This is a genomic window from Streptomyces sp. NPDC003300, from assembly GCF_040610915.1.
Lineage (GTDB): Bacteria > Actinomycetota > Actinomycetes > Streptomycetales > Streptomycetaceae > Actinacidiphila.
Genome location: NZ_JBEXNE010000004.1, coordinates 228,778 through 344,120, shown reverse-complemented (window position 1 = coordinate 344,120; position 115,343 = coordinate 228,778). Strand labels below are relative to the sequence as shown.

92 protein-coding genes, 6 tRNA genes, 6 pseudogenes and 1 riboswitch (2 of these 105 only partly in view) are annotated in these 115,343 nt (G+C 71.6%); of the genes and pseudogenes, 52 read left to right on the top strand and 52 right to left on the bottom strand.

Annotated features, from left to right (window positions below):
• The 6 genes from ABZX65_RS08660 to ABZX65_RS08635 form a co-directional block, all read right to left on the bottom strand.
• A protein-coding gene (locus tag ABZX65_RS08660) for an ROK family protein (protein WP_355336323.1) crosses the window boundary here: on the bottom strand, nucleotides 1-388 show its 5' end (the start). The gene continues 539 nt to the left of window position 1, outside the view; 388 of the gene's 927 nt are visible here — the first part of the coding sequence; its start codon is at nucleotides 386-388; the stop codon falls past the left edge of the window.
• The gene (locus ABZX65_RS08655; RefSeq protein WP_355336321.1) at nucleotides 385-1,314 is read right to left on the bottom strand and encodes a dihydrodipicolinate synthase family protein; all 930 of its coding nucleotides are present in this window, start codon (nucleotides 1,312-1,314) and stop codon (nucleotides 385-387) included. The genes ABZX65_RS08660 and ABZX65_RS08655 overlap by 4 nt, the downstream gene beginning before the upstream one ends.
• On the bottom strand, nucleotides 1,311-2,306 hold the full coding sequence (locus ABZX65_RS08650) for an ABC transporter ATP-binding protein (RefSeq protein ID WP_355336320.1): 996 nt from the start codon (nucleotides 2,304-2,306) through the stop codon (nucleotides 1,311-1,313). The genes ABZX65_RS08655 and ABZX65_RS08650 overlap by 4 nt, the downstream gene beginning before the upstream one ends.
• Entirely contained in the window at nucleotides 2,303-4,447 is a 2,145-nt protein-coding gene (locus tag ABZX65_RS08645) for a dipeptide/oligopeptide/nickel ABC transporter permease/ATP-binding protein (RefSeq protein WP_355336318.1), read from the bottom strand. Before ABZX65_RS08645 ends, ABZX65_RS08650 begins: the two co-directional genes overlap by 4 nt.
• Before the next feature lies 1 nt (nucleotide 4,448).
• Entirely contained in the window at nucleotides 4,449-5,399 is a 951-nt protein-coding gene (locus ABZX65_RS08640; RefSeq protein WP_355336316.1) for an ABC transporter permease, read from the bottom strand.
• Between the two features lie 128 nt (nucleotides 5,400-5,527).
• The gene (locus tag ABZX65_RS08635) at nucleotides 5,528-7,144 is read right to left on the bottom strand and encodes an ABC transporter substrate-binding protein (protein ID WP_355336314.1); all 1,617 of its coding nucleotides are present in this window, start codon (nucleotides 7,142-7,144) and stop codon (nucleotides 5,528-5,530) included.
• A gap of 392 nt (nucleotides 7,145-7,536) precedes the next feature.
• On the opposite strand from ABZX65_RS08635, the gene ABZX65_RS08630 reads away from it, so the two are divergent.
• Together ABZX65_RS08630 and ABZX65_RS08625 are read left to right on the top strand one after the other, a co-directional pair.
• The gene (locus ABZX65_RS08630; protein ID WP_355336437.1) at nucleotides 7,537-8,292 is read left to right on the top strand and encodes an FCD domain-containing protein; all 756 of its coding nucleotides are present in this window, start codon (nucleotides 7,537-7,539) and stop codon (nucleotides 8,290-8,292) included.
• A 177-nt stretch (nucleotides 8,293-8,469) separates the two neighbouring features.
• On the top strand, nucleotides 8,470-10,401 hold the full coding sequence (locus ABZX65_RS08625; RefSeq protein ID WP_355336312.1) for an exo-alpha-sialidase: 1,932 nt from the start codon (nucleotides 8,470-8,472) through the stop codon (nucleotides 10,399-10,401).
• Nucleotides 10,402-10,472: 71 nt separating this feature from the next.
• On the opposite strand, the gene ABZX65_RS08620 is transcribed toward ABZX65_RS08625, so the two are convergent.
• Nucleotides 10,473-11,402, bottom strand: coding sequence for an AraC family transcriptional regulator (locus tag ABZX65_RS08620; RefSeq protein WP_355336311.1), 930 nt, complete (start codon nucleotides 11,400-11,402; stop codon nucleotides 10,473-10,475).
• 143 nt (nucleotides 11,403-11,545) lie between these two features.
• On the opposite strand from ABZX65_RS08620, the gene ABZX65_RS08615 reads away from it, so the two are divergent.
• The 4 genes from ABZX65_RS08615 (at nucleotide 11,546) to ABZX65_RS08600 (ending at nucleotide 14,463) form a co-directional block, all read left to right on the top strand.
• Complete coding sequence (locus ABZX65_RS08615) at nucleotides 11,546-11,863, top strand: antibiotic biosynthesis monooxygenase (RefSeq protein ID WP_355336309.1); 318 nt, start codon at nucleotides 11,546-11,548, stop codon at nucleotides 11,861-11,863.
• Nucleotides 11,864-11,984: 121 nt separating this feature from the next.
• Nucleotides 11,985-12,944 (top strand): alpha/beta hydrolase, encoded by a 960-nt coding sequence (locus ABZX65_RS08610; protein ID WP_355336307.1) that lies wholly within the window; start codon nucleotides 11,985-11,987, stop codon nucleotides 12,942-12,944.
• A gap of 97 nt (nucleotides 12,945-13,041) precedes the next feature.
• Nucleotides 13,042-13,800 (top strand): SDR family oxidoreductase, encoded by a 759-nt coding sequence (locus ABZX65_RS08605; RefSeq protein ID WP_355336305.1) that lies wholly within the window; start codon nucleotides 13,042-13,044, stop codon nucleotides 13,798-13,800.
• 234 nt (nucleotides 13,801-14,034) lie between these two features.
• Nucleotides 14,035-14,463 (top strand): SH3 domain-containing protein, encoded by a 429-nt coding sequence (locus tag ABZX65_RS08600; protein ID WP_355336303.1) that lies wholly within the window; start codon nucleotides 14,035-14,037, stop codon nucleotides 14,461-14,463.
• Nucleotides 14,464-14,659: 196 nt separating this feature from the next.
• Here the strand turns inward: ABZX65_RS08600 and ABZX65_RS08595 are convergent, their stop codons facing one another.
• Complete coding sequence (locus tag ABZX65_RS08595) at nucleotides 14,660-16,741, bottom strand: glycoside hydrolase family 31 protein (RefSeq protein WP_355336301.1); 2,082 nt, start codon at nucleotides 16,739-16,741, stop codon at nucleotides 14,660-14,662.
• Nucleotides 16,742-17,584: 843 nt separating this feature from the next.
• Between ABZX65_RS08595 and ABZX65_RS08590 the strand changes: the two genes are divergently transcribed.
• Together ABZX65_RS08590 and ABZX65_RS08585 are read left to right on the top strand one after the other, a co-directional pair.
• Nucleotides 17,585-19,513 carry a vWA domain-containing protein gene (locus ABZX65_RS08590; protein ID WP_355336300.1) on the top strand — a complete coding sequence of 643 codons (1,929 nt, stop codon included), beginning with the start codon at nucleotides 17,585-17,587 and terminating at the stop codon, nucleotides 19,511-19,513.
• A 116-nt stretch (nucleotides 19,514-19,629) separates the two neighbouring features.
• Nucleotides 19,630-19,800, top strand: a complete 171-nt coding sequence (locus tag ABZX65_RS08585) for a hypothetical protein (RefSeq protein WP_355336298.1) — start codon at nucleotides 19,630-19,632, stop codon at nucleotides 19,798-19,800.
• A gap of 354 nt (nucleotides 19,801-20,154) precedes the next feature.
• On the opposite strand, the gene ABZX65_RS08580 is transcribed toward ABZX65_RS08585, so the two are convergent.
• Entirely contained in the window at nucleotides 20,155-20,898 is a 744-nt protein-coding gene (locus ABZX65_RS08580) for an HNH endonuclease family protein (protein WP_355336296.1), read from the bottom strand.
• Between the two features lie 166 nt (nucleotides 20,899-21,064).
• On the opposite strand from ABZX65_RS08580, the gene ABZX65_RS08575 reads away from it, so the two are divergent.
• Complete coding sequence (locus tag ABZX65_RS08575; RefSeq protein ID WP_355336294.1) at nucleotides 21,065-21,478, top strand: hypothetical protein; 414 nt, start codon at nucleotides 21,065-21,067, stop codon at nucleotides 21,476-21,478.
• A gap of 7 nt (nucleotides 21,479-21,485) precedes the next feature.
• On the opposite strand, the gene ABZX65_RS08570 is transcribed toward ABZX65_RS08575, so the two are convergent.
• Nucleotides 21,486-21,932 (bottom strand): hypothetical protein, encoded by a 447-nt coding sequence (locus ABZX65_RS08570; RefSeq protein ID WP_355336292.1) that lies wholly within the window; start codon nucleotides 21,930-21,932, stop codon nucleotides 21,486-21,488.
• Nucleotides 21,933-22,384: 452 nt separating this feature from the next.
• Here ABZX65_RS08570 and ABZX65_RS08565 point away from each other — a divergent pair, with 452 nt between their 5' ends.
• From ABZX65_RS08565 to ABZX65_RS08555, 3 genes and pseudogenes are all read left to right on the top strand, one after another.
• Nucleotides 22,385-24,064: an RHS repeat-associated core domain-containing protein gene (locus tag ABZX65_RS08565; protein ID WP_355336290.1), complete on the top strand. Its 1,680-nt coding sequence runs from the start codon at nucleotides 22,385-22,387 to the stop codon at nucleotides 24,062-24,064.
• A gap of 90 nt (nucleotides 24,065-24,154) precedes the next feature.
• Nucleotides 24,155-24,364, top strand: a complete 210-nt coding sequence (locus ABZX65_RS08560; protein WP_355336288.1) for a hypothetical protein — start codon at nucleotides 24,155-24,157, stop codon at nucleotides 24,362-24,364.
• 98 nt (nucleotides 24,365-24,462) lie between these two features.
• Nucleotides 24,463-25,070 (top strand): annotated as a pseudogene (locus ABZX65_RS08555) (transposase family protein); the annotation flags it as partial.
• A gap of 319 nt (nucleotides 25,071-25,389) precedes the next feature.
• Here ABZX65_RS08555 and ABZX65_RS08550 read toward each other — a convergent pair.
• From ABZX65_RS08550 to ABZX65_RS08530, 5 genes are all read right to left on the bottom strand, one after another.
• Nucleotides 25,390-25,466: transfer RNA gene (locus ABZX65_RS08550), tRNA-Thr, on the bottom strand.
• Between the two features lie 107 nt (nucleotides 25,467-25,573).
• The gene (locus tag ABZX65_RS08545; protein ID WP_355336286.1) at nucleotides 25,574-27,139 is read right to left on the bottom strand and encodes an alpha/beta hydrolase; all 1,566 of its coding nucleotides are present in this window, start codon (nucleotides 27,137-27,139) and stop codon (nucleotides 25,574-25,576) included.
• Nucleotides 27,140-27,235: 96 nt separating this feature from the next.
• Complete coding sequence (locus ABZX65_RS08540; protein ID WP_355336284.1) at nucleotides 27,236-28,357, bottom strand: hypothetical protein; 1,122 nt, start codon at nucleotides 28,355-28,357, stop codon at nucleotides 27,236-27,238.
• Between the two features lie 432 nt (nucleotides 28,358-28,789).
• Complete coding sequence (locus ABZX65_RS08535) at nucleotides 28,790-30,001, bottom strand: DNA polymerase III subunit delta' (protein WP_355336282.1); 1,212 nt, start codon at nucleotides 29,999-30,001, stop codon at nucleotides 28,790-28,792.
• Between the two features lie 886 nt (nucleotides 30,002-30,887).
• On the bottom strand, nucleotides 30,888-33,197 hold the full coding sequence (locus ABZX65_RS08530) for an asparagine synthase-related protein (RefSeq protein ID WP_355336280.1): 2,310 nt from the start codon (nucleotides 33,195-33,197) through the stop codon (nucleotides 30,888-30,890).
• Between the two features lie 970 nt (nucleotides 33,198-34,167).
• Between ABZX65_RS08530 and ABZX65_RS08525 the strand changes: the two genes are divergently transcribed.
• The 6 genes from ABZX65_RS08525 (at nucleotide 34,168) to ABZX65_RS08500 (ending at nucleotide 42,096) form a co-directional block, all read left to right on the top strand.
• Entirely contained in the window at nucleotides 34,168-35,583 is a 1,416-nt protein-coding gene (locus ABZX65_RS08525; protein ID WP_188283634.1) for an MFS transporter, read from the top strand.
• Nucleotides 35,584-35,809: 226 nt separating this feature from the next.
• A complete protein-coding gene (lhgO, locus tag ABZX65_RS08520) occupies nucleotides 35,810-37,060 on the top strand; it encodes an L-2-hydroxyglutarate oxidase (protein ID WP_355336277.1) in 1,251 nt (416 codons plus the stop codon).
• Between the two features lie 157 nt (nucleotides 37,061-37,217).
• Nucleotides 37,218-38,111 (top strand): tRNA (guanosine(46)-N7)-methyltransferase TrmB, encoded by an 894-nt coding sequence (gene trmB / locus ABZX65_RS08515; RefSeq protein ID WP_355336275.1) that lies wholly within the window; start codon nucleotides 37,218-37,220, stop codon nucleotides 38,109-38,111.
• Between the two features lie 332 nt (nucleotides 38,112-38,443).
• Complete coding sequence (locus ABZX65_RS08510; RefSeq protein ID WP_355336436.1) at nucleotides 38,444-40,087, top strand: PrsW family intramembrane metalloprotease; 1,644 nt, start codon at nucleotides 38,444-38,446, stop codon at nucleotides 40,085-40,087.
• A 474-nt stretch (nucleotides 40,088-40,561) separates the two neighbouring features.
• Nucleotides 40,562-41,518 carry a NaeI family type II restriction endonuclease gene (locus ABZX65_RS08505; RefSeq protein ID WP_355336273.1) on the top strand — a complete coding sequence of 319 codons (957 nt, stop codon included), beginning with the start codon at nucleotides 40,562-40,564 and terminating at the stop codon, nucleotides 41,516-41,518.
• Between the two features lie 128 nt (nucleotides 41,519-41,646).
• On the top strand, nucleotides 41,647-42,096 hold the full coding sequence (locus tag ABZX65_RS08500) for a very short patch repair endonuclease (RefSeq protein ID WP_355336271.1): 450 nt from the start codon (nucleotides 41,647-41,649) through the stop codon (nucleotides 42,094-42,096).
• Here ABZX65_RS08500 and dcm read toward each other — a convergent pair.
• The gene (gene dcm / locus ABZX65_RS08495; RefSeq protein WP_355336269.1) at nucleotides 42,031-43,224 is read right to left on the bottom strand and encodes a DNA (cytosine-5-)-methyltransferase; all 1,194 of its coding nucleotides are present in this window, start codon (nucleotides 43,222-43,224) and stop codon (nucleotides 42,031-42,033) included. The genes ABZX65_RS08500 and dcm overlap by 66 nt on opposite strands.
• Nucleotides 43,225-43,904: 680 nt before the next feature.
• Here dcm and ABZX65_RS08490 point away from each other — a divergent pair.
• Both ABZX65_RS08490 and ABZX65_RS08485 read left to right on the top strand, forming a co-directional pair.
• Nucleotides 43,905-44,096 (top strand): HNH endonuclease, encoded by a 192-nt coding sequence (locus ABZX65_RS08490; RefSeq protein ID WP_355336435.1) that lies wholly within the window; start codon nucleotides 43,905-43,907, stop codon nucleotides 44,094-44,096.
• Between the two features lie 76 nt (nucleotides 44,097-44,172).
• Nucleotides 44,173-44,511: pseudogene (locus ABZX65_RS08485) on the top strand (TMEM175 family protein); the annotation flags it as partial.
• Between the two features lie 199 nt (nucleotides 44,512-44,710).
• Here ABZX65_RS08485 and ABZX65_RS08480 read toward each other — a convergent pair.
• The 3 genes from ABZX65_RS08480 to ABZX65_RS08470 form a co-directional block, all read right to left on the bottom strand.
• Complete coding sequence (locus ABZX65_RS08480) at nucleotides 44,711-45,802, bottom strand: hypothetical protein (protein WP_355336267.1); 1,092 nt, start codon at nucleotides 45,800-45,802, stop codon at nucleotides 44,711-44,713.
• A gap of 432 nt (nucleotides 45,803-46,234) precedes the next feature.
• Nucleotides 46,235-46,882, bottom strand: coding sequence for a response regulator transcription factor (locus tag ABZX65_RS08475; RefSeq protein ID WP_355336265.1), 648 nt, complete (start codon nucleotides 46,880-46,882; stop codon nucleotides 46,235-46,237).
• Nucleotides 46,883-46,893: 11 nt separating this feature from the next.
• Entirely contained in the window at nucleotides 46,894-48,153 is a 1,260-nt protein-coding gene (locus tag ABZX65_RS08470) for a histidine kinase (protein ID WP_355336263.1), read from the bottom strand.
• A gap of 361 nt (nucleotides 48,154-48,514) precedes the next feature.
• Between ABZX65_RS08470 and ABZX65_RS08465 the strand changes: the two genes are divergently transcribed.
• Together ABZX65_RS08465 and ABZX65_RS08460 are read left to right on the top strand one after the other, a co-directional pair.
• Nucleotides 48,515-48,817: a hypothetical protein gene (locus tag ABZX65_RS08465; protein ID WP_355336261.1), complete on the top strand. Its 303-nt coding sequence runs from the start codon at nucleotides 48,515-48,517 to the stop codon at nucleotides 48,815-48,817.
• 140 nt (nucleotides 48,818-48,957) lie between these two features.
• Nucleotides 48,958-49,506, top strand: coding sequence for a hypothetical protein (locus tag ABZX65_RS08460; RefSeq protein WP_355336259.1), 549 nt, complete (start codon nucleotides 48,958-48,960; stop codon nucleotides 49,504-49,506).
• 106 nt (nucleotides 49,507-49,612) lie between these two features.
• On the opposite strand, the gene ABZX65_RS08455 is transcribed toward ABZX65_RS08460, so the two are convergent.
• A complete protein-coding gene (locus ABZX65_RS08455) occupies nucleotides 49,613-50,680 on the bottom strand; it encodes a peptidoglycan DD-metalloendopeptidase family protein (RefSeq protein WP_355336257.1) in 1,068 nt (355 codons plus the stop codon).
• 299 nt (nucleotides 50,681-50,979) lie between these two features.
• A riboswitch (cyclic di-AMP (ydaO/yuaA leader) is annotated at nucleotides 50,980-51,152 on the bottom strand.
• Nucleotides 51,153-51,831: 679 nt separating this feature from the next.
• Here ABZX65_RS08455 and ABZX65_RS08450 point away from each other — a divergent pair.
• On the top strand, nucleotides 51,832-52,467 hold the full coding sequence (locus ABZX65_RS08450; RefSeq protein WP_355336434.1) for an N-acetylmuramoyl-L-alanine amidase: 636 nt from the start codon (nucleotides 51,832-51,834) through the stop codon (nucleotides 52,465-52,467).
• Nucleotides 52,468-52,536: 69 nt separating this feature from the next.
• On the opposite strand, the gene ABZX65_RS08445 is transcribed toward ABZX65_RS08450, so the two are convergent.
• The 6 genes from ABZX65_RS08445 to ABZX65_RS08420 form a co-directional block, all read right to left on the bottom strand.
• Nucleotides 52,537-53,472, bottom strand: a complete 936-nt coding sequence (locus tag ABZX65_RS08445; protein WP_355336255.1) for a hypothetical protein — start codon at nucleotides 53,470-53,472, stop codon at nucleotides 52,537-52,539.
• A 450-nt stretch (nucleotides 53,473-53,922) separates the two neighbouring features.
• Complete coding sequence (locus ABZX65_RS08440) at nucleotides 53,923-55,203, bottom strand: hypothetical protein (RefSeq protein ID WP_355336253.1); 1,281 nt, start codon at nucleotides 55,201-55,203, stop codon at nucleotides 53,923-53,925.
• Nucleotides 55,204-55,334: 131 nt separating this feature from the next.
• Nucleotides 55,335-55,646: a hypothetical protein gene (locus ABZX65_RS08435; protein ID WP_355336251.1), complete on the bottom strand. Its 312-nt coding sequence runs from the start codon at nucleotides 55,644-55,646 to the stop codon at nucleotides 55,335-55,337.
• A 222-nt stretch (nucleotides 55,647-55,868) separates the two neighbouring features.
• Complete coding sequence (locus ABZX65_RS08430; RefSeq protein ID WP_355336249.1) at nucleotides 55,869-56,273, bottom strand: nitroreductase/quinone reductase family protein; 405 nt, start codon at nucleotides 56,271-56,273, stop codon at nucleotides 55,869-55,871.
• A gap of 113 nt (nucleotides 56,274-56,386) precedes the next feature.
• Nucleotides 56,387-56,587, bottom strand: a complete 201-nt coding sequence (locus ABZX65_RS08425) for a hypothetical protein (RefSeq protein WP_355336247.1) — start codon at nucleotides 56,585-56,587, stop codon at nucleotides 56,387-56,389.
• A 41-nt stretch (nucleotides 56,588-56,628) separates the two neighbouring features.
• Nucleotides 56,629-57,426 carry a hypothetical protein gene (locus ABZX65_RS08420; RefSeq protein WP_355336245.1) on the bottom strand — a complete coding sequence of 266 codons (798 nt, stop codon included), beginning with the start codon at nucleotides 57,424-57,426 and terminating at the stop codon, nucleotides 56,629-56,631.
• Between the two features lie 385 nt (nucleotides 57,427-57,811).
• On the opposite strand from ABZX65_RS08420, the gene ABZX65_RS08415 reads away from it, so the two are divergent.
• From ABZX65_RS08415 to ABZX65_RS08365, 11 genes are all read left to right on the top strand, one after another.
• Nucleotides 57,812-57,946 (top strand): hypothetical protein, encoded by a 135-nt coding sequence (locus ABZX65_RS08415; RefSeq protein ID WP_355336243.1) that lies wholly within the window; start codon nucleotides 57,812-57,814, stop codon nucleotides 57,944-57,946.
• Entirely contained in the window at nucleotides 57,943-58,032 is a 90-nt protein-coding gene (gene kdpF, locus ABZX65_RS08410) for a K(+)-transporting ATPase subunit F (RefSeq protein WP_188283652.1), read from the top strand. The genes ABZX65_RS08415 and kdpF overlap by 4 nt, the downstream gene beginning before the upstream one ends.
• Nucleotides 58,032-59,696 (top strand): potassium-transporting ATPase subunit KdpA, encoded by a 1,665-nt coding sequence (kdpA, locus tag ABZX65_RS08405; protein WP_355336241.1) that lies wholly within the window; start codon nucleotides 58,032-58,034, stop codon nucleotides 59,694-59,696. Before kdpF ends, kdpA begins: the two co-directional genes overlap by 1 nt.
• Entirely contained in the window at nucleotides 59,696-61,864 is a 2,169-nt protein-coding gene (gene kdpB, locus ABZX65_RS08400; RefSeq protein WP_355336239.1) for a potassium-transporting ATPase subunit KdpB, read from the top strand. The genes kdpA and kdpB overlap by 1 nt, the downstream gene beginning before the upstream one ends.
• Before the next feature lie 51 nt (nucleotides 61,865-61,915).
• Nucleotides 61,916-62,545: a potassium-transporting ATPase subunit KdpC gene (gene kdpC, locus ABZX65_RS08395; RefSeq protein ID WP_355336237.1), complete on the top strand. Its 630-nt coding sequence runs from the start codon at nucleotides 61,916-61,918 to the stop codon at nucleotides 62,543-62,545.
• Nucleotides 62,546-62,715: 170 nt separating this feature from the next.
• The gene (locus ABZX65_RS08390; RefSeq protein ID WP_355336235.1) at nucleotides 62,716-63,072 is read left to right on the top strand and encodes a CATRA system-associated protein; all 357 of its coding nucleotides are present in this window, start codon (nucleotides 62,716-62,718) and stop codon (nucleotides 63,070-63,072) included.
• Nucleotides 63,072-64,694 carry a CATRA conflict system CASPASE/TPR repeat-associated protein gene (locus tag ABZX65_RS08385; protein WP_355336233.1) on the top strand — a complete coding sequence of 541 codons (1,623 nt, stop codon included), beginning with the start codon at nucleotides 63,072-63,074 and terminating at the stop codon, nucleotides 64,692-64,694. The genes ABZX65_RS08390 and ABZX65_RS08385 overlap by 1 nt, the downstream gene beginning before the upstream one ends.
• Before the next feature lie 8 nt (nucleotides 64,695-64,702).
• A complete protein-coding gene (locus tag ABZX65_RS08380) occupies nucleotides 64,703-67,432 on the top strand; it encodes a CHAT domain-containing protein (protein ID WP_355336231.1) in 2,730 nt (909 codons plus the stop codon).
• A 66-nt stretch (nucleotides 67,433-67,498) separates the two neighbouring features.
• Nucleotides 67,499-68,371, top strand: coding sequence for an NUDIX hydrolase (locus ABZX65_RS08375; protein WP_355336229.1), 873 nt, complete (start codon nucleotides 67,499-67,501; stop codon nucleotides 68,369-68,371).
• A 166-nt stretch (nucleotides 68,372-68,537) separates the two neighbouring features.
• A complete protein-coding gene (locus tag ABZX65_RS08370) occupies nucleotides 68,538-69,482 on the top strand; it encodes a glycoside hydrolase family 25 protein (RefSeq protein WP_355336227.1) in 945 nt (314 codons plus the stop codon).
• Nucleotides 69,483-69,626: 144 nt separating this feature from the next.
• Nucleotides 69,627-70,529 (top strand): YhjD/YihY/BrkB family envelope integrity protein, encoded by a 903-nt coding sequence (locus ABZX65_RS08365; protein ID WP_355336225.1) that lies wholly within the window; start codon nucleotides 69,627-69,629, stop codon nucleotides 70,527-70,529.
• A gap of 142 nt (nucleotides 70,530-70,671) precedes the next feature.
• On the opposite strand, the gene ABZX65_RS08360 is transcribed toward ABZX65_RS08365, so the two are convergent.
• Together ABZX65_RS08360 and ABZX65_RS08355 are read right to left on the bottom strand one after the other, a co-directional pair.
• On the bottom strand, nucleotides 70,672-71,874 hold the full coding sequence (locus ABZX65_RS08360) for an ATP-grasp domain-containing protein (protein WP_355336223.1): 1,203 nt from the start codon (nucleotides 71,872-71,874) through the stop codon (nucleotides 70,672-70,674).
• Nucleotides 71,875-72,115: 241 nt separating this feature from the next.
• Entirely contained in the window at nucleotides 72,116-72,478 is a 363-nt protein-coding gene (locus tag ABZX65_RS08355; RefSeq protein ID WP_355336433.1) for a DoxX family protein, read from the bottom strand.
• Between the two features lie 193 nt (nucleotides 72,479-72,671).
• Between ABZX65_RS08355 and ABZX65_RS08350 the strand changes: the two genes are divergently transcribed.
• From ABZX65_RS08350 to ABZX65_RS08325, 6 genes and pseudogenes are all read left to right on the top strand, one after another.
• Entirely contained in the window at nucleotides 72,672-73,055 is a 384-nt protein-coding gene (locus ABZX65_RS08350; protein WP_355336221.1) for a helix-turn-helix domain-containing protein, read from the top strand.
• A gap of 12 nt (nucleotides 73,056-73,067) precedes the next feature.
• Nucleotides 73,068-73,832: a class I SAM-dependent methyltransferase gene (locus tag ABZX65_RS08345; RefSeq protein ID WP_355336219.1), complete on the top strand. Its 765-nt coding sequence runs from the start codon at nucleotides 73,068-73,070 to the stop codon at nucleotides 73,830-73,832.
• A 53-nt stretch (nucleotides 73,833-73,885) separates the two neighbouring features.
• On the top strand, nucleotides 73,886-74,392 hold the full coding sequence (locus ABZX65_RS08340; protein WP_355336217.1) for an NUDIX domain-containing protein: 507 nt from the start codon (nucleotides 73,886-73,888) through the stop codon (nucleotides 74,390-74,392).
• 221 nt (nucleotides 74,393-74,613) lie between these two features.
• Nucleotides 74,614-74,826, top strand: a complete 213-nt coding sequence (locus ABZX65_RS08335) for a hypothetical protein (protein WP_355336215.1) — start codon at nucleotides 74,614-74,616, stop codon at nucleotides 74,824-74,826.
• Nucleotides 74,827-74,911: 85 nt separating this feature from the next.
• Nucleotides 74,912-75,771 (top strand): annotated as a pseudogene (locus ABZX65_RS08330) (IS5 family transposase).
• A gap of 196 nt (nucleotides 75,772-75,967) precedes the next feature.
• Complete coding sequence (locus ABZX65_RS08325) at nucleotides 75,968-76,501, top strand: NUDIX hydrolase (protein WP_355336213.1); 534 nt, start codon at nucleotides 75,968-75,970, stop codon at nucleotides 76,499-76,501.
• On the opposite strand, the gene ABZX65_RS08320 is transcribed toward ABZX65_RS08325, so the two are convergent.
• The 3 genes and pseudogenes from ABZX65_RS08320 to ABZX65_RS08310 all read right to left on the bottom strand — a co-directional run bounded on the left by ABZX65_RS08320 (nucleotide 76,502) and on the right by ABZX65_RS08310 (nucleotide 78,291).
• Nucleotides 76,502-76,822 (bottom strand): hypothetical protein, encoded by a 321-nt coding sequence (locus ABZX65_RS08320; RefSeq protein WP_355336211.1) that lies wholly within the window; start codon nucleotides 76,820-76,822, stop codon nucleotides 76,502-76,504.
• Nucleotides 76,823-76,971: 149 nt separating this feature from the next.
• Nucleotides 76,972-77,148: pseudogene (locus ABZX65_RS08315) on the bottom strand (NUDIX hydrolase); the annotation flags it as partial.
• A gap of 48 nt (nucleotides 77,149-77,196) precedes the next feature.
• Nucleotides 77,197-78,291, bottom strand: a complete 1,095-nt coding sequence (locus ABZX65_RS08310; RefSeq protein WP_355336209.1) for a DUF1152 domain-containing protein — start codon at nucleotides 78,289-78,291, stop codon at nucleotides 77,197-77,199.
• An 84-nt stretch (nucleotides 78,292-78,375) separates the two neighbouring features.
• Here ABZX65_RS08310 and ABZX65_RS08305 point away from each other — a divergent pair, with 84 nt between their 5' ends.
• The 6 genes and pseudogenes from ABZX65_RS08305 (at nucleotide 78,376) to ABZX65_RS08280 (ending at nucleotide 81,907) form a co-directional block, all read left to right on the top strand.
• Nucleotides 78,376-79,116, top strand: a complete 741-nt coding sequence (locus ABZX65_RS08305; RefSeq protein ID WP_355336207.1) for a GntR family transcriptional regulator — start codon at nucleotides 78,376-78,378, stop codon at nucleotides 79,114-79,116.
• 141 nt (nucleotides 79,117-79,257) lie between these two features.
• Nucleotides 79,258-79,707 (top strand): annotated as a pseudogene (locus ABZX65_RS08300) (ATP-binding protein); the annotation flags it as partial.
• A gap of 138 nt (nucleotides 79,708-79,845) precedes the next feature.
• Nucleotides 79,846-80,241: a hypothetical protein gene (locus ABZX65_RS08295; RefSeq protein WP_355336446.1), complete on the top strand. Its 396-nt coding sequence runs from the start codon at nucleotides 79,846-79,848 to the stop codon at nucleotides 80,239-80,241.
• A gap of 181 nt (nucleotides 80,242-80,422) precedes the next feature.
• Nucleotides 80,423-80,771 (top strand): annotated as a pseudogene (locus tag ABZX65_RS08290) (radical SAM protein); the annotation flags it as partial.
• Entirely contained in the window at nucleotides 80,768-80,980 is a 213-nt protein-coding gene (locus ABZX65_RS08285; protein ID WP_355336205.1) for a hypothetical protein, read from the top strand. The pseudogene ABZX65_RS08290 and the gene ABZX65_RS08285, both read left to right, overlap by 4 nt.
• Nucleotides 80,981-81,040: 60 nt before the next feature.
• Nucleotides 81,041-81,907, top strand: coding sequence for an aminoglycoside phosphotransferase (locus tag ABZX65_RS08280; RefSeq protein WP_355336432.1), 867 nt, complete (start codon nucleotides 81,041-81,043; stop codon nucleotides 81,905-81,907).
• Between the two features lie 5 nt (nucleotides 81,908-81,912).
• Here the strand turns inward: ABZX65_RS08280 and ABZX65_RS08275 are convergent.
• The 7 genes from ABZX65_RS08275 to ABZX65_RS08245 form a co-directional block, all read right to left on the bottom strand.
• A tRNA-Lys gene (locus ABZX65_RS08275) sits at nucleotides 81,913-81,985 on the bottom strand.
• 102 nt (nucleotides 81,986-82,087) lie between these two features.
• Nucleotides 82,088-83,497: an amino acid permease gene (locus ABZX65_RS08270; protein ID WP_355336431.1), complete on the bottom strand. Its 1,410-nt coding sequence runs from the start codon at nucleotides 83,495-83,497 to the stop codon at nucleotides 82,088-82,090.
• 216 nt (nucleotides 83,498-83,713) lie between these two features.
• Nucleotides 83,714-86,842, bottom strand: coding sequence for an FG-GAP-like repeat-containing protein (locus ABZX65_RS08265; RefSeq protein ID WP_355336203.1), 3,129 nt, complete (start codon nucleotides 86,840-86,842; stop codon nucleotides 83,714-83,716).
• Between the two features lie 143 nt (nucleotides 86,843-86,985).
• A complete protein-coding gene (locus ABZX65_RS08260; RefSeq protein WP_355336201.1) occupies nucleotides 86,986-90,078 on the bottom strand; it encodes a VCBS repeat-containing protein in 3,093 nt (1,030 codons plus the stop codon).
• Between the two features lie 136 nt (nucleotides 90,079-90,214).
• Nucleotides 90,215-92,524, bottom strand: a complete 2,310-nt coding sequence (locus ABZX65_RS08255) for a DEAD/DEAH box helicase (protein ID WP_355336199.1) — start codon at nucleotides 92,522-92,524, stop codon at nucleotides 90,215-90,217.
• Between the two features lie 230 nt (nucleotides 92,525-92,754).
• Nucleotides 92,755-93,309: a hypothetical protein gene (locus tag ABZX65_RS08250; protein WP_355336197.1), complete on the bottom strand. Its 555-nt coding sequence runs from the start codon at nucleotides 93,307-93,309 to the stop codon at nucleotides 92,755-92,757.
• Between the two features lie 209 nt (nucleotides 93,310-93,518).
• Nucleotides 93,519-93,869 carry a metallopeptidase family protein gene (locus tag ABZX65_RS08245; RefSeq protein WP_355336196.1) on the bottom strand — a complete coding sequence of 117 codons (351 nt, stop codon included), beginning with the start codon at nucleotides 93,867-93,869 and terminating at the stop codon, nucleotides 93,519-93,521.
• A 113-nt stretch (nucleotides 93,870-93,982) separates the two neighbouring features.
• Here ABZX65_RS08245 and ABZX65_RS08240 point away from each other — a divergent pair.
• Nucleotides 93,983-94,058: transfer RNA gene (locus ABZX65_RS08240), tRNA-Glu, on the top strand.
• Nucleotides 94,059-94,111: 53 nt separating this feature from the next.
• On the opposite strand, the gene ABZX65_RS08235 is transcribed toward ABZX65_RS08240, so the two are convergent.
• The 12 genes from ABZX65_RS08235 to ABZX65_RS08180 form a co-directional block, all read right to left on the bottom strand.
• Nucleotides 94,112-96,289: a hypothetical protein gene (locus tag ABZX65_RS08235; RefSeq protein ID WP_355336194.1), complete on the bottom strand. Its 2,178-nt coding sequence runs from the start codon at nucleotides 96,287-96,289 to the stop codon at nucleotides 94,112-94,114.
• Between the two features lie 59 nt (nucleotides 96,290-96,348).
• A complete protein-coding gene (locus ABZX65_RS08230) occupies nucleotides 96,349-96,960 on the bottom strand; it encodes a DUF6879 family protein (protein WP_355336192.1) in 612 nt (203 codons plus the stop codon).
• Entirely contained in the window at nucleotides 96,953-97,222 is a 270-nt protein-coding gene (locus ABZX65_RS08225; RefSeq protein WP_355336190.1) for a hypothetical protein, read from the bottom strand. The genes ABZX65_RS08230 and ABZX65_RS08225 overlap by 8 nt, the downstream gene beginning before the upstream one ends.
• Before the next feature lie 195 nt (nucleotides 97,223-97,417).
• Complete coding sequence (locus ABZX65_RS08220; protein ID WP_355336188.1) at nucleotides 97,418-98,443, bottom strand: hypothetical protein; 1,026 nt, start codon at nucleotides 98,441-98,443, stop codon at nucleotides 97,418-97,420.
• 118 nt (nucleotides 98,444-98,561) lie between these two features.
• Complete coding sequence (locus ABZX65_RS08215; protein ID WP_355336186.1) at nucleotides 98,562-99,854, bottom strand: transporter; 1,293 nt, start codon at nucleotides 99,852-99,854, stop codon at nucleotides 98,562-98,564.
• Nucleotides 99,855-99,858: 4 nt separating this feature from the next.
• Entirely contained in the window at nucleotides 99,859-100,590 is a 732-nt protein-coding gene (locus ABZX65_RS08210; protein WP_355336184.1) for a hypothetical protein, read from the bottom strand.
• On the bottom strand, nucleotides 100,587-102,779 hold the full coding sequence (locus ABZX65_RS08205) for a hydantoinase/oxoprolinase family protein (protein WP_355336182.1): 2,193 nt from the start codon (nucleotides 102,777-102,779) through the stop codon (nucleotides 100,587-100,589). Before ABZX65_RS08205 ends, ABZX65_RS08210 begins: the two co-directional genes overlap by 4 nt.
• Nucleotides 102,780-102,890: 111 nt before the next feature.
• Nucleotides 102,891-104,501: an FAD-dependent oxidoreductase gene (locus tag ABZX65_RS08200; RefSeq protein ID WP_355336180.1), complete on the bottom strand. Its 1,611-nt coding sequence runs from the start codon at nucleotides 104,499-104,501 to the stop codon at nucleotides 102,891-102,893.
• Between the two features lie 333 nt (nucleotides 104,502-104,834).
• Nucleotides 104,835-105,959: a LacI family DNA-binding transcriptional regulator gene (locus ABZX65_RS08195; RefSeq protein ID WP_355336178.1), complete on the bottom strand. Its 1,125-nt coding sequence runs from the start codon at nucleotides 105,957-105,959 to the stop codon at nucleotides 104,835-104,837.
• A gap of 398 nt (nucleotides 105,960-106,357) precedes the next feature.
• Nucleotides 106,358-107,194, bottom strand: a complete 837-nt coding sequence (locus ABZX65_RS08190) for an SAM-dependent methyltransferase (protein WP_355336177.1) — start codon at nucleotides 107,192-107,194, stop codon at nucleotides 106,358-106,360.
• Between the two features lie 45 nt (nucleotides 107,195-107,239).
• Entirely contained in the window at nucleotides 107,240-107,470 is a 231-nt protein-coding gene (locus ABZX65_RS08185; RefSeq protein ID WP_355336175.1) for a DUF397 domain-containing protein, read from the bottom strand.
• Between the two features lie 4 nt (nucleotides 107,471-107,474).
• Nucleotides 107,475-108,347: a helix-turn-helix transcriptional regulator gene (locus tag ABZX65_RS08180; protein WP_355336173.1), complete on the bottom strand. Its 873-nt coding sequence runs from the start codon at nucleotides 108,345-108,347 to the stop codon at nucleotides 107,475-107,477.
• A 24-nt stretch (nucleotides 108,348-108,371) separates the two neighbouring features.
• Between ABZX65_RS08180 and ABZX65_RS08175 the strand changes: the two genes are divergently transcribed.
• The 5 genes from ABZX65_RS08175 to ABZX65_RS08155 all read left to right on the top strand — a co-directional run bounded on the left by ABZX65_RS08175 (nucleotide 108,372) and on the right by ABZX65_RS08155 (nucleotide 113,626).
• A complete protein-coding gene (locus ABZX65_RS08175) occupies nucleotides 108,372-109,004 on the top strand; it encodes an ATP-binding protein (RefSeq protein WP_355336171.1) in 633 nt (210 codons plus the stop codon).
• 200 nt (nucleotides 109,005-109,204) lie between these two features.
• Nucleotides 109,205-109,279 (top strand) — tRNA-Asp (locus tag ABZX65_RS08170).
• Nucleotides 109,280-109,283: 4 nt separating this feature from the next.
• Nucleotides 109,284-109,357: transfer RNA gene (locus ABZX65_RS08165), tRNA-Phe, on the top strand.
• A 136-nt stretch (nucleotides 109,358-109,493) separates the two neighbouring features.
• The gene (gene hrpA / locus ABZX65_RS08160; RefSeq protein WP_355336169.1) at nucleotides 109,494-113,447 is read left to right on the top strand and encodes an ATP-dependent RNA helicase HrpA; all 3,954 of its coding nucleotides are present in this window, start codon (nucleotides 109,494-109,496) and stop codon (nucleotides 113,445-113,447) included.
• A gap of 104 nt (nucleotides 113,448-113,551) precedes the next feature.
• Nucleotides 113,552-113,626 (top strand) — tRNA-Asp (locus tag ABZX65_RS08155).
• Between the two features lie 666 nt (nucleotides 113,627-114,292).
• Here ABZX65_RS08155 and bldC read toward each other — a convergent pair.
• The gene (bldC, locus tag ABZX65_RS08150) at nucleotides 114,293-114,499 is read right to left on the bottom strand and encodes a developmental transcriptional regulator BldC (protein WP_003949541.1); all 207 of its coding nucleotides are present in this window, start codon (nucleotides 114,497-114,499) and stop codon (nucleotides 114,293-114,295) included.
• Between the two features lie 578 nt (nucleotides 114,500-115,077).
• On the bottom strand, nucleotides 115,078-115,343 hold the final stretch of the coding sequence (locus tag ABZX65_RS08145; RefSeq protein WP_355336167.1) for a hypothetical protein. The gene runs 580 nt beyond the window's last position; 266 of the gene's 846 nt are visible here — the last part of the coding sequence; the start codon falls outside the window, past its right edge — the gene reads right to left on this strand; its stop codon occupies nucleotides 115,078-115,080.

The following is a 115,343-nucleotide window of genomic DNA, read 5'->3' as shown; positions in this document are numbered from 1 at the left end:
GGAGCAGCACGCAGGCGTGCCCGGCGGCGGCGCCGCGCCAATGCTCGCCGAGCGCATGGGCGTTGACGTCGTTGTCGACGCCGACCGGCAGGCCGAGCCGGGCGGCGAGCAGCCCGCGCAGGTCGGTGCCGCCCCAGCCGGGGAGCGCGGACGTGGCCGACCGCACCCGGCCGGTACCGGGGTCGATGACGCCCGCGCTGCCGACGCCGACGGCGTCCACGGGCCTGCCGAGCAGGGTCACCGCGCGGGCCGCGGTGTCCAGCACGGCGGCCGGGCCCTGCCGCGCCGGGGTGGGCAGGGTGGCGCGGTCGAGCAGCACGCCCTCGGGGGTGACCAGGGCGGCCGCCGTCTTGGTCCCGCCGATGTCGACTCCGGCGAGCAGCGTCATCGCAGGCCCGCCTGCTCCAGGATCGCGCCGATACGGCCGGTCTCGGCGTCGGTGAGCGGGCGCATCGGCGGGCTGACGGTGTTGCGGGCGATGACGCCGAGCAGCGTCAGCGCGGTCTTGAACGCGCCGAGGCCGGACGCCGTACCGGACGCGGTGGCCGGGTCGGCGACGGCGACGATGTCGAAGAGCCGGGCCAGCCGGTCCTGTTCGGCGCGGGCCGCCGTCCAGTCGCCGCGCGCCGCGGCGTCGTGCAGCCGCCGGTAGCCGTGCGGGTCGACGTTGCCGAGGCCGGGGACCGAGCCGTGCGCGCCGCCGAGCAGCATCGCGTCCACGACGACCTCGTGCCCGGTGAGCAGCGCGAAGTCCGGCACGGCCCTGGTGTCGAGAATGAGTTGACGGAATGTCACATCGTCGCCGCTGGAGTCCTTGACCCCGGCCAGCACCCCGTCGGCGGCCAGTGCGCCGACCAGCTGCCGGGAGAGCTTGCTGTGGACGCAGACCGGGATGTCGTAGGCGAGTACCGGCACGTCGATCGAGGCCGCGACCGTCCGGAAGTGCCGGTCGATCTCGGTGGGATGGGTGCGGGTGTAGAAGGGGGCGGTCGTGACGACCGCGCTGGCGCCGCGCGCGACGGCGGTACGGGCGCGCTCCAGCACCTTGTTGGTGGTGGTCTCGATGGCGCCCGCCAGCACCGGCACCTGGCCGCCCGCGGTCTTCACCACCACGTCGAGCACCGTCTCCTGCTGCTCGTCGGTGAGATAGGCGACCTCGCCAGAACTCCCCAGCGCGAACAGGCCGTCGACACCGCCGCCGATGAGGTGGCCGACCACGCGCTCCAGCGACGCGACGTCCACCGCGCCGTCGTCGGTCAGCGGGGTGACGACGGGCGGGACGACGCCGGAGAACCGGGGTGTACGGGCAATCACGAAGTGCTCCTTGTGCCGTGGTGCGCGGCGGTCGCCGCCGCGGTGGTCCTGGGGTGTACGCAGTGCCATTGGTGGTCGCCGTCCCGTGTGGCGGCGGGGAAGGCGGTCGCGCAGGTGTCGTCCGCCTTCCAGCACCGGGTGCGGAACGGACAGCCGGAGGGCGGGTGGGTGGCCGACGGCACGGGGCCGTTGAGCACGATCCGCTCGGTGGTCCCCAGCAGGCTCGGTGTGGCGGAGAACAGCGCCTGGGTGTACGGGTGGGCGGGCGCGGCCGACACCTGGGCGGCCGGGCCCTCCTCCACGATCCGCCCGAGGTAGAGGACCGCGAGCCGGTCCGACAGGTGGCGCACCGTCTGGATGTCGTGCGAGATGAAGACCATGCCGAGGCCGAGCCGGGACCGCAGGTCCATCAGCAGGTTGAGCACCTGCGCGCGGACCGAGACGTCGAGGGCGCTGGTCGGTTCGTCGGCGACGATCAGCTCGGGTTCCAGCGCGAGCGCCCTGGCGATGGCGACCCGTTGGCGCTGCCCGCCGGAGAGCTGTCCCGGCAGCGCCTGCCGGGTGTGCCCGGGCAGGCCCACCAGCTCCAGCAGTTCCGTCACCCGCTGTTCGCGGGCGCGCGGGGTGCCGCGCCGGTGCACGTCCAGCGGGTCGCGCAGGATGCGGCCGACCGGCATCCGCGGGTTGAGGGCGGTGGACGGGTCCTGGAAGACCACGCCGACCGACGCGCCGAACTCCTGGCGGCGCCTGGCCGCCGGCAGCTCCCACAGATCCTCGCCGCGGAACATGACCCGGCCCTCGGTCGGCCGTTGCAGACCGGTCAGCACCCGCGCCAGCGTCGACTTGCCGCAGCCGGACTCACCGACCAGGCCGACGATCTCACCGCGCTCCACCGTCAGCGACGCCCCGGTCAGCGCGTGCACGGCGTCGTGCCGGAACAGACCGCCGCCGCGCGCCCGGTGCCTGACGTGGACCTCTTCGACGCGGATCATCGTCCGCTCCTTTGCAGCAGTACGGGTTCGGCCGCGTGGTGGCAGGCGACGCCGTGCGCCGCGGCGGGCAGGGGGGACACGGCGGTTGCGGCGCGCGGGTCCGCCGCCGGGGCCGGCCGCCCCGTCAGCTCGGGGGCGCGGGTCCCGCACACCTCGGTGGCCGCGCCGCACCGGGAGGCGAAGCGGCATCCGGCGCCGAACTGGCGCGGCGCGGGCACCACGCCGCTGATCTGGTGCAGCCGCTCGGCGCCCGCCTCCAGCGAGGTGACCGAGCCGAGCAGGCCGCGCGTGTAGTGGTGGGCGGGGTCGGACAGCAGCGCCCGGGTGTCGCCGGTCTCGGCGACCTGCCCCGCGTACATCACCGCCACCCGGTGGGCGAGCCCGCTGACCAGCGCGAGGTCGTGCGAGACCAGGATCATCGCGAATCCCAGTTCGTCGCGCAGCCGGGTGAGGAGTTCGACGACCTGCGCCTGGACGGTGACGTCGAGCGCGGTGGTGGGTTCGTCGGCGATGAGCAGCCGGGGGCTGCGGGACAGCGCCATGGCGATCAGTACGCGCTGCCGCTGGCCGCCGGACAGCTCGTGCGGGTAGCTGCGCAGCGTGCGGTCCGGGGAGAGGCCGACGAGTTCGAGCAGTTCCGCCGGGCTCTGCGTGCCGCCGCGCGAGGTGAGCTGCTTGAGCTGGCGGCCGATGAGGACCGACGGGTTCAGCGACGACATCGCGTCCTGGTAGACCATGGCGATCTCGGGCCCCGCCAGCACCCTGCGGCGGCGGGGCGACATGCCGAGCAGGTCCTCGCCGCGGTAGTCGATGGCACCGCTCACCCGCGCGTTGCGGGCCAGCAGGCCCATGACGGCCAGGCTCGTGATGCTCTTGCCGCAGCCGGACTCCCCGACCAGACCGAGGGTCTCGCCCTCCCTGACGGTGAGCGAGATGCCGTCGACCACCGGCACGTCGCCGTAGCGGTCGGGGAAGCGGATCGACAGGTCCCGGATGGAGAGCAGTTCCGCGGCGGTGGCGGGCACCGCCGCGAGCGGCGGCGGATTCCGCGTCATGCGTTCGGCGAGCAGGACGAGGCTGCGCTGTACGGCGGCGGCCCGTTCGTCGTCGTCCGCCCGCGTCCGGCGGGGAAGCGGCGTGTCCTGGGGCGCGGTGTCACCGGCCGGGCGGTCCGTACCGGAGGCGGTGGCCGCGGGGGCGACTCCGGCCGCGGCCGCGGGTACGGCCGCCCCCGATACGGCCGCCGCCGCGGGTACGGCCTCCGGCGCCGCTCCGGCCGCCGCTCCCGGCGCCGCCGAGGCGTCGGTCAGTCCCTCGGACAGGATGTTCAGGGCCAGGACGGTGACGAGCAGCACCAGGCCGGGGAAGAGGGTGGCCCACCATCCGCCGGACAGCAGGATCTGCCGCCCGTACGAGAGCACGTTGCCCCAGCTCGGCTCGGGGTCCTTCACCCCGGCGCCGATGAAGGACAGGCTCGCCTCGAAGATGATCGCCTCGGCGACCAGCACGGTGGCGAAGACCATGACGGGCGCGGCGCAGTTGACGGCCACGTGCCGCAGCACGATGTAGGCGCGACGGGCGCCGATGACCTTCTCCGCGGCGACGTAGTCCTCGCCGTACTGCGCGAGGACGTTGGCCCGTACGACGCGGGCGAGCGAGGGGACGTACACCGCGGCGATGGTGAAGATCAGGACGGGCACGCTGGAGCCGAAGACGGTGACCAGGACGGCGGCGAGCGCGATCGGCGGGAAGGACATGACGACGTCCAGCACCCGCATCACCGACTCGTCGCCCCACTTGGGCGAGGTGGCCGCGAGCGAACCGAGGACCGCGCCGACGACGACGGCGACGGCCGTGGAGCCGAGGCCGATCACCAGCGAGTAGCGGGCGCCGTAGACGACCCGGGCGAAGATGTCCCGGCCGATCCGGTCGGTGCCGAACCAGTGCCGGGAGCCGGGGGGTTGGACGGGTATGCCGGTGGTCAGCGGATTGTCCGCGACCAGCGGCGCGCACACCGCGGCCAGGACCACGACGGCCAGGACGACGAGCGAGATCCGTGCGGCGAGCGGCAGCGCGCGGAAACGGATGCCGGGACGCGACAGCTTGGCGACGACGCGTTGGGGGCCAGTGAACAGGAACATCTCACACCGTCCTGATGCGCGGGTTGACCAGCAGATAGAGCAGGTCGACGACGACGTTGACGACCAGGAAGGCGAGCGCGATCATCAGGACGGTCCCCTGCACCAGGGCCACATCGCCGCCGGTGACGCCCTCCAGGATGAGCTTGCCCATGCCGGGAAGGTCGAAGATCGTCTCGATGACGACGGCGCCGCTGAGCAGGTAACCGACCTTGACGCCCAGCACGGTGAGCGGGGTGACCAGCGCGTTGCGCAGCACGGACCGGATGACCAGCAGCCGTGGCAGGCCGTTGCCGGTGGCCGTGCGGACGTAGTCGCGGTCGAGTTCGGTGACCATCGAGGTGCGGATGAGCCGGGCGAGCGAGGCCGCGACCGGGACCGCGAGCGAGACCGCCGGGAGCGTCATGCAGCGCAGCCAACCGGTGAAGGAGTCACCGGGGTTGACGTATCCGCCGGTCGGGAAGAGCGAACTGTCCAGGGCGAACCGCTGGATCAGCAGCACGCCCAGCCAGAAGGAGGGCACCGCGACACCGGCCATCGACACCACGCGGAAGACGTGGTCGGGCCAGCGGTCCCGGTACACCGCGCCGACCACGCCGAGCGCGACGGCGAGCACGATCGCGATCAGCAGCCCCAGCAGCGTCAGTTGCAAGGTGAGCGGGAAGGCGACGGTGATCCGGTCGACCACCGGCTGGCTCGGCGGCACGGTCACGCCGAGGTCGCCGTGCAGCAACTGGTTCAGAAAGTGCGCGTAGCGGACGGGCAGCGGGTCGTCGAGCCCGTTGGCGTGCGCGAACGCCGCGCGGGCGGCGGCCGTCGAGTTCTCCCCCAGGGCGTTGTAGGCGGGGTCCACGGGAGAGAACTGGAGCACGACGAAGACCAGCAAGGTGATGCCGAGGATCATCACCGGCATGATCGCCACGCGGCGCAGCGCGAGCCGAAGGAAAGCGAACATCGGGCGTTCCTAGCAGTAGGTCCTGGACGACTGGCGGGTCCGGGACCCGCGCGGGGAGCGCGGGCGGCTCGTACGCGGGAGGTACGAGCCGCTCACGCACCGGGCGCGCGGGCCCCGGTCCTGGCGGCTCACGCCGGGGACACGCCGAGGAACGACAGACCGGTGGTGGGCACGGGGCTGAAGCCGGCCAGCGCGTGCCCGTCCCACGCGGTCGGGAGCTTGCGGTGCAGGATCGGGTAGAGCGGCGCCTGCTCGGCGACGATGTCGGTGACCTGGGACCACAGCTTCGTACGGGTCGCGTCGTCGGTGGTGCGGGCGGCCTGGTCGAGCAGCGAGACGACCTGCTTGCCCTGGGCGGTGCCCGACCAGCGGTAGCGGGTCTCGGGCCAGGTCCCGACGTAGAACCAGCGCATCAGCAGGTCGACGTCGTTGCCGAACACCGAGGGGTCGCCCGGGGCGACGAGGAGGTCGAAGTCGCCGGTGTCGATCTTCGCGTACTGGGCGGAGGACTGGCCGATGCTGAGCGTGGTCCTGACGCCGACGGCGTCCCAGCTCTCCTTGACCAGCGGGGCGATGTCCTGCACCCAGGAGGTGTCGGTGGTCAGGACGGTCACCTTCAGGTCGCTGACGCCCGCGGCCTGGAGCAGCGCCTTGGCCTTGGCGGGGTCGTGGCCGTAGACCGTGGCGGCCTTGACGTAGTCGGGGTGGCTGGGCTGGAGGTAGCCGCTGGCCGGGGTGGCCTGGCCCGACATGGCGGTGGCGATGATCTTGTCGGTGTCCAGCGCGTAGTGCAGGGCCTGGCGCACCCGCTGGTCGTCGAACGGCTTCTTCGCGCAGTTGAACATCAGGAAGAGGTTGCCGAAGGACGCGGCCGACTCGACGGTGACCTTGCGCTTGAGGCCGGCCATGTCGATGTACGGCACGTCCTCGATGGCCGCGACCCGGCCGGACTGCACGGCGCTGACCCGCGCGGAGGCGTCCGAGAGCAGATTCCAGGTCATCGCCTCGGCCTTGGCCGGGTAGCGCCCGTTGTACCGCGCGTACTTCTTGAAGACGATCTTGTCCTCGCGGGTGGCCGACACCAGCGCGTACGGTCCGGAGCCGACCGGCTTCGCGTCAAAGCCCTTCTCGTCGGCCTGGACGATCTTCTTCGGCACGATCTTGACGACGGATATGCGGGAGGGGAAGAGCGCGAAGGGGTACTTCAGCGCGAACTCGACCGTGTGGGCGTCCACCGCCCGCGCGGAGCGCAGGAAGGGCAGGAACTGCGCCATCAGCGAGGCGTTCTTCGGGTCGAGGATGCGCTCGAAGCTGAAGACCACGTCATCGGCGGTGACCGGGGAGCCGTCGTGGAAGGTGGCCCCGTCGCGCAGGGTGGCGCGGTACGTCGTCGGGCCGACCTGGACGGGCAGCGCCGTGGCGAGGGCGGGGCGGGCGGTGAGCGAGACCGGGTTGAGGTCCACCAGACCCTCGAAGATGTGCCAGTTGGCCGCGACCGGGGTGGCGCCGGAGGAGGTCATCGGGTCGAAGCCGGTGGACAGGGCGTACGAGATCCCCGCCGTGATGGTGGCGCCGCCGGTCCCGCCGCCGGTCCCCTTGCCGGCCGCGGAGTCGGGGGCGTTGGTCGAGGAGGGTCCGCCGCACGCGGCGAGGGTGCCGGTGAAGGCGGCGGCAGCGCCGACCGCGCCGGTGTACCGCAGGAATGCGCGGCGATCGACTCTGGCGGGTGTCCGTCGAGAAGACACGGGGAACCTCCGGGCAGGGGTGAGCAGGAATGAGGTGGACGGTGGAGACGGGCGAAGCGGAAGCCGGTCGCGGGGCCCGGCGGACTGCGGACCGGCCGTCGCGTGCCCGGCCGGTGGTGCGGCCGTCGCGTGCCCGGCCAGCGGTACGGCCGTCGTATGCCCGGCCGGTGGTGTGTGCCCGGCCGGGCCGCCGCGGGCGCCGGGAGGGCGGTTCCGCGGGCGGGAGTGGGGCGCGGGCGGCCAGAGTACGCCGGTGGGACGACCACTCTGTGCAACATCAGACATAAGATGTCTGATGGCTGATAGGGTTGGACCGTAGTCGTTGGAACGAGAGGGGTCAAGAGGTGGACGGAACTCGCGATGCGGGCAACGGACGGGGTCGTCGCCTGCTGATGCACGAGGTCAGCGAGGGCATCAAACGTTACATCCTGGACAATGGGCTCCGTCCGGGGGACGTCCTGCCCACCGAGAACGAGCTGTGCGAGGCCCTGGACGCCAGCCGCTCCAGCGTCCGCGAGGCCGTGAAGACCCTCGACGTCCTCGACATCGTGGAGGTGCGCCGGGGGCACGGCACCTACGTCGGCCGCCTCGGACTGTCCGCGCTCGTGGAAAGCCTCACGTTCCGTGGCATGCTCGACCGCGACGACGACATGCAGCTCATGCTGGAGCTGGCCGACATGCGCGAGCTGTTCGAGCGCGGCATGGCCGACCGCATCGTGGCCGCGCTCGACTCCGCCGACCTGGACGCCCTCGCCGCGCTGGTGGACGACATGAACGCGTCCGGCAGCGGCGACGGGACGGGTTTCGTCGAGGCCGACCGGGCCTTCCACGCCCTTCTGGTCGCGCCGCTCGGCAACGAACTGATCGGCCAGCTCTCCGCGGCGTTCTGGGACGTCTACATCGTCGTGGCCCCGCAGCTCACCGGGATCAGCAGGGCGGAGGAGGTGGAGACCGTCCACCACCACCACCGGATCGTGGAGGCCGCGCGCGACCGGGACGCGGCGGCCTTCGCCGCGGCCGTCTCCGACCACTACGCGCCGGTCCGGCGGCGGATCGCCGAGGCGCGGGCGGCGGCGGAGGGGAAGGCGGGGACGCCGGAGGCACGGGAGCGTGCGGTCATCGCGCCGAGGCGGCGCTCCGGATCTTGACGGGGTCGGACCCCGGCCCTAGGGTCCCTCGACAGCAGACATCTGATGTCGTTCGTCAGGTGTCATACCTGAGGTACGTCCTGTCGAGCGCGGTGTCCGCCGCGAGCTGAGGAGTCCCCTGTGCCGCCGCCGTTGCCGCCCGCCTCCCCCGAAGTGCCCGTACCGTCCGTGGCACCCGTGCTGTCTGTGGCATCCGTGCCGTCCGTACCGGTCGTGCCGCCCGTGTCTCCGTACGCCCGATCAGCGCGGAGGGGTTCGACCCGGAGGGGATCGGCCCGGAGGGGAGCGGCGCGGGCGGTCCGCCGGACGCTGCTCCCCCTGACGGTCGTCGTCGCGGCGGCGGCCGCACCGCTGGCCACGGCGACGCCCGGGTACCCGGCCACCCCGGGTGCCCAGACGGCCGTCGTCAGCCAGGACTGCGTCAGCAGCCGTATACGGGTCGCCCTCGGCAATCCGACCGCCGCGAGCACCACCTTCACCGTGACGTGGCCGGGGAACGGCACCTGGACGCCGGCCGTCGCGGCGGGCGACCGCTCGGACCTGTTCTTCACCAAGGCGAGCGGCACGGCGTACTCCTTCCGCGTCACCACGCCCCAGGGCCTGGACACGACCCTGTCCGGCACGCTGAACTGCGACGGAGCCCTGGGCTCCCAGGTCGGCATGGACTGCCCGCGCGCCGCCGACGGTTCACCGCCCGCCACTCACGCCCTGCGCGTGACGCTGGTCAACCGCTCCCCCGTCCAGCAGACCTTCACCGTCGCCTGGCCCGGCCGCGGCGGCTCCCCCTGGACCAGGACCGTCGCCGCCGGAGCCTCGGACGACTCGCTGTACTGGACGGTCGCCAACGGCACGCCGTACACGTTCACCACGACCACGCCGACCGGCTACAGCCGTACCGAATCCGGCACCGCCACCTGCGGACTGGCCTCCGGCACACCGGGGTTGAACGCCCAGACGCTGTTCAGCCCGGCCACGCCCATCAGCGGCCTCAACCGGCTCTCGGCGGACGGCAGCACGTACGAGACGTACACCGGCACCGCCGCCTCCGTACGCATCCCGGCCATGGCCGTCACCAGGAGCGGCACCGTCATCGCCATGGCCGACGCGCGGGTCGACAGCAGCGCCGACCTCGGCGGCGCGAGCAACAACATCCAAGTCGCCCTGCGCCGAAGCTCCGACGGCGGCGCCACCTGGACCGCGCCCGCCGTCGTCGCCCACGCGCCCACCACGCACGAGGGATACGGGGACAGCAGCCTGCTCGTCGACCGGTCCGTCGGCGCGAACGGCAAGGTGTTCGCCTTCATCAACTACTCGCCGGCGCCCGGCATCGGCTACTACGGTTCCGCGGCCGGCTCCAACTCCGCGACCGACACGACCGCGATGCACATCCGCTACATCGCCTCGACCGACAACGGCGCCACCTGGAGCGCCCCCGTCGACCTCAACCCCCAGGTCAAGAGCACCGGTTGGGCCGGACTCTTCGCCTCCTCGGGCCACGGCACCCAACTGGCCAGCGGGCGGCTGGTGCAGCCCATCGTGTACCGCGAGAACGGCGTGGACCACGCGGGCGACATCTACTCCGACGACCACGGCGCCACCTGGCACGCGGGACCGGCGGCGGCGACCGGCGTCAACGAGAGCAAGGTCGTCCAGCGCGGCAACGGCAAGGTCGTCCAGAACCTCCGCTCCAACGCGGGCGGCAACCGCTGGTACGCCACCGCGGGCGACGCCTCCCCGGCCGGAGCGACCGACGTCGCCAGCGCGTTCGGCCCGGCCTGGAACTCCGGCCTGGTCGACCCCGGTTGCAACGCCGACGAGATCTCCTACCTCCAGCCCTCCCAACTCGGCGCGAACGGAGCCCCCACGACCACCTCGGTCGCGCTCCTCAGCAACAACGCCTCCACCGCCCGTTCCGAACTGACCGTCCGCGTCAGCCAGGACGACGGCGCCACCTGGCCCCACCAGGCGCTCATCAAGTCCAAGGCCGCCGGTTACTCCACCCTGGCCGTCCTCCAGGGCGGCTCGATCGCCGACCTCTACGAAATCGGCGACACGGGCGGCATCGTCTTCGCCGCCTTCACGCTGCCCTGGGTCCAACAGGCGCCCTGACTCACGCCGTTGGGGTGAGCGCCCTCACCCGGGGGTCATCCCGCCGCGCCCCGGCCCGGCGGCTTCCCCGCTCAGGGGAGGACGCCCGCCGGGGTGCGGACGGTACGGACGGTACGGCGCAGGCGGGCGGCGTCCCGGCTGGGGGGCGCGCCGAACTGGCGACGGTACTCGCGGCTGAACTGCGAGGGGTTGTCGTAGCCGACGCGCTGCCCGACCCCCGTGACGTCGCCCGGGTGGGTGGTGAGCAGCAGCCGGGCCTCCTGGAGCCGGATCTGCTTCTGGAACTGGATCGGGCTCATCGCGGTCACCGCCTGGAAGTTGCGGTAGAAGGCGGACACGCTCATACCGGACTGCCGCGCCACGTCCTCGACGCGGAAGGGCTGCGCGTAGTGCTCGCGGATCCAGCGCACGGCGCGCGAGACATGGCTGAGGCTGCTGTCGGCCAGACCGAACTGCCGTACCGCCGCGCCCTGTTCGCCGGTGATCAGCCGCCACAGGATCTCGCGCTTGACGAGGGGCGCGAGGACGGCCCGGTCGTGCGGCTCGTCGAGCAGGCGCAGCAGCCGGACGACCGCGTCGAGCAGCGCGGGCGGCGCGTCGCTGACGACGATGCCCGACGGCGTACCGCCCCCGGTGCGGGGGGAGTTGCCAGGCCCGGCCTGGAGCAGCAGTTCGGCGACGGCGGACGGTTCGAGGACCAGGCCGAACCCCAACGCCGGTTCCTCGGCGTCGGCTTGGAGGAACTGTCCCGTGACCGGCAGATCCACGGACGCGATCAGGTACTGCCCGGCCCCGTACTCGAAGACCCGCTCCCCCAGGGCCAGGCGTTTGGCGCCCTGGGCGATGACCGCCAGGACCGTGCCGGACATCGAGGGGGCGGGCGGGTCGGGGCGGTCGACCTTCGAGACGAGGACGCCGTCGATGGCGGTGGTCCAGCCGGAGCGCGGCGCGTGCCGTGCCAGCAGGGCGCGCAGCTCGTCCAGGTGTTCTTCACGGGTCATACGTCCATTGCACCACCCCACCGTGCCCTGGCTCCCGTGGCCGCGAGGATCGTGCAAGTACGAGCGAGGAACGTTCTAACGTTTCCACAGGTCAGAGCGGTTCAATGGAATCACCGCACTCCAACGGAGAGAAGAAGGATTCCATGAACGCGAACTACGGCTTCAACGCCACGCTGACCGCCAAGGCCGGAATGAGCGACCAGCTCGTCGAGCTGCTGCTGACCGGTCTGGACGAGGGCAGCCCCGGCGCGAGCGAGCACTGCGTCGTCTACCTCGTCTCCCGCTCCGCCTCCGACCCGGACGTCGTCCACGTCACCGAGGGCTGGACCAGCGAGGAGGACCACCACCGCGTCTTCGCCGGCGAGGCCGCGCAGGCCATCGTGGCGCGGATCGGCCCGCTGCTGGCCAAGGAGTCCGACTACACGGATTACGTGCCGGTGCGGGGCAAGGCCGCTTTCTGATCCGCCTGCTCCGACCTCCCATCCGCCGGCTCCCGCTTACCGGCTCATCCGTCGGCTCCCGCTTTCTGATGCGCCAGTCCGCCGCCACCACCATCTCCACCTCTTGAGAAAGGCACCGCCCATGACCACGCCCCGCCCCGGCCTCGACCCCGAACTGCACGACCTGCTCGCCGACTTGCCGCTGGTGTCCGGGCTCAGCCCGGAGGTGCTCGCGCAGGTCCGCCCCTTCTCCTCGGCGCCCGTCGAACCGCTCCTGGAAGGGCGCGCGATCGAACGCCGCGAGGTGACCGTCCCGAGCCGGGACGGCGAGCCGATCGCGCTGTCGGTCTTCAGCCCCGCGGCCACCGGCGGCCGTACCACCGCGGCGCCCTGCGTCTACTGGATGCACGGCGGCGGGATGGTCATGGGCGACCGCTTCTCCCAGATAGACATTCCGCTGGAGTGGCTCGACGCGTGCGGCGCCGTCGTGGTCACCGTCGAGTACCGGCTCGCGCCGGAGTCCGGCGGCACGATCCCCGTCGAGGACTGCTACCAGGGGCTGCTCTGGGTCGCCGAGCACGCGGCCGAGCTGGGCATCGACCCCGCCCGTATCGTCGTCGCGGGTGCCAGCGCGGGCGGCGGCCTCGCCGCCGGGGTGGCGCTGGCGGCCCGCGACCGGCAGGCCCCGGCCATCGCCGCCCAGGTGCTGATCGGCCCCATGCTCGACCACCGCAACACCAGCGCCTCCAGCCGCCAGTACGCGAACGAACCCGGCGTATGGACCCGCGAGATGAACGAGTTCGGCTGGAGCTGCCTGCTCGGCGGCCTCGTCGGCGACGACGTACCCGCGTACGTATCGCCCGCCCTGGCCGACGACCTGTCGAATCTGCCGACCGCCTACATCGACACCGGTTCCGCCGAGGTCTTCCGCGACGAGGACACCGACTACGCCACCCGGATTTGGGCGGCCGGCGGCCAGGCCGAGCTCCACGTCTGGGCGGGCGGCTTCCACGGCTTCGACGCGCTGTACCCGCAGGCCCGTATCGCGGCCACCGCTCGCAGGACCCGCACCGACTGGCTCGCCCGCGTCCTGTCCGCGTAGGCCCGCCCGGCCGGGTGATCCCGCCCGGTCACGTAATCCGGCCCGGTCACGTAAGCCCACCCGGCCGCGTAAGCCCACCCCCTTCTGGAGGACCACCATGAACGTCGCCATCGTCACCGGGGCCAGCTCCGGCATCGGACAGAGCGCCGCGATCGAGATCGCCAAACGCGGAACCGGCGTCATCCTGACCTACGCCAACAACCCGGCCGGCGGCCGGGAGACCGTCGCCGCCATCGAGAAGGCGGGCGGCACAGCCGTCGCCCTGCCCCTGGACGTCGGCGAGGCCGGCACCTTCACCGCCTTCCGCGACACCGTGGCCGCCGTACTGCACGACACCTGGCAGCGCGACACCTTCGACTCCCTGGTCAACAACGCCGGTCTCTCCCTCACCTCGCTGATCGAGGACACCACCGAGGAGACCTTCGACCGGCTCATGCGCGTCCTGCTCAAGGGTCCGTACTTCCTGACGCAGAAGCTGCTCCCCCTGATGGCCGACGGCGGCGCCATCGTCAACACGAGCAGCAACTCGACCGCGTCCGCCGGCCTCGAACCCGGCTACTCCGTCTACGCCTCGATGAAGGGCGGCCTCGACGTCCTGACCCGCTACATGGCCAAGGAATTCAGCCCGCGCGGCATCCGGGTCAACGCCGTCTCCCCCGGCTCCACCCGCACCCGCATCGCCAACGACGCCTTCACCCAGTTCCCCGAGGTCATCCCGGCCCTCGCCGCGAAGACCGCGCTCGGCCGCCTCGGCGAACCCGCCGACATCGGCCCCATGATCGCCGCCCTCACCTCCCCCGAGTCCCGCTGGGTCACCGCCCAGACCATCGAGGTCTCGGGCGGCTACAACCTCTAGCGCCTCTAGAACCTTTAGAACCTCTAGCGCCTCTAGCACCTCTGGACCGGCCCCCCGGCGGCGGACCCGCTGCGCGCACAGGCCGCCGTCCGGGTGGCGGCGGCACCCGCAGACGGGTGAGGACTGCGCACGTTCGGCCCAACGTGGCAATTTATCCTAGTTGTTGGAGATTGTCCGGCGTATTTTCAGCGGTGCCCATGCGTGTCATTGCACATCAGGAACAGGAGAAGTCCCTTGGCGACATTCGCTGCTCTTCCTTCCCTCCGAGGCCGCATCATCACCGGCGCCAGCGCGCTGACCACCGCCGTCGTACTCGGCACCACGCTGCTCGGCGCGACGGCCGCCCAGGCCGCCGCCCCGACCGCCACCCCGGCCCGCCCGTACGGCACGGTCGTCGCCGGTGACGGCGTGGTCCAGCGCCAGTTCCCGAGCACGGACTCGTCCGTCAAGGGCTCGCTGCGCTACCACCAGCAGGTCGGCCTGCGCTGCAAGGTCCGCGCCCAGAACATCGCGGGCAACGACGTCTGGTACCTGCTGCGCGACAACTCGAACTGGGTCTCGGCGAAGTACGTCGACAACACCGGCAACGTCTCCTACTGCAAGGACGTCCTGCGCAGCGACCTCTCCACCCTGAAGGCAATCCCCAAGGGCGCCAAGGGCTGACCCTCTCCCCCGCGCACGAGCCGGCCCGGAGTCGCCCAAGTCCCCACCCGCGACTCCGGGCCGGCCTCATTGCCGTGGCGCGGCACCGGGCCACCCGCTCACGCACGCCGACGGCCAACTGCACGCGAAAACCCAGTGGTGAATCGGCACGGCCCTCATCCACACTGCGCCGATGAGCGCCCCCCGCGGAGACGCGTCATCGGGAGACGGCATGCATCAGGGCGTCGGTGTCGTGCGTGCCCAGCAGGACGAACACCGGGGTCCGGCTCAGGTCGGCGGCGTAGCCCGTCAGCTCGGCGGGTCCGTGGATCGTCCTCCGGTGCAGGACGTCGTACCACTGGCCCGGCGGGACATGGATGTCGCGCCGCGTCTGATCGGTGAGGACGGGCGCGGCCATCAGCGAGTCGCCGAGCAGCCACTGGTCGGCGATCGTGTAGGCCGCCTCATCCTGCGGGTAGTTGAAGAACAGCGGCTTCATGATCGGTTCCCCGGTGCGCACCGCCCGCTCGGCCTGCGACTCGATGTACGGCGCGAGGCGTTCGTGAGCCTGGACCGCGGCGACGTAGAGGTCGACCGTCTCCTGATCGTACTTCTGGCTGCCGTAGGCGTTGGACACTCCGAGCGGCGAGGTGGAGGAGTACATCAGCGGCATCAGCGACGCCGCCTGCGCCCACCGCACGAGCACCTGCTTGGCAGGCGGGGCCTTGCTCAGTGAACCGCCGATCATGTCCGTCTCGACGAAGGGGTAGCCGACGGTACTGATCGAGAGGTTCTGCGCCACCGCCGCGCGCAGCGAGACCCAGCTTGTTCCCTTGTCGATCTGCCGGGTGACGAAGCCGTACCGCTGCGAGCCGGTCCAGTGGATCCGTACGCCGGCGCCTTGCAGGTCGAACTGGTCGCACAGTTCCGCGCCGAGCTTGAGGTAGTCGAGCGCGGTGTGACCGGGATACGGCGCACAGGTCTCGTCGTAGAAGCGGGTGTCGAATTTGAACCCGTCGACGCCGTAGTCCTGCCGCAGGCTCTGAAGGTTCCCGACATACCAGGCGCGGGCCTCGGGATTGGCGATGTCGACGATGCCGGCGGTGCCGTTCCACCACTTGACCAGGCCCGGTTCGGCCGGGTCGGTCCGCGATTTCAGGAGGTAGCCGTGGTCGGCGGCATAGGAGAAGTTGTCGGCGTCGGTGTTGATCCACAGCGTGACCCAGATCCCGAAGTCGTATCCCATCGCGTGGATCTCGTCGGACATCGCCTTCGGCGCCGGGAATTTGCTGTTGAAGGTGAAGTCGCCGTAATGGCTCATCCAGCCGTCGTCCATCTGGACCGTGTGCCCCGGCACTCCCGCGTCGTGCAGACTCCTGGCCCAGCCCAGCAGCGAGTCCTGTGAGACGGCGGAGTAGAACTGCGCCCACGAGTTCCACAACGGCTTGGCGTACTGCGCGCCCGACGCGTCGCTCTTGGCGGGCGTGCCGGTGATGCCGATGTAGTTCTCATAGACGTCTCTGGCGTTGCGTTCCACGAAGACGGTGGCGTCCATCGTGGAACTCTGGGTGAGCGTGTAGCCGAAGACACCCTGCTGCGCGTCGTTGATGGACACATCCATGACGTCTTCGGTGTCGACCCACAAGCCGGTGCCCCGCTGGGTGAACCAGAACGGCTCGGTGACCAGATACTCCGCGGGCGCCATCGTCTTGTCCCGGACCTTGCCGGAGTCCAACGGCCACGGCTGGTCGATGTACGGCGCACCGGTCGCGGTCACCGCCTCGCCCTGCCCGTACCAGTGACCGGCCGACTCGACCAGATAATGGCTCGCCACCTTGGTCGCGGCCACCTGTCCCTGGACCGACCAGGTCATCCGGTACCGGTCAGCGGCCGGAGTGATCCGGTAGGTCACGGTGCTGCCGGGTACGGTGGTCGCCAGCGTCAGTACGAGCACACCGTCGCTCCACCGCGCGCTCGTAACGGACGTGGCGGTCGCCCACGCTCCCTGGGCCGTGCGGAAGACCGCGGGGCCCGACCCCGACGACGCGGACGAGCCCGCGTCGGTCTGCAACACCACCTTGCGATCGCGCAGTGTGGTGATCTGGAAGGGCGACTTGGTGACGACCACGGTGTAGCCCGGGGCCTTCGCCGCGGCCGACACAATGAGTCTGACGCTGTCGACGGTGTCCTCGAACCGCGTGGGCGCCGGGGCTCCGGTCGCACCGTTCCCCGGCTGCCCGGTCGCGCGCGACTCGCCGCGAGCAGCCGACTGACCACTCGTCAAAAGCGCACCCGACACGCCGACCGCTCCGCCGACGGCGAGCAAACGCCTTCGAGGCATCCCTTGTTCAGCCATGGTGCTCCTCCTGGTGAGCAGCGTCGAGTCGCTGCATTGGATGGTGCGGCTGTCGAACGGACATGGCCTTCAGTATCCGATCCCAGGGCCGGGCGGGGCCCCGCTGAGACGGCCCGATCACTGCGCAGCGCAGGCTAGCCAGTCCCATTCGTGAGCACAATAGCTCGAAACATGGCCATATCGAGCAACGCGGCTCATTTTCCGCACCAGAGCGCGCCGGAGCCGCGCCGGGGTCGCAGCGGGGTCGCGGCGGGATCGCGGCGGGGTCGCGGCGGGGTCGCGGCGGGCCTCGGCGAGCAGGTGCCGGTGGCGGAGGTGCTCGCGGTGGATGTGGACGGTCGCAGCGACGTCCACGGCCGCCAGGTCCACATCGACGACCGCCGCGGCCGCGCCGTCACCTGCCGGTGCGGCGGCGGTCCAGGAGGCGCGGATCACGGCCGGCGCACGGCGCCCTCCAGGATCGCGGACAGTCGGGCTTCGGTGCTGGTCGGATCCCCCGGCGTAGTTGGTAGCCGCCGTCGCCGGTGTGACCCGTGTGGCTGGTGTGCCCCGTGTGCTGGGCGCGTCCGGGCGGAGGTCGCCGACGGCGTGCCTAGGGTGCCTTTGATCCCGGTTTGCCGCAGTGGGCGGTGGCTGGTCGTCGAGGAGAGGCCGATGAGGCAGAGGTTGTGTTGGATCGCGTTGAGCGCGCTGGTACTGGCCGCCGCTCCGGTGACTGCCGCGGCAACGAGCCCACAGGCCGCGCGTTTTGTGCCGGCACCTGGTTCGGACAGCAGCGTGGTGACGGTGCGGACCGGGGGAGACCGGGTCTCTGAGGACGAGGCGGCGCCGCTGGCAGGAGTGGGCCTCGCGCTGTACGCGAGTCCGGACGCGACCGATCCAATCGGACAGGCGTGGGCCCGGTGCACGTCCGACGCCGAGGGGGACTGCAGCTTCGTCGTCCCGGACACCGCCGCGGGCCAGGCGAACCACGCCGCGGTGATGACGGTGCGCCAGACGGCGGCGCCGACCGGGTGGTACACCAACCCGGTGCTGCGCACCGGACCGGGCAGCGGCTCGGGGTCGGTGGCCTCGCCCTACCGGTTCCAGACCCCGCCGCTGCAAGCGGGGAACACCTACCGGTCGACGCGCGAGTTCATGTACAGCTCGAACAATGGGCTGCCCACACGGTCGGGCGGGGTATGGCAGTCCTCGCGGGACAATCCGCCGCTGCCGCCGTCGTGCGGTCTGGACGTCGCGGTCGTGCTCGACCTGTCGGCGTCGGTCGGCAGCCAGCTGCCGGCGCTGAAGGCCGCGACGGACGCCTTCACCGACGCGCTGACCGGCACGCCCTCGCGGATGGCGCTGTTCTCCTTCGACGAGGCGTCGCCGTCCACCAGCGTGGGCGTGAACTATCCGCAGCTGCGTTCGGTGTCCACGCAGGCCGGAGCGGACTCCTTCAAGGACCTGTACGCCGACTGGACGCTGGGCAAGGGCACGAACTGGGACCAGGCGCTGTGGGCGGTGGCGCAGGCACCGGAGCACTACGACGCGACCGTGGTACTGACCGACGGCAACCCGACCCGTTTCGGCGAACGCCGGGGCGACGGGTCGAACACCCACTTCATTGACGTGGAGAACGGCGTCTTCTCCGCCAACTCCGTGAAGGCGAAGGACACCCGGGTGATCGCGCTGGGTGTGGGCAGCGGCGTCGCGGGGGTGTCCGGGCTGAACCTGCGGGCGATCTCCGGACCGACCGCGTTCGACGGGTCCAACACCGTGGCCGCGGACTACTTCCAGACCGCTGACTTCGGCCAGGCCGGCCGCCAACTGCACGACCTGGCAGTGGACAAGTGCACCGGCACGATCAACGTGGTCAAGCAGATCACACCGGCCGACACCACCGGCGAAGACGTGACCGGCTCGGTTCCGGCCGGCCCGGGGTGGACCTTCGCTGCCTCCACCACCACACCGGGAGTCACCGGCCTGCCCGACTCCCAGACCACCACCGCCGACGGCACCGGCACGGTCACCTTCACCCCCGGCTACGGCGCCAACCCCTCTGCTGACGTCACGGTGGACGAGATCCAGCACCCCGGATACCAGCTGGTCACCCAGGGCGGCCAGAACGCGGTGTGCACCGACCTCGACACCGGCCGGCGCGTACCGGTGGAGAACACCGCGTCTGCGGCCGGCCCCGGCTTCGCCGTCGACGCTCCCCGCCAGGACGCGGTCACCTGCACCGTCTACAACCGGCCCGCGGAGGACGACGGCGAAGCCGACCTGACCGTCGACAAGGAGTGGGACGTCGACGGGCACCTCTACCCCGAGGGCACCCAACCCGACGGCCTCGACGCCCAGCTCACCCTCACCGGCCCCGACACCGCGTCACCGACACCGCAGCCTTGGGGCGTCGCCCGCCCCGGCTACACAGTGGGCGACCAGGTGACGATCGGTGAACAGGTCCACCTGGGCAACGACGCCTGCACGCTCACCCGCTCCGAAATCACCGAGATCGACGGCACGCCCGTGGACCTGCCCTTGCCGTACGAGACCACCCTCACGGCACACCACCAGCACGCCACCGTCACGAACACCGTGACCTGCTGCCCACCCGATGACGGCGGCGAGCACGGCGGCTACGGGAGCAGCAGCGACGCGCACGGCGCAGACGGCCGCCATGGCGTGACCGTCGCCCGCGGCCACCGCGCCACCCTGGACCGCCCCGGCCGCTGACCGGCCGGCCGACCCCTGCGCACCACCATTCCAGCGCCCGCCTGCATCCCAGTCTCGGCGGACGGTTCCCCGACCCATGCTGGTTCGCGCGCGTACCCGAGGGAGGAGATCCCGACGTGGGCCACACCCGCTACGTGCGGGCCGCGTTCGCGGCTGCCGACGACGCGGTCTGCGACGCCCTGGCCCGCGGCTGGCTGCCGGGCGAGCGGGTCGCGGTCGTCCACGCCGCGACCCGGGCCGACCTCAGCGCCTGCTCACCTGCGGCGACGCCACCGACGTCATTGTGACCGCCGCCGACGTGGGTTTCGACGGCGAAGAGATGCGGCTCGGGGCGTCGGTGGGGATCTACGACCGGCCCGCGCAGGAAGTCTGCCGTCCCTTCCCAAAGGGCACACGAGGGTTCGTCCTGGGCGAGGGGGCCGCGGCAGAATCTATGAGCACCCCGGTCACCAGACCGAATTTTCCGTGGGGGTCGGCGCCAGCCCGCCCCGGCGCCGCAGCGAGGCCTGCTCCTGATCCGTCAACCGGACGTGGCACCGGCGCCGCGCCGGACCGCCGCGCCCGCGTTCCACGACGACGGCCGGTGACTTCGGCGGGTCGTAGCGCTCGACCCGGTCGACCGAAGCCCCAGGGCTTGCAGGTCAGGACTTCAGCGCGACCTCGTGGCTGGACTCGGTGGGCAGCACCTGGCCGCGGCGGCCGCCCAGGTTCCTGCCCATCGCGGTCCTCTCCGCCGAGGTGATCCACAGCTTGTACTTCGTCTCCACCGCGACCTGCCGTGCCACGTACTCGCACCGGAATCCGGCCGCTGCCTGCGGCAGCCAACCGCTGGCGTCGTCGTCGCCCTTGTCGTCGTTCGCCGGGCCGTCCGCGGCGGTCAGGTTCAGCGGATCGTTGGCCAACTGCTCGCGCACCGGCTTCGACAGCGCCTTCGCGCCGGTCTGCCAGGCGTTGCCGAGCGCCACCATATGGTCGATCCGCACCGCCGGACTCGTCTTCCGGCCCCGGGTGAAGCGGATCGTCCGGCCGGTGCAGGGGTCCTTCAGGACACCGGACTCGACCTCGCACCTGCCCTCGAGCTTCACCTCGGTGAGATCACGCCGCAGGATGTCGTCCCTCGTCTCGCAGCCGTTGTGGCCGCCGGACGCGCCTTGGCCGTCGGACGCGCCTTGGCCGTCGGTCCACGCCGCGCCGAAGTCGGCGATCCGGTCGTAGCCGGAGATCGGCCCGTCCGGCTTCACCGCGAGCTTCGCCAGCGCCCCCAGCGCCGACCCGCTGCTGATGGAGCGGGCGACACCCGCGCTCCGCGCGGGCACCTTCCCGTTCGCGCTATCGGACTTCGGCTGGCAGCCCGCCAGCACCAGCCCCGCCAGACGAGTGCGCAAGGACGGATCTAGGACGGATCCAGGACGGAAGCTCTTAGCCTCGATTAACAGGGTGACAGTCGGCTGGGCCGCCTGGTGGCCGGGCCACGGCCCCGCACGGCATCCGAGCGGGATGCATCACCCATCGCCGGATACTGACAACTATGAGGACTGGGAGAAACACTCAATGGCTCGTGTGATCACGGCTCTCGGCGCGCTTGTGTTGGCTGGGGCATCGATCCTCGGCGCGTCCTCGCAGGCGTCTGCGGATCCGAATCCGAACGTTCACGACTCCAACCCGCAGATGGCCACGCTGATCACCCAGTACCACGCGGGGGTCTACAGCTCCCCCCGGGCGGACTCCAAAAAGATCGACGGCCTCATCCTCGCGCCGGGGCAGCAAGCTTACGTGGACTGCTGGGTGTCCGGCGGCACCGTCGGCACCACCGGCGACGTCTGGTACCGCACCTCGGGGATCATGGTGAACGGCACCTACCTCGATGTATATACCTCCTCCGGGGGCCCCGGCTGGACCTACGGGCCGTACGTGGATGGTGACCAGAGGTTCTGGATGTCGCCTGGTGGTCTGCCCCACTGCTAGTGCCGCATCAGGCAACGTTCGCCTGATCCGAGCCGAGATCCTGATCCGCGCGCTGGACCGGCGCCCCGGTAGCGAGTCCGACGACCAGCAGTCCTGAACCCTGGCTGCGCCGCGCAACCGGCTGCGTCACGCCGGCCACGGCGCGCCCGGCATCGCGGTCACAGGCTGGCCCGTTCGGCGAGGGCGACTTGCTGCGCCCGTCGAACACTGCGGCACCGGTCAGGAAGATCCGCGCACCGCGGTTGCAGCAGGCGCCGCGCGGCAGGTTGTCCAACCCGCCCGGGACAATCTGCACGGCATGGCGCGGGACACGGTCGTCCTCGCAGCCCGGACAGGCCCCGGACCGATCTGCGGCGGCGCCGTGGTCCGGGCACATGCCCTGCTCGATGCGGCGGGCCGGCGGCGGTCGGCGACGATCGAGGCGCACACCTCGCAGCGCGCGCCGGTCGACCACAGCACGCCGGCCTCGCAGTCCTCGAGGCCACAGCCCCACCGCGGCAGTGCCACTCCGAGCAGCCACCGGCCCGGCTCCCGGATGTCGGCCGGGACGGCTGCGGCGAACCTGGCGCGCAGCCGTGCCGCCAGCCGCTCGGGGTCGGTGCCGGTGCGCAGCTGCCCCCCGACCTCCCGGGCGATCTGCCGCTGCATGAACGCGCTGTCCACCTGCTCCAGCTGCCAGTGCACCGGCTCCCGCACGCCGTAGATCGCGGCGGACATGGTCAACTGCGGTCCGGTGTACGACGGCCGGACCGGCCCCCGCCCTTGCTGCGCTTTTCGCCTTCGACCTTCGGCGCGAGATGCTCTCCATCCGCGCGGAGCGCGAGACCAGCGCCGCCCATCGCGGCCGCACTCGAGGTCGAACGGTTTTCCACAGCCGGCCCGGCGACTACCAGCGCCACCGACGCGATGGGAGTGGGCGGGGTCGGCGGGAACGTCACGACGTACGGCTTCGACGCGCTCGGACGCCCGCACACCGCCACCGACGGGCGCGGCATCGCCACCACGTACGCCTACGACGACCGCGACCGCACCACCGGCGTGACCACCTCCGGCGGCGCGACCGTGGGCTACGTGTTCGACGGTGACGGCAACCAGACCTCCCGCACCGATGCCACCGGCACCACCACGTACCTGCCGGACGCCCTGAACCGCGAGTCGCTGCGCACCCTGGCCGACGGCTCGACAACGCTGCTGACGTACGACCCGGCCGGGAACGTCGCCACCTACACCGACCCCACCGGACCGGTGGTCTACGGGTACGACAATGCCAACAACCTCAAGACGCTCAAGGACCCCTCCGGGTCGACCACCACATACCGGTACAACAACGACGACGTCCTGACCTCGGTCGCCTACCCCGGCGGCACCACGCAGACCATCACCCCGGACAACTCCGGCCGCCCCTCGACCATCAAGACCGCCGCCGGCTCCACGACACTGGTCGACCTCTCCTACACCTACACCTCCGGGAAGTCGGGCACGGACGGCGACCTGCGGCACACCCGCACCGACAACCAGGCCGGCAAGACCATCACCTACAGCTACGACTCCCACAACCGCCTCGCCGAGGCAAAGGAGTCGGCCACCGCGATCTGGCTGTACTGCTACGACGCCGCCGGAAACACCGTGTCAGCCACGGCCGGCTCCGACGACGCCTGCCCCGGCACCACCACCTACACCTACAACGACGCCTCCGAACTGACCTCCAAGAACGGCTCCGCCACCGGCTGGACCTACAACCCGGCCGGCGACGAAACCAACGGCGCCTCCACCACCGGCATCCGCACAGGCGAGACCTGGTCGGACTTCAACCAGCTCACCTCCCTCACCGCCGCCGGCACCGCCTACACCGCCGCCTACGCCGGCACCGACAACGCCGAACGCACCCAACTCGGCGCCACGGCCTTCCACAACGGCCCCGAAGGACTCGCCGCCTCCACCGCCACCGGCGCCGACACCGGATTCACCCGCGAGCCCGGGGGCACACTCAACTCCATGAGGACCGGGGGAAAGAGCTACTACTACCTCACCGACGCCGACGGCTCCGTCCTCGGCCTGGTCGACAACGCCGCGCACCGCGTGAACACCTACACCTACAACCCCACCGGCATGCCCCGCACCGGCGGCGTGAGCGAGACCGTCCCCCAGCCCTACCGCTACCACGACGCCTACCTCGACCCCACCGGCCTGTACAAAATGGGCGCCCGCTACTACGACGCCGTCACCGAACGCTTCACCCAAACCGACCCCTCAGGCCAGGAAACCAACCCCTACGCCGCCTTCGGCGCCGACCCCGTCAACCACACCGACCCCAACGGGCTCGGATTCCTCGATGCCGTTAGCGAGTGGGCTGGACCGGTTGGCGACCTCGCTCAAGCTGGCTATCACGCATACCAAGGCGACACAAAAGCTTTGTGGGGAGACTTGGCTGGTGTTATGGCTGGTGGAATCGTAGGAGGTATGTGCACTAGCCTTGCCGTGGCAGGAGCTCCTGAGACTGAAGGAATTTCCCTTGTAGCGGGACTGAGGTGCTACGCACTTTCCAACGCGGCGAGCCAATATGCATCAGGTGAAGTCTCAGGATAATTGATTTGAGTTCTGCGCAAGATTTCTGGGGCTGAGGCGACGCAGTCGCCTCAGCCCCTTCATGAAAGTAGAGTTAGAGGGGGTAGCTGCATGCCTGATCTCGGATGGAACATTCGACAGCGTGCGGCACTGCGACGTTCGATCATCTTCACTAGTGTATTTGTATTCCTTGGGCTGGTGCTTTCAATCGCACTTATCGCCATGGGAAACAAAGGCGGGTGGTTCCTTCTGGCGTTCATTCTTATGCTATCAGGTCCCTTTTTCTACATCATGCGGGTGAAGTCAAAATCCCAGCCCTGAGGCAATGGTCACGAGGAGCATTAACTGAGCCTTTTCAGCGGGTCACCGATCGGGGGACGGGGGCGGCGTGAGGGCGGGGCCGCAACGGACAGGGCTCCCGTCACGAGACCCTCGCCCGCCTTGCAGTCGCCTTCGGGATATCCGTCGGCACCGCGCATGGATACGTCACCGCCGTCACCGGCCTGCTTGCCGATCGTGCCCCGGGACTGCTGAAGATGCTGCGCGACAACGACCCGGACTTCGTCCTCCTCGATGGGACCCTCGCCGAGTGCGATCGCGTAGGCGACAGCCGCGCCGACTATTCGGCCAAGCACCGCCGCCATGGCGTGAACGTCCAGGTCGTCACGGATCCCGCCGCGGGGTCCTGTGGATCTCGCCCGCCCTGCCCGGCCGCACTCACGACCTGACCGCCGCCCGCACGCACAGGATCATCCGGATCTGTGAACGGCAAGGCATCCCGGTCCAGGCCGACCGCGCCTACCAGGGCGCCAGCGCCTGGGTCACTACCGGCGTCAGACGACTACCCGGTGGCGAACTCAGCCCCACCCAGCGCACCGTGAACCGGGCGCCGGCCCAGGCCCGAGCCCCCGTCGAACGCGGCACGGCACGGCTGAAGTCCTGGCAGATCTTCCGCAGATCCCGCATCAGCCCCAACCGCATGACCGTCATCGCCAAGGCCGTCCTCACCCTGGAGAGACAACGCTGAAAAGGCTCAGTGCGCTGCGCCCTTGTCGCAACTCGACAACCCTTCAGCCCTGAACGAACCGAGCACCGGCGGTCCTACTGCACGCTACCTGCACGCGCGGCCACCGGATGGCCACCGGGTCCGGCCTTCGGAGAGCAGACTAGAAGGCGGATGGCGATAAAGTCTCAGGTCAGAGCACTGACCCGAAGAAGCGACCGCTGAGAGCCAACCGCAGACCTACGCATTACGATGCACAGACCGCACGTGTCCGTTTCACCCGAATTCCAAGGTCAACCAGAACAGGAAACCCCAGGTCAGAGGCCCGACCTGGGGTTTACCGTGGAGCCGCCTTCGGGATTCGAACCCGAGACCTACGCATTACGAGTGCGTTGCTCTGGCCAACTGAGCTAAGGCGGCGCGCTGCGCCTTGATGCCAAGGGTGGCAGGCGCAGCGGCGCCAAGTCTACAGGGTTCCGGGGGGTGGTTCGGACCGTTGGGGGATCAAGGGGGGTGCAGGTCAGGGGTTAGGTGCACTTCTGGTCTTTGGGGGGGACGGTGTCGTCGAGGAGGTAGGCGTTGACGGCGGTGTCGATGCAGTCGGAACCGCGGGCGTAGGCGGTGTGGCCGTCGCCGTCGTAGGTGAGGAGGTGGCCGGAGGAGAGCTGGGAGGCGAGGGAGACGGCCCAGGCGTACGGGGTGGCGGGGTCGCGGATGGTGCCGACGACGAGGATCGGGGCGGCGCCCTTGGCCTCGATGCGCTGGGCGTGGCCGGTGGACGGCAGGGGCCAGTAGCCGCAGATGAGGGAGGACCAGGCCAGGGTCGTACCGAAGTGCGGGGAGGCGGCGCGGAAGGAGGGGAGGGCGCGTTCGACGTCGGCCGGGGAGGACAGGGCCGGGGGCAGGTCGAGGCAGTTGACGGCGGCGTTGGCGTACATCAGATTGCTGTACTTGCCCTTGTCGTCGCGCTCGTAGTAGCTGTCGGAGAGCTTGAGCAGCGGGCCGCCGTCGTCCTTGAGGGCGCTGGCCAGGGCGCCGCGCAGGGTCGGCCAGGCGCCCTCGTCGTACATCGCGGCGATGACGCCGGTCGTGCCGAGGGCCTCGGTGAGCGGGCGGCTGGTGCCGGTGGAGAGCGGGTGGCTGTCCAGGGAGGCGAAGAACGCGTCGAGGTGCTTGCCCGCGTCGTCGGTGGACGTCGTGCCGAGCGGGCAGTCGGAGCGCTTGACGCAGTCCGCCGCGAACGCCTTGAAGGCGACCTCGAAGCCGCCGGCCTGGGCGCGGCTGCTCTCCAGCGCGCCGACGGAGGGGTCCATGGCGCCGTCGAGCACGAGACGGCCGACGCGCTGCGGGAAGAGCCCGGCGTAGGTGGCCCCGAGGAAGGTGCCGTACGACTTTCCGACGTACGTCAGTTTCTGGTCGCCGAGCAGCGCGCGCAGGATGTCCATGTCGCGGGCGGACTCGACGGTCGAGACGTGGCCGAGGATCTTGGCGGAACGCTTCTCGCAGCCGTTGGCGAAGCCGCGGTCGGCGGTGACGAGCTTGTTGACCTCGGCGTTGTCGTCGGGGGTGGTGTCGACGGCCGTGAACGCGTCCATCTGCGGGTCGCTGAGGCATTCGACGGGCTCGCTGCGGGCGACGCCGCGCGGGTCGACGGCGGCCATGTCGTACCGCGAGGTGACCGCGGTCGGGTAGCCGAGGGCCGCGTACTGGAGGTAGTCGATCGCCGAGCCGCCGGGGCCGCCGGGGTTGACCAGCAGCGAGCCGAGCCGTTTGCCGGGGCCTGTCGCCTTCTTGCGGGCGACGGCGAGCTTGAGGTCGTCGGCGGTGACGGGGTGCGCGTAGTCCAGCGGGACCTTCATGGTCGAGCACTGGAAGCCGGGGACGCCGCAGTCGTGCCACGACAGCTTCTGTCCGTAGTACGGCGCAAGGTCCGCGGGGCTCTGGGACGGCAGCGGTTTGAGCGAGGTGGTGGCGGGGACCGGCGACGACGCCGCGGCCTTGTGCCCGCCCCCCTCTGAGGTGCATGCGGACAGCAGCAGTCCGGTCACCGCGATCACGGTGGCCGGGATGCGGAGCAGGCGCTTGGAGTGCATCGGCGGCTCGGATCCTCCCGTCGGGTGCTTGCGAGCGTATCGGCCGGGGGGCGGGGACAGACGCTCAAGCTGTCCCCTTACGAGTGATACGCACGATTATGAGCGTTTGAGGGGGGTGGGGGTGGGCGCCGCCCCGGTCGCGGCGTGGGCTTCCGGTACGGCTGTCGCGTGACCGGCCTTCGATACGGCCGAGGTGGCGCGCGGCTTCGATACGGCCGAGGTCCCGTGCGCCTCCGGTACGGCCGAGGTGCCGCGCGGCTTCGATACGGCCGAGGCGGCTTTACGGCTCGGCCCCTCCAGCTTCTCCGTCAGATACCCCGCGACCAGCGCGTACATCTCGCGCCGCACCCGTACGCCGTCGATGATCCGGACCTGGTCGCCGCGCGGGCGCAGGGCGGCGCGCAGGCGCAACGCCGAGGCGCGCGGGGCCAGTTCGCCGGTGGTGGCGGCCAGCAGCAGGGCCGGGTGCGGGCCCGCTGCCGGGGCGAGCGGCGGATACGTACCGGAGATCCCGGCGGCGGCGCGGTACCGGCCCGGGTGGGTCAGCGCCTCGTGCACCGCGCAGGGCGCCTGCGCGCCGAGGCCGATGACGGCGTGCGCGCCGCTCGCGGGCAGCGCGCGGAAGTGGCGGGCGGCCTCCGCCAGGACGGCGACCGGGTCCTGACCGCAGTCGCGCGGCATGACCAGCAGGAACGGATTGGCCAGGCCGCGCTTGGCCTGTACGGCGAAGCCCTCGAAGAGGTCGGGGGCGCCGGTGGCGGGCAGGTGCGCGAGGACGACGGGGTACGCGAGGCTCGCCGCGCCCGTCGACTCGTAACGCGGCGGCAGCCAGACGCGGATGCCGTCGCGCAGTTCCATCAGGGTGCCGCCCGCCGGGTGGCCGACCGTACGCATCTCGGGCGCCGGCGGGGCGGGGGCGGGGGTACGGCTGGGGGCGGGCGGCACGGTGGCCGTGGACTCGGCCGACTCCCCGGCGGGGGCCCGGTCGGCGCGGCCGGTGTCGCGGGAGTCGCTGAGCAACGGCACGGCGAGCGACAGGGCGGTGAGCGCCGCGACCCCGGCCGCCCCCGCGCGCAGGGCGGTGCCGAGGCGGTCGGCGGGGAGTTCGTACGGCCGCCCGGCGCGCTCTGACCACCAGTGCCGCAGGGCGCGGTGGGCCAGCAGTACGGCGGCGGCGGTCGCCGCGAGCAGCAGGACGGACAGGACGACGTCGGCCACGGCGGAACCCCTCGGGTGCGGGTGCGCTCCCGCTGGGACGGTGCGGCCGGGTACGGGGAGCTGGTCCTCGGGCCGGGGCCTTGGACCAGGTTCTTGTGCCTGGGCCTGGGCCTTGGTCTTGGACCGGGGCCTTGGGCCGGACCCTTGGGCCTGGTCGGGTCCTCGGGTCGGTCCTCGGGGTGGGATGACCCCCGGGGCGGTTGGTGATTCCGTACGGCGGCGGAAGCGCGGGAACGCTGTCTGCACCTTGCAACGGCTGCGGGCCGTGGGGTGGGAGACGTTACGGGGGCGGGGGCGGGATCACCCGGACGGACCAAGGGGGTGGCCTTCCGGCGGATGAGCCCCGGACCGCCGGGGTGCCCTTCCGGGAGGACGAACCTCCCGGCCGCCGGGACCCTTCCGGCGGCCGGACCCCGAGCCGCGGCTCGGCCCTCAGCCCGCTCGTAGCGCCAGGGTCATGGCCTCCACCGCCAGCAGCGGGGCGACGTTACGGTCCAGGGCGTCGCGGCAGGCGAGCACGGCCTCGATCCTGCGCAGGCTGTTCTCCGGCCGGGACGACGACGCGATCTGCTCGATGCCCTCGCGGACCTCGGTGTTCGCGATGCCGACCGCCGAGCCGAGCTGCAACGACAGCACGTCGCGGTAGAAACCGGCGAGGTCGGTGAGCGCGAGGTCGAGGGTGTCGCGCTGCGTACGCGTCGAACGCCGCTTCTGCCGGTCCGCCAGCTCCTTCATCGCGCCCGCCGTGCCGCGCGGCATCCGGCTGCCCGCGCCCGCCGCCGCGCCGAGGGCCGCCCGCATCTCCTCGGTCTCCTTGCCGTCGACCTCCTCCGCGACCGCCTTCGCGTCCTCCTGCGCCGCGTCCACCAACTCCTGCGCCGCGCGCAGGCACCCGCCGATGTCCGCGACCCGCAGCGGTACGCGCAGCACCGCGGCGCGGCGGGACCGTGCCTGCTCGTCCGTCGCCAGCCGCCTCGCACGCCCTATGTGGCCCTGGGTCGCCCGCGCGACCCGCTCCGCCAGCGCCGGGTCGATGCCGTCGCGCCGCATCAGTACGTCCGCGACCGCCTCGGCCGAGGGCGTACGCAGGCTCAGCAGCCTGCACCGCGAACGGATCGTCGGCAGCGCGTCCTCCACCGACGGCGCGCACAGCAGCCACACCGTGCGAGGGGCGGGCTCCTCGACGGCTTTCAGCAGTACGTTGCCCGCGCCTTCCGTCAGGCGGTCCGCGTCTTCCATGACGATGATCTGCCAGCGGCCTCCGGCCGGGGACAGCGCGGCACGCCGCACCAGTTCACGGGTCTCTTTGACGCCGATGGAGAGGAGGTCCGTGCGGACGAATTCCACGTCGGCGTGGGTGCCGACGGCCGTGGTGTGGCAGCCGTCGCAGAAGCCGCAGCCGGGGGCGGCGCCGAGGGCTCGGTCGGGGCTGACGCATTGGAGTGCGGCGGCGAAGGCTCTGGCGGCGGTGGATCGGCCCGAGCCGGGGGGGCCGGTGAACAGCCAGGCGTGCGTCATTCTTGACGCCTCGGGTTGTGGACGGCCTTCTTCGTGGGCCGTCACCAAGGCGTTTGCGTCTGCCGCCGCCGCTGATAGCTCCGCGACTACGCGCTGCTGGCCGACGACGTCGTCCCATACCGTCATGTCGACCTCCCTTCGCCTTGTCCCCGTCGGTTCCCCGAGGACCATTCTGCGTCACCCCACTGACAGGGGTGGGCGCCTTTGCGGTGCCTGGGCCTTCCCGCCCGCCCACCCGTGCGGGTGCTTTCTTCGTCTGCGGGTGCCGCCCGTTCCTGGTCGGTCCCGGCCCGGGGCACCTCCTCGGGCGACGAACCTGCGGCCACCTCCACTCGCTTCTGCCCCTGCCCGTTCGTCCCCCTGCGGGGGCACCCCGCACCGACCCCTCCGGTCCGTCGGCGCCCGCCTGTCCGCTGTGGCTGAGGGGGGAGGGGTGGCAGGGGGTGCGGCCCCTGCACGACCGACCGTCCACCCGGGGCGGGAGGAGGGGGCGGGTGGGCAAAGGGGGGTGGGTGGGGTGCCGGACCTGTACGCAAGACGGTCCGTTGGGGTGGCCGGGCAGGGGGGTGGGTGGGAGCCCGACCCCTGCGCCACCCGACCTCCCGGCGGGGCGGGCGGAAGGGGGCCTCACGCCACCCCCTCCAGCCTGGTGGGGGGAGGTGCGGGACCTAAGGGGTGAGGGGTGTCGGAGTGGGGTGGGCGCAGGGGCGTCGTGGGGCGCTTGGGGAAGGGCCCCACGCCGGGGGGCCGCCGGCGCAGGGCGGCACGCTGAGAAGACCCCCTAACCTCCCCGGCAACCCCCACCGGACAGGCGGACGCCGACGTACCGGGAGGGGACGGGCCGGGGTGCCCCCGCAGAAATGCGGTGACAAGAAGGGCACCGGATACGCGGGGCCAGGTAGCCGCATTTCGAGGAGGTACCCCGGACCGGCACCGACCCAGGCACAAGCGGCACCCGCAGACGAAAAAACACCCGCACGGGTGGGCGGGCGGGAAAAGGAGAAACGCGACGTCAGAGGGAGAGGCGCTGGACGCCGGAAGAGAGGGCGCGCGGATCAGTGGGAGTGGCGGGATCGGTCCAGCACGACCCCCGCCGCGCAAGCAGCCGCCGCAGCCAGACCTCAGTGGCGACAAGGTCGCCCAACCCGTCGAGATCCGCCGGCACCCCACCCCCGTCCGCGACAGCGACCAGCGCGGAGCGCACCACCCGAGCGTCGATGAGCCCGGCATCGGCAAGCAGCGGCGCGTCAAAAAGGTCCAGAAGGTCGTCCAGCGCCAAGCGCAACCCCGTGCGGGCCGCCGCGGCAGCGGTGGAGTGGGAGTTGGCGCCCCACCCCGGCGGCAGGTCACGGACCCCGGCGCCTTCGAGGACGTCGCGCAGGACGTCGGCCCGGGCGCCGGGCCGTACGCGAAGGGCGCCGGGCAGTGCCCGGCAGGCCCGGACGACCTGGTTGTCGAGGAAGGGCGCGTGCAGCCGCTGGCTGGGCACCGCCGCGGCCTGCTCGAAGGCGCGGAAATCCGCGGCGGTACGCGCCAGCACGGCGCGGGCGCGCCGCTCCCCCGGCCGGTCCATCGGCCACGGCCGCCGCGCGGCGTCCTGGAGGCGTACCGACACTTCGGCCAGCGCCTCCCCGGTGAGCCAGCGGGCGGCGGGCCCCGGCCGTACCCAGGTCATCGCGGCGAGGGACGCGGCCAGCGGCCCACTGCCGGCGGAGCCGAACTCGTGTCGCTGGAGCCGCGCCGCCGCGTCCTCCACACCCTGTTGATACGGGGTGCGGGCGAGCCGCCGGGCGGCGCGGTAGACGGTGATCGGCACGGTGAAGGGCACCAGCGCCGGGTGCCCGAGGGCCCCGTCGGCGCGGGTGAGCGCGGCCACCGGCCGAACGAGGTGGCGGCGGCGCCGGTCCATCAGGAGGTCGGCGAGCCGCGCGGGATGCGCGTCGAGGACCTGCCGGGCGCCGTATCCGATGAGGTGGTCGGCGCCGCCCGCGGCGAGCCGCCGGCGGTTGCGTTCGGCGTCGACGAGGGAGGGGGCCGGCTCGTCGGTGAGCGCGCCGCCGCCGAGGTCGGCGTACGGCAGCGCCTCGGGGCCGCCGGGGACGACGACGTGCCGCAGCCGCGGGTCGGCGCCCATGATCCGCGCCCGCTCCAACTGCGCTTCCCTGGAGTGGAGTCCGCCGCCCGAGGGCTCCCCGCCGGAGGACCCCGGAGGTCCGCCGCCCGCGAGGTCGTTGAAGGTGACGGCGAGCAGCCGCTCGCCCGCGAGGGAGCCGGGCGCGCCGGGCAGCATGCCGGGGTTGCCGGGCAGCCCGGCGGCGAGCAGCGCGAGCGTGGCGGAGGCGCTGCCGCCGGAGAGGTCGGCGCCGATGCCGGGCGCGGGCCCGTCCCCGGGGTCGGGTACGAAGCGGGCCTGGGAGAGCCTGGCGCGTACGGCGTCGACGAGCGCGTCCCGTATGCCCTCGACGGCCGCGGTGGCGTCGGCGTTGTTGGTGGGCTGGTGGCCGACGGCCAGCGAGGTGGTCTGTTCGTAACCGCTGATCTCCGGGGCACCGTCGCGCAGGATGAGCGCGTGGCCGGGCGGGACACGGCGGACGCCGAGGTACGGGGTGCCGTCGCCGAGCGCTTCGGGCGAGTCGGGGCAGGCGAGGAGCGCGGCGAGGTGGGTGACGTCGAGCCCGGCCTCGATGAGGTCGGCGAGCGGGAGGGCGGCGGTCGCGTACGCCGTACCGCCCGCCCAACGGGTGTGGAAGACCGGCCTGGCCCCGGCGAGGTCGCCCAACACGGTGATGCGGCGGCCGAGTTGGAGTACGGCGGTGTAACTGCCCGACCAGGCCGTCAGATGGCGCAGCGCGCCGCCGCGGGCGGCGACCAGGCCGAGCCGCAACTCGGCGTCGCTGGCGCCGCATCGGCCGAGTACGGCGAGCCGGGCGACGGTGTGCGGGGTGCCCCCGCCGTGCCCGTTGCCATGGGAGCCGTTGCCGTGGGAGCCGTTCGAACCGCCGCCGCCCCGGGCGCCGTTGCGGTACGCGCCGCCGTCGCCGTACGCGGCACCCGCCCCGCCGTACGTGTCGCCGTAACCGTCCCCGTAGGCCGCGCCCGCGGAGCCGTACGCCGCACCTTTGCCGCCGCCGAAGGCGTACGCGGCGCCGCCGCCCGGATCGGCCTGGACGACACGGACCTCGTCGGGCCGCCAGTCACCGACGGCCCACAGCGGATCCGGTTCCGACCACAGGAGTTGGGCACCGACGGGCAGGAGCGTACGGGTCCTGCTGCCGGGAACGGGACCCGCGGTGGCACTGCTCCACCCCACCAACCACCGCATCGCCGCCTCCACAGGCTGTGGACAGCCGGTACGCGGGGGGCCGCTCTGCCGCCGCCCCACTGCTCTACCGCTTCGCTGCCACGTCTGACGTCCGAAAGACCATGCTGCCACGTGAAGGCGCGCAAAGCGGCGCATGGGTGCACCAAGGAGCGCCGGGTCGCGCGCTGAGGGCAGCCGCGAGGCGAGTGTGAAACACGCATCAGCCGAAACGTCTGATTCGCGCCAAAGTCTGCGGCACATGCCGGAGTTGATATGCCGGAAAGCCACGTACGCGACCAGGGACCGGTTGAGGACCGTTCGAGGTCGGCATGCGGGACATTAAGGGCACGTTCCGGCGCGGGCGGGGGCGGTGAATGTGGTGAAGGAGACAGTGGTGAGGGCCGTGGAGAAGGTGTGGAGCAGGTGTGGACCGCTGGTGGAGCACCTCCCGCGGACGCCGGGCGGCGCGGGCGGGGCCGGGCGCGGGCGCGCCGTCGCGGGGAGGCTTCGGCGCAAGGGGAGGTCCACGGCCCGGGAGGGCGCTGACGCACCTCCCGGGCCGGTCCGCCGCCCGCGGGGATTGTGGCAACGGAACCCCCTGGCCCGCCGTACCACCGCCATAGCCGCCTGCCGGGGCCGCGGGCCGACCCACGGACCCTATGCAAGCGCCGCCGTCCCGGACGGCACAGAGCGCACGGCCGGGCGCACGGCCACATATACCGGGAGCACGGTCCAATGAGGTGGCGAGTAAGGGGCAGGAATCTCGCCATCCGGGACGAGACTCTTAACGGTCGGGATGCGGCGAACTACGCTGGGTGTACCCGGTTCGCACACGTACGCGCGGCTCGGGTGTCCGGCGCATGCGCCGCACCGGCCGCCGAGCGGTCACCGCGGTGGCTGAATCGGGCTCCAGGGGAGGGTGACCCCCGTACCCCACGACAAGACCAGGCCGGCCGGCCTGCCCCCCAGCGGCATCACGAGGTGAACCGCAGTGAACAGAGAACACCGCGGGCCGAACGAGAAGCTCGGCACCCTTCTCGCTCTGGCGGGCATCAGCAACGCCGGACTGGCCCGCAGGGTCAACGACTTGGGCGCCCAACGCGGCCTGACCCTGCGTTATGACAAGACGTCGGTCGCCCGGTGGGTGGCCAAGGGCATGGTTCCGCAGGGCGCCGCGCCGCATCTGATCGCGGCGGCGATAGGCGCCAAGCTCGGCCGTCCCGTGCCGCTGCACGAGATCGGTCTGGCCGACGCGGACCCGGCGCCCGAGGTCGGTCTCGCCTTCCCGCGCGATGTCGGCGAGGCGGTGAAATCGGCCACCGATCTGTGGCGGTTGGATCTTGCCGGACGGCGCGGACCCGGCGGCACCGGCATCTGGCAGAGCTTGGCCGGATCTTTCGCAGTGAGCGCTTACGTGACCCCCGCGTCGCGCTGGTTGATCACCCCCGCGGACGCCACCGTGGCCCGCGACGCGCCCGCGCCGGGCATGAACCACGTCGGTCACAACGACGTGACCAAGCTCCGCGAAGCCGCCGAGGACGCCCGCCGCTGGGACTCCAAGTACGGTGGCGGCGACTGGCGTTCGGGCATGGTCCCGGAGTGCCTGCGGGTCGAGGCGGCGCCCCTGCTGCTCGGTTCCTACAGCGACGACGTGGGCCGCGCGCTGTTCGGCGCGACCGCCGAACTCACCCGTCTCGCCGGGTGGATGGCCTTCGACACCGGCCAACAGGAGGCCGCCCAGCGGTATTACATCCAGGCGCTGCGGATGGCCCGCGCCGCCGCCGACGTACCGCTCGGCGGTTACGTGCTCGCCTCGATGTCGCTCCAGGCCACGTACCGCAACTTCTCCGACGAGGGCGTCGACCTCGCCCAGGCCGCGCTGGAGCGCAACCGCGGTCTGGCGACCGCCCGCACGATGAGCTTCTTCCACCTCGTGGAGGCCCGCGCGCACGCCAAGGCGGGCGAGGCCGCCGCCTGCGGGGCCTCGCTGGCCGCCGCGGAGGCGTTACTCGAGCGCTCCCGCGAGGGCGACGCCGACCCGCAGTGGCTCGGCTTCTACTCCTACGACCGGCTCGCCGCCGACGCCGCCGAGTGCTACCGCGACCTGCGCGTCCCGCGCCAGGTGCAGCGCTTCACCGAGCAGGCCCTCGCCCGGCCCACCGAGGAGTTCGTCCGCTCCCACGGCCTGCGCCTGGTCGTCTCCGCCGTCGCCGAACTGGAGTCCGGGAACCTGGACGCCGCGTGCGCCGCGGGCACCAAGGCCGTCGAGGTCGCGGGCCGCATCTCCTCGGCCCGCACCACGGAGTACGTCCGCGACCTGCTGCACCGCCTGGAGCCGTACAACGACGAGCCGCGGGTGCTGGAGCTGCGGGAGCGGGCCAGGCCCTTGCTCGCGGCCCCGGCGTAAACGATTCAGCCGGGCGGGCCGGCAGGCGCGGGCGGGCGGACCGGCGGCGCGGGCGGGCGGGCGGGCAGCGTGGCCGCGCCAGAAGCGCGGGAAGGCCGACAGCACGGGCGTAGCGGCGGCGTGGATGCGCCAGCAGCAAATTCCGGGCCGTCCGGCGGTTTCCGGCCGGTACGGCGTTTGAGGAGCGGGCCTCCGGGCTATGAGGGCCCCACAGGCAGGAGGCGTCATGACCCGCAGCACCGCACCCGCCTCCCGCCCGGAGGATGTCCTTGTCGTGGGCGCGGGCATCATCGGCCTCTCCACCGCCTACGCGCTCACCCGCGCCTCCCCCGGCATCCGCGTCACCGTCCTGGAGAAGGAACCGGGCCCCGCGCGCCACCAGACCGGCCGCAACAGCGGAGTCATCCACAGCGGCATCTACTACCGCCCCGGCTCCCTCAAAGCCCAGTACGCGCTGGCGGGTTCGGCCGAGATCGGCAAATTCTGCGCCGAGCACGGCATCCCCCACGAGACCACCGGCAAGCTCATCGTCGCCACCGCCCAGGCCGAACTCCCGCGGCTGCACGCCCTGGTCCAGCGGGGCCGCGAACACGGCATCCCGGTCAGGGAGTTGGGCCCGGCCCAGATCGCCGAGTACGAGCCGAAGGTCGCGGGGCTGGCCGCCATCCACGTCGCCACCACCGGCATCTGCGACTTCCGCGAGGTCGCCGCCACCCTGGCCCGGCTGGCCGGGGACGCGGGCTGCCGGGTCCGCTACGGCGAGCGGGTCCGTACGATCGAGCGCCGCGCCGACGGCCTGGTCGCCGTCCGCAGCAGCGACGCCGAGGGCCGCCCGCGCCCCGAGATCCGTACGAAAGTGCTGGTCAACTGCGCGGGGCTGCACAGCGACCGGATCGCGGAGCTGGCCGGGGACGACCCGGGCATGCGGATCGTGCCCTTCCGCGGCGAGTTCTACGAGCTGATCCCGGTCCGCCGCGGGCTGGTGCGCGGTCTTGTCTACCCGGTGCCCGACCCGGACTTCCCCTTCCTCGGCGTCCACCTGACCCGCGATGTGCACGGCGGCGTCCACCTCGGTCCGAACGCGGTGCCCGCGCTCGCCCGCGAGGGCTACCGGCGCGGCACCGTGGGGCTGCGCGACCTCGCCGCGACCGCCCGCTTCCCCGGCACCTGGCGGATCGCCCGCCGCCACTGGCGCCAGGAGGCGGGCGAGATCCACCGCTCGCTGTCCAAGCGCGCCTTCACCGCCGACGCCCGCCGCCTGCTGCCCGCGCTGCGCCCCGGCGACCTCGTCCCGGCCCCCGCCGGAGTCCGCGCCCAGGCCGTACTCCCCGACGGGACCCTCGTCGACGACTTCCTCTTCGCCGGGACCGCCCCCTTCGTCCACGTCCTCAACGCCCCCTCCCCCGCCGCCACCGCCTCGCTCCCGATCGGCCGCGAGGTCGCCCGCCGGGCCCTGGAGGCCCTGCGCGCCGCGTAGCCCCGCGGACGGCGTTCACGGTTCGCGCCTGCGCCCCCGGCCGCCGTACGGCCCCGGACCTGGCCTTACGCGGCGCGTCCGCGCACCGGTACGTGAGCCCGTACGCCGCTGGCAGCCGCTCCGGGGGCCGCGGGCGCCCCGTAGAATCGACGGCATTGTGTCCACGTCACCCACTCCCCCCGCCACGCGTACGAGCGCGCCCGCCGTACGCGAGACCGATGCCGTAGCCCTAGCCGTCGCCGTCGCCGTAGCGGAATCCGTCACGGAAGCCGACGCCGTATCCGTCACGGAAGCCGTTGCCGGAAAGGCCGTCTCCGGCGTCGGCAAGCAGCAGCGCTTTCCCAGCGGGCCCGCGCCCGATCCGGCGGGGTCGCGGGAGGAGCACCGGATCAGGTCGTTCCATGCCCGGCGGGGGCGGATCACGCAGGCGCAGGCCGCGGCGATCGAGCGGCACTGGGAGGCGTGGGGGGTGGAGCTGGACGGCGCGCCGCTGGACCAGGGCGCGCTCTTCGGCGACCCCGAACTGCCCGTGGTGCTGGAGATCGGCTTCGGGATGGGGGACGCGACCGCCGCGATGGCGGCGGCGGACCCGGCGACCGGCATCCTGGCCGTCGATGTGCACACCCCCGGCCAGGGGAATCTGCTGGCGCTCGCCGACCGCCTCGGCCTGACGAACGTCCGCGTGGCCAACGGCGACGCCGTCGTCCTGCTGCGGGACATGCTGTCGCCCGCCTCGCTCGCGGGCCTGCGCGTGTACTTCCCCGACCCCTGGCCGAAGGCCAAGCACCACAAGCGGCGGCTGATCCAGCCGGACTTCCTGGCCATGGTGCTGCCCCTGCTGCGGCCCGGCGCGGTCGTGCACTGCGCGACGGACTGGGAGCCGTACGCCGAGCAGATGCTGGAGGTGCTGGCGGCGGAGCCGGGGCTGGCGAACCGGTACCCGGCGGAAGGTTTCGCCCCCCGGCCGGACTTCCGGCCGATGACGAAGTTCGAGCGGCAGGGGCTGGCGAAGGGGCACGTCGTACGCGACCTGCTGTTCACCCGTATCTGAGGGAGGCGGCGGGGGGTGTCCTGCGTAGGCGGGTGGGGCGCGACGGGCGTACGGGCGCGGGGGACGTCCGGCGTACGGGCACGGGGCGCGTACGGGCGCGGGGACGTCCGGCGTACGCGACCGGCGCGCGCTCCGGGAACCGTCTCCTGGCCCGCCCCTGGTCTCGTCCCTGGCCCGGTCCCTGGCCCCGTCCCTGGCCCGGTCCCTGAGCCGCCGCCGGAACCGCCCCTGACCCGCCCGTTCGGGCCGGGCAGCGTCGGTCACCTGCGCGAACCGATGCCGACGCACCCTCGCGTACGGCCGCCCGGCCCCCGTACTGTCGACGGGTGTCCATGTTTTCGCACCCGGCTGCCGGGGCCGCGGGTCCTCAGGAGGCCGCTGCCCTGCCCGCGTCGGGGCCGCCGCCCGGGTCCGCCGCGCCGGGACCGCAGTCCGGGACCGCCGGATCGGGCTTCGACGGATCAGGTTCCGCCGGATCGAGTTGCGACGTATCCGGTCGCGACGTATCCGGTGCCGACGTATCCGGTCCCGACGTATCCGGTCCCGACGTATCCGGTCCCGACGTATCCGGTCCCGACGCGTCGGAGGCCGCACCCGCCGGGCCGCCGCCCGGATTCGCTCCCGCGCCCGCTCCCGAGACCTGGCAGTACGCGCCCCGCCGTCCGTTCTGGGAGAGCCGGGCGGTCCGTACGGGCGCGCTGTTCACGGCGTTGGCCGTCTGCGGTGTGATCATCCTCGCGGTCGTGCGCCAGCACATAGGCACCGAGAGCTTCCTGGTCGGCCTGGTGCTGGCCGTCCTGCCGGTGCCGTTGCTGGTCTGGGCGTTCCTGTGGCTCGACCACGTGGCGCCGAGCCCCTGGCAGAACGTGGTCTTCGCCTTCTCCTGGGGCGCGTGCGCGGCGACCCTCGTCGCGCTGTTCGCCAACGAGTACGGCGCCAAGCTGATCGCCACGACCTTCTCCGCGACTCCGACGCAGACCGACCACTGGGGTGCGACCTTCGTCGCGCCGCTGGTGGAGGAGACGGCGAAGGGCGCCGCGCTCCTGCTGCTCTTCCTCTTCCGGCGCCGTCACATCGAGTCCGTCGTGGACGGCATCGTGCTGGCGGGGCTGGCCGCGACCGGCTTCGCCTTCACCGAGAACATCCTGTACATCGGCTCGGCCTTCGGCGAGGACAAGGCGCTCGGCTCCTCCGTACTCGACTCGGCGACCGCCGCGACCTTCTTCGTCCGCGTCCTGATGACACCCTTCGCGCACCCGCTCTTCACGGCGATGACCGGCATCGGTTTCGCCATCGCCGCCACCAGCCGCCCGCGCAGTGTGTGGCGCTGGCTCGCGCCGCTCGGCGGCTGGCTGCTCGCGATGGTGCTGCACGGCCTGTGGAACAGCTCCTCGATGCTCTCGCCCGTCGGCTTCCTGACCGTCTACGTGGCCGTCATGATCCCGGTCTTCGGCCTCGTCGTCTGGCTCGCCTTCTGGGCCCGCGCCCGCGAGTTGCGCACCATCCGCACCAACCTCCCCGTCTACGCCGCCGCCGGCTGGCTGACGCTCCCCGAGCCGATCGCCCTGGCCTCGATGAAGGCCCGCAGCCAGGCCCGCGACACCGCGCGCCGCTACTACGGCGAGAGCGGGGCGCGCGCGGTACGCGACTACACCGCCTTCGCCACGCACCTCGCCTTCCTGCGCGCGGCGGCCACCCGCGGCATGCCCGCGCCGGACTTCACCGCGCGCGAAGCCGAACTCCTCCATCACCTCTGGCAGCGCAAGTCCCTGGTGCGAATCCCGCTCGCCCAGGCCGCGACGCCGCACCTCCCGCCCGCCGCCTGGGCGGCACCCTTCCCGCATCCACGCCAGGCCCCGATGTGGGGCCCCCGGCCGTGGGACGGCCAGGCGCCCGGCCAGTGGGGTGCGCCCGGCGCATGGCACGCGCAGGCACCCGGCACGTGGGGCGCCCCCGGACCCGGCAAGCACCGTTAATCTCCGCACGAGCCCGCGCAACGGCCTGGCTCCAGCGACTCGGCCCGCAAGGCGTCGAACACCGTGGCCGTCCTGCTGCCCGACCTCTCGAGCCCTTTTCCAGGTCCTGGCCGAACGGTCGTGCGACGCGGTCCTGCTGTGCGGCACGCGGGACGACGAACGCCGGTGAGTTCCTGCGCGCCGACCTGGCCGCCGCGTGCGTCGCCACCACGCACCTCGTGGTCAACCCCGCGCCGTCGGGGACGGCCGTCGCGATCGTCGAGCGGGGTACGGGCGACAACTCCACCGTGGTCACCCAAGGCGCCAACCTGCTGCTGCCCGCCGCCGTCTCGCGCCCTTACCCCGCACGGGCCCGGAGCATCGGTAGGCTGACGGCCCCGTTAGCGCGCCCAGCACGACTGCGCCTTCGGCGACGGCAACGTCCCCGTCGGCCCCGGCCGTTCGCAAGCCGCTCAGGCTGAAGGAGGTATACGTTTGCTCCCCCTCGACCACTCGGCTGCCACGAACATCGCGTCTGCCGACCAGGACGACCCCGAGCTTGCGGCCGTCGTGGAAGCGCTCCGGGCGGCGGATCCCTCGGGCTTCCGGTTCGCAACAGTGCTCCGGAACACCATCGACCAACTCCTCGACGGGGAGAGCACAGGCCGTTACGACTGGAAGACGCTCTTCAAAACGGAGAAGACGCATGCGGGCACGGTCGTAGAGATCAATCTCCAGCGGGAGTTCCGGTTTGCTGACGGTGACGCCATGGACTACAAAATCGCGGGCGTCGACGTGGACTGCAAGTATTCCCAGACCTTCGGCGGCTGGATGATTCCGCCGGAGGCAATTGGCCATCTGTGCCTGCTCGTCTGGGCTGATGACTACAAGAGCCGGTGGAGCGCCGGCCTGGTGCGCATCAGGGCGGAGTTGCTGAACCAGGGCAACAACCGGGACCTCAAGCAGACGGTCAACTCCAAGCAACGGGAAAAGATCACGTGGCTATGGCGCGATGCGGAACTCCCGGAGAATGTGCTGCTCCACATGGATCCGACCGACCGGAAAGCAGTGTTCGCATCCTCATCTGGGCAGGCGCGCTTGAACGAACTCTTCCGCAGAGTCCAGAAGCGCCGGATCGGACGGAACGTCGTGCGGACGGTAGCGCAGCAGAAGGACTACATGAAGCGGGTCCGCGGCAATGGGGGTTCGCGGAGCGCACTGCGCAGGGACGGCATCCTCATCATCGGCGACTACGAGAGCCACAGGCGGATCGCCGAGCAACTGGGCATACCGGTACCCCGCGAGGGCGAGTTCGTCAGCGTTCGTGTCGTTGAGGTCGGACCGGCGGAGACCCTCCGGCCCACCGTCGTTCTCAGTGAACGCCGCTGGGCCTGCGCCCTGCCGGGCGAACCGCCCCAGGCGGCTCCGCTGCTCCCTACCCACACCAAGTGAACGGGCTGACTGCCAGCGCAGTGTCTTCGGCCAGCCCACCCGTAGGCTCGGTACCGTTGAGTGCCTCTGGACGGCTGAAGGCCGAACTGTGTGTCCGGGGCGTACGTGACTCAAGGGGGGAGAGCAGGTTGACGGACGACTGGTCCCCACCGCCGGGTTCCTGGGCCTCTTCTGAGAGCCGCCGACGGAACATGCAGGCTATCCGGAGCCGGGATACGGGGCCGGAGTGGCTGATACGGCGCCTGGTGCATGCGCGGGGGCTGCGCTATCGCGTCTCAGCGCGCCCCCTGCCCGACCTTCGCCGGACGGCGGATCTGGTGTTCCGGCCGGCAAAGGTCGCCGTCTTCATCGACGGCTGCTACTGGCACGGCTGCCCGGAGCACTATGTGTCGCCGAAGACCAATTCGGGCTACTGGTCAGAGAAGGTCGCCAGGAACATGGCGCGGGACCGGGATACGAACGAACGGCTCGCTGAAGCCGGCTGGACGGCGCTGCGCTTTTGGGAGCACGAGTCACCGGACGCCTGCGCGCTCACGATCGCCGCCACGGTTGACAAGATGCGTGCGAGCAGGAGCTGACGGGGCGGAGACTTCAAAGAGAGCGGAGTCCTTCTCGATCTGCGCGTCCTTCTCACGCTTCCCCGCGGCCAAGGCGGCGACGATCTGTTTGCCGACGGCTTCGGCGACAGGCGGCGGGAAGGCGTTCCCCACCTGGCGGTATGCCGCCGTCTTCCGGCCGGAGAATTTCCAGTCCTCGGGGAATCCCTGGATGGTCGCTGCCTGCAGCACGGTCAGCTTGGGACCGCGCTCCGCGTAGAGGTCCCGCTCCGGATCCTGAAGGTCCGACGGATCGTTCGCGACGCCCAGCCCGCACACACCGAGCTTCCGCCAGGCTTCCTTCGCCCGGCTGGGGCCGAGATCCGCTCCGCCGTGCTTCTTTGATCCGCCCACCAGCGTGGGCGCCACGGTGCCGGTCTTCGCGGCCTTGAGCCACTTCTTGTAGGCGGTCTCCCAGCGGGCGGTGTAAAGACCCTTCCAGCGAGGGTCCTGCCCGCTGGCCTGGTAGCGCTCACGCATGGACTTCGCCAAGGCTTTCGCAACCGTGAGCAGCTTGGTGTGCTCCGGTTCAGTCCAGGCGAAGTGCTTCGCATACTCCGGCTTCATCGCTACGAGAATCGCCCGCGGCCGAAGCTGCGGAACCCCGTAGTCCCGTGCTTCCAGCACTTTCCAGTAGCAGATCGTGTATCCAGCCTCTTTGAGGCGGTGCTCGATGACGTCTTCGCGGTACTTACGGAACTTCTCGGGCGGTTCCAGCAGTGCCCGGACGTTTTCAATCATCACGGCCTTCGGCTGCAGGAAGCCGATCAGGTCAAGCATCGTAGGAAAGAGGTCACGCTCATCCTCGTGGCCCAGTTGCTTGCCTGCCGCCGAGAACGGCGGGCACGGGACGCCGCCCGCCAACAGGTCGAGCACTCCTGGCTTGAGCTTCAACCGGCGTGGGTCAAACTTCGTGAGATCGGCCTCGATGACCTTGCAGCCGTCCCACTTCGGATTGCCCTCGACGTTGTCCTTGAGCGTCTGGCAGGCATGCGGGTCGATCTCGATCAGGGCAAGGTGCTTGAACCCCGCCCGGTGCAGGCCCACCGCCTGGCCGCCTGCTCCGGCGCAGATCTCCACCGAGGTGAACTGTGGCTCAATGCTCGTCATGCACCCTCATCCCAGTCGCGCCGTGTGAGCGTCTTGCATCTCACTGTCACAGAGGGTGGCAGACCCCACTGACAATCCGCTCAAGTGTCGCGCAGCGGACGGCAGTCTTCGGGCACCCGTCACGCCACAGCGAGCAGTCCTACGATAAGGCGCATGCGGAACCCTTCTTGGCAGCGGGATGAACTCCTCCTCGCGTGCGCCCTCGTCGTGCAGAACGGCTGGAAGGAACTTCGCGAGAACGACCTCCAGGTAATGGACTTGTCCGACCTGCTGCAAGTGCTCCCCCTCCACCCGGTCGAGACCCGCAGCGTCAAGTTCCGCTCCACGGGAAGCGTCAGCCGCAAGACGACGGACTTGGCCACGGCTCACCCGTCCCACCAGGGCCCGCCGACCCGGGGCGGACGCCTGGACAAGGAAGTCGTGGCCGCCTTCATCGCCCGGCCCGAGGAGATGCTGGCCGCCGCCGAGCGGATTCGGAATGTAGCCGTCAACGGTCCGTTTCAGCTCCCTGCCGAGCCACCGGATCCAGACGACGAAGCCGCGCCGGAAGGCCGGCTGCTCGCTCGGCTCCACCACGCGAGGGAGCGGGATCCGAAGCTCCGGGCCAGGAAGATCAAGTCCGTGCTCGCAGCCGGCGGCAGCCTGCGCTGCGAAGCGTGCGACTTCAGCTTCGCTGAGACATACGGCAGCCTTGGCGACGGTTACATCGAGGTCATCACACGCTCCCGCTCCACGTTTCCGGGGAGACCACCACGTCGCTCGACGACCTCGCCCTGCTCTGCTCGAACTGCCACCGCATGTGCCACCGCAGTGCAAGCCCCGAGGAGCCGTGGCGGACCCCGACGGCTCTCCGCGCACTTCTGACGAACTGACCCCTCCTTGCGTAGGTGCGGCATCGCACTGTGGGAGGTGGGGTGGGGTGGTCTACTGGGGCGGTTTTAGTGGTGAGTGCGGGGTCTTTGGGGCGTCGCGGTGTGTGGGGAGACGGATATTTCGGAGAACGAGCAAGGGCATGAGACGCGGGCGGCGGAGCGGCTGATTTTGTTTTCGGACGCGGTGGTGGCGATCGCCATCACGTTGCTCGCGTTGGAGTTGCCGGTGCCGGAGGGGCACGATGTGTCGGAGTTCTGGCACTCGGTGCGGGCGGATGACGGGCATTACCTGGCGTTTTTGATCAGTTTCGTGGTGATCGCGATGGCGTGGGGCGAGCACCACAGGGTGTTCAGGACGGCGCTGCGGGTCGATACGCGGCTGCGGAAGATCAACATGGTGTGGCTGATGATGATCATCCTGAATCCGTTCGCGACGAAGATGCTGATCGAGGAGGGGCACGACACCGTCGCCACGCATGCGCTGCGGTGGGGCTTCTACGCGCTGTTGCAGGTGCTGGCGAATGTCACGCTGCTCGCCCTGACGTATTACCTGAAGACGCTGAACCCCACGGGGACGGGCGCCGGGGTGGACGGGAACGAGGGGTCGTACGGGGTCATCGTCGGGTTCGGTCTGTCCATTCCGGTGTTCTTCGCGACGACGCACGCGTGGGTGCTGTGGATTCTCGGTCCGCTGCTGGCCCGGCGGGTGTACCGGCGTTTCTGGGGGCGGGGCGACCGGGAGTTGCGCGGCGCGTGAGGGCGCGGGCGGCGGCGGCCAGGAGGACGAGGGCGGCGAGGGCGAAGACGGCGCTTCCCGTCAGGGCCAGGGACAGGGAGACGTCGAGAGTCGAGGACTGCGTGAAGCCGACCCAGGCGTAGGTGAGGACGGCGCCCGCGGCGAGCGCGAAGCGGTGGGCGGCGGACCACGCCGGGCCGCGGGACCAGCGGAGCGCGAGGCGTACGAAGGCGGCGACGGCCAGGAGCCACAGCGCGGGGTCGGTCCAGTCGGGGACGCCGGAGGGGAGCAGGCCGCCGCGCGCCCAGTAGAGGGACGTGGCGGCGAAGGCCGTGGCGCCGACGAGCCAGGGGCGGGGCGTACGGGCCGTCGGGCGGGTCGCCGGGCGGGCGGGGAGCGTGAAGGCCAGCGCGATCAGTACGAGAATGACGGCGCCGCAGCCGATGAGCCGCGCGGGCGAGGCCATGAAGTGCTCGCTGTGCTGCTGCGCGACGGCGAGGAAGAGCGAGTCGGCGACGAAGGCCGCGGCGACCAGCGGCAGGCCGATGTTGCCCAGCCACGGCCGGATCTCCCGTCCCGCGCGCCCGCCGCCCCACGCGAAGGTCTCCACGATCGCGATCGGCACGCACACGCTCCAGACCGTGTGGATCGACAGCACGTCCTCGATCATCCCGACGCTCGTCCCGAGGAACGGCACGTACGTCCCCGCGTACGCGCCCGCCATGTCGAACCCGCCGTAGTGCGGATTCCACAGCATCTGGTCGATCGGCCCCTCCTCGACCAGGGCGTATGCCGCCGCGAGCACGATCATCGTCGGCCAGCCCCGGCCGAGGCGCCGCGCGCACTCGCGGATCAGTACGGCGCCGCCGCCGTACATCGGCGCGAGGATCAGGACGGACGGCAGCGCGGTGACCGGCTGGTTGCCGAGCAGGAACTCCCCGATCAGGGGAGAGAGGAAGAAGAGGGCCACCGCGAGCCGGAGACGGTGATACGGGCGCCGGTCCTGCGGACGCGGGTCATGCGGGCGCCGGTCGTGCGGGCGCGGGTCGGCCGGCGGCCGGTACGCGGATACGGTCCGGGGGTCGGATACGGTCCCCGGCCGGGAGTCGGCCCCAGGGTCGGATACGGTCCCCCGGCCGGCCTCGGCCCCCGGGTCCGGGGCGGAAGCGGCGGCCCGCGGCAAAGACGTCCGTACTGCGTCGTCGGAAGGCATACCTCCGACGCTAGGCACCCGCCCCGTTCACGGCCTCGGCCGACCGGCCAGACCCGCGGTCCGACCGGCCAGACCCGTCACCCCACCGACCGGCCCGTGCCGTACACCCACCGACCGGCCCCGTACACCCACCGGCCCGCATCCCCGCCGGAGGCGCTACGGGACGGGACCGCCGCGAGCACCGCCCCCTCACTCCTCCCCCGCGTCATGCGCCAGCAACGCGAGCTGAATCCGGTTCTCGACCCCGGCCTTCCCCAGCGCGCTGGACAGATGCGCCTTGACCGTCCCGACCGACACATGCAGCCGCGCGCCGATCTCGGTGTTGGAGAGCCCTTCGGCGACGGCCCGGGCGACATCGCGCTCGCGCTCGGAGAGGTCGGCGAGCCGCTGCCGGGCGGCGTCGGCGCGGGAAGAGGACCCGGTAGCCGCGTGGGCGATGAGGGCACGGGCGGCGGACGGCGACAGGACGGGTTCGCCGCGAGCCGCCCGGCGTACGGCCTCGACGATCTCCTCCGGCTCGGTGTGCTTGAGCAGATAGCCCGCCGCGCCCGCGCGTACCGCCTCCAGGACGGTGTCCTCGGCGCCGAAGGTGGTCAGCACGATGACCTGGGGCGCGGGGTCGCGCCCGGTGAGGGCGCGGGTGGCGGTGATGCCGTCCATGACCGGCATGCGGATGTCCATGAGGACGACGTCGGGACCGTGCTGCCGTACGGCCCCGGGTACGGCCGCGCCGTCCCCCACCTCGCCGACGACCTCGACGCCGTCGGCGCCGCGCAGCATCATCTTCAGCCCGGCGCGCACCAGCGGGTCGTCGTCGACCAGAAGTACCCGGATCATGCCGTCGCCCCTCACGCCTCGCCCTTCCCCCGCTGCCGTGGATCACGCGCTGATCTCGCGGGCCACGGTAGCCGTACCCGTACGGTGAACACGCCGTCAGCGCGGCCGTGTTCGAGGGTCCCGCCGTCCAGGGCGACGCGCTCGCCGAGGCCCACGAGACCGGTGCCGGAACCGGGGAGCGGGCGCGGCGGCCCCGAAGTCGCCTCGTACGCCTGCGGGTTGGTCACCTCGACGGTGAGGTCCGCGCCGGGCGCGCCGCTCAGCCGTACGGTCACGGGTGAACCGGCCGCGTGCTTACGGGCGTTGGTCAGCGCTTCCTGCACCGCGCGGTAGGCGGTGCGCTGGACCTGCGGGCGCAGGTCGGACGCGAGCGCGGCGTCCACGTCGTCGTGGAACTGCACGTCCTGGCCGGCCGCCCGCGCCTCGGCCACCAGCACGGCCACGTCCGCTAGCCGTGGCTGCGGCGCGGCCGTGCCCTCGTCCTCCGTCCGCAGCACGAGCAGCACTTCCCGCAACTCCTCCAGCGCCTGATGGGCGTTGTCCCGGATGACGCGGGCGCTCGCCTCGATCTCGGCGGCGTCCAGCGCGGGGCCGCCGGCGCTCCTCGTCCGGTACGCCAACGCGCCCGCGTGCACGGACAGCAGCGAGATGCGGTGCGCCAGCACATCGTGCATCTCCCGTGCGATGGCGGTCCGTTCGGCGCGGCGGGTGTCGGCGAGCCGCCGCGCGTGGTCGGCGCGCTCGCGTACCGCGTCCTCCCGCAGCCGGACGAGGAGTTGGCGTCGGCTGCGCAGGGCGCTGCCCGAGGCGAAGGAGACGAGGTAGTACGCCACCGAGAAGGCCGCCGCCGTCCAGTCGGTGCCGTGCGGGTCCGACAGCAGCAGCGCGTCCGGCACCGACGCGGCCACGAACAGCCCGAGCACCGGCAGCGAACGGCGCAGCGGCTCGTACAGCGCCAGGCTCGCCGTGATCACCATCCCGGCGCCGAACACGCTGTTGGACAGCGCCAACGCGGGTACGGCCAGCAGCGCCACGGCCATCGGGTACCGCCTGCGCCACCACAGCGACACGCACGCGAGCGCGCCGAGCGGCAGGTCGACCGCCTGGATCCACACCGGCCGGTCCTCGTGCTGCGCCGCGACGCCGTACACCACCATGCCGACCAGTACGGCGAAGCAGAGCGCGGCCGCGTCCACGGCCCAGTCGCGGGGCGTACGGCCCTCGGTACGGCCCTCCGGGCGGCCCTCCGTACGGAGGTCGGCGTCGGTCATTCCCCGAGGGTAGGGGCGGCAGGGGTCCCGCCCGGGGAACCGTCCCCTATCCGCCCTCGGGTGCCGGACGGTGGGGCGTGGCCGACGGGTGGGCGCTCATTGCCGCTGGGGCTAGTCCTCAAACGCCGGACGGGCTGACTCATGGCCTCTGGCACACCGCCAGCCCCGGCTCCCGTCCCCAAACGCCGGACGGGCCGACTCACCGCCTCTGGCACACCCGCCAACCCCGGCTCCCGTCCCCAAACACCGGACAGGGCGACTCGCCGCCTCTGGTCGTGGACCCCCTCGCGGAGGGGGCGGACGAGGGGCGGTTAGCCTCGGAGGCAAGGCTTCGGGGTTGGTGCGTGAGGAGGAGGACGGGATGGCTGGGGTTCCGGCGAGTGTGGTGGCGGCGGGCGGGCTGATCGGCGGCTACGGGGTGGCCCGGTGGACGCGGAAGCGGGCCCTTGGGGGCGTGGCCCTCGCGGCGGCGGGCACGCTCGCGGCCCGCGAGTGGCACGCGCGCTCGGGACCGGCGGTCGCCACGACGCTGACCACCGTCTACGTGGCCGCTTTCGCGGGTTCGCACCCTCTCGCCCGCAAGCTCGGCGCCTGGCCCGCCGTCTTCACCGTCGCCGGTGGCGTGGCCGCCGCGTCCTGGGCCGTGACGGGCCGACGCGGCTGAGAGCCGCGCGTATGAACGCCGACGCGGGCGCCCCGTCCAGGGCGGTCGCGGGCCGACGCCGACATCGCCGTCGCCCCTGAGACCACGCCCCGGCCGTGACGGGCCCGGGCGGCTGAGAGCCGCGTGTTTGAATGCCGCGCATGGACGACGACGATGTCACGACCGGCGGCGGGGCCGCCGGTTCCGGGTCGGCGCGGATATGGATCGGCGCGATCCCGTCGGTGGATCCGGACGGCGTGGAAGTGATTCTGGACCTCGATCTGGACTCGCCCGACCCGGCGGAGCGGATGATCCGTCTGCTGCTGAACCGGGGGCACGAGGGCGAGGAGGGCGTCTTTTATCTGCTGCCGGACGACCTCTCGGCGCGTTATGAGCGGATCGGCGAGCGGTTGGCCGTGACGGTGCTGTCGCACCACGCGGTGCTGGACGCCGATCTGGGCGAGACGGACGAGTTGCGGACGCACCTCGCCGGGCTGGCCCGCGATCCGCTCGATGCCGACCGTCTGGTGCTGCTGCGGGGCGAGATCGTCACCGACTTCGTGCCGGCGGTCCAGGACGACGGCGCGCAGCCGTTGCTCGTCATCGAGCACACCGATGCCGCCGCCACGCTGGCGGATGTCCTGCGCCAGTTCGACGAGGGCGGGACGGGTATCGCCGTGCTGTCGGCGACGCTGGACCGGAAGGGCTGACCGAACCGGCCGCATGCCAACGGCCCTGGCGTCGGGGGGGAGCGCCAGGGCCGTCGGGGTTAACCGGAGGAGCGGTCCCGGGTGGAGCGGGACCGTCCCGGATGGTTCAGACGGCGATGTCGTGGGCGCGGAGCCAGACGGCCGGGTCGATGGGGGCGGCCCCGGCGGCGGGGCGGACCTCCAGGTGGAGGTGGGGGCTGGTGACGTTGCCGGTGGCGCCGACGCGCCCGATGGTGTCGCCGGTGATGACCTCGCCGGAGGTGACGACCATGGTGGAGAGGTGGCAGTACCACAGTTCGGTGCCGTCATCGAGGGTGAGGATCACGCGGTAGCCGTACGAGCCCGCCCACCCGGCCGAGGTGACCGTACCGGTGTGGATGGCGTGCACCGGGGTGCCGGTGGGAGCGGCGAAGTCCTGGCCGGAGTGGGTGTTGGCCCACAGGGAACTGGCCTCGCCGAAGCTGTCGGTGAGCGTGTACGAGGCGAGCGGCTTGAGGTACGAGACCGCGAGGTGGGCCAGGCGCTCGGACTCGGCCTTGGCGGCGGCCTCGGCATCGGCCTTGGCCTGTGCTTCCGCCGCGGCCTTCGCGGCGGCGGCCTGCTCGCGTACCTTCTGCGCGGCGGCCTCGCGGGCGGCCTGCTGGGCCGCCGCCTTCTCGGCCGCCTCGCGCTCGGCCCGCGCGGCGGCGTCCCGCTGCCGCGTGGCCTCGTCGATGATGCGGGCGCGCAGGGCCTCACCGGGGTCGGTGGGCACGGGGGCGGCGGACGGCGCGACGTCGACGGAGGAGGCGGCCACGACGGTGGTCGGAGCCGTGGTCGAAACCGGCGCCAAGTCCGTGGCCGGAACCAAGTCCGTGGGCGGAGCCAAGTCGGGGTCCGGAGCCAAGTCCGTGGCCGTGGCCGTATCGGCGGCCGTGCTCACGGAGGTGTCGGGGGCCGACACGTCCCGTACCGCCGCGCCGAAGAAGTCACCGGCCGTGGGCAGCGCCGAGACGCCGGGGGAACCGGCGGGCGAGACCCCGGTCGAACTCGGGGGCAGGTCAAGGGAGTCGGGAATTTCCGGCAGGTCCGGGACCGCTATGGGCGCGGGTACGGCGTCGGCCGCGACGGCCACGCCCCCGGCCCCTACGGCGGCCATCGCGGCGACGCCGAGGACGGTCGAGCCACGGGCCACGGAGCCGACGGAGCGCTGGCGCGGAAGCCGGTGACGGTTCGCGCCCTGAACGCCGTACGCGCCGTATCCGCCCTGCGCGCTCGCGGCACCGGGGTCGCCCTGGGCCGCGACGTACGCGGCGGCTTCGGCAGGGGCAGCGACAGAGGCAGAGATAGAAGCAGAAGCAGAAGCAGTGGCTTCGGCAGAGGCGGCGGAATCCCCTGGAGAATTCCAGTCGTCCCACTCGCCGGGGGGATCGGCCGCTGGGGCCGCCGGGGCGGGAGCGTAGGCAGGCTGGTTGGACGCCACGCGGGCGCACTCCTTTCCTTCCTTGTCGCCTACCGGGTTAGCTGACGGGTTCGGAGCAGGAAGGTCTCCTACGGGCCTGGATGCTGCCCGATTCACCCCATTGGACCCCTCCCGTACGCCAGGGTGTGGCGAGCAGGAGGGCGGGTCCCCGGTTCCCGCGGACGGGATTCGGCAAGCGCGCGGTGCCGCCTCTGTGGCGGTGGTGACAACCGCGCTGCGTTATCGAACGTTAATAGAGCCGGGGTCGTTTTCCAAGCCGAATCAAAGAGTTGACGTCGGGAACCAAACGGTCACGGAGTGCGCGATACGGGTAAACCCGGCACCGGATGTGGCCGGGTAGTGATGTGAGCGTGTGTCAGTTGTTATGCACAGGGGGACGGTTCGATTACGTACGGTCAGGGCGCGGCGCCGATTCCGTGTGCACGGCTGTGTACGGCGTCGACCGACGGCCGGGGTCCGGCAGCCAAGCAACGGGCGGCGACGGGGCCGCCGCGGTCTCGCCACCGGTGTGGACCTCTGCCAATTCGCGAATCGCTTGGCAGGTCACGCACCCGGACCCCACCATGAGCAGGCCCCGTACTTCTGTCATGCACTCGTCCTCTCCATGACGCCCAAGGGAGCTTTTCATGGCACGCCCCAGCGACCCCCAAGTACCCGCGCCGTCAAGCCCGTTGAGCCCGGCCGGTGAATCCGGCCAGGTTGGGCGCGAAGTCGACGCCTCGGGCACGCCCGGCGTGACGTCCACGGGTACGTCCGGGGGCACGCCCGGCGTTACGTCCACGGGTACGTCCGGGGTCGTGTCCGGGGTCCCGGTCCCGTCCGGGGTCGTCTCCGGCGCCGAACCCACCGGCTCACCCGGGCGCATACCCGGCACCCCCGCCGGGGTCCCGCTCGCGGCGGAGACGCCCACCCGGCGCTCGCTGCTGCGCGGCACCCTCGCCTTCGGGGCCGCCGTCACCGTCGGCGTCACGGCGGACCTGACGTCCGGGATCGGCCGCGCGTCGGCCGCCACCGTGGACTACCCGTCGGCCTCCTGGACCCCGGCCAGTTCCGGCAACTACACGGCGTCCAACCGCACTTCGACCTACCCGATCAACCTCGTGGTGATCCACGTCACCCAGGAGTCCTTCACCGACACCATCAGCCTCTTCCAGGACCCCTCCCACGCGGCGGCGGCCCACTACGTCGTCCGCTCGGGCGACGGCGCCATCGCCCAGTGCGTCCGCGAGCGCGATGTCGCCTGGCACGCGGGCAACTGGGACTACAACACCCGCAGCATCGGCATCGAGCACGAGGGCTGGGTCGACCAGCCCGCCTACTTCACCACCGCGATGTACCACTCCTCGGCCGCCCTCACCGCCGAGATCTGCGACAAGTACGGCATCCCCAAGGACCGCGACCACATCATCGGCCACGTCCAGGTCCCCGGCACCGACCACACCGACCCCGGACCCAACTGGGACTGGGTCCGCTACATCCGCCTGGTCAACGGCACCTGACGCCTCCGGCGCGGAATCGGGGACGTGCCCGGGCCACTACCGAGCAAGTACCTGAGCGCACGGCGGCCTTCACCTCGTGGACGTGGCCGCGTCCAGGGGAGGCAGGAGGTCGCCGTGGTGGAGGCGGAGGAGCCGGTCGTGGGCGGGGGTGAAGAGCGCGCGGCCGGTGTCCGGCGGTACGTCGCCGGGGGCGGCCGGCGGGGGGAGTGCGGTGGCCGGGAGGGACGTGTGGCCCGTCGCGCGCAGGAGGCGGGCGAGTGCCTCTTCGCGCGCGGGGCCCGCGAGTTCCTCGTCGGTGATCACGCAGACCGCCGGGTGGCGGAGGAGCCACTGGCTCCGGCGGGCCTCGTGCATGCCGGGGAAGCCGGGGTCGGTCAGCGCGAGGGTGATACGGGCGTCCAGCGTCGGCAGGGCGGTGAGGATGTCGCGGTAGACGAGGTGTTCCGGCAGGGAGCCCACCTGGCCCTCGGGCCGGGTGAGGGCGCGGATCTGGCTGATGATCCGGTCGCGGATGTCCCGGTGGTGGAAGACGATCGGCGGCCGTCCGCCGGAGTGCCAGACGCGCAGAAGGTCGGCGTCGGCCCGGCGCAGGTCCAGGCCGGTGACGTACCAACAGCCCCTGCCCGGCAGCAGATCGAGCAGTTCGGCGGCGGGCAGCCGGGCCAGCCGGGCTTCGGCGCCGGGGTCCACGGGTGAGCCGTGCGTGACCGGCTGGCCCAAACGCGTCCACCACACCCGCCACAGGGCGCTGACCGCCTCGTGAAAAGCGGGCTCCACATTCGGGTTCGGACTCGGATTCGGGTTCAGCAGGCGGGCGGCCTTCTCGGGACCGTAGGCGGCCGTGAGCAGCGAATACACCTCGCCAGGACCGGGCTGCCGCGGCCCGGCCGACTGATCTCCGCTCATCGTGCCGAGCGAGGCATACCCGAGCGCGCCGGTGATCCCGGCCACCACCGGCGTCCCACTGCCCGGCAAAGACACGACGATCAAGTGGGCAGCGGACATGTAACTCTCCGAAGAAGTCGGGGCGGGCCGGGCTTGATGCCCGGCGATGAGCGGCATGGCGGGGGTACGTGGGCGCGTGGCGCTCACGGCCACGAGGCCCGGTCGCGGGTACGTGACCACGCGTGAGACCGACCGGTATGCGGGCCGCACCGACGTACGTGGCGCGTCGCGCACGCGGGTGCGCGGGCAAACGGTGGGTCGCCACCCGCGACGGGCCACCAGTACGCGGGCCTCGCCGACGTACGGGGCGCACCCGCGCCCGCACCCGCGCGGCTGGTGCGGCCGTCCGATCGGAGCCACCCTGGGCGTGGCGCGCACGCACGCGTAAGGCCACCGGGACACGGCCAGGCGTGCGGCGCACGGGGACGCGCGGGGCGAGGTGCGGTCGGCCGCCGGGGCGGACGGGACGGCCACGGACGGCGCGGGGGTACGCCGTCGGCGGTGTGGCGGTCACGCCGGAGTAGGTGGCGATCGGCGGTCGGCCGCCGGGTCAGCGGAGACGACCGGGCCGCCCGGCGTAAGGAGAAGGTCTTCGTATACGTGGTGGCGGCGGGCCGCGACGCGGTCGTGGAGCAGGGCGGCGGCGCGGGCGGGTTCTCCGGCGTCCGCGAGGGCGCGGGCGAGGGTGTCGTGGATGATCTCGCGCTCCACGCGCACCCCGCCGATCCGGTCCGCCGCCTCGCCCAGGTCGGTGAGGAGGTCGGCCGCCGCCCGGGGGCGGCCCGCGGTGATCTCCGCCAACGCCCGTACCACCGGGGCCAGTACGTCGCGGAACTCCGTGCGCGGGTCGGCGGCGGCGCGGCGGGCCAGGGCGTGCAGGTCGTCGGTCGCGGCCTCCACGGCCAGGGCGAGGGCGAGGTTGAAGGTGTGGAAGACCTCCGCCATGCCGCCCGGTCCGGCCAGCAACTCCCGTACGTGCGCGCGGTCGTTGCGCCCGGCCGGTTCCTGTCCGGCCAGCAGCAGGCGCCAGTTGGTCGCGGCCCGCATGCCGACGTCGGACCTGGACAGGGCCGCGTCCGCGCGGCGACGGGCGTCGGCGAAGTCGCCGCAGGCGATGGAGTGGAGCGCGGCGTGCCAGGTGAGATGGCGCGACTGCACCGCGCGCGGGTCCGCCGCGAGCCAGGCGTCGAGGAATTCCGTGCCCGCCCGCCCGGTGCCCAACTCGTGCTCGGCGTGGGCGAGGGCGTGGGCGGCGACGCCCGAGCGCGGGCAGATTTCCAGGGCGCGTACCGCGAGCCGGTGGGCGTCGCGTACCCGCCCCTGCTCCGCTCGGGCGGCGGCCAGCCAGCTCGTCCAGGGCCAGTTGGCGGGGCCCGCGACGGCGGCCTGTTCCTCGACAAGGGCTTCGCCCCGCGCGCGTCCGGCCGGGTCCGCGTCCGCGGCGAAGGCGCCGAGCATGAGCCCGGCGACCTCGTCGGCCGGCCACCGGGCGAAGTGCGCCACCAAGTGGTCCGCGGTGAGCGCGTACTGCCGGTGCGTGAAGAGGAACACGCCGTACACCACGCTCGCCTGGCGCTCGCCGGCCGCCTGCGCGTCGCGGTACGCGACGGCCAACTCCGCCTTCAGCTCCGCGTCGCCGAGGCCGTCGCCGGTCGCCAGGGTGAGCAGCGCACGGGCCAGGCCGCAGTCCGGTTCCGAGGCCGCCCACCGGCGGAGCGACGGCAGCGCCTGCCCGCTGAGGGCGAGCAGTTCGGCCACCGCCCGGTCGCCGGGCGCGGCACTCGCGGCCACACTCGTACCGACACCCGGCGCAGCGCACGTACCCACGCCCGTACCAACGCCCGCCACCGTAACCACCGTTGTGCCCGCCGTTGCCGTCATCCGACCGGCCGCCGCTCGCCGCTCCGCCGCTCCCGCCCGGGTCAGACGGACGACATGAAGACGGCGGTGCAGACGATCCCGCTGCCGCCGCAGTGGTTGCGCGGCAGGCTGAGCGGCAGACCGGTCTGGTTGCCGCCGCCCACCCCGCTGCCCGCGACCGTCGCGCCCGCCGACCGTACGCCGTGGTCCTGGTTGACGCAGGCGTTGCCGAACACCGCGTCGCCGACCCCGAGGACGCTCGCGTGCGCGACACCGGCCGGGAGCAGCGCCGCTCCCGCGACCGCGCCCAGCACGGCGGCCCGCGCACCCAGCTTGCCCACGCCGCCGACCATGTCCCGCACCTCTGCGCCCATCACGTTCCTCCTTGGTCCGGGACCGAGTCCCGCCGCTGACACCGACCATGCCCGCCGCATATTCGCGGGGCCACGCCCTGGTCAACGAGCCACCGCCGGAACTGACACGCAGCGGCGGCGATCACGGAACACCCCGAAGGACGCACGTCGGGCCTCGGCGGCGCGGGCCCGAAATCCAGCGGCCAACGGCTCAGCGGGCCAACGGCTCAGCGCCCTAGCGGCTCAGCGGCTCAACGTGATGACCGGAATCGTGCGCCCCGCACGCTGCTGGAAGTCCGCGAAGAACGGTGCCGCGCGCAACTGCTGCGCCCAGAGCCGGTCGCGCTCCGCGCCCTCGGTGATGGTGACCGTGACGTCGAAGGACTCGGTGCCGACCTCGACGTGGGCGGCGGGGTCGGCGCGGAGGTTGTAGAACCAGTTGGGGTGAGTGGGACGGCCCCCGTTGGCGGCGAAGACGACGAGGTCCGGGCCGTCCGTGGCGTAGGCCATCGGGGAGGTGAGGCGGCGGCCGGTACGGGCGCCGGTGGTGGTGAGGAGCAGCAGAGGGAGACCTCCGCCGCCCAACTGCCCTCCATTGGCGCGGAATTGGTCAATGATTAACTGATTGCGCTCGACTCGCTCTGACACCGGCCCGGTCCTCCAGGATGTCGCCGACGCCCCCGTTGGGCGTTACGCCGGGTCCGAACCTACCCGCACCGACACGTGCGCCGTGGGTCGTACGGCCGACGGCCTCGTATCGGCTACGACCAGGTGTCCGCGTCGCCGCCGACCCACTGGATCAGGTCGGTCTCCTCGACCTCTATGTCGTCCAGACCGGCGCGGCGGAGGAATTCGACGAGGTCGGCTATGCGGTGGGCGCGGCCCACGTCGGTGCCGCGGATGGTGACCCGCCGCCCGCCGCCGGGGCCCGGCGGGTGCACGGTGATCGGCGGAGTGTCCATGACACCAGCCTGCCCCGCCTGCCCCGGGTCCGCACCCCGGATCAGCCGCGACCCGACCGGCCCGGCCCGCCGCCCGACCCCGGACCCGGCACCCGCCCCGATTCCGCACCCGATTCCAGACCCGATTCCGCACCCGATTCCGGTCCCGGCTCCCGCCCCGCGCCCCCTGCGGCCTCGGCCGCCAGCCCGTCCAGCACCGGCAGCCCCGCGACCAGCAGCCCCCTGCCGTACGACCGCCGCCCGCCCGCCTCCAGCAGGCGCCACAGGCCGGGGTTGGCCGCGAGCACGCGCGGGTCGAAGGCGGCGCGCCCGCCCTCGGCGTCGATGAGGACGAGCCGGGGGGTGCGGCCGGGGAAGAGGTGGATACGGACCAGGCGGTCGGTACGGACGCGGTGGCCGCGCAGCACGCCCCGCACCCGGAGCCAGCCGTCACCCGCCGTGACCAGGGGCGGACACAGGGCCCCGAAGACGGCGGCGGCCAGCGCGGTCCAGAACGCGGCCCGCACGGGGTCGAGGGTGCCCAGCGCCCAGTCCGCCGCGGTCAGCGCCGCGAGCAGGCCGCCCGCCACCCCGAGGGCGACCCGGAATCCGGCGCGCCATCCGTGGTCGTACGCCGTCGCGGGCCGATGGACGCGCACCTGACCGGGCAGCCGCCCGTACGCGGATACGTGCGCTGATACGTGCGCGGCGCCGCGCGGGCGCGGGCGTCCGTACGCCGAACCGGGCCCGTGCCCGTACCCGGCCGCGGGCCCGTACCCGTGCCCGGCCGCGCGCGCGTGCCCGGCCGACACCGGGGAAGCCCCCGACCGCGCCGTCTCGACCGCCTCGCCGTATCCCATGTCTCCGACGCTACGAGCGTCCGGCGGCCCCGTACCGACCGCTGACGTGGCCCTGACGCCCCCGCCCGCGGTCTTGACGCGACCCTGACGCCGGGCCGCCGGGCCGCCGGGCCGCCGGGCCGCCAGGCCGCCGCGACCCCGCGACCCCGACGCCAGCCCGCCGCGCCTCCGCGCCCCTGACGCCGGGCCCCCGGACACCAGCCCGCCCCCGCTCACCCGGCTGCCGTAATCGTTCGCGCGCCGCCCCGCTGACCTGCGGCGCGGCCGTACACCCCGGCAGAGCCCGGCAGGACACGGCCTGCGCCGTCAAGACGGTGTCAACGTGGCCGTCCGCCGCGCCAGGGAAGCGTTAACAGCGCCGGACGGGCCCCGGTCAGGCCGTCTCATGAGCGATGTCCTTCCGTTCACCTCTCCACACGATCCGGGGTTCTCGCCCATGTCCGATGTTGTCTTCGTCCTCGTGACGGTCGCGGTGTTCGCCGTGCTCGCCCTGGTGGTCAAGGGGGTCGAGAAGCTGTGAGCGCCGAGAACGTCGTCGGCCTCGTCGTGGCTGCCTGCCTGCTCGTCTACCTCGTGCTGGCCCTGATCTTCCCGGAGAAGTTCTAGTGAACGACACTCTCGCGGGCTGGCTCCAGATCACCGTCCTGATCGCGGCACTGGCGCTGTCCTACCGCCCGCTGGGCGACTACATCGCCCGCATCCTCACCACCGCCAAGCACCTGCGCGTCGAGCGCGGCATCTACCGGCTCGGCGGCGTCGACGGCGACGCGGACCAGAAGTGGTCGGCGTATCTGCGGGGCGTGCTGGCGTTCTCCGTGGTGTCCGTGCTCTTCCTCTACGCCTTCCAGCGGCTTCAGAACCACCTGTTGCTGTCACTGGGCTTCGCGCCGGTCAAGGCCGACCAGGCGTTCAACACGGCCGCCTCGTTCGTGACGAACACCAACTGGCAGTCGTATTCGGGCGAGGTGACGATGGGTCACCTGGTCCAGATGACGGGTCTGGCGGTGCAGAACTTCGTGTCGGCCGCCGTCGGCATCGCCGTGGTCGCCGCCCTCATCCGCGGCTTCACGCGCCGCAGGACGGACCGGGTCGGCAACTTCTGGGTGGACCTGACGCGGATCGTCGTACGGCTGCTGGTGCCGATGGCGTTCGTCTTCGCGATCGTGCTGGTCGCGGCGGGCGCGGTGCAGAATCTGCACGGCGTCCACGAGATCACCACGCTGATCGGCGACAAGCAGTCGATCACCGGCGGTCCTGTGGCCTCGCAGGAGGTCATCAAGGAACTGGGCACCAACGGCGGCGGGTTCTACAACGCCAACTCCGCCCACCCCTTCGAGAACCCCAACGGGATCTCCAACATCCTGGAGATCTACCTGCTGTTGGTGATCTCCTTCTCGCTGCCGCGCACCTTCGGCAAGATGGTCGGCGACCACCGCCAGGGGTACGCGATCCTCGCCGTGATGGGTCTGATCTGGGCCGCGTCGGTGGCGCTCATCACCGTCAACGAGCTGCACAGCGTGAGCAGTTCGGCCGGTCACGCGGCGGGCGGGATGATGGAGGGCAAGGAACAGCGGTTCGGGATCTGGGCGTCGACGCTCTTCGCGGCCTCGACCACGCTGACCTCGACCGGCGCCGTCAACTCCTTCCACGACTCGTTCTCGCCGGGCGGCGGCGGCATGACGATCTTCAACATGATGCTCGGTGAGATCGCGCCCGGCGGTACCGGCTCCGGTCTCTACGGCATCCTGATCCTCGCGGTCATCGCGGTGTTCGTGGCCGGGCTGATGGTCGGCCGCACGCCGGAGTACCTGGGCAAGAAGCTCGGCGCGCGCGAGATGAAATTCGCGTCGCTGTACATCCTGGCCACGCCCGCGGTCGTCCTGATCGGCACCGGTACGGCGATGGCGCTGCCCGGCGAGCGCGCCGCGATGCTCAACTCCGGTCCGCACGGCTTCTCCGAGGTGCTGTACGCCTTCACCTCGGCCGCCAACAACAACGGCTCGGCGTTCGCGGGCCTCAGCGTCAACACCGAGTGGTACAACACCGCGCTCGGTCTGGCGATGCTCTTCGGCCGCTTCCTGCCGATGATCTTCGTGCTGGCGCTGGCCGGTTCGCTCGCCGGACAGCAGCCGGTGCCCGTCACCGCGGGCACGCTGCCCACCCATCGGCCGCAGTTCGTCGGCCTGCTCACGGCCGTGATCATCGTGGTCGTCGGCCTCACCTACTTCCCCGCACTCTCGCTGGGCCCGCTCGCGGAAGGTCTGCACTGATGTCCGTCACCACTGACAGGCCGCCGTCCCCCTCGGGGGGCCACGGCGCCGCGGCGGCGCAGCCGTCGCACCGGATCTCCGGCGGGCTGCTCGATCCCAAGCAGTTGCTGATCTCGCTGCCCGACGCGTGCCGCAAGCTCGACCCGCGTGTCATGGCCAGGAACCCGGTCATGTTCGTGGTCGAGGCGGGCGCGGTGCTGACCACGCTCTCCGCGATCAAGGACCCGAGCATCTTCGCCTGGGTGATCACCGCGTGGCTCTGGCTGACCGCCGTCTTCGCCAATCTGGCGGAGGCCGTCGCCGAGGGCCGCGGCAAGGCGCAGGCGGAGACGCTGCGGCGTACGAAGACCGAGACGGTGGCGCGTCGGCTGGCCAACTGGAGTCACGGGCAGGGCACTTCCGCCGCGGGGTCCGCGGGGGCGGTCGCCGAGGAGCCCGTGCCCGCCGCCGAACTCCGGCTCGGCGACCACGTGGTGGTCGAGGCCGGGCAGATCATCCCCGGCGACGGTGACGTCGTCGAGGGCATCGCGTCGGTGGACGAGTCCGCGATCACCGGTGAATCGGCTCCCGTCATCCGGGAGTCGGGCGGTGACCGGTCGGCGGTGACGGGCGGCACCCGCGTGCTGTCCGACCGTATCGTCGTCAAGATCACCTCCAAGCCGGGCGAGACGTTCATCGACCGGATGATCGCCCTGGTCGAGGGCGCGTCACGGCAGAAGACGCCGAACGAGATCGCGCTGAACATCCTGCTGGCCTCGCTGACCGTCGTGTTCCTGCTGGCCGTCGTCACGCTCCAGCCGATGGCGATCTACGCGGGCGCCGAGCAGTCCATCGTGATCCTCGTCGCGCTGGTCGTGGCGCTCATCCCGACCACGATCGGGGCGCTGCTGTCCGCGATCGGCATCGCGGGCATGGACCGGCTGGTGCAGCGCAATGTGCTGGCCATGTCGGGCAGGGCCGTCGAGGCGGCGGGCGACGTCAACACCCTGCTGCTCGACAAGACCGGCACCATCACCCTCGGCAACCGGCAGGCCGCCGAGTTCCTGCCGCTGGGCGGCGCCGACATCGGCCGGCTGGCCGACGCGGCGCAGCTCTCGTCGCTGTCGGACGAGACGCCCGAGGGACGGTCCGTCGTGGTGCTCGCCAAGGAGCGGTACGCGCTGCGCGCGCGGGCCGAAGGGGAGCTGCCGCACGCGGAGTTCGTGCCGTTCACGGCGCAGACCCGGATGAGCGGCGTCGACCTCGTCGAGGACGGCGGCCAGCGGTCGCTGCGCAAGGGCGCGGCCTCCGCCGTCATCCGGTGGATCCGCGACGCGGGCGGACAGCCGAGCCCCGAGGTCGGCGAGATCGTGGACGGCATCTCGGCGAGCGGCGGCACACCGCTGGTCGTCGGCGAGATCGTGCGCCGCGACGGCGGGACGACCGCGACCGTGCTCGGCGTGATCCACCTCAAGGACGTCGTCAAGGCCGGGATGCGCGAACGCTTCGCGGAGCTGCGGACGATGGGCATCCGCACGGTGATGATCACCGGCGACAACCCGATGACGGCCAAGGCCATCGCGGAGGAGGCGGGCGTGGACGACTTCCTCGCCGAGGCCACCCCCGAGGACAAGATGGCGCTCATCAAGCGGGAGCAGGCGGGCGGCAAGCTCGTCGCGATGACCGGCGACGGTACGAACGACGCGCCCGCGCTCGCGCAGGCAGACGTCGGCGTGGCCATGAACACCGGCACCTCGGCCGCCAAGGAGGCCGGGAACATGGTGGACCTGGACTCCAACCCGACCAAGCTGATCGAGATCGTCGAGATCGGCAAGCAACTGCTCATCACCCGTGGCGCGTTGACGACCTTCTCGATCGCCAACGACGTGGCGAAGTACTTCGCGATCATCCCCGCGATGTTCACCGTCGCCTATCCGGGCCTGGACAAGCTCAACGTCATGGGCCTGCACAGCCCGCAGTCGGCCATCGCCTCCGCGATCATCTTCAACGCGCTGATCATCGTCGCGCTGATCCCGCTCGCGCTGCGCGGTGTCCGCTACCGGCCGTCGTCCGCCGCCGCCCTGCTCAACCGCAATATCTGGGTCTACGGACTCGGCGGCCTCGCCCTGCCGTTCATCGGCATCAAACTCATCGACCTGATCATCCAGTTCATCCCCGGACTGCGCTGACCGCCGCCTCCGGGCGAGCGACACCTCTTCACGAAAGGAAGGTGCGACACGATGTTCACGTTCCACTCCAGCGCGGTCCGCAGGCACCTCTCGGCGCTCCGCGTCCTGCTGCTGATGACCGTGATCGCGGGGATCGTCTACCCGCTGGCCGTCACGGGCGTCGCCCAAGTCGCCTTCAGCGACAGGGCGAACGGCTCCGAGGTCACGCAGAACGGCCAGGTCGTCGGGTCCCGGCAGATCGGGCAGAGCTTCGACCTGCCGAAGAAGAACCCCGACGACGCCGACGAGGCGGCCCGTCCGGACCCCAAGTGGTTCCAGCCGCGCCCGTCGGCCGGCGGCTACGACCCGCTGGCCTCGGGCGCGTCGAACCTCGGCCCCAACGACCCGGGCCTGGTCAAGACGATCGAGCAGCGCCGCAAGGACGTCGCCGCCTTCGACGGTGTCGACCCGGCCTCGGTCCCGGTCGACGCGGTGACCGCCTCCGGCTCCGGCCTGGACCCGGACATCTCGCCCGCGTACGCGTACGAGCAGGTGAACCGGGTCGCCAAGGCCCGCGGGCTCTCCGCGGACGCGGTACGCGAGCTGGTGGCCGACCATGTGTCGGGGCGCGAGCTGGGCTTTCTCGGCCAGAAGCACGTCAATGTCCTCGACCTCAATCGCGCGTTGGCATCGCGGCACTGAACCCGTGGCGATCGGCGTACGGAGATCCGTATCGAGATCCGTACCGAGATCCGCGGAGAGATCCTTCCGGGTATTTCCCGGGTGCGCCGTCAGCCCTCCGGTATACGCTTCCGCCGAAACGGATGCGCGTGCCGGGGGGCTTTCGCATTCTCGGGGCAGGGGGGAGGGCCATGACGGACCGGCTCAGTGTGCGGAGCGTTCTCGGGCGGGTCGAGGCCATTGAGGACTGGCTGCTGACCTCGGAGGAATGGGGTGCGGTGGGGGACGCGCTGGACGCGTTGAGTACGGCGCTGGCGGACGGGAGCGAGGAGGGCGTGCGCGACGCGCTCGGCGCGCTCCAGAGGCTGGAGGAGTCGCGGCGCGCGCTGGCGCGTCCCGGCCCGGTGAAGTCCTTCATCCCGCAGCGGCAGCGCGAGCAGCGCAACATCCTGGTGCGGCGGCTCACGTTGGACCTGAGCAGCGAGGACCGGGGCCCGGCGGCCGGGCCTTCGACGGGCGGCCCCTCGTCGACCGGCCCCGCCGCCTGATGCGCGGCATCGTCAAACCGGCCCTGCTCATCGCCTGCTTCGCCCCCACCGCTTCCGCCGACGACGAATCCGCACACGCCTATCTCAACGATCTCTGGCAGGCGTGCCGAGCGCTCGGCATGACATCGCCGATTACCGGACTTCCGTTTCACGCGGCCCGCTTACCGGCCATTCCCGGCCATACGAAGGACCTGGAAATCCTCGCGGCGGCCGAACGCGGCGGCGCGACCTCCGTTCACTCCGCCTTCGTCTTCGCGGAACACGACACCGTTGGCCTGATCGCGCTGCTCGCCCCGAATGACACCCATTCCGGCCTCGAACAGTGGAATGACCTGCTGACCGAATGGAACACGGCGGTCGCGAGCACCGGACGGCCGGGCGCCGGGCCCCCGCCGGACGGAATCCTCGGCGAATTCCGCGTCTTCGAGGCATTGCGCCGGCGCACTGTCGGCGTGAACGACCACACGGTGTGCGAGGAGATACGCCGGTACGGCCCGCCGGTGCCGGGACCGGGTTCCGTCAGCGGTACGGGGTCGGTCAGCGGTACGGGCTCCGGCGGTACGGGTTTCGGCGCTACGGCCTCGGGCTCGGGCCGCGACGGCGCCTGGTGGCGCGGCTTCGACCGTACCGACCACGGCTTCGACGTGTGGCGGCCCGAGGAGGACCCGGCGCACGACGCCGTCTCCCACCTCTACGTGCTCGCCCCGGCCGCGCTGGAGGCCGAGTTGGACGCCTGGGCGTGGGCCGTGGACGGCGAGAGCGGACTGCGGCCGCTGACCCGCTATCTGCTGCACGCCTCGAAACTGCGGTACGAGGCACGGCAGTACGCGGCCGACGAGCCGGTGCACGTACGGGTGGAAGTGAGCGAGCGTCATACGCGCGAGCTGTTGCGGGAGTTGGAGCCCGCGGCCTCCGGGCAGCCGATCGCGCTCGGCCGGGTGCTGCGCGCGGCGGCGCTGCTGGACGGGACGCAGCTCGGCGCGCAGGGCATGACGTGGACGATCACCGGACTGCGGCAGTTGAGCCGTACGGTCGCCATCGCCGCCGCCAACATGCGTATCCACGCGCCCGTCGTCCACCGCCGGGGCCCGGGCGCGTCCTGGCCCGAGGCCGACCTCGCGGCGGCCGAGGCGCTGATCGCGCAGGCCGAGAGCGACCAGGTGTATCTGGAGACGACGCGCGAACGCGCCGAGGCGGCACGGGCGTTGGCGACCACCATCGTGGACCGCGCCTTCGACGACCGGCGCGGGAAGCTGACGCTCATCCAGGGCTCGGTGCTGGGCGCGGCGGCCACCGCGCTCGCCGCCGTCCAGTCGTTCTCGTACCACGTACCGCTCTCCCGCTTCCTCCAGTCCCCCACCATCGCCGTGCTCACCGCGCTCGCCCTGGCGCTGCCGCTGACCGTGCTGCGCTGGGCGGGGGTCAGGGCGACCACCTCCTACGCGTGGCTGGTCAGTTGGGCGGCCGGGCTGGTCGGCGCGTCCCTGTGCTGGCTGGTGACCGTCCTGGTCCGCCGCCACCTCGATCTCGGACCGCTCCCCGTCGCCGTGACACTGCCCTGCGCCGTGGTGTCGGGGCTGATCGCGTACGGCGCATCCCGCTGGCTCACCCGACGGCACTGAGGTTTCCCATGACATCCGCGTCACCCTCCCCAGAAGGCGCCTTAGGCCCGGCGTCCCGCCCCGCCCACGCCCCCGGCGGTCGATCCGCCTCCTCCGCCATCCGCGCCTTCGTCGAGACGCTGGACGTCGAGGACCTGATCACCCGCTTCGACGTCGACTTCGACATCCCCATGCGCCAGTCCGACGCCGTCGGCATGCTGCGGCTCGCGGACGCGCACAGCCCGGCCCCCGGCGGCGGCACGCGGACGACCGCGCGGCGCGTCGGCGCGTACTGGTGCGAGATCGTCCGGGCGGACATGGCGTACGAGCCGCTGACCGGCCTCCAGCTCATCGACGCGTCCAGGGCCGACGCCGAGGGGCTCCTGGCGCGCCTGGCGCAGGCGCCCGACGAGTTCGCCTCCTACGCGGTGGCCCGCTGGTACGACGGCGTCGGCCGTATCCGGTACCGGCTGGGCGACTTCACCCCGGCCAGGATCGCCTTCGGTACGGCCGTGCGCACGGCCGTGACGGCCGGGCTGTGGTGGGTGCTGCCCGACCTGCGGAGCAATCAGGCGCGCGCCGCCTTCGAGGAGCGCAGCCAGACCGCGCGCGACCGCCCGGGAGGCACCGACGCGCACGGTCTCGTACCGGAGCTGGAGGCGCTGTGCGCCGATGTCCGCGCCGGTCTGGCGGAGTTCGGGATCGCGCTGCCCACCTCGCCCGACGCGCCGCCCCGGCACCGGGAGTTCCTGCGCGGCTACGCGAACGCCCTGCACAATCTGGCGACGGCGGTACGGCAGGACGGCGACGCGGGCCGGGCGCTGGAGGTCATCGGCGAGTCGCTGGTCGTCAGTCGGGCCCTCGGCGACTCCTACCGGGTCGCCCAGTCGGCGAATCTGAGCGCGCAGTGCGACCCCGCGAACGCCGTCGCGTACTACGAGGACCTGCTCGACCAGCCCTGGGCGCGCGGTGCCCGGATCGCCCGGCAGAATCTCGCGATCAGGAGGGGCGGCCCCGAGGGGCTGGCCGAACTGGCGGCGCTGCTGGACGAGTTGGAGCAGGACGACAGCGGTATCGGCCGGCAGACCGGGATGGACGTCGACTTCTACGCGTACACGGTGCGCGGCTACGCGCGGGTGGCCGGGCAGCTCCCCGAGGACAGCCGTCCCGCCGACGTCCTTGACCGCCGTCTGACGATGGCCAGAACCGTACGCGGCGCGGTCGCGCTGCCGGTCTACAAGCGGGCCTACGCGCGGCACATGCGGCCCGCGTACCTCCAGGCCATCGCGGCGCGGGTCGAGACGGGCGACGGGTCGCGGGAGAATCTGGAGCAGATCCTGTCGCTGGTCGAGGAGTCCTCGGGGCGTGAACTGCTCGACCTGCTCGGCTCCTCACGGCCGCCGCTGCTCGCGCCGCCGACGGCCCGTCAGGCGGGCGCCGAGGCAGGCGGGTCCGGCGCGGAGCCGTCGCCGGGCACGGGGCGGCGCGCCGCTCCCGGCACCCTGGCGGACGAGGAGGCGGAGCGGCTGCGGACGCTGATCGTGCGGCGCGAGCAGGAGTACGAGGAGTGGTTCCTCCAGCACCCGCTCACCTCGGTCACGCACGACGAGGACATCGCCCACCAGCTCGTGCAGTACACCCTCAACCACCAAGGGTCCTGTGTGGTGCGGTACTTCAGCTACGTGGCGCCGGACGGGGTGCGCCGCGACGGCGGCGCGGGTGCCGCCGTCGCGGACCGGCTCGGAGTCATGGTGTGCCGCGACGGCCTGCTGACGCTGCTGCCCGCCGTCCCGTACGACGACGTGACCGCGCTGGCGCGGGAGGTGACCGCCGACCTGGAGGCGGGCGCGCCCGGCGCCGAGACCTGCCACCGGATCTGGGACCTGCTGATCGCGCCGGTCTGGGAACACGCCACGCGCGGCGGCCCGTTGACGCATCTCACGATCGTCCCGACCGACGACCTCTTCGCGATGCCGCTGCATGTCGCGACCGAGCGCGGCGACGCCCGGCCGCTGGCGGCGCGCGTACCGCTGTCGCACTCGGTGAGCGTCGCGGCCTTCGTGACCCGTGGACGGCACCTGCTCAAGCGGCAGTTGGCGGAGCGGGACGACGACCTGGCGGCGCTGCTGGTGACCGACGCGCACGCGACGGGCCGCGAGGTCGTCGGCACCGGCTGGCCGCCGGACCACATCGTGCTGGCCGGTGACGTCTTCGGCGGCTTCCCCGACCCCACGACGGCCCCCGGCGCCGCGCAGCGGCACCCGGCCGACTGGTCGGGGGTGGCGGCGCTCGTGGAGTGCAAGCCCGAGTTCTTCGTCTACGCCGGTCACGGCACGTACGTGGACACCGCCGAGGGCGCGGGGCCGCTGCTCAACCTCGGCCAGGAGGACGTCCTCACGCAGTTCGACCTCGCCCTGCACCTGAGCCTGCCGCGCAACAAGCTGACCGTGCTCGGCGCGTGCCTCGCGGGCCAGGGCATGCGCTCGGACGGCGGCGACGTCCTGGGCTTCATGCGGTCGCTGATGGTCAGCGGCGCGGGCGCGATCGGCGTCCCGCTGTGGAAGGTCCTCGACACCACGATGGTCGCCACCGTGCGCGCCCTGCTGCGCGAGAGCCGCCGCGTGCTGGGCCCCGGTCCGGCCGGCACCGGCGTCTTCGACGTGGTCGAAGCCCTGCACCGGCACTACCGGCAGGACATCGAGACGTACGACGGGCTCGCCGCGCGCGTCGAACGCCTGCCGCTGGCGCTGTACTTGTGAATCTATGATCGGGCCAGGCGACGGCCGGCAGGCCGCCGATCACCGACGACGGGGCAGGAGACGGGGATGGGCATCGCCGAGGACGAGACGTCGGACAGCGGTTCCAGCGGCGCGGAGGGGTCCGCCTCCGCCGCCGACAGGGCCGACGCCGCTCGGGAGGCCGACCGGGTCCGGGAGGCCGACCGGGGCCCTGAGGCCGACCGGGTCCGTGAGCGGCGCCGCGCCCGGCTGGCGGCGTACGACGAACTGCGCGCCCTGCGGCCCGAGTTGTTCGAGAATCCGCCCGGCGCGGCCGTCGAGATCCTGCTCGACAGCGCGGACCAGGACGAAGTGACCCGGCGGACGGCCGAGTCGGCGGTCGCCTGCGGCCTGTCGGAGGACGTCGGGGACATCGGCGTGGTCTACCGGGACCCGTATCTGCGGCTGGTCCGCGACGCGGTCCGGTTCAGGAGCGGACGGCTCGGCACGTACATCCGCGCGGTGGGCGACACCGCGATCGGCGGGGCCGCCGCGCTGCCGGTGCTCAGCGACGGGCGGATCGTCCTGCTGCACCACTTCCGGCACGCCACCCGCGCCTGGCACTGGGAGATCCCGCGCGGCTTCGGCGACGCGGGCGAGGGCGGCGAGGCGACCGCGCGGCGCGAGGCCCGCGAGGAGCTGGGCTGCGAGGTGCGCGAGGTCGTGCACCTCGGCGCCTTCGTCTCCGACTCCGGACTCAGCTCGATCGCCGACCAGTTGTACCTCGCGCGCGTCGACGCGGACGACTTCAGCGAGGAGCCGGACGAGGGCGCGCTGGAGGAGGGCATCGCCCGGAGGCTGGCGCTGACCCCCGAGGCGTTCCACACCATGCTGGTGGACGGCGCGATCTCGGACGGTTACACGCTGTCGGCGTACGGACTCGCCACGGCACGCGGGCTGTTGGAGCGACCGGGCGGCTGACGCGTACGTACCCGTGACGCATGAGGCAGGGCGTGAGCTGAGGCATCCGGTGTGACAGGCGGTGAGCGATGTCACCGGCGGAGTGCGCCCGGCGCGAGCCCTTGCGCGTACGCCCTCTGGTGGAGCGGCATTTCCCGTTCCGCTTGCGCGGACACCGCGAGTGACGGTGGACTGTACGTCTGCCCCGCCACGACCACCCGGAGGGCTCACGCCGACGTCTCGCGGTCTCGACGTCTCGTCGTACCAGGGCAATCAGGACTGGAAGTCCCTGGCCCGGAGCGGCATCACCTTCGCCTTCGCCAAAGCGAGCGAGGGCGAGCACACCAAGGACAGCGCTTTCGCCACGCACATCGCGGGCATCATCGGCGCCGGACTCGTGCCGGGCGCCTACCACTTCGGCTGGCCGAACCAGAACGCGGCCACGGAGGCGGCCAATTACGTCGCCGCCGTGAAGTCCCATGCCAGAAAAGGCTTCCTGCACGTCCTGGACCTGGAGCGCCGTTCGGACGGCGCCAACTACTCGGGCCGGACCGCCGCCCAGATCCGCGCCTACGCGCAGACCTGGATCACCGCCGTACAGAAGGCGTTCCCCGGACAGCGCGTCGGCGTCTACACCTCCGCCGACGACATCGCGGCCAAGCACCTGCCCGCCAATTCGGCCTTCCTCTGGTACCCGGCGTATCCGGCCGGGGCCATGTCGTACGCCGACGCGGAGAAGCGCGCGCAGCCGTCGCCGTCCGGACTGCGCCCGCTGTTCTGGCAGTTCACCAGCACTCCCACCGACCGCAATCTCGCCTATCTCTCCCCCGCCGCCCTGCGCGCGTGGGCGAGCGGCACCCCGGAGGACGACATGCCCGATCCCAAGGACCTGTGGGCCTACAAGGGCCAGATCAACGGCAAGGCCGACCCGCACGACGCGTACAGCTATCTGCGCGGCACCAACGCCGACGTGAAGACGCTGATCACGCGCCTGACCGCGCTCACCGCCACCGTCAACACCCTCGCGCAGGCGCTGGCCACCGCGAATCCGGCGCTGGACACGGACACCCTGGTGTCGAAGGTGCACCAGGCCATCGACGACGCGGTGGCGGCGGACGCGGCCCCGGAGTAGCCCCCGGCGGCCCCGCCCCTCGGCCCGCCCCTGCCACTTGTCCCGATTCGGTGTCCTGTAACGGCGCTTTGTGGGGCCCGAGTTGCGCGCGGGGTCCTCCGCCAGGTATCCACAAGCGGTGATGCTGCGGGGGAAGGTGACACCATGGCCATGGCTGGACTGACGGCTGCCTGGAAGCGGTCCGCGCCGGGACGGCTGTGGAAGCAGGCCACCCACATAGAGTTGATGCACCGTTCGATGGGCTTCGCCGCGCTCGGCTTCGTCACGCTGATGCCGCTGCTGGTCGTGGTCGCCGCCGCGACGCCGTGGGAGAACCGGCCCGGCTTCGCGCAGTGGGTCGTCGACGGCATGGGTCTGAACGCGGACGGTTCGCACAGCGTCCGCAGCCTGTTCGCGGCGCCGCGCAACATCCTGAGCGCCACCAGCGCGTGGAGCCTGGCCTCGCTCGCCTACTTCGGCCTCACCTTCGTGGCGAGCGTCGAGACCGGCTACCGCAAGATCTGGGACCTGCCGTCCGGGCCCTGGCACCGCGACGTGCGGCGCGCGGTGTGGCTCGCGGTGCTCACCGCCTATCTGTTCTGCGAGTCGCAGAGCGCCGCGCTCATGGGCAGCGGGCTGCTGCGCGGCGGCGTACGCATCGTCCTCACCTTCGTCCTCGGCGTCGTCTTCTTCGCCTGGGGCCAGCGCTTCCTGCTCGGCGGCGGCGTGGACGTCCGCACCGCCCTGCCCGGCGCCGTGTTCACCATGCTCGGCCTCGCGGGCCTCCGGCTCTTCTCGCACCTCTTCTTCGCCCCGATGATCGTCTCCAACGCCGTCACGTACGGCCCCGTCGGGACCGTGCTCACCGTCGTCACCTGGCTGGTCGGCGTCGGCTTCGTCGTCTTCGGCGGCGCCCTGCTCGGGCGCCATGTGCGGGACGGGCGGATGCTGCGGCAGGGCGGCGAGATTCCCCGGCCGCAGCGGCCGGAAGGGTGGTACGAGGAGCCGAAGGAGACGGCGCCCGGTGTGCTGTGGCGGTCGGACGGGTCGGGCGGGACGATCGACTGACGGCGGGGCCGGGGGCCTTGGGGCCTTGGGGCCTTGGGGCCTTGGGGCCTTGGGGCCTTGGGGGGAGCTTGGACGGGACCCCTCGCACGGGGTCTTGGGCGGGGCCTTTTGCGCGGGGCCCCGCGCCGCCCCTGGAGGGGGCTCAGCTCGCCGCTGTGGCCGTCTCTCCGAGGAGCGGTGCCGGCGGGACGGCGTCCCGTGCGGCGGTGCGCAGGGCGGCGCTGCGGGCGCCGTCGATGCCGGTGAGGACGCGTACGGGCTCGGGGAGCGGCGCCGCGGGTTCCAAAAGCGCCGCCGGTTCCAGAAGCGCCGCCGGTTCCAGAAGCGGTGCAGGCTCTGGGAGTTGGATGGCCGCCGCCATCTCCGTCGCGCTCTCCGTGATCGCGATCCGCCCGCCGAGCCGTGGCGCCGGAAGCGCGCCCGCGTCACCGCGCAGCAGCAGCCGTACCGCCGACCACGGCAGGTTCACCCCGGTGAAGGCGGTCTGGAAAATGCCCGCGGAGGCACGGGGGTTGGCCTCAAGGAGCACCGGTCGCCCCATGCGGTACCGGAGTTGGACGTTGGACAGATACGCGAGCCGGAAGTGCCCGACCAGCCGCCGCGCGATGGCGACGAGCGCGGGATCGTCCAGCAGCAGCCGGTAACGCCCCTGCTTGGAGCGGGCGATGCCGGTGAGCATGGCGCCGCCCGGAGCCGACAGGCAGTCCACGCTGACCTCGGGCCCGTCCAGATACGGCATCACCAGGAATTCGGGTACGGCCTCGCCCTCGTCCGCCGCCCGCTTCAGCGCGCCCGCCACCGAGGCCACCGACGCCAGCGGTACGGGCGCGGCCAGCAGATCCTTGAGCCGCAGCGGCCGGTCCTCCAGGATGCGGAAGCCGAACGCCGAGAACTCACCGGCGGGTTTGACGCAAATCCGTTCCCCGGTCTCCCCCAACTCCCCGACCGCCGCCCGGAACCCCTCGGCGTCCGACACCACGCGCCACGGCGGCACCGGCACCCCGGCCGCCCGCGCGGCCTCGTACGTACGGCCCTTGCTCGTCAGCACGTCGACCGCCTCGGGCGGTGAACACATCAGGCGCGTGCCGACCGCCGCGAATTCCTCCGCCCGCCCGGCGAGCGCCGCCAGCCGTCTGGGCGGGATGAGCACGTCGATCGCGTGCCGCCGGCAGAATTCGACCGCGAAGGCGGCGTATTCGTCGTCGCCGACGTACCGCGGCTCCGACTCCCCCACATCGCACGCCGCGAGCGCCGGCGCGTCCCGCAGCACATTGGTCCCGTAGATCCGTACGTCCACCGCGTCCGGGTTGTCGCGCAGCATCCCCATCACCTGGGTCGTGGCCACCCCCGCGCTGCTGAGCCATATCCGAAGTGCTATCGCGATACTCCTTCGCCCTCCGTGCGAACCCCCCAGAGCCCGCCGTCCGACCATGCGGGCGCGAGCCGCCGACGGCCCTGGAACCCCGAGGCCGCGCGCCTTTCCCCGATCATGTGTGAGCGCACCTTAACCCCGGACTGTGACGCCCAGATTTCCCACCCGCTTCAACTCGCCAACATCACCGGCCGGGACGGCGGCGCGCCGTCGCTCACCAGGCCGTGGCGAGCCAGGCGGTGACGGCCGCGAGGGCGATGAGGGCGATGTTGAGGCCGGTGACCCTGGCCTCGCCGCGGGAGAGGTGGAGGGCGGTGGCCAGCACCTGGAGGACGAGGAAGCCGAGCGCGGCGACCAGCGCGAGGGCGGGGGCGACGCCGGTGAGCGGCGGGAGCAGCAGCCCTGCGGCGCCCAGGATCTCGACGGCGCCGACGGCGCGGACCGCGGGCATCGGGACGGTGTCGACCCAGCCCATCATGGGCGCGAGCCGCTCCTTGCTCTGCGCGGTCTTCTTGCCGCCCGCGTAGAGGTAGAAGACCGCGAGCAGCCCGGCCAGGATCCAGTAGGCGGTCTCCATGGGTGCGTCCTCCGTCATGGTTACGACTTGTAAGTAAGCACATGATCGGTGACTATGGAGGCGCTTACAAAAGGCACATGGGTGTGCCTTACGCACACGGACCGGCCGCGGTGCCGGCTGTTGTGCGACGGGCTGTGTGCTCCGGGCTTGTGCTGTGGGCTTGTGCTGTGTGACCACGCGACGGGGGGCGCCGATGTCGAAGTACCGCCACTCCTGCCTCATCCGCGGCGACGGCGGCCGTGCGATCCGGGGCATCCTCGACCGTGTCGGCGACAAGTGGACGCTGCTGGTCGTCGCCACCCTCGACGGCGAGCGCCTGCGCTTCACCGAGCTCCAGCAGCGCGTCCCCGGCATCTCCCAGCGCATGCTCACCCGCACCCTGCGCCACCTCGAACGCGACGGGCTGGTCTCCCGCACCGTCTACGCCGAGGTCCCGCCCCGCGTCGAGTACGAGCTGACCCCACGGGGCCGCACGCTCATCGCCCCCGCCGTGGCCCTGGCCGAGTGGGCGGTCGACAACAATCCGGCGATCGAACAGAGCCAGGCCACGTACGACGCCGCTGCCCGCCAACCCTGAGGACGGTTCCGCATGAAGCGTGCTTACGACGACGAACGGCTCGCCCGCTCCTACGAGTCGGGCAACGAGATGCCCGATGACGCCCTGCGCGCGTGGGTCGGCCTGATCGGCTCCTACGTCGACCGCCCGGCGCCCGACGTGCTCGAAGTCGGTTCGGGGACCGGGATGTTCGCGGCGGCGATGGCCCGGTGGATCGACGGCGCGAGCGTCCTGGGCGTGGACGCCTCCGAGGCCATGCTGTCCGAGGCCCGGCGGCACCACCCGCACCCGTCGGTGCGGTACGCGCACGGCACCGCCGAAGCGCTGCCCGCCGCCGACGACGCCTTCGACCTCGCCCTGCTCTCCCGGGTGATCCACCACTTCCCCGACCGCACCGCCGCCGCCCGCGAACTCGCCCGCGTCCTGCGCCCCGGCGGCTCGGTCGTCGTCCGCACCACGTTCAAGGAGCGCCTGGACGCCGTCGTCTACGACTACTGGCCGCCCCTGCGCGCCACCGACGCCCTCCGCTTTCCGGCCGAGGACGACGTCACGGCCGAATTCACCGCCGCCGGCTTCGACTTGCGCGAGATCCGCTCCTTCGTCCAGCCCGTGACCCGCAGCCTGCGCGACTACCACGCCCGTATGACGACCCAACCCCAGTCGAAATTCGCCCACTTGACGCCGACTCAGTTCTCCTCCGGCCTCGACCGACTGGCCGCGGCGGCGGACCGCGAGCCGTACGACGAACCGGCCCCGGTCGACGAGCGCTACGACGTGGCCGTCTTCACGCTCCGGTGAGCGCGGGCCGGGTGGGGGACGTCGCATGCGTGACCGCGTAGGCGTGACGTCGCATGAGTGAACTGGTCGACCGGGTCGACGAGCAGGACCGCGTCCTGGCGGTCGTCGACCGGGCGGAGGCGATCCGTGAGGGCTGGCTGCACCGCGTCGCCACCATCGTGTGCCGCGACCCGGCCGGGCGCTTCCTCGTGCACCGCCGCCCGCGGGACTCCTCGCGGTTCCCCGGCCAGTACAACTGGCTCCTCGGCGGCGCCGCCGACGTCGGCGAGTCATACGAACAGGCCGCGGCCCGCGAGCTGTTGGAGGAGCTGGGCGTGCGGGCCGCGCCCCGCTTCGTCCTCAAGTTCCGCTGCGCCGGGGCCATCAGCCCCTACTGGCTCGGCATCCACGAGACCGTCGTCACCACGGCGATCCGGCCCGACCCGTACGAAGTCCCCTGGCACACCTGGCTGGCCGCTTCCGAACTCGAATCCCTCGCCGAGGGCCCGGAGTTCGTGCCCGACGGACGCGAGGCGTTCATCCGCTACCGCGCCGTGGGCGGCGGAACGCCTGGCATGTGACGCTTCCCGTACGACGACGGTTTCCCCCCCAATTCCCGCCAACGCCCCTGCCCCCGCCCCGTCCCGAAGCGGGCCCGTCCCCGAGCCCGAGCCCGAGCCCCGAGCCCCGAGCCCGAGCGGCAGATTCCACGCCGGCCGCACGGACCGGTGCGACCTGTCGGGCTGGGCTCCACGCTTGTTACTCGGGCGACGCCGTCGATCCCGCGCGCTACGGTGCCCAGGTGGACGAAGAGGTGACCATCAAGCTGTCGCGTGACCAGGCGTTCGTGCTGTCCCACTGGCTCTACGAGGTGGAGAGCTCCGGCGCTCTCGACACCATCGTGAACGACCGAGCGGTCTGGTCTCCGCTGCACTCCATCTCGGGCACGCTCGAAAAGACTCTCGTAGAACTCTTCATGCCGGACTACAACCTCAGGCTGGACCAAGCCCGATAGCGGCTGGTCGAAGCGATGTACGGTGCCTCGGACGAGGAGCCCGAGACCGACGCCAACGCCTAGGCCGTTTCGTTCGGATCATCTGATCGTTGGTCCGGGTGTGCCGTTAAGCGACGCGCAGTGGGCGCGGATCGAGCCGTTGTTGCCGGACCGGACGCCTCGGCGGGGTGGGCGGTGGCGGGATCACCGTGAGGTGATCGATGCGATCGCCTTCAAGTTTCAGACGGGGTCTCAGTGGGTCCATCTGCCGGATACGTACGGCAACTGGCGCGGGGTGTACAACCGGCTGCGGATGTGGGCGGTGGACGGCACCTGGGAGCGGGTCTTCACCGCGCTGATGGCCCGGGCCGACGCGGATGAGGACCTGACCTGGGCCGTCTCGGTGGACTCCACGATCGTGCGCGCGCATCAGCACGCGGCCGGGGCCCGTAAAAAGGGGTCCCGGCCGGCGAGCCGCACGACCATGCCATCGGCCGATCCCGCGGAGGACTGACCACGAAGATCCACCTGGCGTCCGACGACCGCTGCAGGCCGATGGCCTTCGTGCTGACCGCCGGGCAAGCCGGTGACGCACCCGCCTTCCCCGACGTCATGGCCCGCCCGCGCGTCCCCCGCCCGCGCGGGCGGCCCCGCACCCGACCCGATGTGGTCCTGGCCGACAAGGCGTACTCCTCCCGCGCCATCCGCGACCACCTCCGCAGCCGCGGCATCCGGGCAGTCATCCCCGTCCCGGCCGACCAGCGCGGCCACCGACTCCGCCGGGGCAGCCGCGGCGGCAGACCGCCGGGCTTCGACCGTGACGCCTACAAGCAGCGCAACACCGTCGAGCGGTGCATCAACCGCTTGAAGCAGTGGCGCGGCCTCGCCACGAGATACGACAAGACCGCGACCATCTACCTCGCCGGACTCCACCTCGCCGGCATCTTCATCTGGTCCGCCCGATGATCCAAACGAAACGCCCTAGCCCTTCCACTCGAAGCCCGTCCGCGAAGTTCCACCGCACCCGCGCACCACAAGGCCAGCCCCCTTGCCCGGCCGTCGCTTTGCCCGGTACTCGTCAGCGTGACGTGAAGTCGCCCTGAACAGCGGCCCGACAGTCCCGGATCTGGGATGCTGAGGGCGATCGAGAGGGGCCGCAGCGATGCAGTGGAAGATCCACGGGGAACGTCCGATCTACGAGAACCCTTGGGTGAACGTGTGGTTGGTCGATGTCGAGCAGCCGGACGGGCGGCGGTGGGAGCACCATGTGCTCAAGCTGCGGCACCTGGCAGTGGCAGCCGTGGTGAACAGCGAGAAGCAGGTGCTGATGATGTGGCGCCACCGCTTCATCACGGACTCCTGGGCCTGGGAACTGCCCATGGGTCTGGTCGAGGCCGACGAGACCCCCGCCGAGGCCGCCGCCCGCGAGGTGATGGAGGAGACCGGTTGGCGCACCGGCGAGATGACTCCCCTGATCTACGCCCAGCCGGCAAACGGGATCACCGACTCTGAGCACTTCGTCTTCCGCGCCGACGCGGTGGAGTACACGGGTCCGCCGACCGAACTCAACGAGTCCGACCGGCTTGAGTGGGTCCCGTTGTCCACGTTGCGCGGCATGATCGACCGCCGCGAAATCGTCAGCAGCGGAACACTCGTGGGAGTCCTTTACCTGCTGCTGGACGAGGCCGGACTCTAGTCAGCCCGCTGCCCCCGGCAGCCGGGCGTCCAGTTCCGCGACCGGCCGGAACGTGCGGAATAGTGTGAGCAGGTGACGGAAGTCCCGCAAGTGTGAGGTCACACGGGGCGAGTCGATGGTCGCGGACAGGTTCAGGGCGTCACTGGCCGCTTGGCAGGCCTCCTCCACCAGGCCGCGTTGTAACCGGGTCCTCGCCAGCCAGAAGGAATGGAAGGCCCGGCCGCGCAGATTGGTCTCCGGCTCATCGCGCAGCGCCTCCGCGATCAACGGCTCGGCGGCATCCACGTCCCCGAGTTGCCCGAGCGCGATGCCGATGTCCACGGTGAGCTTGGTCCGGTCGAAGTAACTCACCCAAGGCGGGTCGTCGTCCGCGGATCCGACCTGCCCGAACTGCAACTGCGCCTCGGCGATGGCCGCGTGGGTCGCCGGCCGGTCGCGTGCGCTGGTGCGGCTTCGGGCGGGGACACAAACTCGGCCATCCCGCCCGGGAGGTCCCAACCCGGCTTGTAGGTGGGCTTCACGAGCAGGACCCGGCCTTCCTCATCGCGCAGGAGAACGTCGGCGGAGACCCGTTTACGGGCCTGCGTGGCATTGCCCTCGGCGAGATAGGCGTTCCAGGCTTCGGGGTCGGCGGGGCTCGGCTTCATGGGGGCGGTCCCTCCGCAGGGTGCGCGAGTGAGGTCGGCGACTGTTGCTTACTCCTGCCCTCCGAAGTGCCACAGGGGTGGCGTGGAGTTCTCCGGGCGGGTGGAGATCAGGAGCGCGCGCAGGTCGCGGCGTTGGGTGCCGGGCAGTCCGAGGGCTTCGGTGAGGCGGCGGAAGGTCGTATGAGTGATGCCCCTGGCCCGGGCCGCTGCCGCGATGTGGGCGACGCGGGCCAGGACGGCGGCATCGTCGAACGCCACGGACGTCCGGTCGGAGAGCCGTTGGGCCTTGGCGCGCTCGTAGTCGACCTCCGAGAAGCCGCAGACCTCGCGGCTGTGCCGCTCGGCTTCAGCCAGGCTCGTCGTGGTGCGGACCGCGCGAGCCAGTGCGTTGCGCTCGGCCGCCTCCCCCAAGTCGGCCTCGTAGACGGCCGGTCCCTCGTCGGTGAGCGGGACGGGGAGTCCGGAGTCCCGGATTTCGCAGAGGCCCCGAATGCCTCGGGCTGTGGCGGCCAGCATCGCGGTGGCCTCGGAGGGATGCCACTCCAGGACGGCGCTGACGGGCTCGACCTGCTCGGCCGTAAGCGTATGAACGCGAGACCCCAGGCGATCGCGCAGGACATCGGCCGGGATCTCGCCGTCGAGACCGGGTCCGGCCACCAACAGGCGGATCGGCACGTCGGCCCGAGCGCAGGCTGCGAGAGAGAGCGCGTCCCCGAGCGGACTCTTCAACCCGGTCTCGTCACCGCGCGCGAGGATGTCGCCCCCGACGTCCAGGAGATCGACGGTCGACGGTGAGAACTCCGCGATCAGCTCGTCCAGTTGACGTGTCATGCCCTCGACGCCGTGATGCGGGTCCAAAAGAGCGAACGTGTAGGTCAGCTCCGCCGCGAGCCGCGGCAGCGTGGAACCGGCGGGCGCGACGGGCCTGGCGTCGGCGGGAACCGCCCGGACGCTGTGCGTAAGCCGCCGAAGGCCCCTGAAATCCGCCGCCCCGCGGGGCCCCGGCACGGGATCGACGATCAGACGGTCCCACGCGTACGTGAGGATCACGGCAGGCTCGTCACCTCCATAGAGGGCGGCGTCCACCACCGCGGCGGCGACCGCGTCGCCCCCGCCGCCGGCTGCCACGATCAAGCGCGTCATGCGGCCAGCGTACGAGCCTCGGAGGTTGGCCACTCACCTATAGTGGCCAGAGGTAATAGCCACTTGTGGACAAGAGGAGGCGTGATGCCGCAGATCGAGGAGGCTCAGCCGAAGTACCTCCAGATCGCGCACCACATCCGCGACCAGATCTTGCGCGGCGACTTGCGGCCCGGAGACGAGGTTCCCTCGGAACGGCAGCTCGCGGCCTCGTGGAACGTGTCCCGCCCAACAGCCGCCCGCTCGCTGGAAGCGTTGAGCAGTCAGGGCCTGGTCGAGAAGCGGCAGGGTTCGGGCACCTACGTACGGGGTCTCGAAGTCAACCGGCGGGCAAGGGAGTTGTACGCACGGGCGCGTCAGACCGGGCACATCTACACACCCGGCGAATACGCCGTGATCACCATGGCCGCGTGGTCGCAGGCCCCGGATCATGTCGCGACGGCGCTGGGGCTGACGAACGACCGCAGAGTCGTCCAGCGTCGGCGCGTGACCAACAACGAGACCGGGCCGATCACGCTGTCCACGTCCTGGTTCGCGGCCGACGTCGGGCAGCAGGCCCCGAAGCTCCTGAATCCGGAACGCATCCGGGAAGGAACGCTCCTGTACGTCGAGCGCGCTACGGGTCGGCGGGGAAGCTACGCGGAGGACCGGATGTGCGCCCGCGCGGCGACGGACGAGGAGGCCGCGGACCTGGGACTGGAGGCGGCGTCGGCGGTTCTCGTCGTACATCACGTCGTCTATGACGCACAGGACCGGCCCTTGGAGTTCGCCGAGGCCACGTACCCGCCCGACCGGTGGGCGTTCGAGCAGGGCTACGAACTGACCTGACGTACGGCACCGTGTGTGCCGATCCGCTTGCGCACCGCAAGTGGCTAATGCCACTATCCCGTAAGTGGCTAAGGCCACTTGTGCGGAACTCGCGCCGAGCGCCGCCTTGGCCGAATCGGCATGCGTAAAGGAGCACACCCGATGAATGACGTCACAGCTGATCCCCACGGCTCCGACACAAGCCCGGAGCCGAACGGGACGATGACGCTCTATCCCGTCCCGGAGTCCGTGGGTCGGGCGCGTCGTTGGTTCCGGCACTTCGTCGAACCCCACGGACTCGCGTGTTCCGTTGACGACTGCGTTCTGATGATCTCGGAGCTGGTCACCAACGCGGTCCTCTACGGCGAGTCAGAAGACGCATGGCGTGTACGAATCGAGTGGTGGCGCGAGAGGACAGACCTTCGCGTCGAGGTGCACAACCCGGGATCGCCCTTCAAGGTGCAGTTGCTCAAGCGCCCGGCGATTCTGGAGGATTCGGAGCATGGCCGCGGCCTGTGGCTGGTGGACGCCCTGTCGGATTCCTGGCAGGTGAGGCCAAGTCAGTACGGCGGAACAGCCGTTTCGTTCACCATGGCCGACGCCTGGCCGTCCGAGGGCGCGGCCGTGACCGAGCCACGCTCCTCCGCATCACCGGGAGCCGTGGGCGAGTCTGACACCTGTGCCGCGCGTCGGCCCGCGCCGTGGACCGCGCCAGGGACGTGGACCATCGCCACCGAGGGTGGCGCCGTGGTGTCCGGGTACCTTCCCGAATGGGCCGAGGACGACCCCACCGAGGTCGGCGTGCCGCCGGATCTGCTCCCGTCGCTGCTGGCGCAGATCAACCACCGGAGCCTCTTCGAAGGCCCCATGCTGCCGCTGGCCGCCCCGGACGTATGGGACGGGGTCGAAGAGGACGCGGTCTTCGAGGGGAGCATCGACTGCGATCCGTACGACGAGGACCCCCGCCTCCGCATGCCGGTGGTCAACCTTCATGTCGCCGTCGGACGTTGGATTCCGGCCCTGGACCCGCAGGGGCTGGCCGAGGTCACCGCGAAGTTACGAGCGCACGCCGACTTCCTCGACACGAAGGTGCGCCCCGCGCTCGTCGCCGCCCGCGAGGACTGGGCCGCCCACCATCCGGATTAACCGCTCGCCTACCCGTGGAGGTCGTCATGACCGGATACCCGCTCGTCAGCCAGACACCGCGCCTCGTCGCCAGTCCGTTCCTCGGCCAGTACCTGCTCGTCCAGCCCGGTCACGCGGCCGGCATACGCATCCCCGAAGTCCGTTACGAAGAGCTGCGGGGCGTCACCGCCAACGGTCGCTCACGATCGACGGCGCGGCGAACCCGCTGGCGGCCCAGGCGTACGACCACCTGCGGCCCCGTAGCGTTTTCACCGGATGCAACGCCGGTCGCACCTTCTTTCACGTCGACCCGCACGGCATCGCGTCGATCTGCAAGGTCGGCCGCGATCCGAGCGTGAACCTCATCGCCGAGGGCGTCGAAGCCCTCCCCGGCTCGGCGCGATCGCCGAGTCCCTTCAGCTCCGCACCGGTGGCTGCTCCGGCTGTACGAAGACCGGCGCGTGCCGTACGTGTCGGCCGCTGGCCAAGCTCTACCAGGAGGCGGGGGACCGCAGAGATCTCTACTGCCAACACGAGGTTACGGATCATGACACCACCAACCGCTGCCCTGGCTCCGCCGCGCGAACCGGTGATGGTCGCCATCGGCCTGCGACCGCCTGCCGAACCGAGGGGCATCCTGCCGGTACCGCTGACCGTCGCTCCGATCGGCGACGACGAGTTCCAGATCATCGCCGACCTTGACGAAGCGGCCGAAGGAGCAGAGTGCTCGTGCTCGGCAGGCGACGATCAACCGTACTAACCCCAGAGGAGATGCCCACCCCCCATTCCCCCCGCAGCCAAGGAACCGCGCGTCGTGTCCATGTCCCGTATCCCCTTCGAGCAGCTTCCCGCCGACGTCCGCCAGGCTGTCGCCGACAAGACCGGCGCCGTGCACCACGCGGTGACCGCGCCCGGCGGCATGAACTCCGGCATCGCCTCCGTCCTCGACACGGACAGCGGCCCCGTCTTCGTGAAGGGCATCCGGGCCGACCATCCCCAGGTCGGTGCGCAGCGCCGTGAGGCGGCGGTGGCCGCGCACCTGCCTTTCTCCTGCCCGCGCCTGTACTGGCACCTCCAGCTCGACGGCTGGAACCTCCTCGGCTACGAGGTCATCGACGGCCGCCACGCCGACTACACCCCCGGCTCTCCCGACCTGCCGCTCGTGGAAGCGGCGCTCGCCGAACTGCAAGGGATCACCGCACCGGCGGACGTCGAGATCAAACAGGCCGTCGACCGGTGGGCGCAGTACGCGCCGCCAGGCACCGTTCAGCACTTCGACGGTGACGCGTTGCTGCACACGGACTTCGCCCCGGACAACGTCCTGATCGCCGGAGGGCGGGCGCGGCTCGTCGACTGGGCCTGGCCGACGCGCGGCGACGCCTGGATCGACCCGGGCGCCCTGGCCCTGCGTCTCATGGAGGCTGGCCACCCGGCCGAGGCCGCGATCGAATTCGCCGCCCGCTTCCCGTCCTGGCGCAGCGCGGCACCCGAGGCCCTCGCGGCCTTCGGCACGGCGACCGCGACTCTGTGGCGGGAGATCGCCGAGCAGGACGCCAGGCCGTGGAAAAGGGCGATGGCGCAGCACGCGACGACGCTGGCACGCAGGCTCGCACGCGACGGTGCCCCGGCCGCCATCAGGCGACCGGGGCACCATAACCGCAGGTCAGCGCCTCGTCACGAGACCTGACCCCGTAGGCCCTGTGGGACTTGAACCCACAACCAATGGATTAAAAGTCCACTGCTCTGCCAATTGAGCTAAGGGCCCGCTCCCCGCAGCATAGCTGGGACCTGCGGGGGAGGCCGAACCGGTTAGGGCCTGTCCGGCGGATCATGGGCGGTCCAGGCGGCGCCTGGCGCCGGACAGGCCCTAGGGCTGGGGGGTGTCCGTGGGGCGGCGGAGGAACCAGTGGCGGGCGGAGACGAGCCACCAGGTGGTGGCGAAGCCGAGGACGACGAGGACGGCGATGGGGGCGTAGTTGAAGGTCTTCCAGGTGATGGGAGAGAGCTGGGGGAGCATGAAGAGGACGGTGATGAGGGCGACCCAGGCGACGGCGACGACGCCGATGGGGCGGGACCAGCGGCCGAGGTGCCAGGGGCCGGGCTCGAAGGCGGGGCCTTTGCGGAGGCGGAGCAGGGTGGGGATGACGTAGGCGATGTAGAGGCCGATGACGGCGATCGAGGTGACGGCGGCGTAGGCGGTGGCGTTGATGAGGTACGGCAGGCCGAGGCAGAGCGCGCCGGCCGCGGCGAGCCAGACGGCGGCGACGGGGGTACGGGTGCGCGGGCTGACGGTGCGCCAGACGCGCGAGTAGGGCAGCGCGCCGTCGCGTGAAAAGGCGTAGATCATACGGCTGTTGGCGGTCACGGACGCCATGCCGCAGAAGAGCTGGGCGCCGATGACGACGAGCAGCAGGAGTTTGCCGCTGGTCGCGCCGAGCGCGTCGAGCAGGATCTGCGCGGGCGGCGCGCCGGTCGGTGAGCCCAACTCGGCGTCGTACGACTGGATCGCGAAGGTGAAGCCGAGCAGCAGAACGAAGCCCGCGATCCAGGACGTCCAGATGGAACGGACGATGCCGCGCGGACCGGCGGTGGCGGCGTCGTGCGTCTCCTCGGTCATGTGCGCGGAGGCGTCGTACCCGGTGAAGGTGTACTGCGCCATCAGCAGGCCGATCAGCACCACGTAAATGCCGCTGCCGAAGCCGGTGTTGTTCACGTAGTGCGTGAACACGAAGCTCGCCGACCGGTGGTGGTCGGGCACGAAGGCGAGCGCGCCGACGATCAGGCCGACGCCGAGCACGTGCCACCAGACGCTGACGTTGTTCAGGACGGCGACGATCCGTACGCCGAAGGTGTTGAGCAGGCCGTGCAGGAGCAGGATCGCGGCGTAGAGCAGGATCGTCCGGCCGGGGCTGACGCGGAAGTCGAACTGGAGGTTCAGATACGCGCCCAGGAACGACGCCGCGCCGAAGTCGATGCCCGCGGTGACGGCGACCTGGCCGAGGACGTTGAACCAGCCGGTGAACCACGCCCACGCGGCGGCGCTGCGCTCCGGGGCCAGCCGGTGCGCCCAGAAGTACAGGCCCGCGGACGTCGGGTACGCCGAACAGATCTCGGCCATCGCCAGCCCGACGACCAGCGTCATCAGGCCGACCCCGACCCAGCCCCAGGTGATCAGGGCCGGGCCGCCGGTGTTCATCCCGAACAGGTACAGCGTCAGACAGCCGGACAGCACCGAGATGATCGTGAACGAGACCGCGTAGTTCGAGAACGCCGACATCCGGCGCGCCAGATTCTGCGTGTAGCCGAGCTGCGCGAGCCGCTCCTCGTCCGACACGGACGAGGAAACGGACGAGGAGACGGGAGAGGGGACGGGAGAGGGGACGGAGGAGGAGACGGGAGCGGAATCCGGGGGTACGGAAGAGGCGGAGAGAGGGACGTCCTCAGGTGTCATGCCCCAGGCTTCCCGTACCCAGGGCATGACATGCACACGTCCTCAGAAGAGCCGCCCGTACCCGGTCCACCCCGTCCCGACCCGCACCCGCGCGCCGAACTGCCCGTTCGCCGTCGCCGCGTACCGCCACAGCCCGCCCGCCGCGTCCCGCGCCAGCAGATCCGCGCGACCGTCCCGGTTCAGGTCACCGGGGCCGACGAGGACGTTGTACGTGTTCCAGCCCGAGCCGATCCGCACCCGCGCCTTCAGACCGCCCGTGCCGTCGCCGTCGTACCGCCACAGCACGCCGGACGTGTCCCGCGCGACGATGTCGCCGACGCCGTCGCCCGTCAGGTCGCCCGTCCCGACGATCGCCGAGAAGATCCCGAATCCGTCCCCGATCTTGACCCGGGTCCTGAAGGAGCCCGCGCCGTTGTCCGCGTAGAGGTAGAGATCGCCGCCGGGCGTACGTGCGAGCAGGTCGGAGCGGCCGTCGCCGGTCAGATCACCGGGCGAGAGAAGGGAGTTGTAGATGTTCCAGCCGGATCCGATCAGCTTGGACGGCTGGGACCGCAGGAAGGAGCCCTCGCAACCACCCGGATAGGAACGCAGTTGGCCGTCGCTGGTGCGCACCAGCAGATTGCCGCAGCCGTTTTCGTCCAGGTCGTCGAAGGCGAGATACGTGGCGGTGGTCGGCCAGCCGTGGTCGGCGGTCCGGGGCGACGACAGGCCGCCGGAACCGTTGCCCACGTACAGCCGCAGAACGCCGCCCGGGGTGAGGCCGACGACTCCGCCGTCGGCTCCGGAGGTGAGGGCGTGGTGGTTGGGGCTGGAACGGGCGACCCCAACCATGCCGGAGGCCGTGGTGCCGGGGCTCAGGCCGTTGGCCGGGGTGGCGGTCAGCGTCCAGCGGTAGGTGCCGTCCGGGGCGTACGCGCCCTTGGCGTTCTTGCCGTCCCAGTTCGCGAAGACCTCCGCGCGGGCCGCCCCGCCGGTGACGGTCGCGAAGAGCGCGCCGGTCGCCGCGTTGCGGAAGTCGATCTTCCACCCGGAGGTGGCACCGCTGAGCACCCACCAGCCCTGCCATCGGCTGTTCGCCTGCCGCGGCCTGACCGGCAGATCGACCTGCGACCAGAGGGCGTTGAGCGCCGACGGGGCGATCCCCGCAGAAATCAGGTGAATTGACGCGTCGGGGGCCGTATACGCGATCCCGCCGCGGTACTTGTCCACCGTCCACGAGAGTCCGCGGTCACCGCCGGGCGCCTTCGGGTCGGCGGGCAGCGCGGCCACGACACGCGTCTTCCCCGCGCCCGACGTGCCCGACCGCACGTCGGTGAGCGTGAGTTGGTCACCGGAGTGGCGTATGACGAAGCCGTCGCCGAGCAGGGCGGGTCCCGCGGGTACGGCGACGGACTTCTTCGCCGTACGGTCGTACACACCGGCCGGACCGTTCGCGCCGCAGGACCAGTACAACAGGCGTCCCAGCGCCTGCACTTCCTTGATCGCGCAGGGCGCGTCGGTGGTGAGCGAGGACGGCGCGGCCGGCCCCGTCGAGTCGTTGCTCCGCAGATCCGTCGAGGTGAGCTGCCCCTTGGCGGCGGTCGCACTCCACAGGATGTCGCCCCACAGCGCCGCCGGGACGGTCGGCCGGGAGATGACCACCTTCCGGTATCCGGGCGAGATGACGTACTGACGGCCGTTGGAGCCACCGTTGTAGAGCGTGAATCTCTCCGACGCGTCCACGATCCGGCCGCCGGTCACGGCGACCTGGACGCCGTAGAACCCGCCGCCGCTCATGACGTCGACCACGTCACCGCCGACACCGCCGACACCGTCGGCACCGTCGCGGATGTAGGCGGTGCCCTGCCCTTCGCTGCCCGCGACCAGGCTGACCGCGCAGTGGCCCGGCGCGCCGCAGGTGGAGACCGGGCTCGGTTCCACGACGGTGTGCGGGGGCCCGGTGACGGGCTGCGGGACCGCTCCCGTCCCCTCGTCCTGTGCGTAGAAACGCGCTCCGGGGACGGCACCCGTCCAGTCCGGCATGCCCTCCATGAAGCTCAGACGGCCTCGGGCCAGCGCGAGCCCGTACCGTACCGGCTTCTCGACCTCGTGGTGGAACAGCGTGACGGGGGCAGCCCCGGACGGCGCGAAACGGTAGGAGTTCCAGTGGTCGGAGTCGGCGCCGCCGCTCACGACCGTGCCGCCGTCCTGCGACGCGGTCGGGGCCGCGGCGACCGGCAGCGGCTGGGTGACCGGGCCGCCGTCCAGCGGCACCGAGTACAGCGGGTCGGCCCGGCCGTCGTTCCAGACCGAGCCCTTGCGGACGGCGAGCAGCGCGGTGTCGGACAGGGTGACGGCGTACGTGGTGGTGTCGGCGTGCGCCTCGGGCGGCAGGGCGACCGTACGGGGCGCGGCCTGCGGGTCGTCCAGGGAGTAGTACGTCAGAACACCGGCGCTGTACCAGCCGAAGGAACGCGTGTTGCTGAATTTGGGGACGCCCGCGGGTGGCTCCATCGTGCGGACGACGGCGCCGGTCGTGAGGTCCAGGACGCTGAGGCTCATCTGGCCCGCGACCGTGGTGGCGACCACGACGCGCGTCGCGCGCTCGCCGCGCAGCAGCGTGGCGGTGTACGTGGCGCCCGTGGGCAGCCCGGTCAGCGGGCGCTCGGTGAAGGCGGTCGCGTCCCCGGCAACGGTCAGCAGGTGGACGGTCTGGCCGGTGACGGTGGTGCCGTCGGTGTCGTCCGTCGTCGTGATCACGGCCCACCCGTCGGGCGTGCCGATCGCGCTGCGGTAGGTGTGGCCGGGCGGCAGCGCGAAGTCGACGGCGGTGCCGGCCGCCGGGTCGAGCAGCCGCACGCCCTTCCGGAGGTTCGTGCTGGCGTACCGTTCCGCGCCGCCGGGCAGGAGCACGAGATTCGTGCCCCCGCTGCCGAGCGTCCGCGGCGCCCCGGTCCCGTACGGCACCCACTGGTCGACGCCGCCGAACACCCTCAGGTAGCCGGTGGCGCCGGACGAGACGACCCATTCCTCGGCGAGCACGGGCTTGTTCACCGGCGGCACGACCACGTCGTACGGCGCCGGTTCCGCCGCGGCGGCCGGCCCCACGCCCGCGAACGGTGCCGCGCCCGCCGCGAGGGCGAGCGATATCGCGACGGCGACGCCGCCGCGGACAAGGGTGCGCTTGGCCACCCGTTCCTCCTGCTGATCCCTGAGGAAGGCGTCCGCAGCGGACGCCTGATGAAGCCCGGAGCACGGGCGAAGAAGCGCGGAGTACGGGCGAAGAAGCGCGGAGCACAGGCGAAGAAGCGCGGCTCCGCGCCGCGGGCCGGGTCTCAGAACAGGGACTTGTACGTCTGCCACCCCGTGCCGATCGTCACCCGCGCGCCGAACTGCCCGGTGCCCGTACCGGAGTAGCGCCACAGCACGCCCGCCGCGTCACGGGCGACGAGGTCGGCGCGGCCGTCTCCGGTGATGTCGCCGACGCCGACGAGGGCGTTGTAGACGTTCCAGCCGGAGCCGATTTTGACGCGCGGCTTGAACGTGCCCGCGCCCGTGGCGTCGTAGCGCCACAGCACACCCGCCGCGTCACGGGCGAGCAGATCGGCGCGGCCGTCACCGGTCACATCCTGGGCGCCGACCAGCAGGTTGTACGTGTTCCAGCCGGACCCGATCTTCACCCGCGCCGTGAACACGCCGGCGGCCGTGCCGTCGTACCGCCACAGGACGCCCGCGGCGTCCCGCCCGAGCAGGTCGGGGCGGCCGTCGCCGGTCAGATCGCCGGGCGAGACAAGGGAGTTGTACGTGTTCCAGCCCGACCCGATCACCCTGCGCGACAGTGCGGGTGTGAGCGCCGCGCCGCACTTGCCGTCGTAACGCGTGAGCTGACCGGAGGAGTTGCGCACCAGCAGGTCGTTGCACCGGTTGCCGGTCAGGTCGTTGACCGCGACGAGCGTGGACGACGTCGGCCAGCCCGCCCCCTGCGGGCCGGAACCCCCGCTGACGGAACCGGTGCCCGTACCCGTCCTGATGTCGAGCCGGCCGGCCGAGGTCACCGCGAGCAGGTCGCCGACGCCGTCGCGCGTGTAGTCCCGCGGCTCGGCGCTCCCACCGTGGACGGCCACGGTGCCGGTGCTCGTGGTGACCGGCACGAGCGCGTCCCGGGTCCACAGGCTCAGTGTCCAGATGTAGTCGCCGGTCACGGGCACGGCGCCGCTGTCCCTGGCACCGTCCCAGGTCAGGGAGACGGTGTCCCGGGCGGTGCCGCGGAACGTACGGACGACCGCGGACACCCCCTTCTTCCTCAGCTCCACCGTCCAGTGGGTGATCGGCCCCGTGAGGTCCCACCGCGGTGTCCACGGGGCGTAGTACACCTCCATGAGCGGCTCGTTCCTGGTCGTCAGCACCGTGGTCGCGGTCCTCGGCAGACCGGACGGGACGACGTGGGTCGTGCCGTCGGCGTCCGTGTAGGCGAGGAAGCCGCGGAATTTGTCGAGCGTCCAGACGACGCCGCGGTCGTCCGGGTAGGCGTTCGCGGGGAGGTCCGCGATCGTGCGGTCGACGGCGGTGCCGCCGCGGACGTCGGTCAGGGTGAGCCGGCCGTCGGTGTGCCGCAGGACGTAACCGTCGCCGAGCAGGGCGTTGCCCGCTGGTACGCGGACGGACTTCTTCGTGTCGAGGTCGTGGACACCCGCGGGGCCGTTCGTGCCGCAGGACCAGTAGAGCCAGCGGCCCAGTACCTGGATCTCCCGCGGTACGCACGGCACGTCCGTCGTCACCGTTCCGGTCACGCCGCCGGTGAGGAGGTCGGTCGTGGTGAACCGCCCCGCCGTCGCGGTGGCCGACCACATCGTGTCCCCCCACAGCGTCGCGGTGGTGATCGGGCCCGAGGAGGTGACCTGGCCCTCCGCGAGATTCACGACGTACTGCTTGCCGTTGGAGCCGCTCTCGTACAGCACGTACTGGTTGCCGGCCGCGACGATCCGGCCGCCGCTGGAGTCGAGAAGGACTCCCGACGGGGCGTCCACCGCCTTCACGTAGTCGTGCCCTGTGGTGTAGTCCACTTCGATAGCACCGGTGCCGGTCGTGCCCCCGCCGTCGGCGAGCGGCACGCAGCGGGCCTGACCGCCGCAGCGCGGGATGGCGTCGTCCATCGGCGTGCCCGAATTGAGCGGCTGCGGCTCGCTGAACAGACCGGGAGTCAGATTGTCGCCCACGTCGGCGGTGTACGTGCGCGAGGTGACGGACGTGCCGGGCGCGGTCTGGACGAAGGTGAGCCGGCCGCGGGCGAGCGAGAGGCCGATCCGCTCGGGGGTGTACGTCGTGAACCGGCCCAGGACGGTGAGGGGACCGTCGACCGCAGGGATCCGGTAGGTGGCCCAGCCGCCGGAACCGTCGCTCCCCTCGGCATAGGAGCCGCCGTCCGAGGCCACACCGGGCTGACCCGCGTCGTCGAGCAGTACGCGCGCGGGTCCGCCGTCGAGCGGCACGGAGTACAGCGGGTCCCGCCTGCTGTCCTGGATGGTGGCATCCACGTGCACGGCGAGCAGGGCATCGCCGGTGAGCTTGGTGACGAATTCGGTGGTGTCGCCGCCGGGCACCGCAAGGCGCCGCGGTGCGGCCTGCGGGTCCGCGATCGGCCGCAGTTCGGCCGTGCCGTGGGCGTACCAGCCGAAGGACACGTCGTTGATCAGCGGCAGCCGGGAAATGGAAGCGGCCTCGGGCAGCGGTTGCGAGGACACCAAGGTGCCGGTGGCGAAGTCGATCAGGCCGAGCCGGTGGTCGTCTCCGAGGGAGTAACCCACCGCCAGGCGCGACTGGTTGTTGCGCCAGCCGTCCAGCCCGGTGACGCCCGTCGTGGGCCAGCCGGCCACCGGGCGTTCGGAGAGTCGGCCGTCGGCGGCCGGGGCGAGCAGATGGAGGACTTGCGAGGTGACGTGGCCGCCCGAATCCGTGGCGAGTGTCCGGCTGAGGATCGTCCATCCGGTGCCGTTGGGGAAGAAGGCGAGCGGCGAGTACGCGGGCGGGACCAGGTACTGCGTCCACTTCCCCGAGGCGAGGTCGTAGATTCGCACGACGTGGTCCAGCGCGGGCAGTACGCCCAGCACTTCGGTGCCGTCGGGGCCAGGCAGCGGCCGGGGGGCGTTGCGCAGCACGCCGAGGTCGCGGGTCACGACGCCGTCGAAGGAGTGCCAGGTGTAGCTGAACGACACAGCGCTGTGGTCGGTGCGTTGGACGTACCCGGTGGCGCCGACGCCGGTCACCGGTCCCCCGGCGGGACCCGTGGTGCCGATCGGCGCGATGGCCGGGTTCTGCGCCGTGTCGGCCGCCGCGGTGCCCGGCAGCGGTCCGAGCCCGAGACCGGCGGTCAGGACGGCGGCGACCACCGCGAGCACCCCGCGCCGCGGCCATCCCAGACGGCGTGACATCCGGTTCCCTCCCCAGGGCATACGCTCCGCCCCCCGGCAGAGTCGGCAGAGCTTAGCAACCGGCTACGCGGACGGGCCCGCCCGGTGTGAAGTGATCACACCGGGCGGGCCCGTTCTGCGGCTGAGCGGTCAGCGGTCAGCCGTTGCGCTTCCAGCGGGGCTTGCGGTCGTAGGAGGAGCCGGCGGCCGGGGCGGCGCCGGGGGCGCGGCGGTCGTCACGGTTGCCGTAGGAGGGACGCGAGTCGCGGTCGCCGTAGGAGGGGCGGCTGTCGCGGCGGTCGTACGAGGACGACGTGGACGGACGGCTGCTGTCGCGGCGGTCGCGGTTGAAGGGGCGGTCGCGGTCGTCGCGGCTGTTGTACGCGGGACGGCGGTCGTCACGGTTGCCGTACGAGGGGCGCGAGTCGCGGCTGTCGCGGCTGGTGTACGGGGTGGACGGACGGCCGCTGCGCTCGCCGTACGAGGGGCGGGAGTCACGACGGTCGTCGCCGCGGCGGTCGTCACGGTTGCCGTAGGACGGACGGCTGTCACGGCGGTCGTCACGGTTGCCGTCGCGGTTGCCGTACGACGGACGGGAGTCGCGGTTGCCGTCGCGGTTGCCGTACGAGGGGCGGCTGTCACGGCGGTCGTCACGGTTGCCGTACGAGGGGCGGTCGTCACGGTTGCCGTACGACGGGCGGCTGTCGCGGCGGTCGTCACGGTTGCCGTACGAGGGACGGGAGTCGCGGTTGCCGTAGGACGAACGGTCGTTGCGGCGGTCGAAGTTGCCGCGGTCGTCGCGGCGGTCCTCGCGCTGCTCCGGCACGGGGGCCGGGGCGGCGGCGGCCAACGCGGCGGCCTCGGCGGCGAGTTCGGCGGCCTTGGCGGCCACCGCCTCCTCCGGGTCCTCGCCGCGCTCACGGGCCGAACGGGCGGTGAGGCGGTCGGCCTCCTCGCGCAGTTCGGTCGCGCGGCGCTGGAGCCGCTCCAACTGACGCGTGACGTCGGCGACTTCGCGCTCCGCCTGGAGAGCGGCGTTCTGTACGGCGTCGGCCTGGACGTCGGTCAGCGAGCGCGCGCCGGTGATCTTGGCGACGTCCTCGTCGAAGACGCCCGCGCCGCCGATGATGTGGCGCGAGGCGTCGACGCCCGCGTCCTCCATCAGCCGGAAGATCTGCTTGCGCTGGTGCGGCAGGGCGAGCGAGACGACCGTGCCGGACTCGCCCGCGCGGGCGGTACGGCCCGAGCGGTGCAGGTAGTCCTTGTGGTCGGCGGCCGGGTCGACGTTGAGCACCAGGCCGATGCCGTCGACGTGGATGCCGCGGGCGGCGACGTCGGTGGCGACCAGGACGTTGACCTGACCGGCCTTGAAGTCCTCAAGGGTGCGGGTACGGGCGCCCTGGGTCATGCCGCCGTGCAGCGCGTCGGCCCGGACACCGGCCTCGATGAGCTGCTCGGCGACGCGGTCGGCGCCCATCTGGGTGCGGACGAAGATGATCGTGCGGCCCTTGCGGGCGGCGATGGCGGCGGTGACCGGCGCCTTGTCCTTCGGCTTCACGACGAGCACGTGGTGGCTCATGGTGGTGACGGCGCCCTGGGCGGCGTCCACCTCGTGGGTGACCGGGTCGACCAGGTAGCGGCGGACGAGGCTGTCGATCTCGTTCTCCAGCGTCGCGGAGAACAGCAGGCGCTGGCCGCCCGCCGGGATGAGGTCGAGGATCTCGGTGACCTCGGGCAGGAAGCCCATGTCGGCCATCTGGTCGGCCTCGTCGAGGACCGCGATCTGCACCTGGTCGAGCACGGCGGAGCCGCGGTTGATCAGGTCGCGCAGCCGGCCGGGGGTGGCGACGAGGACGTCGACGCCGCGGTCCAGCGCGTAGATCTGGTTCTGCATGGACGTGCCGCCGCAGACGACCTTCATCTTCAGGCCGAGGACGTCGCCGTACGGCTGGAGCGCGTCGGCCACCTGCATGGCCAGCTCGCGGGTCGGGGTGAGGATGACGCCGCGGGGGCGCTTGCGCTCGGTGTGGCCGCCGGACAGCAGGGTCAGCAGCGGCAGGCCGAAGGAGAGCGTCTTGCCGGAGCCGGTACGGCCGCGGCCCAGGATGTCCCGGCCCGCCAGCGCGTCCGGGATGGTCGCGGCCTGGATCGGGAAGGGGGTGGTGACGCCGTTCTGCGCGAGCTTGCGGACGATGCCGTCGGCGAGGCCGAGGTCGGCGAAGGTCACGGTGGGCTCGGCGTCGGTGTCGTCCTCGGCGTCGGCCTCGGCGTCCGCGTCGATGACGTCGGTGGTGGTGTCGGTGGTGATGCCGGTGTCGAGGACGTCGGTCGCGTCGTCAGCGCCGGTGATGTCGGTGATGTCGGTGTTCTCTGCGGTGTCGGCGGTGGTGATGTCCACCACGTCCGCTACGGCGAGGATCTCGTCGTTCTCGGGCATGACGGAACGGTCGGCACTGTCAATGGACATGCTGAAGCTAAACCTCTCGGAGACTTACGGCACGCGCCAGCTCCGTAGGTTGCTTACAACCGCCTCGATGCGGTCAGCCACAGGAGAAAAGGAACGCGCCACGCGGCGCACATCGGATCAGGCGCCAGGCAGTGGGATCAAACGATCTACCAGCATACGCATCTGTCGGCGCCTTTGCCAATCGCCTTCCGGACCGGGCGCTGACCAGCGGCGATACCGCCACGATGCGGTCAGCGGTCGCGGCGGTCCCCGCGCCGTTCGGCGCTCGGGTCGGGCGACCCGCTGGGGTCGGAGCTGGGGCTGGCGGTCGGCGGGTCGGTGGTCGGCGGCGCGGTCGGCGCGTCCGTCGTCGGCTGGCCGGTCGGCTGGGAGGCCGTCGGCGAGGGCTGGGCGGTCGGCTGCGGCGCCGAGGTGCCGTCGGACGCGGTCGGTACGCCGCCGGGTCCTGCCGGGCCGCCGCCCGCGCCGCCCGCCCGGGCCGTCGCGGGGGCCCGCGTGTCGCCGGGCGAGGCCGTACCGGTGACGGACGGGGACGGGGACATCGGGCCGCCGCCGCGGTGCGGGTCGCCCGCGCCCTGCGGGACCCGCGAACCGTCCGCGACGGTCCCCGCGCTCACGCCGGGCGCGTGCTTCGGCGCCTTGGGGTCGGACTCGCTCCCCGCGCTCACGCACGCCGCGACCCCGGCGGCCACCAGCGTGACGAGGACGGCGGACCGCAGCCCCGTACGGACGGCTCGGGCCCGGTCGCGGCGGGGGTCGCGGGGGCGGTCTGGGGCAGGGAGCACGTGTACGCACCTCGGGCTCGGTACAGGCGGACGCGTACGGTCGTACGGTCGTCGTACCGCCGCACGTCCGTACGCACCGGTCGGCGGTCGGATCGCCGTGTCCAACGCCGCGCCTCCCGCCAGGACACGCCCCGCGTCCCTGGCGTCACCCGTGGCGCGCAGCCGCGCCGCCGCCCGCGGCCGTCAGCGCGAAAGGGCCCCCGACACCGTCACCCGTACCCCAGGGCGTGCAGCCGCTCGTCGTCGATGCCGAAGTGGTGGGCGATCTCGTGCACGACGGTCACCTCCGTCTCGGCGACGACCTCCTCGCGCGTGGCGCACATCCGCAGCGTCGGGCCCCGGTAGACGGTGATCCGGTCCGGCAGCACCCCGGCGTACCACTCGCCGCGCTCGGTCAGCGGCGTCCCCTCGTACAGCCCGAGCAGGTCCGGCTCCCCCGGCGCGGGCTCGTCCTCCACGAAGACCGCCACGTTGTCCATCAGCCGGGTCAGCTCGCCGGGAATCCGGTCGAGCGCCTCCCCGACCAGCTCTTCGAACTCCTCACGCGTCATCTCCAGCACGCTGCCCATTGTCCGCCACCCCGCCGCGAAAAGCGTTTTGGCGAACCCCCGGCCCATCCCATATGCTGCACCCGTCCCCGACGTGCGCCTCGGCGCCCACGGTCGGCCATCCAGCCCTCATCGTCTAGTGGCCCAGGACGCCGCCCTTTCAAGGCGGTAGCACGGGTTCGAATCCCGTTGGGGGCACCACAGTTGACCTTTGCCGCAGGTCAGGCGGCATTTTAGCCGCTCGCACCGTAGAGTCACCTCCGGGTGATCTCGTCGCGTAGCCGCAGCGCCCGCGGGTCGGTGAACGCCGTGAGCAGCTCGAGTGCCTCGGCTCGGGCGTCGGCGGCCTCTTGCCGGGCGTCGGCATCGTCCAGGGCTGCCGCCAGATGTGTCAGCGTCTGCGCCGTCTCCCATGTCTGCCGAAGGTCTCGATAGACGCTCGCGGACCGACGGTGGCAGTCGACGGCTTCCCGCGCACGGCCGAGTTGCAGCAGCGCCTGCCCGAGACCGTCCCATGCCGCTGCTTGACGAGCGCGGTCGCCCAACGGTTCCTGGAGCGCGGCGGCGCGCCGGTAGGAGGCCAGCGCACCGGTGAGGCGGCCGGTGGCGCGTTGAGCGTCGCCCAAAGCCATGAGCCAGTACGCCTCCGCGGCCGTGCTGTGGATCTCGGTGGCGATGGCCACGGCCTGCTCGGCGTGTGCCAACGCCGTGTCCGCGTCCCCGCTCTCCAATTCCGCCGCGGCGAGGAGTCTGAGGCCGTTTCCCTCGGCGCGGCGGTCGCGGTACGTCCGGAACACCTCGATTCCTCGACGTAGAGGCCCGAGAGCACGCTCGGGGTGACCGAGTTCCATGTCCACCTGAGCGAGATTGACCGCCACGCGGGACTCCCAGAATCCGTCGTTCCGCGCGGCGAACAGTCCCATGCTGTTCTCGAACGCCTCCCGTGCCTGCGCCAGGTTGCGGCGGCGTAGTTCGAGCAGTCCGAGACCGTTGAGTGTCAGTGCCTCACCGAGGGTGTCCTTCAGGGCCCGGCGCAGGGTCAGCGCCGCCCCGTAGTGCTCGGCCGCGGCGGCCAGGCTCTGGGACTGGGCATACGCCATGCCCAGGCTCTCCTCCAGTTCGGCTTCGGCACGGCGGTCGCCGTCCCGGCGTGCGGCCTCCAGACCGGTCCGGGAAGTGGCCAGCCAATCCTGGAACGGATTGGTGGTCATGTAAACGGCGCGCAGAACCACCGCCAACTGCCATGCGATCCGGTCCGATCCGCCGCTCACGGCGGCTCGCACCGCGGCCACCAGGTTGTCCCGCTCCGCCGCGTACCAGCGCATCGCCTGCGCTTCGTCGGTGAACGCGGGCGTGGGCGGCCCTCCGTCGGCCGGTACCAACTCCACACGAGGCTCCTGCGGTGCGATACGGGCCTGGACCGCGTCGGCGGTGTGCAAGTACCAGATCAGCACTCTGCGCAGCGCGTCCTCACGCTCCTGTGGGGTCTCTTCCAGCCGTGCCCGGTCGGCGGCGTAGGCGCGCAGCAGGTCGTGCAGGCGGAAGCGGTCGGACGCGGTCTGCTCCGCCATGTGCGCGGCGGCGAGGACATCGAGGAGACGCCTCGCGGTGCGGACATCGATCCCTGCCAGAGCCGCCGCGGCCGCATCGCTGACATCCGGTCCTGGAGCCAGTCCGAGCAGCCTGAACAGCCGGGCGGCATCCGACGGCAGCGCCCGATAGGACCACATGAACACCGAACGCACCGCCTCGGACTCCTGGTCGTCGTCTGCTGACAGAACTTCCCACCGGCCGGACTCGTCACGCAGTTCACGGATCAGCTCCCCCAGGTGTGTCAACGGCCGCCTCGTCGCCCGCTCGCCGGCGATCCTGAGCGCCAACGGCAGGCGCGCGCAGAGGAAGGCGAGCTCCGCCACGTGGACGGGATCGTCCCCGTCCCGGTAGCCCGAGGTGACACTGCGCAGCAAGGCGACGGAGCCGTCCTGGTCGAGCACGTCCAAGGTGATGCGCCGTGCTCCCTCCCGGATGCTCAGGCCGGGCAGACGGTGCCTGCTCGTCACGATGACCAGACACCCGGGAGTGGCCGGAAGCAAGGGCCTGACCTGGGCCGCGCCGGCGGCGTTGTCGAGCACGATCAGCAGCCTGCGGCCAGCCAGCCGTGAGCGGAAGGCCCCGGCCATCTGCTCGCCGTCGGCGTGAAGGACATCCGCGGGGGCACCGAGCGTACGCAGGAAACCCTCAAGGACCCGCTCGTACGTGACCGGGGCCCGGCGGTCGTAGCCATGCAGGTCGGCGTACAAACCGGTCGAGCGCTCGACGCTCGGTGTGCCGGTCGACGAAACCCGCCCCGGCCAAGGGGAGTTGTTGCGGGACCGGAAGCGAAACGCGGTCAGTTGCCGGGGCGTGGAAATGTATCCCCCCGTGGATGTCACGACCCTGCACCACGTCACGGGCAGAGCCCGACAGAGAGGAGTTGACCTCCTCTCGCGGCTCAGACACCCGTCGGGGGCGTGCGATCGGCGACCTCGCGGGCGAAGAACGTGCCGATGTCCTCCCCCGACGCGTACAGCCCTTCGACCCGCGCCGCGACACGATCCCTCGTTCCCCGATCGAGGTACCGCACAGCCCCTTCCAGTACGCCGTCGGCGTCGTAAAGGATCTCGTACACCGTGTCGTCGTTGAGCGTGACCAATTCGGGAACCGGGCCCTCGTGCTCGTACTCCGCGAGGTGCTCGGGTCCGATGACGCGGATCAGCTCACCGCACTCCGCCCGCACACGCAGGAGGTTCAACTCCCATCGCAGGTAAGCGGTGAGCGGGAACTCCACCGCGCGGACGCGCAGCAGGCGGCAGCCATGGCTCGCAGCCAGGCGGGACAGGTCGAGCAGTTCTTCCCGCTGGGCCTCGATCAGCCGCAGCGCCCCCTCCCAGTCTCCCTGGGTGAAGGCGTTCCAGCTCGGATCACCCGGCTCGCGGAAATCCTGGCGACGCTCCAACTTCCAGGAATCACAGCCGTCAACAGCGAAATCCCTGCGCCGGAAGTCCGCCCGGTAGGCGTCCAGCCCCAGCCGCACGCCGTGCGAGGCACCCAGCAGGTCACTCATCCGGGATGTGTGTCTTGGCGGCCAGCAGCGTGGCGCGGGGAATGACGACAAGTCGTTCACCGCCGCCGATGACCGCGTCCTCGGGCAGCCCCTCGGCGTAGACCGACGTGAGATCGCGGCCGATCACCGCGAAATCCCCGTTGTCGAGCTCCCAGATGTCGGGACATCCGTCTCGGCCCCCCGTGGTGCCCAGCTCGGACGGCGCCCTCCCGATCCGCCGGGCCAGCCGCGCCTGCGGATCCGCGTCCCACGTACTGTCCATACCTCGCCCCCCCTGCACGTTCCCCGAGTTGACCACCCAGCGTACGGACGCGATATCAGAGCGTCCACGATGCTCACGCGAATCAGCCATCTGCCGCGGCCACGATGCTGGGCGGTGACCGGGCGAGTCCGGCCCCGGCGTGATGTGCGTCGGGGCCGGGCTCGGTTCGGGGTGGGGGCGGGTGGGGGGCGGGGGTCAGCCGCGGGCTACGGCGATTTTGCCGGCCAGGCGTTCGCCGGACTCGTAGACCATGTAGGGGACGCCGTTCTCGGTGCCGAAGCTGGGGGCGGCGCTGCGGCCGTTGTCGGGGGCTCCGTCGGAGGAGTTGAAGAAGACGCCGAGGTGCTTGCGGAGGCTGAAGTCGTTGCCGACCTCGGTGATCATCAGGTCGCCGCCGTGCGCCTTGTCCTTGTTGTAGGTGACGTACGCGCTGCCGTCGCGGGTGAGCAGGTGGGGGCCGCCGACGTCGCCCGCGCCGACGTCGGTGTGGCGGATGAGGGGCGTCTGGGAGAAGGTCCAGTTGCGGGCGTCCGCCGACCAGCCCCAGCCGATGTCACGGTGGTTGGTGGTGTTGTTCAGCATGAACAGCATGACGAAGTGGGCGTTCTTCGCGGGGAGTTCGTGGGCGAAGACCCGGGCGTAAGAGGTCTCGGTGGTGCCGGACGGCAGCATCGAGGTCGACAGGACCACCTTGTCGTACGTGAAGTGGATGCCGTCCTTGGACCGGGCGAGCCGGGTCGTGGTGTTCTCGCCGTGGAAGTAGAGCCACATCTCCTTGGCGCCCTCGACCCATATGACGTGCGGCGACGAGACATGGCTGACCGAGTAGTGGGGCGACCACGTGCGGGAGACGACCGGGTTGCCCGCGTACTCCGTGAACGGGCCCTCGATGTGGTCGCCGTAGGCGAGGCAGACGCCGCCGGGGGCGTCGTGCGGCGCGTAGTAGAGGTAGTAGCGGCCGAGGGGCGCGGTGAGGCGGCCAACCGTGCCGCGTATGCACGGGAAGATGATCTCGCCGGTCGGGTTATACGCGAGCTGAGAGGGCGTCAGAAGGGTCTTGACGTAACGGTAGTCGGGGAATCCGCCGGGGGTGGCGGCCGAGGCCGTCGCCGTGCCCGCCGTCGTGCCCACGGCGAGGGCGGCGGAGGTGGCGACGGCCCCGCGCAGGATGACGCGACGGCTCGGGCTCTGCGGACTCTGCGGGTTCTGCTGCTCTGACATGGGGAACTCCGTCCCGGAGGGATGTCGGAAAGGGCAGAAGTACGGGAAGTGCGGGAAGCGGGAAGTGCGGGAAGCGGGAAGGAAGTACGGGACGTACGAAGGAACGCGGACGAGCCGCTCAGAGGTACTGCACGGCCGTGACGCAGAAGCCGCCGAGCGCGACGCACCAGACGTACGGCAGCGTGCGGACCATCACCGTCTGCGGGGTGACGCCCGCGTACTGAGCGGCCCAGACCGTCTGCGTACTGGTCGGGTCGGCGACGCCGAAGACCTGGTTGTACGAGGTGGTCAGGCCGAGGACGGCGATCGCCGGGTACACGCCCGCGGCGATCAGGACCCCGGCGATGCCCGCGCCGAGACCGAACACGTTCAGCGGCCCGCGGTAGAGGCACAGCGGCACGAGCACGGTGAAGACCAGGACGAACAGCACGGCGTTCTGCGGGCTGACGGCCTTCACCAGCGGTTCGAGCGCGTCGACCGCGCCGGGCAGTTTCACCGCGGCCAGCAGGATGCCGATGGAGATGAAGAGCGTGATCGGCGGCGCCGCGACCTCGAATCCGGCGTAGAGCGTACGCAGCAGCCGCTTGTTCATCTCGCGCGGCCGGGTGGTGGTGACCAGGGCGTAGAGCACGCCCGCCAGCAGCGACGGGATGATCGCGATGTCGAAGCCGAGCGCGAGGATCAGCGGCACGGCGGGGGTGAACAGCGCGTACCAGGGCGCGTCGCCGAGCTGCTTGCGGCGCGTGCCGGAGTTCGGCCCGGGCCGCTCGGCCACCGACTTGAGGGACCAGGAGTGCTCGACGCCCTTGCGGCGGTTCTCGATCAGGACGAAGAGGACCGCGGCGACCAGCGCGAACGGGAACAGCTTGATCATGAAGCCGCGCACGGTGTGCACGGGCAGTTCGAGCGCCGTGGAGAAGAACTGCCAGACGGGCAGTTCGAACGGCATGCCGGCGGCGATGCCCATCAGGATCGTGCCCGCGGCGGTGGCCTTGGGGATGCCGACGGCGATCATCGCGGGGATGCCGATGATGCCCGCGAGCATCGCGGCGGGCGCCGAGCCGGTGACCGTGCCGACCAGCGTGGAGACGGCCAGCACGCCGAGCGCGACCACCACGGGCCGGTCGCCGCCGAATTCGACGATCTTGCGGACGAGGGTGCCCGCGATGCCCGTCTCGTCCAGCAGCTTGCCGAGCCACGACCCGAGCAGGATCGCGATCATGGTGGCGGCCAGCGCCGGGGCGCCCTCCTGGAGCACCGTGTCCAGCACGCTGTTCTTGCCGGTCAGCGGCGCCCCGGAGACCAGGGCGATGGCGACGGCCAGCAGGATGAGTGCGAAGGCCGTGGGGAGCTTGCGGGTGAGCATCGCGGCGACACCCGCCGCCATGATCAGCAGAATGACGACACCCATGGCGTCACTTCTCTCTTCCGTGCGGTGTGCGTCTCCGCGGGGTCCGTGTTTGCGGGGTACGTGTTTGCGGGGTACGTGATTGCGGGGTACGTGTTTGCGGGGTACGTGATTGCGGGGTGGTCGCCCCAGGGGCGCGTGTCTGCGGCGACGCGGTCACCCACTCGGCGAGCGCCGCCGTCAGGAGCAGCGGACTGCGGCCGAGACCGCAGACCGTACGGGCGTACGCGTGCGCCGCGATCTCGTCGGCGCCGGCGACGTGCCCGTACCAGCGGCGGCTGCCGAGCCGCAGCACGACATGGCCGAGCGTGCGCCTCAACTCGGCCTTGGCCGGCCCGTGGTGGAGCCGCGCGTGCGCGGCCTCGTGGGCGACGGCCGCGGCGCGGACGGAACCGGCCGGGTACCAGTCGCGCCAGCCGAGCCGCTCCGCGAGGCCGTCGGCCGCCGCGATCGTGTCGGTGAACAGCTCGATGGCGTCGGGCCGCGAGGTGTAGCGCGCCAACAGGCCCATTTCCAGGCCGCCGTCGCTCTCCACGACGTCCGCCACGCAGGCGACGGGTGCGAGCGCGGCACCGAACTCGGCTGCCGCGCGGGCCCATTGACGCAGCAGCGCGGGGTCGCGGCCCTCGTGGGTCGGGGTGCCCGCGAGCAGCCGCACGCCGAACTCGACGTCGTCCAGGTCGGCGAGGCGGCGCAGCGCGGCCAGGTCGGGCGTACGGGTCAGGACGGATGCCGTCATGTCCGTGCCTCCACAACGGCCACCACCGGCTCGTCGGCCGCGCGGCTGCTCAGTTCGCTGCGGGCGAGCGCGAGCAGCGACTGGGGTTCCACGACGCCCGACAGGTCGGAGATCCGGGACCCGATGAGCAGCCGCAGCGCGGGCGCGCGGACCCCGCCGTCGCCGTACGAGGTGACCTCGTCCACGAGCGTGGCGAGGACTTGGGGCGCGGCGCCCGCCGTGGTGGTCTCGACGCGGGCGTCGGGCGAGTGCAGCCGGACGACTCCGTCGGCGTCCACGACCCGCACCGGGTGGCGGGTGGCGCGGTACCGGCGGCGCAGCTCCGTGCCGTACACGGTGTGCGAGGGCGTGCCCGCGAGCACCCGCACCTCGGCGGGGTCGGCCTTGAGGCTGGCGGCGGCGGCGCGCAGCCGTTCCCCGTCGTCGGCGCGGTGGGCCCGGTCCTGGGTACGCAGTTCGGTCGCGCCGGTGGCGACCGCGCGTACGGTGCTGGTCTGCGGGTCGACGGTGACCTCGACCTCGACGCCGTCGGCGGCGGCGCCCTGGGCGACGACCGCGCGTTCCGCCTCGGCCCGTACGGCCAGGATCTGTTCCTGTCCGGCGCCCGGGATGATCCGCTCGATCTGCTCGCGGACCAGCGCGAGGGCGACCCCGATGGGGCTGATGACCTCGCTGTGGGCGGCGATCCTGCCCTCGCGTTCGCAGACGACGGCCAGGTGCGGTGTCACGGACGCGGCGCCGCCGCCGCCGCCGACCAGGACGGCGTTGTCCTTGTCCAGGCGGTACTCGGAGATCAGGGTGTCGACCACGGCCTTCACCTGGGCCGTACCGGCGTCGAGCACCTGGGTCGCGGCGGTGGCGACGTCCACGCCGAGCGCGGCGGCCAGCGGCGCCAGCGCGGCCTTGGCCGTCTCCTGGTCCGAGCGGGCGAAGTCGCCCTCGGGGACCCGGCCGAGCGCGTTGGCCGCGCAGGTCATGGTGATCGCGAACCGGCCGCCCGCGGCGTCGAGGACCGCGTAGTCGGCGGGGTCGTCGGCGAGCGGGCTGACCGTGGCGAGCGCGGCGTCGCGCAGGTCGTCGGGGTCGGCGAAGCAGGCGTACGGCAGGCCCGCGATGTGGGCGCTGCGCGGTCCGACCGCGGTGACCTTCCGGCCGGAGCCGCCGGAGCCGCCGGTCCTGCCCGTACCGCCCGTACCGCCCGTACCGCCCGTACCGCCGCTGATCCTGACCATGGACCCGCCGCCGACGCCGACCGTCCGCACGTCGAGCGCGGACAGATAGGACGTCTTGCCGAGGATCGTGGCGTGCCGGACGGCGACCTTGCCGCGCCGTACGACGCTGATGTCGGTCGAGGTGCCGCCGGTCTCCAGGAACAGGCCCTCGCTGATCCGCTCCTGCATCAGGGCGCCCGCGACGCCGGCCGCGGGTCCCGACAGGACGGTCAGCAGCGGCCTGCGCCGCATCTCGTCCAGCGACATCACGCCGCCGTCGCAGCGCATCACCATGAGCGGGGACGTGACGCCCGCCTTGGTGATGGCCGCGTCGACCAGGTCGGCGGTGGCGAGCATGCGCGGCAGGATCGCGGCGTTGACCACGGCGGTACGGGTCCGCTTCTGGAGTCCGTACAGCGAGGTGATCCCGTGGGCCGCCGTCATCGGCAGGCCCTTGCCGCGGGCCGCTTCGAGCACGGCCTCCTCGCCCTCGGGGCGGTCGACGCTGAACGGCTGGCTGGCGACGAGGACTTCGGCGCCTTCCCGTACGACCTCGTCGACGGCCCTGCGCACATCGGCCGCGTCATCGGGGTCGGCGACATGGGCGTAGTGCAGCGGGAGCCGCTTGCCGGGGGTGAGTTCGAGGTTGCGGAAGGACGCGAGCCGACGGGTGAACGCGGCCCCCGGACCCGTACCGATGCCGATCAGGCCGACGGTGGCGACGTCACCCTCCAGGAGGGCGTTGGTAGCCTGGGTCGTACCGTGGGCCAGGAAGGCGACGTCCTCAGGGGCGTTCCCGGTCTGCTCCAGCAGGCGGTCGAGCGCTTCGACGATGCCGTGGGCTACGCCGTCCTCGTGGTGGTGGCTGGTGGGCACTTTCACCTGCCCCCGGAGTTCGAGGGTCGCGGCGTCTACGGCCACGGCGTCGGTGAAGGTCCCGCCCACGTCGATGCCGACGCGGATACGGTGGGTGGTCATGGTCTGGGCACCTCCTTGTGCAGTGTTGGCGAATACGCGGGCGGTGGGCCGGGCGGGGCAGGTGGAGCTGCTTCCGTCCGGCCGTTCTCCCTTGGGGGCGGCAGGTCCCGCTCAGTAGCCGCGCACGTCGGGCCAGTGGCGCTGGATCCCGGCGCGGTCGAGCACGGCGGCGAACGCGTCGAACCGCTTGTCCTCGGCCTGGACCCGGTGCGGTTCCACGCCTTCGGCGAGGCAGTGGGCGGCGAGGGCACCGGCGACCTCGCCGATGTTCCACTCCACCGGGTGCAGCCGGTAGCAGCCGTTGGTGATGTGGGTGGTGCCGATGTTCTTGCCCGCGGGCAGCAGATTGCGGACCCTGCGCGGGATGAGCGCGCCGAGCGGGATCTCGAACGGCACGGAGCCGATGTCGATGTAGTTGTCACCTCCGGTGGACGGGTGCAGGTCGATGCGGTAGCCGCCGACGCCGACCGAGTCGCGGTACGTGGTGCCGCCGTGCGGGCCGACGAGGTCGATCGCGAGGTCCTGCTCGGTGATGGTGGTGACGGCCTTGATCCGGCGGGACTCGCGGACGTACGGCGCCTTGGCCAGGCCGTCCGCGGTGCCGGTGATGTCGGGGCGGAGCCTGAGGCCGGGGAAGCCCTTGCCGCCGTCGGCGCGCGGCGCCTCGGTCTGGAGCCAGTACAGGACGGACAGCGACAGCTGCCGCGCCTCGGCCACGGCCTGGGCCGAGGTCTCGGGGCCCGCGCCGATCAGCGGCTTGAGCCAGTAGTCGTTGAGCGGCCAGTTGACGAGCGTGATGTCGGAGTCGAAGGCGCCGGGCCGGTGCAACCGGCGGGCCAGAATGCGGCGGAAGCCCCACAGCTCCTTGTCGCCCGCGTCCTCCGACTGGTCGGCGTTGACGTCGAGCGGGTCGAGGTCGGGGTTGGGGACGAAGGTGCGCGGCACCGCTTCGAGCGTGCGCGGGTCGGGGGCGAGGAAGCCGAGCAGCGGGCCCGGCCAGAAGTCGGGGCGGTAGTCCCGCCAGAACTCGTAGTCGGCGGGCTTGTCGATGGTGTGGTCCTCGCCCTCGTGGTGCGAGAGCGCGAAGCACACCGTGATGCCCTGCTGGTTGAGCGGGTCGGCGGTCTCCGGGGCGTGCGGCTCGCCGAATTCGTCGCGCGACTCGGCGCCGACGGCGTGTTCGACACCGGCCAGCTCCAGCAGTTCGCCGGTCTCGGTCGCGTCGATCACGTACCGCGCCGCGATGGTGCGGCGGCTGCCGTCGCGCAGGCTCTCCACCGTGACGGACCGTACGGTGTCGTCCTCGGCCGCCGCCGCGACCGGGCGGTGCTCGGTCAGCAGCGTGAGGCGGCCGGACGCGAGGTGCGGCGCGAGCATCGACTCCAGCACGGCGAGGCCGACGCGCGGCTCGTGGCAGAGCTTGCTGACCCGTCCGGCGCCGGGGTTCAGCTCGGTGAGGGCCAGCGCCTCCGAGCGCATCGGGTACCACTGGCGGTAGTACGACCTGATGGATTCCCGCAGGTGGCGGTACGAGGCGGTGGTGCCGAACTGTTCCACCCACGGGTGCTCGTCCGGCGGGACGGCCTGCGAGGTGAGCTGGCCGCCGATCCAGTCGGTCTCCTCGGTCAGTACGACGCCGCGCCCGGCGCGGCACGCGGCGAGTGCCGCCGCCACGCCGCCGAGGCCGCCGCCGACGATGAGAATGTCCGGTCCGGGTTTCACGAGTCTCCTTGAGGTGGTGCGTACCGCCTGCGGCGGTGCTGTCGAAAGATTGCGCGGTGCGTCGGATGACGGCTCTGCCCGGTACCCCGGACCCTCCGGCGTCCGGTTCGCCGAGGACGCCCTACGGCCACGTGCCCTGACGCCGACCGGCCGCGGGGCCCTCGCCCGTTAAGGGCTCCGCCCCCAAAGACCCCGGCCCCCCGGGACGTGGGCTCGCGGCGAGCGGGCCGCCGAGCACCGGGCCCCCGGCGCGAGGGCCCACGGCGAGCAGGCCGCCGAGCACCGGCTCCCCGGCGCGAGGGCTCGTGGGCGGCGGGCAGGGCCGGTGGGGGGTCATGGGCGTGGGTCCCGGGGCCGCGCCGGAGGCGGTCCCGCGCTGGCGCCCGGCCGAAAGGGGCAGGCCACCAGCGGCTCGGTGGCCGCCGCGATGTCCTCGCCCTCCACGAGGGCGGCCAGCATGCGGACGGCCGCGGCGCCCAACTCCGGCCGGGGGATGTCGAATCCGGTGGGCACCGGCTCGCCCGCGAGGTCGGGCGGCGGGCTGCCGAGCAGGGCGAGCGAGGCGTCGCGCGGGGCCTCGATCCCGGCGGCGCGGGCGGCGCCGCGCAGGGCCCGCCACGCGCTGCCGGTGTCGGTCTCCTCGGCGACGAATGCGGTGACGCCCTCGGCGAGCCAGCCGCGCAGCCGCTCGGGCGTCAGCTCGCGCTCGGGCGCCGCCGAGCGGAAGACGGCCGCGGGGCCGCCGGGCAGCCCGGCCGCCTCCAGGCCCTTGAGGAAGCCGTGTTCACGGTCGGTCGACGCGGGCGCCTCGTCGTCCTCGCGTACGAGCACGATCCGGCGGTGGCCGAGCTCCGCGAGCCGGGCCACGACCTCACGGGTGGCGTTGACGTAGTCCGCGCCGACCCAGGGCAGGCCCTCCAGCTCGTCCCTGCGGCCGATGTGGACCACGGGGAAGCCGTCGCCGACCAGGCGGCTCAGCTCCTGCGCGGGCGCGTGACGGCCGAGGAAGAGACAGCCGTCCGCCAGCCGGACCCGGCTCAGCGCCTCGGGTCCGGCGGCCCCCGCGCCGCCGGAACTGGAGCCGGTGAAGAGCACCAGGTCGTAGCCGCGCGCGGCGGCCTCCTGCTCGACGCCCACCAGGAACGGGTAGTACGAGTGCTGCACGTCGGTGGGGAAGGTCGCGGTGAAGCTGAAGACGCCCAGCAGGTCGTTGCGGGCGGCGGCCAGCCTGCGGGCGGCCGGGTCGGGGACGTATCCGAGGCTGCGCGCGGCGTCGAGCACCTTGCGCCGGGTCTCCTCCGAGATCGCGACACCCTCCCGCTTGCCGCCGAGCACCAGCGAGACCGTGGCCTGCGAGACGCCCGCGAGCCGCGCGACCTCCGCCTGGCGCGGCCGTGACGTGCGCCCGGTCGGCGAGGGCGCCCGGCCCGGCCGGGATCGCTTCCTGGGTTCGTCCACCTGTGCTCCTCCTTCGTTAATGCGCATTAGTAATGCGCATTAACGAGCACTGTGGACTTTGCCGCGCGTCACGTCAAGAGGATGGACCGCATTTTCCGGCCACGCCCGCGCGCCCCGCCGACCTGTGGTTATCGTCGGGAGCGCCGTCTTGGGTGGCGGGAAACCTTGTCCCGCTGGGGCCGCGGCGCCTCATCGGCGGCCGTCGGCGTCACCGTCCCCCCGGCCGCTCAGGGAGCGGCCGGGCGGGACACATCCGCGCGGAACGTATCGGCGCGGGAGGGTATCGGCGCGGGAACCTGCACCGGCCGAGGACGTACGAGCCAAGGACGTACGAGCCGAGGACGTACGAGCCGAGGACGTACGAGCCGAGGACGTACGAGCCGAGGACGTACGAGCCGTTACGGCTTGTACGCCACTCCCCCGTACATCGCGACCTGCGAGTCGTCGACCGTGCCCTCGGCGGCCGGGTCCGGGCGCCAGTTGTGGACGAGGGTGACACCGGGCTCGACCAGGTCGAGGCCCGCGAAGAAGGGCAGCACCTCGGCGTGGGTCCGGTTGCGGGCGGGCATGCCGCGCTTGGTGTACTCGGCGACGACACCCCCGATCGGCTTCGGGCTGGAGTCGGTGGTGACCGTGGAGATCGCCAGGTAGCTGCCGGACGGCAGGATGTCCACGTACTGCTTGACCAGGTCGTACGCCTTCTGGTCGTCCGTGACGAACTGGAGCACGGCGATGATCGACAGGGCGACCGGCCGGGACAGGTCCAGGGTCTCGGCCAGCTCGGCCGAGCCCAGGATCGCCGCCGGGTCCTTCATGTCCGCGTGGATGTAGGCGGTACGGCCCTCGGGCGTGCTGGTCAGCCGGGCGCCCGCGTGGGCCAGCACGATCGGGTCGTTGTCCATGTAGACCACGCGCGCGCTCGGGGTGACGCCCTGCGCGACCTCGTGGAGATTCGGCGAGGTCGGAATGCCGGTGCCGATGTCAAGGAACTGGTCGATGCCCTGCTCGGCCATGAAGCGGACGGCCCGGTGCATGAATTTACGGTTCTCACGCATCGATATCCGCAGACTGGGCCAGCCGCTCAGCATCTGCTCGGCGGCCTCGCGGTCCAGCGGGTAGTTGTCCTTGCCGCCGAGAATGTAGTCGTACACGCGTGCCGAGTGCGCGACGCTCGTGTCGATCTCGGGCGGCTCGTAGTTCGCAGGCCGCCGCGTCCAGGCCATGTCGTCGGGCATCCGCTGTTCCTCCTGAGTACGCCTGCGTTAAGTAAGTGATGAGCGTCAGGAAACCGGGAGGCTGGCCTGTCCAGCCTCCCAGCCCTGGGAGAAGACGTCGAGTTCGATCTGCGTGAAGATCAGCGCGGGACCTTCCGGATCAGTGGACTGGCGGACCGCGTAACGGCCGTCGGGAAGCCTGCGGACCTCCACGCAACTGCCGCCGTTGCTCCCGCTCCACGGCTTGTGCCAGCCTTCCGCTCCCAGCGTGAGAACAGCGTTGTGTATGCGATTCACTGGCCTAGAGCTCCTTGCGAATGGCACCGAGGAATTCTCCGGTGCGTTGTACTGGCAGGGCGTGGGCGCACATACGGTCCAGGGCTTCCTGGAACGTCGTGACATCGTCGTACTCGTCGAGATAGACGGCGCCGACGAGATTCTCGACATAGACGATGTCGGAGATCTCCTCGTGCGGGAATCGGAAGATGTGGAACGACCCGTACATGCCCTCGTGCGCGCAGATGCCGAAAGGCATCACCTGAAGCTTGATGTTCGGCTGTTCGGCCGCTTCGATGAGGCGGTCGATCTGGGCCCGCATGATCTCGGCGGGCACCATGGGACGGCGGAACACGGTCTCGTCCATGACCACCCACAATTCGGGCGGATTCGCGGAGGTGAGCAGTTGCTGCCGCTGTTTGCGGACGGCGACCCGGCGCTCGACCTCCTGGGCGGCCTTCTCCTCCGCGTCGTGGAGGCCGGCCCGCAGCACGGTCAGCGCGTATTCCTCGGTCTGGAGCAGGCCGGGGATGTAGTGGGGTTCGTAGGCCCGGATGAGGCTGGCCTCTTCCTCCAGGCTGACGTAACCGCTGAACCAGGTGGGCAGCGCGTCCCGGTAACGGTGCCACCAGCCGGGCTGGTTGGCCTCGCGGACGAGGGCGAGGAAGGTCCTGGCCTCGTCGCCCGGGACGCCGTACTCCTCCAGCAGCGTCTTGACGTAGGGGAGCTTCCACTTGCCCTTGGCCAGCTCCATGCGTCGGATCGTCAGAGGAGCCACGTCGAGGACGACGGCGGCGTCCTCGAACGACTTCCCGGCGGCGACCCGCAGGTCGCGCAATCGTCTGCCGAGCACCATCAGCCGAACGGTCGAGCCGCCCGACGACTGCGCAGCGGTCACGCCCCGGCTCCTCTCACCGAGTCCATGGGAGAAGTGTGCCACCCCCTCAGTGATATCCACACCTCGATTGCCTTCTCGGTGAAATTATCAAGATTAACCTTGCCCACTGAGCGCGTCGGGGCGCATAGTGGCCAGGTGACCACGTTCACGCACACGCGATGGAGAGGAATCTCCGCTGTGGGTTCACCTACCACCGATACCGTGAGTTCCCGTCTGACTACTCCCGGCATTGGCTCCGCTTCCCGTACGCCCCGCCCCCGTGCCGACGGCTGCACATTCGAACTGCTGGCATGCGGCGCGTCGGTTTCCGAGGCCCGGCGCCGTGCGCGCGCATATCTGACCGCGCGCGGATGCGGGCTGGACGCCTGCGATACGGCCGCTCTGTTGGTGAGTGAACTCGTCACCAATGCCGTGCGTCATACGACGAGCCCGACCGTCATCTGTTCCGTCCGGCGGGACGGCGTACGAGTCCGTATCGAGGTCGAGGACCACGGAAACGTCGGCGAGGGCCCGGTGATGCGCGACAGCGGCACCCATGAGGTCAACGGCCGCGGGCTGCTGCTGGTGGACGCGGTGTGCGACGAGTGGGAAGTGGCCCCGGGCCGCGACGGCATCGGCCGGATCGTGCGCGCGGTGTTCCGCGACGAGACGGTCTGACGGCCTCGCCGTCGCCTGCTCACCGGCACCCCGCTCCGCCCGCTCACCGAAAAGGACCACCTCGGGGGTCTGCTACGCTGATCCAGCGACGTGCCCCTGTCCCAGCGTGATCCTGCGGTCACTTTCTGGTCCCGGATCAGCGGCGGACAAGCGGTACGGAGCACCCGAGATCCTGTGCGAGAATTATCCCGCACAAGCTTGGTCCTGTGGAGCAGTTTGGAGTGCTCGCCACCCTGTCAAGGTGGAGGCCGCGGGTTCAAATCCCGTCAGGACCGCTGCGGCTGGGTAGCTCAGTTGGTACGAGCGACCGCCTGAAAAGCGGTAGGTCGCCGGTTCGACCCCGGCCCCAGCCACCGCACGACATAGGCCCCGTCTCCGGACGGGGCCTATGTCGTTCCCGTGCGCCATGCGCCCCACCGTCACCGTGCGTACCGCCGCGGGGAAATGCGTTCGCCGCGCGCCCGCCGCAGATGCGATCCTGGACCGCGTATGTCTACCCAACCCACCTCCGCTGATCTCGCCGAACGGCTGCCGTCGCTGACTTTGCGCGACGAGCAGCGGCTCGGCCGCCGACTCGACGGCGCCCGCCGTATCCGCAAGCCGGAGGCGCGGGCCGCGGTGCTGGCCGAGATCGCCGCCGAGATGGACAAGGGCGAGGCGCGGCTGTCGGCCCGCCGCGCCGCCGTGCCGAGGATCAGCTATCCCGAGGCGCTGCCGGTCAGCCAGAAGAAGGACGACATCCTGGCGGCGATCCGCGACCACCAGGTGGTGATCGTCGCGGGCGAGACCGGCTCGGGCAAGACGACGCAGATCCCGAAGATCTGCCTGGAGCTGGGCCGCGGGGTGCGCGGCCTGATCGGCCACACCCAGCCGCGCCGGATCGCGGCCCGTACCGTCGCCGAGCGCGTGGCGGAGGAGCTGGCGACACCGCTCGGGGAGGCGGTCGGCTGGAAGGTCCGCTTCACCGACCAGGTCGGCGACTCCACGCTGGTCAAGCTGATGACCGACGGCATCATGCTCGCCGAGATCCAGACCGACCGCGAGCTGCGCGCGTACGACACGATCATCATCGACGAGGCGCACGAGCGCAGCCTCAACATCGACTTCATCCTCGGCTACCTGGCCCAACTCCTGCCGCGCCGACCGGACCTGAAGGTGATCATCACCTCGGCGACGATCGACCCGCAGCGCTTCTCCCGGCACTTCGGGGACGCGCCGGTGGTCGAGGTCAGCGGCCGGACGTATCCGGTGGAGGTCCGCTACCGGCCGCTGGCCGACGAGGGCGCGGACGGTGACGAGGCAGCCGACGACCGCGACCAGATCACCGCGATCTGCGACGCGGTCGACGAACTCCAGGCCGAGGGGCCGGGCGACATCCTGGTCTTCCTTTCCGGCGAGCGCGAGATCCGCGACACCGCGGACGCGCTGACCAAGAAGAACCTGCGCTCGACCGAGGTGCTGCCGCTGTACGCGCGGCTGTCGTCGGCCGAGCAGCACCGCGTGTTCCAGCAGCACAGCGGGCGCCGCGTCGTGCTGGCCACGAACGTCGCCGAGACGTCGCTGACCGTCCCCGGCATCCGGTACGTGATCGACCCCGGCACCGCCCGGATCTCCCGCTACAGCCACCGCACCAAGGTGCAGCGGCTGCCGATCGAGCGGATCAGCCAGGCCAGCGCCAACCAGCGCAAGGGCCGCTGCGGCCGTACGTCGGACGGCGTCTGCATCCGGCTGTACGACGAGGACGACTTCCTGTCCCGGCCGGAGTTCACCGACGCCGAGATCCTGCGCACCAACCTGGCCTCGGTCATCCTCCAGATGACGGCGGCCGGGCTCGGCGACATCGCGCGCTTCCCCTTCATCGACCCGCCGGACAGCCGGAACATCAAGGACGGTGTCCAACTCCTCGAAGAGCTGGGCGCGTTGGACCCCAAGGAGAAGGACCCGCGCAAGCGGCTGACCCCGCTGGGCCGCAAGCTCTCGCAGCTCCCGGTGGACCCGCGGCTCGCCCGTATGGTGCTGGAGGCCGACCGCAACGGGTGCGCGCGCGAGGTCATGGTGATCGCGGCGGCGCTGTCCATCCAGGACCCGCGCGAACGCCCCGCGGACAAGCAGACGCAGGCCGACCAGCAGCATGCCCGCTTCCGCGACGAGACCAGCGACTTCCTGTCCTTCCTCAACCTGTGGGGCTACGTCCGCGACCGGCAGAAGGACCTGTCCTCGTCGGCCTTCCGCCGCATGTGCCGCTCGGAGTTCCTGAACTACCTGCGCATCCGCGAGTGGCAGGACATCTACAGCCAGCTCCGTACGGTCGCCAAGTCCCTGGGCATCACGGTCACCGAGCCCAGGTCCGAGGACGACGCGGCCGATCCGGTACGGGTCCACCAGTCGTTGCTGGCGGGGCTGTTGTCGCACCTGGGGCTCAAGGACACCGACAAGAACGAGTACTTGGGCGCCCGCAGCGCGAAATTCGCCGTCTTCCCCGGCTCGGCGCTGTTCAAGAAGCCGCCGCGCTGGATCATGTCGGCCGAGCTGGTGGAGACCTCCCGGCTGTGGGCGCGGGTCAACGCGCGGATCGAGCCGGAGTGGGTGGAGCCGCTGGCCCAGCACCTGGTCAAGCGCACCTACAGCGAGCCGCACTGGGAGAAGGACCAGGCGGCCGTGATGGCGTACGAGCGCGTCACCCTCTACGGCGTCCCGCTGGTCGCCCAGCGCAAGGTCACCTACGGCCGGATCGACCCCGAGGTCTCCCGCGAGCTGTTCATCCGCAACGCGCTGGTCGAGGGCGACTGGCGCACCCACCACCAGTTCTTCCACGACAACCGCAAACTCCTCGGCGAGGTCGAGGAGTTGGAGCACCGCGCCCGGCGCCGCGACATCCTCGTGGACGACGAGACGCTCTTCGACTTCTACGACGCGCGGCTGCCGGAGGACGTCGTCTCCGGCGCCCACTTCGACTCCTGGTGGAAGCAGAAGCGGCGCGAAGAGCCGGAGTTGCTGAACTTCGAGCACTCCATGCTGATCAACGAGAACGCGGAGGCCGTCACCAAGGACGACTACCCGGACTCCTGGCGGCAGGGCGCGCTCAAATTCCGCGTCACGTACCAGTTCGAACCGGGCGCCGACGCCGACGGCGTCACCGTCCACATCCCGCTCCAGGTCCTCAACCAGGTCTCGGCCGACGGCTTCGACTGGCAGATCCCGGGCCTGCGCGAGGAGGTCGTCACCGAGCTGATCCGCTCGCTGCCCAAGGCGATCCGCCGGCATTACGTCCCCGCGCCGAACTACGCCAAGAAGTTCCTGGAGCGCGCGGTCGCCGGGCCCGACCCCCTGCCGTCCGTGCTCGCGCGGGAGTTGCAGAAGATGGTCGGGGTGCCGGTCACCGGGGAGGACTTCGACCTCGGCAAGGTGCCCGAGCATCTGAAGATCACCTTCCGGGTGGTGGACGAGCGGCGCCGCAAGCTCGCCGAGGACAAGGACCTGGACGCGCTGCGGCTGCGGCTGAAGCCGAAGACGCGGGAGGCGATCACCAGGGCCTTCGAGTCGGCCTCCGACCCCGCGCTGGCCTCGGTCCAGCAGCGCACCGGGCTCACCGACTGGACGATCGGCGCGCTGCCGCGCACCTTCGAGGCGCGGCGCGCGGGCCAGCCCGTCAAGGCGTTCCCGGCGCTCGTCGACGAGGGCGCCACCGTGGCCGTACGGCTCTTCGACACCGAGCCGGAGCAGGCAGCGGCGATGTGGCGGGGCACACGGCGGCTGATCCTGCTCAACGTGCCGGTGAATCCGGCGAAGTTCGCCGCGGACAAGCTGTCCAACCAGCAGAAGCTGGCGCTCTCGCGCAATCCGCACGGCAGCGTGCAGGCGCTCTTCGAGGACTGCGCGACCGCCGCCGCCGACCGGCTGATCGCCGACCACGGCGGGCCCGCGTGGGACGAGGAGTCCTTCCGCAAGCTGTACGACGCGGTCCGCGCCGATCTGGTCGAGCTGACCTCGCGCAGCGTCCAGCGGGTCCAGCAGGTGCTGGCCGCCTGGCAGTCCTGCGAGCGGCGCCTGAAGGACACCACGAGCCTCGCGCTGGTCGCCAACCTCCAGGACGTACGGGAGCAGCTCGCGGGCCTGGTGCACGCCGGTTTCGTGACCGAGGCGGGGCTCAAGCGGCTGCCCGACCTGATGCGGTATCTGGTCGGCGTCGACCGCCGCCTCCAGCAGATGCCGACGGGGGTCCAGCGGGACACCACGCGGATGGAGAAGGTCCGGGAGATCCAGGCCGAGTACGGCGAGCTGCTGGCCGCCCAGCCGGCCGGACGGCCGGTGCCGGCCGCGGTGCGGGACATCCGCTGGATGATCGAGGAGCTGCGCGTCAGCTACTTCGCGCACGCGCTGGGCACGGCGTTCCCGGTCTCCGACAAACGCGTCTTCAAGGCCCTCGACGACGCCTGGGCCTGACCCGCCCCGCACCGCCCGGCCGCCCCCCGGCAACGAGTTCGACCCCACCCCCTGACCTGCTGTACAGTCTGTCTCGCAGCCGAGCCCAACAGGCTGTGACACCAGGTCCTGTGGAGCAGTTTGGAGTGCTCGCCACCCTGTCAAGGTGGAGGCCGCGGGTTCAAATCCCGTCAGGACCGCCGTACCGTCTGCCACTAGGCCCGCACCTCCTCAGGTGCGGGTCTTTTCGCTGTCCCCGCAGACCGCACCACAGTACGTCGCAAGGCCCGTGCCTCCTCAAGGTGCGGGCCCTTTCGCTGTCCCCCGCAGACCGCGCCCGCTACGGCCTCCTCGTACCGCCGCGGGCGGGGCACCGGCGTCGGCGCGGAGAGCGCTCTCGGCCTACTCCCCCCGCGCCGCGGGGAGTTCATTAGCGCACGGGGATCAAGATCCACAAGAGCCCGGCGTGTGACGGGAGTCACGGAAACCCGTTTCGGGAGTGGGGAACTCGACGCCCTCCGGAAGGCTCTCGATTTAATATGTGCAATTGCACCTCCCTGGGGACGACTCCGGCGCTAGCACGCAACCGCCCCCAGGACCCCACAGACCACGCCCCCGGCGCGCACGGAACGCCCACAAACCGCCCGCGCGGCCCCACATGACCCCGCGCCGCCCCGGCGCCGCCCCGGGCCGCCGCGGGCACGAAAAAGACCGCATCGGACCCGGCGGAGTCCGATGCGGTCTTGGTGAAGCTGGGTGGAGCTGGTAGAGCTCGTAGCTCCCTCCGGCGTCCCTGATGGGGGCAGGTGGCCTTCGGGCCGGGCGACGTATGGGGTGGGGGCCCCGTTAGCCGCCCAAAAGGGCTGTCAGGCCTCGCTGCGCTGCTGCGGAATGCCCGCCAACAGCGCGCGGACCTCCGCCTCGCGGTAGCGGCGGTGCCCGCCGAGCGTGCGGATGGATGTGAGCTTGCCGGCCTTTGCCCAGCGCGTGACCGTCTTCGGGTCGACGCGGAACATGGTGGCGACCTCAGCAGGGGTTAGCAACGGCTCGGCATCAGGGGTGCGAGCGGTCATGAGCGGCCTCCTCGAGAGAACCGAACCAACGCGGTTCTTTCCTCTAAATTCTGCACCTTGACCCACGTTGCCCGAAATGGCAGACGCGGGCCGAGTCGGTAATAGGACGAACGGCTTGTCCTCGGCACTACAACTACACCATCCGTCCAGCCTCGTCGGCCAAACCGATGGAATTGCCCTCTCAGGTGTTCAAGCTCGGCGGAAGCCGATGGACCATGCCATAGCGGACAGTCACACCAACGTGACGATCAGTCACAACCTGATCATCTGCCCCATCCCCACCTTCGAAACGAGTCCGAGGAGGACCCGATGTCCCATTTTGACACGAGACATGGTGATGCAGGCAAGAGTCCGCTTACGTGCTCTCCGTCACGCTTGGGCCATTACCGCCGCTCTCGATGCCAAAAGGCAAGCTGAGAGGCGGAAGAGACACAACGAGACAACAGAGGACCCGCGAACCCTGCGCCGAAGGTCACATCGGCCCATGCGTCGAACGCGGAGTCGATGCCAGGGCCAGAGCTTCGGCGCACATTTCCGCCGGAGCCCCGACCGTGACCCGCGTCACGTCCCGCCTGCCCTCAACTGGAGAACTGAAGCTCCCTGACCGCCCGCCACCGGTCGGTCAGCCGCTCGTACGCCACCCCGGCCGCCGCCGAGTCCCCGGCCCGCAGCGCGGCGAGTCCCTCGGCCACATCGGCCGCCGAGCGGTCCTCCGCGAGCGTGTCCTGGCCCATCACGTGCACCAGGCCGCCGTAGTCCAGCTCGACCAGCGAGCGCGGGTGGAACTCCTCGAGCCAGCGCCCCACATCGATCAGCCCGTCGATCAACGGGCCCTCGTCCAGGG

Bases quoted from the DNA above. Each gene is read 5' to 3' on its own strand.
- ABZX65_RS08425 (WP_355336247.1), bottom strand. From the start codon at position 56,587: ATGGACACTCCGCCGATCACCGTGCACCCGCCGGGCCCCGGCGGCGGG.
- ABZX65_RS08325 (WP_355336213.1), top strand. From the start codon at position 75,968: ATGCAGTGGAAGATCCACGGGGAACGTCCGATCTACGAGAACCCTTGG.
- ABZX65_RS08220 (WP_355336188.1), bottom strand. From the start codon at position 98,443: ATGTCAGAGCAGCAGAACCCGCAGAGTCCGCAGAGCCCGAGCCGTCGC.
- ABZX65_RS08210 (WP_355336184.1), bottom strand. From the start codon at position 100,590: ATGACGGCATCCGTCCTGACCCGTACGCCCGACCTGGCCGCGCTGCGC.
- ABZX65_RS08605 (WP_355336305.1), top strand. From the start codon at position 13,042: ATGAACGTCGCCATCGTCACCGGGGCCAGCTCCGGCATCGGACAGAGC.
- ABZX65_RS08385 (WP_355336233.1), top strand. From the start codon at position 63,072: ATGCGCGGCATCGTCAAACCGGCCCTGCTCATCGCCTGCTTCGCCCCC.
- dcm (WP_355336269.1), bottom strand. From the start codon at position 43,224: ATGACGAGCATTGAGCCACAGTTCACCTCGGTGGAGATCTGCGCCGGA.
- ABZX65_RS08255 (WP_355336199.1), bottom strand. From the start codon at position 92,524: ATGTCCATTGACAGTGCCGACCGTTCCGTCATGCCCGAGAACGACGAG.
- ABZX65_RS08345 (WP_355336219.1), top strand. From the start codon at position 73,068: ATGAAGCGTGCTTACGACGACGAACGGCTCGCCCGCTCCTACGAGTCG.
- ABZX65_RS08535 (WP_355336282.1), bottom strand. From the start codon at position 30,001: ATGACGGTATGGGACGACGTCGTCGGCCAGCAGCGCGTAGTCGCGGAG.
- ABZX65_RS08435 (WP_355336251.1), bottom strand. From the start codon at position 55,646: ATGGGCGCAGAGGTGCGGGACATGGTCGGCGGCGTGGGCAAGCTGGGT.
- ABZX65_RS08630 (WP_355336437.1), top strand. From the start codon at position 7,537: ATGCACGAGGTCAGCGAGGGCATCAAACGTTACATCCTGGACAATGGG.
- ABZX65_RS08575 (WP_355336294.1), top strand. From the start codon at position 21,065: ATGGCTCGTGTGATCACGGCTCTCGGCGCGCTTGTGTTGGCTGGGGCA.
- ABZX65_RS08230 (WP_355336192.1), bottom strand. From the start codon at position 96,960: ATGAGTGACCTGCTGGGTGCCTCGCACGGCGTGCGGCTGGGGCTGGAC.
- kdpC (WP_355336237.1), top strand. From the start codon at position 61,916: ATGTTCACGTTCCACTCCAGCGCGGTCCGCAGGCACCTCTCGGCGCTC.
- ABZX65_RS08390 (WP_355336235.1), top strand. From the start codon at position 62,716: ATGACGGACCGGCTCAGTGTGCGGAGCGTTCTCGGGCGGGTCGAGGCC.
- ABZX65_RS08560 (WP_355336288.1), top strand. From the start codon at position 24,155: ATGCCTGATCTCGGATGGAACATTCGACAGCGTGCGGCACTGCGACGT.
- ABZX65_RS08305 (WP_355336207.1), top strand. From the start codon at position 78,376: ATGCCGCAGATCGAGGAGGCTCAGCCGAAGTACCTCCAGATCGCGCAC.
- ABZX65_RS08225 (WP_355336190.1), bottom strand. From the start codon at position 97,222: ATGGACAGTACGTGGGACGCGGATCCGCAGGCGCGGCTGGCCCGGCGG.
- ABZX65_RS08270 (WP_355336431.1), bottom strand. From the start codon at position 83,497: ATGTCGGCGTTCTCGAACTACGCGGTCTCGTTCACGATCATCTCGGTG.
- ABZX65_RS08545 (WP_355336286.1), bottom strand. From the start codon at position 27,139: ATGCACTCCAAGCGCCTGCTCCGCATCCCGGCCACCGTGATCGCGGTG.
- ABZX65_RS08465 (WP_355336261.1), top strand. From the start codon at position 48,515: ATGGCTGGGGTTCCGGCGAGTGTGGTGGCGGCGGGCGGGCTGATCGGC.
- ABZX65_RS08285 (WP_355336205.1), top strand. From the start codon at position 80,768: ATGACACCACCAACCGCTGCCCTGGCTCCGCCGCGCGAACCGGTGATG.
- ABZX65_RS08350 (WP_355336221.1), top strand. From the start codon at position 72,672: ATGTCGAAGTACCGCCACTCCTGCCTCATCCGCGGCGACGGCGGCCGT.
- ABZX65_RS08640 (WP_355336316.1), bottom strand. From the start codon at position 5,399: ATGTTCGCTTTCCTTCGGCTCGCGCTGCGCCGCGTGGCGATCATGCCG.
- ABZX65_RS08510 (WP_355336436.1), top strand. From the start codon at position 38,444: ATGTTTTCGCACCCGGCTGCCGGGGCCGCGGGTCCTCAGGAGGCCGCT.
- bldC (WP_003949541.1), bottom strand. From the start codon at position 114,499: ATGACCGCTCGCACCCCTGATGCCGAGCCGTTGCTAACCCCTGCTGAG.
- ABZX65_RS08470 (WP_355336263.1), bottom strand. From the start codon at position 48,153: ATGACCGACGCCGACCTCCGTACGGAGGGCCGCCCGGAGGGCCGTACC.
- hrpA (WP_355336169.1), top strand. From the start codon at position 109,494: ATGTCTACCCAACCCACCTCCGCTGATCTCGCCGAACGGCTGCCGTCG.
- ABZX65_RS08340 (WP_355336217.1), top strand. From the start codon at position 73,886: ATGAGTGAACTGGTCGACCGGGTCGACGAGCAGGACCGCGTCCTGGCG.
- ABZX65_RS08445 (WP_355336255.1), bottom strand. From the start codon at position 53,472: ATGTCCGCTGCCCACTTGATCGTCGTGTCTTTGCCGGGCAGTGGGACG.
- ABZX65_RS08645 (WP_355336318.1), bottom strand. From the start codon at position 4,447: ATGTTCCTGTTCACTGGCCCCCAACGCGTCGTCGCCAAGCTGTCGCGT.
- ABZX65_RS08475 (WP_355336265.1), bottom strand. From the start codon at position 46,882: ATGATCCGGGTACTTCTGGTCGACGACGACCCGCTGGTGCGCGCCGGG.
- ABZX65_RS08460 (WP_355336259.1), top strand. From the start codon at position 48,958: ATGGACGACGACGATGTCACGACCGGCGGCGGGGCCGCCGGTTCCGGG.
- ABZX65_RS08530 (WP_355336280.1), bottom strand. From the start codon at position 33,197: ATGCGGTGGTTGGTGGGGTGGAGCAGTGCCACCGCGGGTCCCGTTCCC.
- ABZX65_RS08310 (WP_355336209.1), bottom strand. From the start codon at position 78,291: ATGACGCGCTTGATCGTGGCAGCCGGCGGCGGGGGCGACGCGGTCGCC.
- ABZX65_RS08260 (WP_355336201.1), bottom strand. From the start codon at position 90,078: ATGTCACGCCGTCTGGGATGGCCGCGGCGCGGGGTGCTCGCGGTGGTC.
- ABZX65_RS08215 (WP_355336186.1), bottom strand. From the start codon at position 99,854: ATGGGTGTCGTCATTCTGCTGATCATGGCGGCGGGTGTCGCCGCGATG.
- ABZX65_RS08565 (WP_355336290.1), top strand. From the start codon at position 22,385: ATGGGAGTGGGCGGGGTCGGCGGGAACGTCACGACGTACGGCTTCGAC.
- lhgO (WP_355336277.1), top strand. From the start codon at position 35,810: ATGACCCGCAGCACCGCACCCGCCTCCCGCCCGGAGGATGTCCTTGTC.
- ABZX65_RS08610 (WP_355336307.1), top strand. From the start codon at position 11,985: ATGACCACGCCCCGCCCCGGCCTCGACCCCGAACTGCACGACCTGCTC.
- ABZX65_RS08375 (WP_355336229.1), top strand. From the start codon at position 67,499: ATGGGCATCGCCGAGGACGAGACGTCGGACAGCGGTTCCAGCGGCGCG.
- kdpB (WP_355336239.1), top strand. From the start codon at position 59,696: ATGTCCGTCACCACTGACAGGCCGCCGTCCCCCTCGGGGGGCCACGGC.
- ABZX65_RS08620 (WP_355336311.1), bottom strand. From the start codon at position 11,402: ATGACCCGTGAAGAACACCTGGACGAGCTGCGCGCCCTGCTGGCACGG.
- ABZX65_RS08205 (WP_355336182.1), bottom strand. From the start codon at position 102,779: ATGACCACCCACCGTATCCGCGTCGGCATCGACGTGGGCGGGACCTTC.
- ABZX65_RS08615 (WP_355336309.1), top strand. From the start codon at position 11,546: ATGAACGCGAACTACGGCTTCAACGCCACGCTGACCGCCAAGGCCGGA.
- ABZX65_RS08365 (WP_355336225.1), top strand. From the start codon at position 69,627: ATGGCCATGGCTGGACTGACGGCTGCCTGGAAGCGGTCCGCGCCGGGA.
- ABZX65_RS08190 (WP_355336177.1), bottom strand. From the start codon at position 107,194: ATGCCCGACGACATGGCCTGGACGCGGCGGCCTGCGAACTACGAGCCG.
- ABZX65_RS08380 (WP_355336231.1), top strand. From the start codon at position 64,703: ATGACATCCGCGTCACCCTCCCCAGAAGGCGCCTTAGGCCCGGCGTCC.
- ABZX65_RS08355 (WP_355336433.1), bottom strand. From the start codon at position 72,478: ATGGAGACCGCCTACTGGATCCTGGCCGGGCTGCTCGCGGTCTTCTAC.
- ABZX65_RS08175 (WP_355336171.1), top strand. From the start codon at position 108,372: ATGGGAGAAGTGTGCCACCCCCTCAGTGATATCCACACCTCGATTGCC.
- ABZX65_RS08280 (WP_355336432.1), top strand. From the start codon at position 81,041: ATGTCCCGTATCCCCTTCGAGCAGCTTCCCGCCGACGTCCGCCAGGCT.
- ABZX65_RS08650 (WP_355336320.1), bottom strand. From the start codon at position 2,306: ATGATCCGCGTCGAAGAGGTCCACGTCAGGCACCGGGCGCGCGGCGGC.
- ABZX65_RS08420 (WP_355336245.1), bottom strand. From the start codon at position 57,426: ATGGGATACGGCGAGGCGGTCGAGACGGCGCGGTCGGGGGCTTCCCCG.
- ABZX65_RS08415 (WP_355336243.1), top strand. From the start codon at position 57,812: ATGAGCGATGTCCTTCCGTTCACCTCTCCACACGATCCGGGGTTCTCG.